The sequence below is a fragment of the Niveispirillum sp. SYP-B3756 genome (assembly GCF_009495745.1).
GTDB lineage: Bacteria > Pseudomonadota > Alphaproteobacteria > Azospirillales > Azospirillaceae > Niveispirillum.
The window spans coordinates 454,468-567,760 of record NZ_WIDQ01000003.1 but is presented as its reverse complement, the minus strand read 5'-3'; the positions used below and the strand labels follow the sequence as shown (position 1 = coordinate 567,760).

General features: G+C 62.9%; 105 protein-coding genes, 9 tRNA genes and 1 CRISPR repeat array (1 of these 115 cut by a window edge). Of the genes, 87 read left to right on the top strand and 27 right to left on the bottom strand.

The features are described from left to right. Nucleotides 1-300: 300 nt before the first annotated feature. Both GE253_RS09625 and GE253_RS09620 read left to right on the top strand, forming a co-directional pair. Entirely contained in the window at nucleotides 301-3,360 is a 3,060-nt protein-coding gene (locus tag GE253_RS09625; protein WP_153203882.1) for a ribonuclease E/G, read from the top strand. Between the two features lie 186 nt (nucleotides 3,361-3,546). Next, entirely contained in the window at nucleotides 3,547-4,287 is a 741-nt protein-coding gene (locus GE253_RS09620; protein ID WP_153203881.1) for an SDR family NAD(P)-dependent oxidoreductase, read from the top strand. A gap of 307 nt (nucleotides 4,288-4,594) precedes the next feature. Here the strand turns inward: GE253_RS09620 and GE253_RS09615 are convergent. Next, a tRNA-Glu gene (locus GE253_RS09615) sits at nucleotides 4,595-4,670 on the bottom strand. A gap of 148 nt (nucleotides 4,671-4,818) precedes the next feature. On the opposite strand from GE253_RS09615, the gene GE253_RS09610 reads away from it, so the two are divergent. Continuing rightward, nucleotides 4,819-5,946, top strand: a complete 1,128-nt coding sequence (locus tag GE253_RS09610) for a class I SAM-dependent RNA methyltransferase (RefSeq protein WP_153203880.1) — start codon at nucleotides 4,819-4,821, stop codon at nucleotides 5,944-5,946. A gap of 75 nt (nucleotides 5,947-6,021) precedes the next feature. Here the strand turns inward: GE253_RS09610 and GE253_RS09605 are convergent, their stop codons facing one another. From GE253_RS09605 to GE253_RS09590, 4 genes are all read right to left on the bottom strand, one after another. Then, a complete protein-coding gene (locus GE253_RS09605) occupies nucleotides 6,022-7,794 on the bottom strand; it encodes a hypothetical protein (protein ID WP_153203879.1) in 1,773 nt (590 codons plus the stop codon). A gap of 177 nt (nucleotides 7,795-7,971) precedes the next feature. Continuing rightward, nucleotides 7,972-8,047 (bottom strand) — tRNA-Glu (locus GE253_RS09600). A 71-nt stretch (nucleotides 8,048-8,118) separates the two neighbouring features. Then, on the bottom strand, nucleotides 8,119-9,147 hold the full coding sequence (locus GE253_RS09595; protein ID WP_153203878.1) for a low specificity L-threonine aldolase: 1,029 nt from the start codon (nucleotides 9,145-9,147) through the stop codon (nucleotides 8,119-8,121). Nucleotides 9,148-9,236: 89 nt separating this feature from the next. After that, nucleotides 9,237-9,638, bottom strand: a complete 402-nt coding sequence (locus GE253_RS09590) for a hypothetical protein (RefSeq protein ID WP_153203877.1) — start codon at nucleotides 9,636-9,638, stop codon at nucleotides 9,237-9,239. On the opposite strand from GE253_RS09590, the gene GE253_RS09585 reads away from it, so the two are divergent. From GE253_RS09585 to rpoH, 3 genes are read left to right on the top strand one after another with little or no spacing between them, the layout of a single operon-like run. Continuing rightward, nucleotides 9,629-10,720, top strand: coding sequence for an RluA family pseudouridine synthase (locus tag GE253_RS09585; RefSeq protein WP_348770811.1), 1,092 nt, complete (start codon nucleotides 9,629-9,631; stop codon nucleotides 10,718-10,720). The two genes, GE253_RS09590 and GE253_RS09585, sit on opposite strands and share 10 nt — an antisense overlap. After that, nucleotides 10,720-10,854: a hypothetical protein gene (locus tag GE253_RS26500; protein ID WP_282183197.1), complete on the top strand. Its 135-nt coding sequence runs from the start codon at nucleotides 10,720-10,722 to the stop codon at nucleotides 10,852-10,854. The genes GE253_RS09585 and GE253_RS26500 overlap by 1 nt, the downstream gene beginning before the upstream one ends. 2 nt (nucleotides 10,855-10,856) lie before the next feature. Further along, nucleotides 10,857-11,738, top strand: coding sequence for an RNA polymerase sigma factor RpoH (gene rpoH, locus GE253_RS09580; protein WP_153203876.1), 882 nt, complete (start codon nucleotides 10,857-10,859; stop codon nucleotides 11,736-11,738). On the opposite strand, the gene GE253_RS09575 is transcribed toward rpoH, so the two are convergent. After that, the gene (locus GE253_RS09575; protein WP_153203875.1) at nucleotides 11,739-12,617 is read right to left on the bottom strand and encodes an AraC family transcriptional regulator; all 879 of its coding nucleotides are present in this window, start codon (nucleotides 12,615-12,617) and stop codon (nucleotides 11,739-11,741) included. Nucleotides 12,618-12,748: 131 nt separating this feature from the next. Between GE253_RS09575 and GE253_RS09570 the strand changes: the two genes are divergently transcribed. From GE253_RS09570 to GE253_RS09525, 10 genes are all read left to right on the top strand, one after another. Continuing rightward, on the top strand, nucleotides 12,749-13,540 hold the full coding sequence (locus GE253_RS09570; RefSeq protein WP_153203874.1) for a 5'-methylthioadenosine/adenosylhomocysteine nucleosidase: 792 nt from the start codon (nucleotides 12,749-12,751) through the stop codon (nucleotides 13,538-13,540). 348 nt (nucleotides 13,541-13,888) lie between these two features. Continuing rightward, entirely contained in the window at nucleotides 13,889-14,371 is a 483-nt protein-coding gene (locus GE253_RS09565) for a Dps family protein (protein WP_153203873.1), read from the top strand. A 287-nt stretch (nucleotides 14,372-14,658) separates the two neighbouring features. After that, the gene (locus GE253_RS09560) at nucleotides 14,659-15,615 is read left to right on the top strand and encodes a DUF481 domain-containing protein (RefSeq protein WP_153203872.1); all 957 of its coding nucleotides are present in this window, start codon (nucleotides 14,659-14,661) and stop codon (nucleotides 15,613-15,615) included. A 54-nt stretch (nucleotides 15,616-15,669) separates the two neighbouring features. After that, a complete protein-coding gene (locus tag GE253_RS09555; protein ID WP_153203871.1) occupies nucleotides 15,670-16,122 on the top strand; it encodes a hypothetical protein in 453 nt (150 codons plus the stop codon). A gap of 118 nt (nucleotides 16,123-16,240) precedes the next feature. Further along, nucleotides 16,241-17,170 carry a class I fructose-bisphosphate aldolase gene (locus GE253_RS09550; protein WP_153203870.1) on the top strand — a complete coding sequence of 310 codons (930 nt, stop codon included), beginning with the start codon at nucleotides 16,241-16,243 and terminating at the stop codon, nucleotides 17,168-17,170. A 192-nt stretch (nucleotides 17,171-17,362) separates the two neighbouring features. Beyond that, the gene (thiE, locus tag GE253_RS09545; protein WP_153203869.1) at nucleotides 17,363-17,989 is read left to right on the top strand and encodes a thiamine phosphate synthase; all 627 of its coding nucleotides are present in this window, start codon (nucleotides 17,363-17,365) and stop codon (nucleotides 17,987-17,989) included. Nucleotides 17,990-18,112: 123 nt separating this feature from the next. After that, nucleotides 18,113-20,776, top strand: coding sequence for an alanine--tRNA ligase (gene alaS / locus GE253_RS09540; RefSeq protein ID WP_153203868.1), 2,664 nt, complete (start codon nucleotides 18,113-18,115; stop codon nucleotides 20,774-20,776). A gap of 342 nt (nucleotides 20,777-21,118) precedes the next feature. Then, entirely contained in the window at nucleotides 21,119-21,346 is a 228-nt protein-coding gene (locus tag GE253_RS09535) for a DUF2283 domain-containing protein (RefSeq protein WP_153203867.1), read from the top strand. Between the two features lie 133 nt (nucleotides 21,347-21,479). Beyond that, a complete protein-coding gene (locus tag GE253_RS09530; protein ID WP_153203866.1) occupies nucleotides 21,480-21,680 on the top strand; it encodes a DUF5397 family protein in 201 nt (66 codons plus the stop codon). Nucleotides 21,681-21,759: 79 nt separating this feature from the next. Next, nucleotides 21,760-22,605 carry a MoxR family ATPase gene (locus GE253_RS09525; RefSeq protein WP_153203865.1) on the top strand — a complete coding sequence of 282 codons (846 nt, stop codon included), beginning with the start codon at nucleotides 21,760-21,762 and terminating at the stop codon, nucleotides 22,603-22,605. Nucleotides 22,606-22,622: 17 nt separating this feature from the next. On the opposite strand, the gene galA is transcribed toward GE253_RS09525, so the two are convergent. Together galA and chrA are read right to left on the bottom strand one after the other, a co-directional pair. After that, entirely contained in the window at nucleotides 22,623-25,076 is a 2,454-nt protein-coding gene (galA, locus tag GE253_RS09520; protein ID WP_153203864.1) for a beta-galactosidase GalA, read from the bottom strand. Nucleotides 25,077-25,165: 89 nt separating this feature from the next. Then, a complete protein-coding gene (gene chrA / locus GE253_RS09515; RefSeq protein ID WP_153203863.1) occupies nucleotides 25,166-26,428 on the bottom strand; it encodes a chromate efflux transporter in 1,263 nt (420 codons plus the stop codon). Between the two features lie 145 nt (nucleotides 26,429-26,573). Between chrA and GE253_RS09510 the strand changes: the two genes are divergently transcribed. Further along, a complete protein-coding gene (locus GE253_RS09510) occupies nucleotides 26,574-27,194 on the top strand; it encodes an FMN-binding negative transcriptional regulator (RefSeq protein ID WP_153203862.1) in 621 nt (206 codons plus the stop codon). Here GE253_RS09510 and GE253_RS09505 read toward each other — a convergent pair whose 3' ends face one another. From GE253_RS09505 to GE253_RS09490, 4 genes are all read right to left on the bottom strand, one after another. Beyond that, nucleotides 27,195-27,953: a sulfite exporter TauE/SafE family protein gene (locus tag GE253_RS09505; protein ID WP_153203861.1), complete on the bottom strand. Its 759-nt coding sequence runs from the start codon at nucleotides 27,951-27,953 to the stop codon at nucleotides 27,195-27,197. A 6-nt stretch (nucleotides 27,954-27,959) separates the two neighbouring features. Beyond that, entirely contained in the window at nucleotides 27,960-28,859 is a 900-nt protein-coding gene (gene serB, locus GE253_RS09500; protein ID WP_153203860.1) for a phosphoserine phosphatase SerB, read from the bottom strand. A gap of 101 nt (nucleotides 28,860-28,960) precedes the next feature. After that, the gene (locus tag GE253_RS09495; RefSeq protein ID WP_153203859.1) at nucleotides 28,961-29,545 is read right to left on the bottom strand and encodes a hypothetical protein; all 585 of its coding nucleotides are present in this window, start codon (nucleotides 29,543-29,545) and stop codon (nucleotides 28,961-28,963) included. Nucleotides 29,546-29,605: 60 nt separating this feature from the next. Then, the gene (locus GE253_RS09490) at nucleotides 29,606-30,760 is read right to left on the bottom strand and encodes an OpgC domain-containing protein (RefSeq protein ID WP_173012570.1); all 1,155 of its coding nucleotides are present in this window, start codon (nucleotides 30,758-30,760) and stop codon (nucleotides 29,606-29,608) included. A 201-nt stretch (nucleotides 30,761-30,961) separates the two neighbouring features. Between GE253_RS09490 and miaA the strand changes: the two genes are divergently transcribed. From miaA to ilvC, 4 genes are all read left to right on the top strand, one after another. Then, nucleotides 30,962-31,933: a tRNA (adenosine(37)-N6)-dimethylallyltransferase MiaA gene (gene miaA / locus GE253_RS09485; RefSeq protein WP_348770810.1), complete on the top strand. Its 972-nt coding sequence runs from the start codon at nucleotides 30,962-30,964 to the stop codon at nucleotides 31,931-31,933. A gap of 124 nt (nucleotides 31,934-32,057) precedes the next feature. Beyond that, nucleotides 32,058-33,824, top strand: a complete 1,767-nt coding sequence (locus GE253_RS09480; protein WP_153203857.1) for an acetolactate synthase 3 large subunit — start codon at nucleotides 32,058-32,060, stop codon at nucleotides 33,822-33,824. Nucleotides 33,825-33,879: 55 nt separating this feature from the next. Then, complete coding sequence (gene ilvN, locus GE253_RS09475) at nucleotides 33,880-34,392, top strand: acetolactate synthase small subunit (protein WP_348770809.1); 513 nt, start codon at nucleotides 33,880-33,882, stop codon at nucleotides 34,390-34,392. Nucleotides 34,393-34,464: 72 nt separating this feature from the next. Beyond that, nucleotides 34,465-35,484 carry a ketol-acid reductoisomerase gene (gene ilvC, locus GE253_RS09470; protein ID WP_153203856.1) on the top strand — a complete coding sequence of 340 codons (1,020 nt, stop codon included), beginning with the start codon at nucleotides 34,465-34,467 and terminating at the stop codon, nucleotides 35,482-35,484. A 73-nt stretch (nucleotides 35,485-35,557) separates the two neighbouring features. Here ilvC and GE253_RS09465 read toward each other — a convergent pair whose 3' ends face one another. After that, nucleotides 35,558-37,687, bottom strand: coding sequence for a TonB-dependent siderophore receptor (locus GE253_RS09465; protein ID WP_153203855.1), 2,130 nt, complete (start codon nucleotides 37,685-37,687; stop codon nucleotides 35,558-35,560). Between the two features lie 154 nt (nucleotides 37,688-37,841). Between GE253_RS09465 and GE253_RS09460 the strand changes: the two genes are divergently transcribed. From GE253_RS09460 to GE253_RS09405, 12 genes are all read left to right on the top strand, one after another. Further along, nucleotides 37,842-38,768 carry a hypothetical protein gene (locus tag GE253_RS09460; protein WP_153203854.1) on the top strand — a complete coding sequence of 309 codons (927 nt, stop codon included), beginning with the start codon at nucleotides 37,842-37,844 and terminating at the stop codon, nucleotides 38,766-38,768. Nucleotides 38,769-38,920: 152 nt separating this feature from the next. Further along, the gene (locus GE253_RS09455) at nucleotides 38,921-39,073 is read left to right on the top strand and encodes a hypothetical protein (RefSeq protein ID WP_153203853.1); all 153 of its coding nucleotides are present in this window, start codon (nucleotides 38,921-38,923) and stop codon (nucleotides 39,071-39,073) included. Between the two features lie 231 nt (nucleotides 39,074-39,304). Then, complete coding sequence (locus GE253_RS09450) at nucleotides 39,305-40,867, top strand: 2-isopropylmalate synthase (RefSeq protein ID WP_153203852.1); 1,563 nt, start codon at nucleotides 39,305-39,307, stop codon at nucleotides 40,865-40,867. A gap of 333 nt (nucleotides 40,868-41,200) precedes the next feature. After that, entirely contained in the window at nucleotides 41,201-42,235 is a 1,035-nt protein-coding gene (locus tag GE253_RS09445; protein WP_089288057.1) for a rod shape-determining protein, read from the top strand. A 172-nt stretch (nucleotides 42,236-42,407) separates the two neighbouring features. Further along, nucleotides 42,408-43,286, top strand: a complete 879-nt coding sequence (gene mreC / locus GE253_RS09440) for a rod shape-determining protein MreC (RefSeq protein WP_348770808.1) — start codon at nucleotides 42,408-42,410, stop codon at nucleotides 43,284-43,286. Continuing rightward, nucleotides 43,283-43,807: a rod shape-determining protein MreD gene (mreD, locus tag GE253_RS09435; RefSeq protein ID WP_348770807.1), complete on the top strand. Its 525-nt coding sequence runs from the start codon at nucleotides 43,283-43,285 to the stop codon at nucleotides 43,805-43,807. Before mreC ends, mreD begins: the two co-directional genes overlap by 4 nt. 10 nt (nucleotides 43,808-43,817) lie before the next feature. Continuing rightward, nucleotides 43,818-45,722: a penicillin-binding protein 2 gene (gene mrdA, locus GE253_RS09430; protein ID WP_348770806.1), complete on the top strand. Its 1,905-nt coding sequence runs from the start codon at nucleotides 43,818-43,820 to the stop codon at nucleotides 45,720-45,722. A gap of 2 nt (nucleotides 45,723-45,724) precedes the next feature. Then, nucleotides 45,725-46,876 (top strand): rod shape-determining protein RodA, encoded by a 1,152-nt coding sequence (rodA, locus tag GE253_RS09425; RefSeq protein ID WP_153203850.1) that lies wholly within the window; start codon nucleotides 45,725-45,727, stop codon nucleotides 46,874-46,876. Between the two features lie 167 nt (nucleotides 46,877-47,043). Continuing rightward, nucleotides 47,044-47,119 (top strand) — tRNA-Lys (locus tag GE253_RS09420). Between the two features lie 36 nt (nucleotides 47,120-47,155). Next, nucleotides 47,156-47,231, top strand: a tRNA-Lys gene (locus tag GE253_RS09415). A 35-nt stretch (nucleotides 47,232-47,266) separates the two neighbouring features. Further along, nucleotides 47,267-47,342 (top strand) — tRNA-Lys (locus GE253_RS09410). Nucleotides 47,343-47,413: 71 nt separating this feature from the next. After that, complete coding sequence (locus GE253_RS09405; RefSeq protein WP_153203849.1) at nucleotides 47,414-48,001, top strand: protein-tyrosine-phosphatase; 588 nt, start codon at nucleotides 47,414-47,416, stop codon at nucleotides 47,999-48,001. A 17-nt stretch (nucleotides 48,002-48,018) separates the two neighbouring features. On the opposite strand, the gene GE253_RS09400 is transcribed toward GE253_RS09405, so the two are convergent. The 4 genes from GE253_RS09400 to GE253_RS09385 all read right to left on the bottom strand — a co-directional run bounded on the left by GE253_RS09400 (nucleotide 48,019) and on the right by GE253_RS09385 (nucleotide 52,027). Beyond that, a complete protein-coding gene (locus GE253_RS09400; RefSeq protein WP_153203848.1) occupies nucleotides 48,019-48,750 on the bottom strand; it encodes a DnaA/Hda family protein in 732 nt (243 codons plus the stop codon). A 14-nt stretch (nucleotides 48,751-48,764) separates the two neighbouring features. Then, nucleotides 48,765-49,925 (bottom strand): AI-2E family transporter, encoded by a 1,161-nt coding sequence (locus GE253_RS09395; RefSeq protein WP_153203847.1) that lies wholly within the window; start codon nucleotides 49,923-49,925, stop codon nucleotides 48,765-48,767. Further along, a complete protein-coding gene (locus tag GE253_RS09390; RefSeq protein ID WP_247878568.1) occupies nucleotides 49,922-50,527 on the bottom strand; it encodes a CDP-alcohol phosphatidyltransferase family protein in 606 nt (201 codons plus the stop codon). Before GE253_RS09390 ends, GE253_RS09395 begins: the two co-directional genes overlap by 4 nt. Nucleotides 50,528-50,866: 339 nt before the next feature. After that, nucleotides 50,867-52,027, bottom strand: coding sequence for a DUF2066 domain-containing protein (locus GE253_RS09385; protein ID WP_153203846.1), 1,161 nt, complete (start codon nucleotides 52,025-52,027; stop codon nucleotides 50,867-50,869). A gap of 108 nt (nucleotides 52,028-52,135) precedes the next feature. On the opposite strand from GE253_RS09385, the gene purM reads away from it, so the two are divergent. The 29 genes from purM to GE253_RS09240 all read left to right on the top strand — a co-directional run bounded on the left by purM (nucleotide 52,136) and on the right by GE253_RS09240 (nucleotide 77,614). After that, a complete protein-coding gene (gene purM, locus GE253_RS09380) occupies nucleotides 52,136-53,203 on the top strand; it encodes a phosphoribosylformylglycinamidine cyclo-ligase (RefSeq protein WP_173012569.1) in 1,068 nt (355 codons plus the stop codon). Then, nucleotides 53,200-53,853 (top strand): phosphoribosylglycinamide formyltransferase, encoded by a 654-nt coding sequence (purN, locus tag GE253_RS09375; protein ID WP_348770805.1) that lies wholly within the window; start codon nucleotides 53,200-53,202, stop codon nucleotides 53,851-53,853. Before purM ends, purN begins: the two co-directional genes overlap by 4 nt. Before the next feature lie 13 nt (nucleotides 53,854-53,866). Further along, nucleotides 53,867-54,325 (top strand): GNAT family N-acetyltransferase, encoded by a 459-nt coding sequence (locus tag GE253_RS09370; RefSeq protein ID WP_153203844.1) that lies wholly within the window; start codon nucleotides 53,867-53,869, stop codon nucleotides 54,323-54,325. Between the two features lie 98 nt (nucleotides 54,326-54,423). Next, nucleotides 54,424-54,648 carry a hypothetical protein gene (locus GE253_RS09365; protein WP_153203843.1) on the top strand — a complete coding sequence of 75 codons (225 nt, stop codon included), beginning with the start codon at nucleotides 54,424-54,426 and terminating at the stop codon, nucleotides 54,646-54,648. 287 nt (nucleotides 54,649-54,935) lie between these two features. After that, a complete protein-coding gene (lon, locus tag GE253_RS09360) occupies nucleotides 54,936-57,344 on the top strand; it encodes an endopeptidase La (protein WP_153203842.1) in 2,409 nt (802 codons plus the stop codon). A 143-nt stretch (nucleotides 57,345-57,487) separates the two neighbouring features. Continuing rightward, on the top strand, nucleotides 57,488-57,760 hold the full coding sequence (locus GE253_RS09355; protein ID WP_089288043.1) for an HU family DNA-binding protein: 273 nt from the start codon (nucleotides 57,488-57,490) through the stop codon (nucleotides 57,758-57,760). 161 nt (nucleotides 57,761-57,921) lie between these two features. Further along, nucleotides 57,922-57,996 (top strand) — tRNA-Val (locus GE253_RS09350). A gap of 222 nt (nucleotides 57,997-58,218) precedes the next feature. Next, nucleotides 58,219-58,295: transfer RNA gene (locus tag GE253_RS09345), tRNA-Asp, on the top strand. Nucleotides 58,296-58,334: 39 nt separating this feature from the next. Continuing rightward, a tRNA-Asp gene (locus GE253_RS09340) sits at nucleotides 58,335-58,411 on the top strand. A 74-nt stretch (nucleotides 58,412-58,485) separates the two neighbouring features. Continuing rightward, nucleotides 58,486-58,562: transfer RNA gene (locus GE253_RS09335), tRNA-Asp, on the top strand. Nucleotides 58,563-58,999: 437 nt separating this feature from the next. Then, nucleotides 59,000-59,380 carry an NADH-quinone oxidoreductase subunit A gene (locus GE253_RS09330; protein ID WP_153203841.1) on the top strand — a complete coding sequence of 127 codons (381 nt, stop codon included), beginning with the start codon at nucleotides 59,000-59,002 and terminating at the stop codon, nucleotides 59,378-59,380. Between the two features lie 34 nt (nucleotides 59,381-59,414). Continuing rightward, a complete protein-coding gene (locus GE253_RS09325; protein WP_153203840.1) occupies nucleotides 59,415-59,987 on the top strand; it encodes an NADH-quinone oxidoreductase subunit B in 573 nt (190 codons plus the stop codon). Between the two features lie 35 nt (nucleotides 59,988-60,022). Beyond that, entirely contained in the window at nucleotides 60,023-60,664 is a 642-nt protein-coding gene (locus tag GE253_RS09320) for an NADH-quinone oxidoreductase subunit C (RefSeq protein ID WP_153203839.1), read from the top strand. 100 nt (nucleotides 60,665-60,764) lie between these two features. Further along, nucleotides 60,765-61,919 (top strand): NADH-quinone oxidoreductase subunit D, encoded by a 1,155-nt coding sequence (locus GE253_RS09315; protein WP_247878586.1) that lies wholly within the window; start codon nucleotides 60,765-60,767, stop codon nucleotides 61,917-61,919. Then, on the top strand, nucleotides 61,916-62,554 hold the full coding sequence (gene nuoE / locus GE253_RS09310) for an NADH-quinone oxidoreductase subunit NuoE (RefSeq protein ID WP_153203837.1): 639 nt from the start codon (nucleotides 61,916-61,918) through the stop codon (nucleotides 62,552-62,554). The genes GE253_RS09315 and nuoE overlap by 4 nt, the downstream gene beginning before the upstream one ends. A gap of 16 nt (nucleotides 62,555-62,570) precedes the next feature. Further along, nucleotides 62,571-63,869 (top strand): NADH-quinone oxidoreductase subunit NuoF, encoded by a 1,299-nt coding sequence (gene nuoF, locus GE253_RS09305; RefSeq protein ID WP_153203836.1) that lies wholly within the window; start codon nucleotides 62,571-62,573, stop codon nucleotides 63,867-63,869. Nucleotides 63,870-63,891: 22 nt separating this feature from the next. Next, nucleotides 63,892-65,958 (top strand): NADH-quinone oxidoreductase subunit NuoG, encoded by a 2,067-nt coding sequence (nuoG, locus tag GE253_RS09300; protein ID WP_153203835.1) that lies wholly within the window; start codon nucleotides 63,892-63,894, stop codon nucleotides 65,956-65,958. Between the two features lie 6 nt (nucleotides 65,959-65,964). Then, nucleotides 65,965-66,984 carry an NADH-quinone oxidoreductase subunit NuoH gene (gene nuoH, locus GE253_RS09295; RefSeq protein WP_153203834.1) on the top strand — a complete coding sequence of 340 codons (1,020 nt, stop codon included), beginning with the start codon at nucleotides 65,965-65,967 and terminating at the stop codon, nucleotides 66,982-66,984. A gap of 55 nt (nucleotides 66,985-67,039) precedes the next feature. Next, nucleotides 67,040-67,528, top strand: coding sequence for an NADH-quinone oxidoreductase subunit NuoI (gene nuoI / locus GE253_RS09290; protein WP_089288128.1), 489 nt, complete (start codon nucleotides 67,040-67,042; stop codon nucleotides 67,526-67,528). A gap of 108 nt (nucleotides 67,529-67,636) precedes the next feature. Continuing rightward, nucleotides 67,637-68,245, top strand: coding sequence for an NADH-quinone oxidoreductase subunit J (locus GE253_RS09285; protein ID WP_153203833.1), 609 nt, complete (start codon nucleotides 67,637-67,639; stop codon nucleotides 68,243-68,245). Between the two features lie 5 nt (nucleotides 68,246-68,250). Further along, nucleotides 68,251-68,559, top strand: coding sequence for an NADH-quinone oxidoreductase subunit NuoK (gene nuoK / locus GE253_RS09280; protein ID WP_029014783.1), 309 nt, complete (start codon nucleotides 68,251-68,253; stop codon nucleotides 68,557-68,559). 10 nt (nucleotides 68,560-68,569) lie between these two features. Next, nucleotides 68,570-70,507: an NADH-quinone oxidoreductase subunit L gene (gene nuoL, locus GE253_RS09275; RefSeq protein WP_153203832.1), complete on the top strand. Its 1,938-nt coding sequence runs from the start codon at nucleotides 68,570-68,572 to the stop codon at nucleotides 70,505-70,507. An 18-nt stretch (nucleotides 70,508-70,525) separates the two neighbouring features. Next, nucleotides 70,526-72,118 (top strand): NADH-quinone oxidoreductase subunit M, encoded by a 1,593-nt coding sequence (locus GE253_RS09270; protein ID WP_153203831.1) that lies wholly within the window; start codon nucleotides 70,526-70,528, stop codon nucleotides 72,116-72,118. Between the two features lie 3 nt (nucleotides 72,119-72,121). Continuing rightward, nucleotides 72,122-73,570: an NADH-quinone oxidoreductase subunit NuoN gene (nuoN, locus tag GE253_RS09265; protein ID WP_153203830.1), complete on the top strand. Its 1,449-nt coding sequence runs from the start codon at nucleotides 72,122-72,124 to the stop codon at nucleotides 73,568-73,570. 10 nt (nucleotides 73,571-73,580) lie between these two features. Then, on the top strand, nucleotides 73,581-74,366 hold the full coding sequence (locus GE253_RS09260; RefSeq protein ID WP_153203829.1) for a biotin--[acetyl-CoA-carboxylase] ligase: 786 nt from the start codon (nucleotides 73,581-73,583) through the stop codon (nucleotides 74,364-74,366). A gap of 5 nt (nucleotides 74,367-74,371) precedes the next feature. Then, entirely contained in the window at nucleotides 74,372-75,175 is an 804-nt protein-coding gene (locus tag GE253_RS09255) for a type III pantothenate kinase (protein WP_153203828.1), read from the top strand. Then, a complete protein-coding gene (locus GE253_RS09250; protein ID WP_153203827.1) occupies nucleotides 75,172-76,857 on the top strand; it encodes a ribonuclease J in 1,686 nt (561 codons plus the stop codon). Before GE253_RS09255 ends, GE253_RS09250 begins: the two co-directional genes overlap by 4 nt. A 94-nt stretch (nucleotides 76,858-76,951) precedes the next feature. Further along, a complete protein-coding gene (mce, locus tag GE253_RS09245) occupies nucleotides 76,952-77,356 on the top strand; it encodes a methylmalonyl-CoA epimerase (RefSeq protein WP_153203826.1) in 405 nt (134 codons plus the stop codon). A 12-nt stretch (nucleotides 77,357-77,368) separates the two neighbouring features. Beyond that, the gene (locus tag GE253_RS09240; RefSeq protein ID WP_153203825.1) at nucleotides 77,369-77,614 is read left to right on the top strand and encodes a DUF1467 family protein; all 246 of its coding nucleotides are present in this window, start codon (nucleotides 77,369-77,371) and stop codon (nucleotides 77,612-77,614) included. 112 nt (nucleotides 77,615-77,726) lie between these two features. Here the strand turns inward: GE253_RS09240 and GE253_RS09235 are convergent, their stop codons facing one another. Next, nucleotides 77,727-78,026, bottom strand: coding sequence for a hypothetical protein (locus GE253_RS09235; protein WP_153203824.1), 300 nt, complete (start codon nucleotides 78,024-78,026; stop codon nucleotides 77,727-77,729). Nucleotides 78,027-78,199: 173 nt separating this feature from the next. On the opposite strand from GE253_RS09235, the gene GE253_RS09230 reads away from it, so the two are divergent. Both GE253_RS09230 and GE253_RS09225 read left to right on the top strand, forming a co-directional pair. After that, complete coding sequence (locus GE253_RS09230; RefSeq protein WP_348770804.1) at nucleotides 78,200-78,538, top strand: helix-turn-helix domain-containing protein; 339 nt, start codon at nucleotides 78,200-78,202, stop codon at nucleotides 78,536-78,538. A 96-nt stretch (nucleotides 78,539-78,634) separates the two neighbouring features. Further along, on the top strand, nucleotides 78,635-79,756 hold the full coding sequence (locus tag GE253_RS09225; RefSeq protein WP_153203822.1) for a TIR domain-containing protein: 1,122 nt from the start codon (nucleotides 78,635-78,637) through the stop codon (nucleotides 79,754-79,756). A 19-nt stretch (nucleotides 79,757-79,775) separates the two neighbouring features. Here the strand turns inward: GE253_RS09225 and recG are convergent, their stop codons facing one another. After that, on the bottom strand, nucleotides 79,776-81,860 hold the full coding sequence (gene recG / locus GE253_RS09220) for an ATP-dependent DNA helicase RecG (RefSeq protein WP_153203821.1): 2,085 nt from the start codon (nucleotides 81,858-81,860) through the stop codon (nucleotides 79,776-79,778). Between the two features lie 105 nt (nucleotides 81,861-81,965). Here recG and GE253_RS09215 point away from each other — a divergent pair, with 105 nt between their 5' ends. Further along, nucleotides 81,966-82,229 (top strand): succinate dehydrogenase assembly factor 2, encoded by a 264-nt coding sequence (locus tag GE253_RS09215; protein WP_247878566.1) that lies wholly within the window; start codon nucleotides 81,966-81,968, stop codon nucleotides 82,227-82,229. Between the two features lie 3 nt (nucleotides 82,230-82,232). Here GE253_RS09215 and GE253_RS09210 read toward each other — a convergent pair whose 3' ends face one another. After that, nucleotides 82,233-82,667, bottom strand: a complete 435-nt coding sequence (locus GE253_RS09210; RefSeq protein ID WP_153203963.1) for a nucleoside deaminase — start codon at nucleotides 82,665-82,667, stop codon at nucleotides 82,233-82,235. A gap of 46 nt (nucleotides 82,668-82,713) precedes the next feature. On the opposite strand from GE253_RS09210, the gene GE253_RS09205 reads away from it, so the two are divergent. Together GE253_RS09205 and GE253_RS09200 are read left to right on the top strand one after the other, a co-directional pair. Further along, on the top strand, nucleotides 82,714-84,087 hold the full coding sequence (locus GE253_RS09205) for a pseudouridine synthase (RefSeq protein ID WP_247878565.1): 1,374 nt from the start codon (nucleotides 82,714-82,716) through the stop codon (nucleotides 84,085-84,087). Continuing rightward, nucleotides 84,068-84,643: an RsmD family RNA methyltransferase gene (locus GE253_RS09200; RefSeq protein ID WP_348770803.1), complete on the top strand. Its 576-nt coding sequence runs from the start codon at nucleotides 84,068-84,070 to the stop codon at nucleotides 84,641-84,643. Before GE253_RS09205 ends, GE253_RS09200 begins: the two co-directional genes overlap by 20 nt. Here the strand turns inward: GE253_RS09200 and GE253_RS09195 are convergent. Continuing rightward, entirely contained in the window at nucleotides 84,617-86,062 is a 1,446-nt protein-coding gene (locus GE253_RS09195) for a sensor domain-containing diguanylate cyclase (RefSeq protein ID WP_173012568.1), read from the bottom strand. The genes GE253_RS09200 and GE253_RS09195 overlap by 27 nt on opposite strands. 287 nt (nucleotides 86,063-86,349) lie before the next feature. Beyond that, a CRISPR array of direct repeats spans nucleotides 86,350-87,414; the repeat unit is 28 nt; unit sequence GGTCCATCCCCACGTCTGTGGGGGAGCC. A gap of 91 nt (nucleotides 87,415-87,505) precedes the next feature. On the opposite strand from GE253_RS09195, the gene cas1e reads away from it, so the two are divergent. From cas1e to GE253_RS09155, 8 genes are all read left to right on the top strand, one after another. Next, on the top strand, nucleotides 87,506-88,372 hold the full coding sequence (cas1e, locus tag GE253_RS09190) for a type I-E CRISPR-associated endonuclease Cas1e (RefSeq protein WP_153203818.1): 867 nt from the start codon (nucleotides 87,506-87,508) through the stop codon (nucleotides 88,370-88,372). A 23-nt stretch (nucleotides 88,373-88,395) separates the two neighbouring features. Next, a complete protein-coding gene (gene cas2e / locus GE253_RS09185; protein WP_153203817.1) occupies nucleotides 88,396-88,743 on the top strand; it encodes a type I-E CRISPR-associated endoribonuclease Cas2e in 348 nt (115 codons plus the stop codon). Then, nucleotides 88,743-91,463: a CRISPR-associated helicase Cas3' gene (gene cas3, locus GE253_RS09180; RefSeq protein ID WP_153203816.1), complete on the top strand. Its 2,721-nt coding sequence runs from the start codon at nucleotides 88,743-88,745 to the stop codon at nucleotides 91,461-91,463. Before cas2e ends, cas3 begins: the two co-directional genes overlap by 1 nt. Before the next feature lie 459 nt (nucleotides 91,464-91,922). Continuing rightward, nucleotides 91,923-93,497 (top strand): type I-E CRISPR-associated protein Cse1/CasA, encoded by a 1,575-nt coding sequence (locus tag GE253_RS09175; protein WP_153203815.1) that lies wholly within the window; start codon nucleotides 91,923-91,925, stop codon nucleotides 93,495-93,497. Continuing rightward, complete coding sequence (gene casB / locus GE253_RS09170; RefSeq protein ID WP_153203814.1) at nucleotides 93,494-94,057, top strand: type I-E CRISPR-associated protein Cse2/CasB; 564 nt, start codon at nucleotides 93,494-93,496, stop codon at nucleotides 94,055-94,057. Before GE253_RS09175 ends, casB begins: the two co-directional genes overlap by 4 nt. Continuing rightward, nucleotides 94,054-95,283 carry a type I-E CRISPR-associated protein Cas7/Cse4/CasC gene (gene cas7e, locus GE253_RS09165; protein WP_153203812.1) on the top strand — a complete coding sequence of 410 codons (1,230 nt, stop codon included), beginning with the start codon at nucleotides 94,054-94,056 and terminating at the stop codon, nucleotides 95,281-95,283. The genes casB and cas7e overlap by 4 nt, the downstream gene beginning before the upstream one ends. Next, complete coding sequence (gene cas5e, locus GE253_RS09160; protein WP_153203811.1) at nucleotides 95,280-96,041, top strand: type I-E CRISPR-associated protein Cas5/CasD; 762 nt, start codon at nucleotides 95,280-95,282, stop codon at nucleotides 96,039-96,041. Before cas7e ends, cas5e begins: the two co-directional genes overlap by 4 nt. Then, entirely contained in the window at nucleotides 96,038-96,802 is a 765-nt protein-coding gene (locus GE253_RS09155) for a type I-E CRISPR-associated protein Cas6/Cse3/CasE (protein ID WP_153203810.1), read from the top strand. Before cas5e ends, GE253_RS09155 begins: the two co-directional genes overlap by 4 nt. Nucleotides 96,803-96,872: 70 nt before the next feature. Here GE253_RS09155 and xseA read toward each other — a convergent pair whose 3' ends face one another. The 3 genes from xseA to GE253_RS09140 all read right to left on the bottom strand — a co-directional run bounded on the left by xseA (nucleotide 96,873) and on the right by GE253_RS09140 (nucleotide 101,069). Further along, the gene (gene xseA / locus GE253_RS09150; RefSeq protein ID WP_153203809.1) at nucleotides 96,873-98,468 is read right to left on the bottom strand and encodes an exodeoxyribonuclease VII large subunit; all 1,596 of its coding nucleotides are present in this window, start codon (nucleotides 98,466-98,468) and stop codon (nucleotides 96,873-96,875) included. A 97-nt stretch (nucleotides 98,469-98,565) separates the two neighbouring features. Continuing rightward, nucleotides 98,566-100,476, bottom strand: a complete 1,911-nt coding sequence (gene pepF, locus GE253_RS09145) for an oligoendopeptidase F (protein ID WP_153203808.1) — start codon at nucleotides 100,474-100,476, stop codon at nucleotides 98,566-98,568. An 89-nt stretch (nucleotides 100,477-100,565) separates the two neighbouring features. Further along, nucleotides 100,566-101,069, bottom strand: a complete 504-nt coding sequence (locus GE253_RS09140) for a hypothetical protein (RefSeq protein ID WP_153203806.1) — start codon at nucleotides 101,067-101,069, stop codon at nucleotides 100,566-100,568. 97 nt (nucleotides 101,070-101,166) lie between these two features. On the opposite strand from GE253_RS09140, the gene GE253_RS09135 reads away from it, so the two are divergent. The 5 genes from GE253_RS09135 to GE253_RS09115 all read left to right on the top strand — a co-directional run bounded on the left by GE253_RS09135 (nucleotide 101,167) and on the right by GE253_RS09115 (nucleotide 105,428). Then, entirely contained in the window at nucleotides 101,167-102,063 is an 897-nt protein-coding gene (locus tag GE253_RS09135) for a 4-(cytidine 5'-diphospho)-2-C-methyl-D-erythritol kinase (protein ID WP_153203805.1), read from the top strand. A 38-nt stretch (nucleotides 102,064-102,101) separates the two neighbouring features. Further along, on the top strand, nucleotides 102,102-102,632 hold the full coding sequence (gene moaB, locus GE253_RS09130; RefSeq protein WP_089288001.1) for a molybdenum cofactor biosynthesis protein B: 531 nt from the start codon (nucleotides 102,102-102,104) through the stop codon (nucleotides 102,630-102,632). A 167-nt stretch (nucleotides 102,633-102,799) separates the two neighbouring features. Continuing rightward, complete coding sequence (locus tag GE253_RS09125) at nucleotides 102,800-103,648, top strand: hypothetical protein (RefSeq protein WP_153203804.1); 849 nt, start codon at nucleotides 102,800-102,802, stop codon at nucleotides 103,646-103,648. Between the two features lie 194 nt (nucleotides 103,649-103,842). Continuing rightward, nucleotides 103,843-104,544 carry a cell division ATP-binding protein FtsE gene (gene ftsE, locus GE253_RS09120; protein ID WP_269910738.1) on the top strand — a complete coding sequence of 234 codons (702 nt, stop codon included), beginning with the start codon at nucleotides 103,843-103,845 and terminating at the stop codon, nucleotides 104,542-104,544. Nucleotides 104,545-104,705: 161 nt separating this feature from the next. Beyond that, entirely contained in the window at nucleotides 104,706-105,428 is a 723-nt protein-coding gene (locus GE253_RS09115; protein WP_153203803.1) for a 16S rRNA pseudouridine(516) synthase, read from the top strand. Nucleotides 105,429-105,432: 4 nt separating this feature from the next. Here GE253_RS09115 and GE253_RS09110 read toward each other — a convergent pair whose 3' ends face one another. Then, complete coding sequence (locus GE253_RS09110; RefSeq protein WP_089287997.1) at nucleotides 105,433-105,570, bottom strand: entericidin A/B family lipoprotein; 138 nt, start codon at nucleotides 105,568-105,570, stop codon at nucleotides 105,433-105,435. 63 nt (nucleotides 105,571-105,633) lie between these two features. Between GE253_RS09110 and GE253_RS09105 the strand changes: the two genes are divergently transcribed. Beyond that, entirely contained in the window at nucleotides 105,634-106,398 is a 765-nt protein-coding gene (locus GE253_RS09105) for a TlyA family RNA methyltransferase (RefSeq protein ID WP_153203802.1), read from the top strand. A 220-nt stretch (nucleotides 106,399-106,618) separates the two neighbouring features. Here the strand turns inward: GE253_RS09105 and gmk are convergent, their stop codons facing one another. Both gmk and GE253_RS09090 read right to left on the bottom strand, forming a co-directional pair. Next, a complete protein-coding gene (gmk, locus tag GE253_RS09095; protein WP_153203800.1) occupies nucleotides 106,619-107,287 on the bottom strand; it encodes a guanylate kinase in 669 nt (222 codons plus the stop codon). A 169-nt stretch (nucleotides 107,288-107,456) separates the two neighbouring features. Continuing rightward, nucleotides 107,457-108,374, bottom strand: coding sequence for a YicC/YloC family endoribonuclease (locus GE253_RS09090; RefSeq protein WP_247878564.1), 918 nt, complete (start codon nucleotides 108,372-108,374; stop codon nucleotides 107,457-107,459). A 414-nt stretch (nucleotides 108,375-108,788) separates the two neighbouring features. Between GE253_RS09090 and GE253_RS09085 the strand changes: the two genes are divergently transcribed. The 6 genes from GE253_RS09085 to GE253_RS09060 form a co-directional block, all read left to right on the top strand. Continuing rightward, nucleotides 108,789-109,415: a hypothetical protein gene (locus GE253_RS09085; RefSeq protein ID WP_153203799.1), complete on the top strand. Its 627-nt coding sequence runs from the start codon at nucleotides 108,789-108,791 to the stop codon at nucleotides 109,413-109,415. Continuing rightward, nucleotides 109,412-109,960, top strand: coding sequence for a hypothetical protein (locus GE253_RS09080; protein WP_153203798.1), 549 nt, complete (start codon nucleotides 109,412-109,414; stop codon nucleotides 109,958-109,960). The genes GE253_RS09085 and GE253_RS09080 overlap by 4 nt, the downstream gene beginning before the upstream one ends. Nucleotides 109,961-110,147: 187 nt before the next feature. After that, nucleotides 110,148-111,791 (top strand): glucose-6-phosphate isomerase, encoded by a 1,644-nt coding sequence (pgi, locus tag GE253_RS09075; protein WP_153203797.1) that lies wholly within the window; start codon nucleotides 110,148-110,150, stop codon nucleotides 111,789-111,791. Between the two features lie 118 nt (nucleotides 111,792-111,909). Then, entirely contained in the window at nucleotides 111,910-112,095 is a 186-nt protein-coding gene (locus GE253_RS09070) for a stability determinant (protein ID WP_153203796.1), read from the top strand. 48 nt (nucleotides 112,096-112,143) lie between these two features. Next, nucleotides 112,144-112,419, top strand: a complete 276-nt coding sequence (locus GE253_RS09065) for a type II toxin-antitoxin system RelE/ParE family toxin (RefSeq protein WP_153203795.1) — start codon at nucleotides 112,144-112,146, stop codon at nucleotides 112,417-112,419. Nucleotides 112,420-112,480: 61 nt separating this feature from the next. After that, nucleotides 112,481-113,293 carry the 5' portion of a DUF817 domain-containing protein gene (locus GE253_RS09060; RefSeq protein WP_153203794.1) on the top strand. 90 nt of this gene lie beyond the right edge of the window, so 813 of the gene's 903 nt are visible here — the first part of the coding sequence; the start codon lies at nucleotides 112,481-112,483; its stop codon lies beyond the right edge, outside the window.

Here is a 113,293-nt window from a genome sequence, read left to right as displayed (position 1 = left end):
GCTGCCGGCAGATTTCTGCTGCCTTTGCGCCCGTTGTCTGTGACGCTTGCCAGGGGTTCAACCCCGGCGGCGCGTGGTGCTGTGGAAACCTTGAGGTTGGTGGTGTACCGGTTCGCCGGTGTGCTGCCCGGTGATGGTGTTGTTCGCGTCCTGGCTGCTTCCCGTTTCTTGCTTTGGGCAGCGCTGTTCGACGTGGTTGGCAATGACTGCCACCGAATGCCTCGCACCGAAATGGTGGCTGGGCCCTTCCCCCGTCCCGTCGCACGGGTGGGTGGGGTTCCTTCGCCACGGGGACGACATATGGCCAAGCGTATGCTTGTAGACGCCACGCATCCGGAGGAAACCCGGGTCGTTGTGGTTAATGGTAACCGCCTGGAAGAGCTTGATTTCGAGATCGCCTCCAGGAAGCAGTTAAAAGGCAATATTTACCTGGCCCGGGTGATCCGGGTGGAGCCGTCGCTTCAGGCGGCCTTTGTTGAATATGGCGGCAACCGTCACGGGTTCCTCGCCTTCTCTGAAATCCATCCCGATTATTACCGTATCCCTGTCGCCGACCGTGAGGCGCTGCTGCGTGAGCAGCAGGAGCTGGCGGAAGAGCGCGAGGCCCGCGCCCTGGAACGGGCAGAGACGGAGGCCGACGGCGAAACCCCCATCGAGCAGGAACCGGCGTTGCCGGCACCGGAAGATGTGGGCGGGGGCGCCCCCACCCTGATCGTCGGGGAAGAGGGCACTGGCGACGCATCGGGCGTTGACAGCGATGGCGTGGAGCCGGGGATCAGCGGCGATGCCGATGGCGAGACGGGGGAGGTCATCGACCCGACCGCCGGTGAAGCCGAGGCCGCTGACGGTTCGCCCTTCGTGCATAGCAGTGGCCGCGACAATCGCCGCCGCCGGCCGCGCCCCAGCACCCGCCCGGTTGCCGCTGCGGCAGAAGCGCCGGAGCAGGTGGAGGAAGAGGTTGAGCCGGAAGAGCAGCGCCAGCCGCGCCGCCGGCCGATGAAATCCTATAAGATTCAAGAAGTTATCAAGCGTCGTCAGATTCTGCTGGTGCAGGTGACCAAGGAAGAACGCGGCAACAAGGGTGCCGCCCTGACCACCTTCCTGTCGCTGCCCGGCCGTTATGCGGTGCTGATGCCCAATACCCCGCGCGGCGGCGGCATTTCCCGCAAGATCACCAACCCGGCCGACCGCAAGCGCCTGAAGGAAATGCTGGAGGATTTCGACATTCCCTCGGGCATGTCGGTCATCCTGCGCACGGCGGGTATTGAACGGTCCAAGCCGGAGATCCGCCGCGATCTGGAATATCTGATGCGGCTGTGGGACAGCATCCGCGAAACCACCCTGCAGTCGGTGGCCCCGGCGCTGATCTATGAAGAAGCCAATCTGATCAAGCGCACAATCCGCGACCTTTATTCCAGCGACATTGACGAAGTGCATGTCGAGGGTGAGGCCGGCTATCAGGTGGCCAAGGACTTCATGCGGATGCTGATGCCCAGCCACGCCAAGAAGATCCAGCTTTATCAGGATGAAGGCATCCCGCTGTTCCACCGTTTCCAGGTGGAAGGCGCGATTGAGACGATGTTCAACCCCATCGTCCAATTGAAATCCGGTGGCTATATCGTCATCAACCAGACCGAGGCGCTGGTCGCCATCGACGTCAATTCGGGCCGTTCCACCAAGGAACGCAATATCGAAGAAACGGCGGTGCGCACCAACCTGGAGGCTGCTGAAGAGGTGGCGCGCCAGCTGCGCCTGCGCGATCTGGCCGGCCTGATCGTCATCGACTTCATCGATATGGAAGACCCGCGCAACAACGCGTCGGTTGAAAAGCGGTTGAAGGATTGCATGAAGGTTGACCGCGCCCGCATCCAGCTGGGCCGGATTTCCGCCTTCGGTCTGCTGGAACTGTCGCGTCAGCGCCTGCGCCCCAGCCTGCAGGAAATCAACTTCGAACGCTGCCCGCATTGCCAGGGCACCGGCATGATTCGCAGCCTGGAAAGTGCCGCCCTGGCTATCCTGCGCGCGGTGGAGGAAGAGGGTATCCGCAAGCGTTCGGCGGAGATTACCGTCACCTGCGCCTCGGCCGTCACGCTCTATATCCTCAACCATAAGCGCGAGGCCTTGGCGGATATTGAGCGGCGCCATGGTCTGCGCGTCTATCTGCAGGCCGATGACCATCTGACCGGCACCGACCACCGGCTTGAACGTCTCCGCGCCCGTCTGGCCAGCGATGATATCGCTGTGGCCCCGGTCAGTGCTGAACGCGTGATGGCCCAGACCGAACGCGCCATGGAGGCCGAAGAGCCCGAAGTGGAAGAGGTTGTGCCGGTGGAACCGGAGGACGAGGAGGCGGAAGCTGCCGCCCCCGTTCAGAATGGCCATCGTGGCGAGGGCAACGGGGACCGCGACCGTGATGGCCGTCGCCGTCGTCGTCGCCGTCGTCGTCGGGGTGAGCGCGGTGAGGGCATGGCCGCCGACGCCAATGGCGATACATCGGATGAGGCCGAGGGAGAGGACGAGGCGGAGTTGGAGGCCGATACGGCCGAAATCCCCGCTTCCGCGGCTGACCCGATTGTTGAAGCCGAGGCGGTTGAGCCGGTCGATGAAGAGGCAGAGGACGAGGCTGACGAAGCTGCGACCGCTGGCGAGGACGAGGCGGCACAGAAGAAGCGCCGTCGCGGCAAGCGTGGCGGTCGCCGTCGTGGTCGCCGGGGTGATGAGCTGTCGGCCGATGGCGAGTCCGATGAGGAGGAGGCCGAGGAGGTCGCCGCCATTGTTACCGCCGAGGTGCCGGCTGCCGAACCGGCGGTGAATGCCCCGGTGGAGCCGGTGGCGGAGCTTGCTGCTCCCCTGGTGGAAGCCCCCGCTGTTGTGGAGCCGGTGGCGGAGGAAGCCCCGGCGCCGAAGAAGCGTGCCACCCGCAGCCGCAAGAAGGTGGCTGATGCGGTGACCGAAGCGCCGGTGGTTGCCGAAGTGCCGGTGGAAGCCCCCGCTGTTGTGGAGCCGGTGGCCGAGGAGGCCCCGGCGCCGAAGAAGCGCGCCACCCGCAGCCGCAAGAAGGTGGCTGATGCGGTGACCGAAGCACCGGTGGTTGCCGAGGCCCCGGCGGAAGCGCCGGTTGCCGTGGAACCGGTGGCGGAGGAAGCTGCGCCGCCGAAGAAGAAGGCAACCCGCAGCCGCAAAAAGGCCGTGGAGCCGGTGGCGGCTGAGGTTCCGGCTGCGGAGCAGATCAGCGAACCGGTGCCGCCTGCCACCCCAGTGGTGGAGCCGGCCCCGGTTGCCACAGCGGCCGCGGAGCCGGTGGCGGAACCGGCGGCAGACAAGCCCCGGCGTGGTGGCTGGTGGAGCCGTAAGGCCTGACCGGCGGCGCCATCGCTGAGAAGGGACGAGGGGAGGGGCCATGCCACCTCCCCTTTTTCCTGTCGGTTTCTCCCGGCGGCGGCATGGGGCCGCAGCGTCTTTCCCTCAAGGTCCGGATAGGCTAATACCATCGCGGTTTGCAGGGTTGGTGCCCGCAGCACCACCCATCTGAATACAGGAATGATCATGAGCAGCCCCACCCAACCCAGCCCGCAGCCGCAGCGCCTGGCCGGGCGTGTCGCCCTTGTCACTGGTGCTTCCCGCGGCATTGGTGCTGCCGTGGCCGAACAGCTTGCCCTGGAAGGGGCGCATGTCGTGCTGCTGGCCCGCACCGTCGGTGCGTTGGAAGAGGTGGATGACCGTATCCGCGCTAAGGGCGGTGCCGCCACCCTGATCCCGCAGGATCTGATGGATGGGGTGAAGCTGGATGCGCTGGGGCCGGCGCTGTATGAACGGTTCGGCCGGCTGGATATTTTCGTCCATGCGGCCGCCCAGCTGGGCTCCCTGGGCCCCATCGCCCATGCCGATCCGAAGGATTGGGACAAGGTGTTCGGTGTCGGGGTGGCAGCTCTGCTGCGCCTGATCCGCACCACCGATCCGCTGCTGCGCCGGTCCGATGCCGGACGCGCCCTGCTGTTGACGGATCGGGTGGGGCGCGAACCCATCGCCTATTGGAGCGCCTATGCCGCTGCCAAGGCGGCGCTGGACATGATGAGCCGCACCTGGGCGGCGGAAACGCTGAACACGACCCTGCGCGTCAATCTGCTGGACCCCGGTCCGGCGCGTACCGGCCTGCGTGCCAAGGCCTTTCCGGGGGAAGATCCGACCAGCCTTCAGGACCCGGCAGTGGTGGCCCGCGCCATTGTGGAATTTGCGGTGCCGGCCTGCGCCCTGCATGGCGAATTGATTGATCTGAACCAGAGCTGAGACCAGGGGGGAAGCGACCCTGTGTATCATCATCATGGATGAACCGTTCAGCCCCTGTGATGATGCGCAGTGCTGCTTCCCTGAGCCCTTAAGGGGGCTGGGCTTAGCCACCGCCACCGGAGCGGCCGATAGAGACGTTGGTTGTTCGCAAGGCGTCGCCGGCCATGTGGCTTGGAGGCCGGCGACCACCAGCTCTAAAACCAACCCGCAGCAGCTACCATCTTTATCTATGAGGGGCGTTTATCAACGACGGACCGTCTCAGCCCCTGATGCTCAATAATCCTATACAGGATGGCAAAAGGCGGGATGGCGTCCCCAACGGGATTCGAACCCGTGTTACCAACGTGAAAGGCTGGTGTCCTAGGCCTCTAGACGATGGGGACGTGTCCGTGAGGTGGCGCGGTGTATAATGGGCTCCTGATCAGGACGCAAGCACTTTTTTCAGGTTTGTGAAAATCACCTTCTCGACGGCACGGGAGCCATGGCGAGAAAGCCCTCGCCGGCCCGCAGGTGGCACGATATCAAGGCGCTATGAGCGACCAGACCCAATTCGAAATTTATGTGGTGACCACCCCCGGCCTGGAATCCGTGCTGTGCGCGGAGATGAAGGCTGCCGGTTTCGCCCGTCCGCAACCCGGCAAGGGCGGTGTTGTCACCCATGGCGGCTGGCGCGAGGTCTGGCGCGCCAATCTGGAACTGCGCGGGGCCACGCGCGTGCTGGCGCGCATTGGCGGGTTCCGGGTGCTGCATCTGGCCCAGTTGGACAAACGCGCCCGTAAATTCCCCTGGGCCGATTTCCTGCACGCTGATGTGCCGGTGCGGGTGGAGGCAAGCTGCACCCAGTCCCGCATCTATCATGCCGGTGCCGCTGCCCAGCGCATCGCCCGCGCCATCACCGAAGAATTGGGCGCCCCCATTGCGGAGGATGCGGAGATCACCATCAAGGCCCGCATCGATGATGATCTTTGTACCTTCAGCATCGATACATCGGGAGAGCCGCTGCATAAGCGCGGCTATAAGGAGGCGGTGAACAAGGCACCGATGCGGGAGACGATGGCCTCTCTGTTCCTGCGCCAATGCGGCTATGACGGCAAAGAACCGGTGGTGGACCCGATGTGCGGGTCGGGCACTTTCGTCATCGAGGCGGCGGAGATCGCCGCCGGCCTGAAACCGGGGCGGGCCCGTTCCTTTGCCTTTGAAAAGCTGGCCGGGTTTGATACTGCCGCCTGGGCAGCCCTGAAAGCGACGGGGACGGCCACCCCGCCGACCGTGCGTTTTTATGGCAGTGACCGGGATGCCGGTGCCATCAAGATGAGCCAGGAAAACGCCGCCCGTGCCGGCGTGTCCGCCTGGACGGATTTCCATCACCATGCCATCAGCGACCTGAACCCGCCGGAAGGCGGGCCGGGTCTGGTCATTCTCAACCCGCCCTATGGCGGCCGTATCGGTGATACGCGCCAGCTCTATGCGCTTTATGGCACGCTAGGCAAGGTGCTGATGAACCGGTTCCGCGGCTGGCGGGTGGGTATCATCACCAATGAACCGGCCCTGGCCAAGGTGACGGAACTGCCCTTCTTGCCTAATGCCGACCCGGTGCTGCATGGCGGCATCAAGGTGACGCTTTATCGGACGGGCCCGCTGGGCGGCAAGGTAGCCTGATACAAAGTGGCGATGAGCAGAACGCATCGCCACTTTGTTACGGCGGCGACCGCCGCAGCGCGCCCCGTGGTGCCCTTAATATAGCCCGTAATAATCCAGGTCGGCGACGCTGGTTGTGCGACCTTCCGCCATGCCATTGGCCAGATAATGGAAGAGCGGGTTCATGTCGGCCGCCTGCACGTCCGGGTTTGCCTGCTTGTAGGCGGAAACATCGAACAGGGCGGAGGGGTCACGTCCCTCCCGCCAGCCATATTGATGGAAATGCTGCCAGGCACCAATGATCCCGGTCTTTACCGCCGCCGCCACGTCCGGATTCTTCTCCAGGTAATAGCTTGTGTTGAACAGGCCGAAGGGGCTGCGCCCTTCATACTGGCCATAGCGAAGATAATGTTCAGCACCGGAGCCCAAGGCACCAGACGCGACGACAGCGGCCACATCGGCATATTGGCCGAGATAGCCTGCCTCGTCGAACAGGGTGCCATTTTCCAGCATCTTCAGGGGGGTGACGGGTACCACCTGATGATCAAATTGCAGCAGTTCCACCCCGGTCAACGTGTCAGGGCCTGTGCCGGCCGGGCCGGTGACGATGACCTGGCTGCCATTTACCTTGATCTGATAGTTGCTGCGCGGGCCATCATAGCGGATGACATCAATGCCGGCTCCGCCATTCAACGCGTCGCCGCCGGTGCCCCCGATCAGGATATCGTCGCCACCGCCGCCATTGAGAACATCGCGCCCATCATCGCCAAACAGTTGGTCATCGCCACCAAAGCCACTGATCGTGTCGGCCCCGCCGCCGCCGCTCAAGGTGTCTGCGGCCAGTTCGCCGCTGATGAAATTGGCCTGTTCGTTGCCAGCCAGATCCAGCTTTAGCTTTTCCGAAAGATCCAGCACGGCAAAGCCGGTGGCGGTTTGCCCGACCAGATAGCGCCCGTCCTTGCCCATCAATTCCAGGCTGCCGGTCTTGATCTCGGCCGTATCATCCACGGCGAATATGCCCACCGGCATCCAGCTATGGGTGTCCATAATAACCACTTCGCCGGAAGTGCGCTGGGCAAAGAGGTAATTGCCGGTGCTGGAGAATTCGCCGGAATAGTAGCCCTGGGTACCCAGGTTTTTTGCCAGCGAGAATTTGAAATCGAAAACGTATCCTAGATTGAAAGCAAGGCCGCGTGCCTCGGAAATATCGCCAGATCCATTGTTGAAGCCACTGCTATTGAAAGCGTAGAGGTCACCGCTGGAAACAATAGTGCCGGCCTGGGCATCATAGAGCTGCATCTGCGCATTGGAGGTGTCAGCCTCCAGGATCAGGGTATAGCGGTTATTTTCCGACGGGATCAGATAAGAAGAATGCCTGATACTGACATTGCCACCCTGTGATGTGGTGACGGGCTGGGTAATAAAGGCGTTGGCATCGGCATCGAACCAGCGCAGCGGGTTCCAGCCGGAACCGGAAAAATCGGTTGTGACGAGCGCCGTGTCACTGCCGGCGATAGCAATATCATAGACGCCGCGTTCGGCTCCCTCGACGAGGAAGTTCAAATCCTGGACCTTCAGCGTATCCAGATTGATGCGATGAATCGTGTCCTTGTACCGGTCGTTCCACCAGACATCACTGACGGTGACCGCCGTTGTATTCGATTGCGCTACCAGCAGATAGCTGCCATCGGCGGTAATATCCAGGTCAGCCAGCGTCCCGCCCAGCTTAACGGCAGACAGGAATTTCTGCTCGGTGGGTGACCAGCGCTCTACGGTGCCGGTGCGGGTGGTGAAATAGATCAAATCGCGTTTTCCATCGTAAACCATGCCGGCGATGCCGGGCAAATCCACTTTGGAACTGAGATCCATTGCATCACCTTTTAGAAGAATTTTAGAACACCTATCCTTTCAGATATATTAGGGTGAAATATACACGTCGATCAACAGAGGTCTGTTGATATACCACTTTTCGGTAGATTTTTTTGCCAAAGCAGAAACGACAAAAGCCCGGCTGAAAGCCGGGCTTTTGTAGAAACACGCAAGAGATGGCGTCCCCAAGGGGATTCGAACCCCTGTTACCGCCGTGAGAGGGCGGTGTCCTAGGCCTCTAGACGATGGGGACTAGAGCCTCGCGGTGGAGGGGGTGTTTAAAGGGTTGGTCGGGTGTGATCAAGCCCTTTTTTCACCATCCCGTCATTTTTCTGCTGCCGAAGCCGCCAGCGTCAGGAAATGCTCCGCATCGGCTGCCGGTGTGTTCCAGGCCGTGACCAGCCGCACGACCTGCCCATCCCAGCGGTAAAAGCCGGCACCGTGCGCCTGCAGATGGGTGATCATTGCCTCTGGCAGGGTGGCGAAGATCTCATTGGCTTCTACCGGGTGGGCCAGGGTGACGCCGGGCAGCGCCGCCAGCCCCTGGGCCAGACGGGCAGCCATGGCATTGGCATGGGCGGCCAGCCGCAGCCATAACCCGTCCGCCAGATAGGCATCCAACTGCGCGGACAGGAACCGCATCTTGGAGAAAAGATGAGCGGACCGCTTGCGGCGATAGGCGAAATCCACTGCCTTAGCGGGATCAAAGAAGATCACCGCCTCCGCACCTAAGGCCCCGTTCTTGGTGGCACCGAAGGAAAGCGCATCCACGCCCGCCCGCCATGTCACCTCTGCCGGATCGCAGCCCAGATGGGAAACGGCATTGGCGAAACGCGCCCCATCCATATGGACCGACAAGCCATGGCGGTGGGCGATGTCCGCCAGGGCGGCCACTTCGTCGGGGCGATAGACGGTCCCGGCCTCCGTCGCCTGGGTCAGCGACAGGGCGGCCGGCTGTACGGCATGGACAAAGCCCTTCGGTGCCCGGTCCAGGGCGGCGGCCAGGGTCTCCGGCAATAATTTACCATGCGGGCCGGGCAGGGGCACCAGCTTGGCCCCGCCGGTGAACATTTCCGGTGCGCCGCATTCATCGGCCTGGATATGCGCCTCGGCATGGCAATAGACGGAACCCCAGGGTGGGGTGAACTGGGCCAGTGCCAGGGCATTGGCGGCTGTGCCGGTGGCCACCGGGAATATTGCCACCGGCCGGCCGAACAGATCGGCAAAGCGCTGCTCCAGCCGCTTGCTGATGGCATCGGCCCCATAGGAGGGGGCGGTCCCTGCATTGGCGGCCAGCAGCGCCGCCATGATTTCCGGTGCGGCACCCGCCACATTATCCGACATGAAATTCATTTAACGTTTGATCCAGCGGAAAGTGGGGTTGCCTGTGACATGAATCACGGCAACAGGCGTCGGTCGGCCCGCATTTTGTCACAAGAGGATCAAGGGCTGGCCGGCGTGGTGGTGACAAGCAGATGGGATGTCCCATCGCGTGGATCAACCAGCAGAACCTGCACCCGCCCATCGGGCTGGCGCACCTGCAGGGCGATCCGCCCGCCGATACTGGCCAGACCCGGCAACAGCTCTGCCCCGGCGGGCAGGGCCAGCGGGGTGGCGGTCAGCGGCCCAACGGCCACCGGTTCGCCGGCCTTGGTCGGTGGGGCGGCGGGGTTCGGGTTGGGGCTGGTGGCGTCCGGCGCTGGCTGCTTGGTGCCGAACCGTTCGCTGAATTTACGCGGATGGTCGGGGTCGGTCGAACGCTTGTAGACTTCGTAGCCAAGGAATGCGAAGCCCGCAGCAATCACCAGGGCCCCGAGGATGAGGAGAAGTTTCAGTGTCCGCACGTACCGCACTTCCTGCGTTGGAGACAGCCGGCCTTGGGGCCGGGCTGGACTTTGACGATCTGGATGACGACCTGGTCGATGGTGGCGCCGATGACGCCGCCGAAGCGGGCAATGCTGGTTTCCATCAGGTGCTGATCGATCCGGCGCGTGAGGGCGACCGGCTGGATCGGGCACTGGCCGACGCATTGGCCGGGGTCGGCCTGTCGCGGTCACGGCTGGCGGCGCTGATTGCGCAGGGCCATGTCGCCACGGGCGGTGAGACCATACTGGACGCGTCCCGCAGGGTCAAACAGGGCCAGCACTATGATGTCACCGTGCCGGCCTCCGCCCCGGCACTGCCGCAGCCGCAGGATATCCCGCTGTCGATCATTTATGAGGATGCGTATCTGCTGGTGATCGACAAGCCGGCCGGCATGGTGGTGCACCCCGCCGCCGGCAACCATGATGGCACGCTGGTCAATGCCCTGCTGCACCATTGTGGGGCCGACCTGTCGGGCATTGGCGGGGTGCGCCGGCCCGGCATCGTCCACCGATTGGACAAGGATACCAGCGGCCTGATCGTGGTGGCCAAGAATGACAAGGCCCACCAGGGCCTGTCGGCCCAGTTCGCCGACCGGTCGCTGTCGCGCACCTATCAGGCGGTCGTCTGGGCTGTGCCCAACCCGCGCGCAGGCGAGATCAGCGGCAATATCGGCCGCCATCCCAGCGACCGTAAACGCATGGCGGTGCTGGAACGCGGCGGAAAGCCGGCCATCACCCGTTATAGTGTTTTGCGCCCGCTGGGTCTGGCTGCTTCCTTGGTGGAATGTAAGCTGCTGACAGGGCGCACCCACCAGATCCGCGTCCACATGACCCATATCGGCCACCCGCTGGTGGGCGATCAGGTTTATGGCCGCATCCGCCCCGGCCGCACGCGCGGCGTGTCGGAAGGGCAAAAGCAGGCGCTGAACGGATTTCCGCGTCAGGCCCTGCACGCAGCAGCCATTGAGTTCATCCATCCGGCCACCGGTGAGCGGCTGCGTTTCGAAACTGTGTTACCGGATGATTTCAGGGGCTTAATCCAGTCCCTGGAAACGCTATAATGGCGGCGGTGCGCAACAACCGCCGGGCCGCCATGGCCGGTATCCGTTGCGCATCGCCGCATTCTGCAATGCTGGCCGCCGCCGGTGCCTTGTCAGGGCCGGACGGGGGTATCAAGCCCATGAAGGGGGAATGACCATGCCGAGCGTACCCGCCATTCCGGTTGTCAGTTCTGAAAGCAACCTGTCCCGCTACCTGACCGAAATCCGGCAGTTCCCGATGCTCCAGCCGGAAGAGGAATATATGCTGGCCAAGAGCTGGCGGGAGCATGAGGACACCAAGGCCGCCCATCGCCTGGTCACCAGCCATCTGCGTCTGGTCGCCAAGATCGCCATGGGCTATCGCGGCTACGGTCTGCCGGTGTCGGAACTGATCTCCGAGGGCAATGTCGGCATGATGCAGGCGGTCAAGCGGTTCGACCCCGAGCGGGGCTTCCGGCTAGCCACCTATGCCATGTGGTGGATCAGGGCCGCCATTCAGGAATATATTCTGCATAGCTGGTCGCTGGTGAAAATGGGCACCACGGCGGCGCAGAAGAAGCTGTTCTTCAACCTGCGCAAGCTGAAGGGCCAGATGCAGGCCATCGATGAGGGCGATCTGGCCCCCGAAACGGTGACCAAGATCGCCCAGACGCTGGATGTGCCGGAAGAAGATGTGGTGTCGATGAACCGCCGGCTGGCCGCCGCCGACCATTCGCTGAACGCGCCGCTGCGCGTGGATGGCGAGGGGGAGTGGCAGGATTGGCTGGTGGATGAAACGGACAGCCAGGAAATCCGCCTGGGCGAACAGCAGGAACTGGGCAAGCGTCAGGCCTTGCTGGCCAACGCCATGAAGTCGCTGAACGAGCGCGAACGGCATATCCTGGCGGAACGCCGCCTGCGGGATGAACCGACCACCCTGGAAGACCTGTCCACCCAATATGGCATCAGCCGCGAACGCGTGCGCCAGATTGAGGTGCGGGCGTTCGAGAAGCTGCAAAAGGCCATCAAGTCGGCGGCGGTGGAGCAGCGGCTGGCCTGATCAGGCCGCCGCTGTCAGTGGCAGGAACAGGTCGGTGACGGCCTGATCTTCCGGCACATCGGGGAAAAAACGCAACCGTTGGGCAAAGAGCGGGAAGCCACGCGCCTCCCGCCCGCTGGCGGGTAGCCATTGCCGGTAAAGGAAGCGCGCTGCTGCGCGCAGATCGTCACCCGATCCCACCTGCCGCAGCACGGCGCAGGGACCGCCTTGGATGCGGCCTTCCGCCACGCCCGCCTTATTGGGGGCCAGCGGGCCGGTGATGGCGGCGCAGATATCCAGCCGGTAAGCGTCGGGCGGCACACTGTCCGGATCATCATGGAAAATATTGAAGGTAGCGCTGAGGTCGGGCGGCAGCCGGTTCGCCCGCCGCCAGGCAATGAAGCGGCGGATGCTGTCGCCGATCAGCGCCGGATCGCCCTGATGGCGCAGGAACGCCACCCGCGTTGCCGGAAAATCGACCAAACGGACCTGATCGGACGTGAAGGGGTGCGTCAAGGTGGAACTCTCCTTTTTCATTAAGGTCAGGGCGTGGCGCCAGCCGACCCAATCGGGCGCGGTACGAAAGGCGCTGGGCGATTGGCCCACGGTCTGGCGGAACAGGCGGCTGAAGGATTCCGGGCTGGCATAGCCGCATTCCAGCGCCACCTGGGTGATGGAAATGCCAGGGCGGAAGGCCAGCCAGTGCGCCGCCCGTTTCAACCGCACGCGCTGCACATAGCGGTTCAGCGTCATGCCGGCATGGGCGGTGAACTGGCGGTGAAAATGGAAGGGTGAAAAGGCGGCAATGCCGGCCAGGGTGGTGAGGCTGAGGTCGCTATCCAGATGCTGATGAATATGGCGGATCACCCGCGCCATGCGTCTGCTGTAACCTGCCGCCATCCCGACATCCCCACCCTTCCTTGATGGGGGGATCATAGGGCAGGGCAGGGGGCAGTGCCTGACCGATCTTGCGTTTTTTATCCCCACCATCGCATTCTGCCGGCGTTTTCCCATCATCGGAGCCCTGTGCCATGACCACCCAAACCCGCCCCATCGGCCTGATCTGCGCCGTGCCGGAGGAGATCGGCCATTTCGGGGCGCATCTGCAGGTGACGGCGGTAACGGAACTGGCGGGGTTCCGCTTTCTGGCCGGGGACATGGATGGCGTGCCGGTGGTGCTGGTGGAGGCTGGCATCGGCAAGGTGAATGCCGCCATTGTCGGCACCCTGCTGGCGCAGTATTTTGCCGCGCGGGTGCTGGTCTTCTCCGGCGTGGCCGGCGGGTTGGACCCGGATTTAGGTATCGGCGATGTGGTGATTGCCCGCACCTTGATCCAGCATGATTATGGCGCGCTTTGTGCGGGAAGGCTGACACCCTATCAACCGGGCGTGCCGCCGCTGCCGGGTCTGGAAGGACCGGTCGGGTATCACCTTGCCGCCGGGCTGGAAGGGCGTATCGCGGCGGCGCTGGCCGGGCTGAAACTGCCCGCCATGCCGGCGACGGCCACCGGCGGGCAGGTGCTGCAGCCGGCAATCCGTTTTGGCACCGTGCTGACCGGCGATTATTTCCTGAATTGTGCCGCCACCCGCATCGACCTGCATGACCGTTTCCAGGCCCAGGCGGTGGAGATGGAAGGGGCGGCCCTGGCCCAACTGGCCGAGCGCTTCGGCCTGCCGCTGGTGGTGGTGCGGGCCTTGTCCGATCTGGCCGGCGGCGACAGCCATGTGGATTTTCCCAGCTTCGCCCGCGCGGCGGCGGGCGGGGCCGCCCTGATCGTCCGCCGGCTGATTGCGCTGTTCGGGGAACAGGCGGAAAATTCCTGACATCGGCTGCGACGGGTTTTTGGCGCTGCGGCGTAAAAGGCCAAGGGTGGGATGAAAACGGGGGTTTCCCCATCAGCATCAGCCCACGCTGATACGCCCTTTACGGAGGCAGTGGCGCCGGTTCCGCAGACCTTTCCGGCGTCGTTGCGCGGGTTTGCCCATAACCCGCTGCACCTTGAGGGGGTGGCCGCTTACGCCCCTGCGATCAACGCGGCCACCCCTGCCTTTTGTACATTCATGCCCTTGCGGCAATTTCCCGCCCCTGGCATCCGCTTTTGTCGTTCTGCTTGTGCGCTTTACACCCTATCTTAAGGGATGTGTCTCCCAACCCTTTGAGGATGAAGCGCCATGGCCAAGAAGGCCCCCAGCATCAATATCGGTATTTCCGACAAGAACCGGGAAAAGATCGCCGAAGGCCTGTCCGCCCTGCTGGCTGACAGCTACACGCTGTATCTGAAGACGCATAATTTCCATTGGAACGTCACCGGCCCGATGTTCAATACGCTGCACACCATGTTCATGGCGCAGTATACGGAACTGCACATGGCGGTGGATGAGATCGCCGAACGTATCCGCGCCCTGGGTTTCCCGGCCCCCGGCAGCTATACCCAATATGGCAAGCTGACCAGCATTCCGGAGGAAACCGGTGTGCCCAAGGCGGAGGAAATGATCCGCCAGCTGGTGGAAGGGCACGAGACGGTGGCCCGTACCGGCCGCGCCCTGTTCCCCACGGTGGAGGAGGCCGGCGATGAGCCGACGGCCGACCTGTTGACCCAGCGCTTGCAGATCCATGAAAAGACCGCCTGGATGCTGCGTTCCTTGCTGGAATAATATCAACGGTCATGAATTATGACCGTTAGTAATGCGGCGACCGCCGCCGCGCCGTTCGTGCGGCGTAGCCAAGCCAGCGGATGCTGGCGCCGGCGATTGAGGGGCATGAAAGCGTGACCATCGGTCATGATTTCATGCCGCCGGTATAAGATGATCTGGGCAAGCGGCTGCAATGCCGGCCGCTTCGCCTATCGCCTTATTCAGGGTTGATTCGCCCGAGCCCTGCCGTCAATTTCCGATGCTCCCCGCCCTTGCCGGGCCCGCAAACCGGAGCATCGACCCTTCCCATGCTGATTTCTGCACCGTCGACCCGCGCGCCGCGCGCCGCCGCCGTGCTGGCATCTTGCCTGCTGCTTTCCCCCGTGGCCGCTGCCGCTGAAACCGCCGCCGCCTTGCCGGCCGGGGTGGAGGCGATGATCCGACAGGCCGCCGCCGATGGCGATGCCGCCACCCTGGACAAAACCATCAGCCTGGCCCTGGCCGCCTTCCCCGATCAGACGGAACCGATCACCGCGCTGGGCGATAGCCTGCGCCAGCAGCGCCAAACCCAGGCGCTGGCGGCGAAGAAAGCCAATGGCCGGCGTATCCTGTCCGGCTGGACGGGTTCGGGGGAACTGGGTGCTTCGCTTTCCACCGGCAACAGCGATGACAAGGCCGTGGCTGTCGGTCTGGCGCTGACCAAGGAAACCGTGGATTGGCGTCATCGGGTGATTGCTGCCGCCGATTATCAGCGCAGCGAGGGGCGCACCAACAAGCAGCGCTACAGCGCCGCTTATGAGCCGAATTACTTCATCAATGAAGCCCTGTATGCCGCCGGCCAATTCGGCTGGGAACGCGACATGTTTGCCGGTTACCGCCACCGTTTCACCGAAACCGTCGGTTTGGGTTATGTGCTGGTGGATGATGGCACCATCAAGCTGGAGGTGGAAGGCGGCCCCGGTGCGCGCCACACGCTCTATGCTACCACCGATACCGATCCGGCCTTCACCGAACATGAATTCGTCTTCCGCGCTGCCGGCGCCTTCAGCTACCGGTTCAGCGATGATGCCAGTTTCAGCCAGACGGCCAAGACGCTGATCGGGGCGGAAAACCGCACGCTGGAGGCGACAAGCGCCCTGACCACCCGGATCAATGCGCTGTTTTCCGCCAAGATCAGCTTCACGGTCAGGAATGAGAGCGACCCGCCCGATGACCGCAAGGCTACCGATACGGTCAGCCGCGCCACGCTGGTTTATTCCTTCTGACGGGGCGACGCCCTATGATCCCGCCGCCCCTTTCCCCCGTCCCTGAAAGTGCCCATGTCTGCCACACCCCCCCGTTTCACCCCGCTTCCCCCCTGGCCCTGTGTGCGGATTGATGGGCAGGCGGCGGGACAATTGGTGTTGGAGCTGGCGGCCGGTCGGCCTTTGATCCTCGCCTCTGCCCCCGGTATCGCCGGGCTGGCGGGGGCAGGCTGGTGGGCCGCCCTGGGGAAGGGGTTGCAACAAGACGGTGTGCTGCTGTTGCTGGACGCGGTGGACCAGATGGGGCAGGTGCTGGCCGCCCTGCGGGCCGGTGTGCCGGCCATCGCTTTCGCGCCCCCGGCCGCGATGCCGGATGATGGAATCGGTCGGTTGCTGGGGCTGGCGGCGGCACATGGGGCCACGCTGTACCAGCGCCCAGCCCATGCCATTGAGCCGTGTTGGATACGCAACCGTGATGCATCGCTTCGGCAATGGCTGAGCCAACAGCTTGATATACAAGGGATGTAGTGCTTTTTTCGTCGTTACATGATGGCCCTGCCGCGTTGCAATGCGGGGGCGGTTGGGCTATCAAACCGGCACTCTTTTTGGTCGTTCCGACCCACGAACCACGGCAGGAAACCCAACAATGAAGCTCACGCGCCGCGTCAAAGAAATCCTTTCCTGGTATGAGAGCGATAATCCCGGCACCAAGGCCAATCTCGCCCGCATCCTGATGGAAGGCCGGCTGGGCGGTACTGGCAAACTGGTGATCCTGCCGGTGGATCAGGGCTTTGAACATGGCCCGGCCCGCAGCTTTGCCATGAACCCGGCGGCCTATGATCCGCACTATCACTACCAGTTGGCCATTGATGCCGGGCTGTCGGCCTATGCCGCCCCGCTGGGCCCGCTGGAAGCCGGTGCCGCCACGTTCGCCGGCTCCATCCCGCTGATCTTGAAGATGAACAGCGCCAATAGCCTGTCCACCTTCAAGGAAAATGCCGATCAGGCCGTCACCGCCAGCGTGGACGATGCGCTGCGCATCGGCGCCTCGGCCATCGGCTTCACGATCTATCCGGGTTCCGATGCCCAGTTCAACCAGTTCGAGGAAATCCGCGAACTGTCGCGCGAAGCCAAGTCCAAGGGCATCGCCACGGTGATCTGGTCCTATCCGCGCGGTGGCGCCATCTCCAAGAAGGGCGAGCTGGCGCTGGATGTGGATGCCTACGCGGCCCATATGGCGGCTCTGCTGGGCGCCCATATCATCAAGGTCAAGCTGCCGACGGCGGACCTGGAGCAGGACGAAGCCCGCAAGATCTATGAAAAGCATAATGTGCCGCGCGACACCCTGGCGGAGCGCGTGAAGCACATCATGCAGGCCAGCTTCAACGGCCGCCGCATCGTTGTCTTCTCCGGCGGTGCTGCCAAGGGTGAGGATGCGGTGTATGAAGATGCCCGCGCCATCCGTGATGGTGGCGGCAATGGCTCCATCATTGGCCGCAACGCCTTCCAGCGTAGCCGTGAAGATGCGCTGGCCCTGCTGGACAAGCTGGTGAAAATCTACCAGGGCAAAGAATAAAAATTACGCCTGTTCCCTCAGGCGCCGGGCGCCGCCATTCGGCGGCTTGGCTTACGCCCGCACGTGCGGGCGCCGCGCCGGTCGGCGCGGATAGCAAGGGTCAACGGGTTTGACCCTTGCTATAGAGTACCAGCTTGGGGCCCGGTGCGGCGAACCGCACCGGGCCTTTGCTTTTATTGTCCAGAGAAGACCATGACCGATTGCCGCCTCTACCTGATCACCCCGCCCACCCTGGACCTGAACAGTTTCAAGCCCTTGCTGGCCGCCACGCTGGATGCCGGCGATGTGGCCTGTGTGCAGTTGCGGCTGAAGGATGTGGCGGATGATGTGGTGAAGCGCGCCATCGACGCGCTGCGCCCTATCGTGCAGCAACGCGAGGTCGCCTTCATCCTGAACGACCGGCCCGATCTGGCGGCGGCGGGTGGCTGTGATGGCGTGCATGTGGGGCAGGAAGATACGCCCTATGCCCAGGCCCGCAAGATCATGGGCCGCGATGCCATTGTCGGCGTCACCTGCCATGACAGCCGGCATCTGGCCATGGTGGCGGGGGAGGACGGGGCCGATTATGTCGCCTTCGGCGCCTTCTTTGAAACCGCCACCAAGGAGCCCAAGGCGCGGGCCGAGCCGGAAATCCTCTCCTGGTGGCAGGAGATGATGGAAATCCCCTGTGTCGCCATTGGTGGCATCAATGTGGATAATTGCCGCGTGCTGGTGGAAGCCGGGGCCGATTTCCTGGCCGTCAGCGGTGGGGTGTGGAACCACCCCAATGGTCCTGCGGCGGCTGTGCAGGCGTTCAATCAGGTGATTGCCGGCGTATGAAGGGGCCGCGGGGGCGGTTCTTGCAAGCCGCCCCTTGACGATCCGGGCATGGACAGGCCCGGCATGGCGCGGTAAAACCCAAGCCCCGCATTGTCGTGACCATGCTTGAGCCAGGCCGTTTCCATGTCCAAGAAGACCGTCAACGAAATCCGCTCCACCTTCCTTGATTATTTCGGGAAGAATGGCCATGCCGTGGTCGACAGCTCCCCGCTTGTACCGCGCAACGACCCGACATTGATGTTCACCAATGCCGGCATGGTGCAGTTCAAGAATGTCTTCACCGGGCAAGAAGCGCGCCCCTATAGCCGCGCCACCACCTCGCAGAAATGCGTGCGTGCCGGCGGCAAGCATAATGACCTGGAAAATGTGGGCTATACCGCCCGCCATCATACCTTCTTTGAAATGCTGGGGAATTTCTCCTTCGGGGATTATTTCAAGGCCGACGCCATTGAGCTGGCCTGGAACCTGATCACCAAGGAATTCGGCATCTCGAAGGAGAAGCTGACCGTCACCGTCTATCACACCGATGATGAGGCGTTCGGCCTGTGGAAGAAGATCGCCGGCTTTGCCGATGAGAAGATCATCCGCATCCCCACGTCGGATAATTTCTGGATGATGGGCGATACCGGCCCCTGCGGTCCGTGCTCGGAAATCTTCTACGATCACGGTGCCCATATCCAAGGCGGCCCGCCGGGCTCCCCGGATGAGGATGGTGACCGGTTCATCGAAATCTGGAACCTCGTCTTCATGCAGTACGAGCAGCTTCCCGGCGGCGAACGTGTTGCCCTGCCGAAGCCCAGCATCGATACCGGCATGGGCATGGAACGTCTGTCCGCCGTGCTGCAGGGCGTGCATGACAATTACGATATCGACCTGTTCAAGGGCCTGCTGGAAGCCTCGGCGGAGGCGACGGGCGCCAGCCTGAAGGGGCCGCAGGCCACCTCGCACCGGGTGATCGCCGATCACCTGCGCTCCTGCTCCTTTCTGATCGCCGATGGCGTGATGCCGTCCAACGAAGGGCGCGGCTATGTGCTGCGCCGCATCATGCGCCGCGCCATGCGCCATGCCCATATGCTGGGGGCCAAGGAACCGGTTATGCACCGTCTGGTGCCGGCCCTGGTGCGCGAAATGGGCGGCCATTATGCCGAACTGGTGCGCGCCCAGGCGCTGATCACCGAAACGCTGCGGCTGGAAGAAACCCGCTTCAAGCAGACGCTGGAACGCGGTCTGAAGCTGCTGGACGAGGCAGAAGGCAATCTGGCCGACGGCCAGGCCCTGCCGGGCAATGTCGCCTTCACACTGTACGACACCTATGGCTTCCCGCTGGATCTGACGCAGGATGTGTTGCGCGGGCGCAAGCGCGGCGTGGATGTGGATGGCTTCAACGCCGCCATGGACGAACAGCGCAAGAAGGCCCGCGCCTCTTGGGCTGGTTCCGGTGAGGCTGCGACCGACCGCGTCTGGTTTGAGGTGAAGGACGAGCTGGGGGCGACCGAGTTCCTGGGCTATGACACCGAAACGGCTGAGGGCACCGTCACTGCCATCCTGGACAAGGAAGGCAAGCGGCTGGACAAGGCCGAGGCCGGGCAAGACGTGTTGGTTGTCACCAACCAGACCCCGTTCTATGGCGAATCCGGTGGTCAGGTCGGCGATGCCGGGTTGATGATCTCTGCCAAGGGGGCGGAAGTCACCGTCCGTGACGTGCAGAAGAAGCTGGGTGCCGTGTTCGCCCATGTCGCCAGCGTGACCAAGGGCACGCTGGCGGTTGGCGATGCGGTGGAACTGAAGGTGGATGGCGGTCGTCGCGGTGCCATCCGCGCCAACCACTCCGCCACCCACCTTCTGCATGAAGCGCTGCGTCGCCGCATGGGTGAGCATGTGACCCAGAAGGGTTCGCTGGTTTCTGCCGACCGCCTGCGCTTCGACATTTCCCAGCCGACGCCGCTGTCGGCTGCCGACATTGCCGAAGTGGAAGCCCAGGTGAATGAGCGTATCCGGGGTAATAGCGCGGTCACCACCCGCCTGATGACCCCGGATGCCGCCATTGAGATCGGCGCCATGGCCCTGTTCGGGGAGAAATATGGCGAAGAGGTCCGCGTTGTCTCCATGGGTGGTGTGGATGCCCATGGCAACAAGGAATTCTCCGTCGAACTGTGCGGCGGCACCCATGTCCGCCGCACCGGTGATATCGGCCTGTTCAAGGTGGTGTCGGAAGGTGCCGTTGCCGCCGGCATCCGCCGGGTGGAGGCGCTGACCGGGGCCGGCGCGCTGGCCTATCTGGAACAGCAGGAAGGCCGCCTGCTGGAAGCAGCCCAGGCGCTGAAGGTGCCGGCGGGCGAAGTGGTGGCCAAGGTCACGGCCCTGGTGGATGAACGCCGCAAGCTGGAAAAGGAACTGGCCGAGCTGCGCCGCCAGGTCGCGCTGGGCGGTGGTGGTGGCGGTACCGCATCGGAAGTGAAGCAGATCAATGGTCTGGGCTTCATTGGCCGCGTGGTCGCCGACCTGCCGGCCAAGGATCTGAAGCCGTTCGCCGATGAGCTGAAGAAGCAGGTCGGCACCGGCGTTGTCGTCGCCATCGCCGTGGCGGATGGCAAGGCATCGGTGGTGGTTGGCGTGACCGAGGATGCGGTTGCCAAGGTTAGCGCCGTTGATCTGGTCCGCGTTGCGGCCGGGGCGATGGGCGGGAAGGGCGGTGGTGGCCGCCCCGACATGGCCCAGGCCGGCGGTCCCGATGGGGACAAGGCGGCGGATGCCATCGCGGCAGTGGAAGCAGCACTGGCGGGTTGATCGGCGATGGCGGGGGTGGAACCGGAGAGCTTTCCACCCCCGCCATTCTGGCGCACCATCAATGGTGGTGTGACATAGTGGGAGCTGGTGCTGGAATTGGGCGGCTATCTCATGTTTTTCTGAGAAATTTTTCTTTATTATCAATGAATTACTAATTTCCCCCCGTCACCCCGGCGAAGGCCGGGGTCCAGTTCATAGAGCAAGGCGCTTGTCATTCTGGACCCCGGCCTTCGCCGGGGTGACGGTGATACGGGGAATCAAAGTGTGACGGGTACTCAGTGTCATCACCTTGGGTGATGGCCATACTGTCCACACCTATCATGTGGATGAGGAGTTCAGGCCATGAGCAGCAATGCCGTCTCCTATGATCAGTCGACTGACAGCCTTTATGTCAAAATCAGACCCGGAAGCTCTGTTCGTCAGCACTATGACGATGATCGGGATGTGATTATCGATCTGGGCGCTGATGGCGAGCCCGTTGGCTATGACATCCAGTTTGCCAGCAAACATGCCGATGTGATCGCGGAGGCATTGGCTTTGTTGCAGCGATATTCGCAAGTGGCGGCATGACGTCTTTCGGTACCGCTTAGTGCCAGGTTGCCACTGTTGATCCATGTCGCGCCGCTTTTACGGTGCGGTTTGTCACTGACCCTGTTTATGCGATACTCACCTTCTTAGCCTTTTGATGCTGGGAGTGGCGGACATGGATGGGCACCTTCCCACTGCTGCGAGTTTGGTGGGCACATGGCGGCGCTTCGGCCCGGTCGGTCCGGTTTATGAAATTCTGGACGCCGGCCAGGATTTGCCCGATGGCGACCGGATGATGCGCATCCGCGTGGTTGAAAGCGGGGAGGAGGTGGATTACCGCCTTTCCAATATTTTTGACGATCCACGGGACCGTTGATGTTCGCCATCCGGGCTTTCAAGGTCGAACATTGGTCTGATTTCACCCAGTTTGTAAAAACGCCATAGGGATTACCCGCATGAGCCGTTTCCAAGGCACCCAGGATTACGTCGCCACCGATGATCTGCGGGTGGCCGTCAATGCCGCCATCACCCTGCAACGGCCCTTGCTGGTGAAGGGGGAGCCGGGGACGGGCAAGACCGTGCTGGCGCAGGAGGTGGCCAAGGCCCTGGGGCGGCCCCTGCAATCCTGGCACGTCAAATCTACCACCAAGGCCCAGCAGGGGCTTTATGAGTATGATGCCGTCAGCCGCCTGCGCGACAGCCAGTTGGGCGATGCGCGCGTGCATGACATTGCCAATTATATCCGCAAAGGCCCGCTCTGGACCGCGTTTGAGGCGGAAAACCCGCCGGTGCTGCTGATTGATGAGATCGACAAGGCGGATATCGAGTTCCCCAACGATCTGTTGCAGGAACTCGACCGGATGGAATTCTTCGTTTACGAGACGGGGCAGACCATCAAGGCCATCCAACGCCCCGTCGTCATCATCACCTCGAACAATGAAAAGGAACTGCCGGACGCCTTTCTGCGCCGCTGTTTCTTTCATTACATCCGCTTCCCCGATGCCGAAACCATGGCCCGCATCGTGGAAGTGCATTACCCCAACCTGAAGGCCGACCTGCTGCGCGACGCGCTGACCCTGTTCTATGAAGTGCGCGAGGTACCGGGCCTGAAGAAGAAGCCCAGCACGTCGGAGCTGCTGGACTGGATCCGCCTGCTGCTGGTGGAGGATGTGACACCGGAAGTGTTGCGCCAGCGTGACCCGAAAAAGCTGATCCCGCCGCTGCATGGGGCCTTGCTGAAGAACGAACAGGATGTCCACCTGTTCGAACGGCTGGCCTTCATGGCGCGGCGGGGGCAGTGAGGGGCAGCGCTGCCCCTCTATAGCGCCAGCACGCCGGTCTTCAAACCTGCCGCTTCCGCTTCCACCCGGATCGGGCCATTGCCCTTGGCCTGAAGGATGGCAACGCAGAGCCCGTTGAAGGCGTGGCGCTGGTCGGCATGGTCGGGTTCCAGGCTGCGCGGGTCACCATTGCCCACGCCCAGCAGACGGGCGGCACCGGCCAGCCGGAAGCGGACCAGAGTGTCGGCCGTCGGCACCTCCCGCCCCGCCGCGTCCAGCACAGATGCCCTCACCACGGCCACCTCACCACCGGCCAACCGCTGCCGGTCGCTGGAAAGGGCGATGGCGGCCGGCTGGCCCGCCGTCTCCCGCCGCTGGGTCAATATCTGCCGGCCCTGGGTATCGAAACCCCGCGCTTCGATCCAGCCCGGCGCATAGGGCACGGTCCATTGCAGGTGGCCGTTTCGCTCCAGATTCTGCCGGCCCAGGCTGGCCCCATTGGCCAGCAGTTCCACCGCATGGCAATTGGCATGAACCCAGACCTCCACCGGCTGGCCCTCCCGTCCCGGCCAGGTCCAGTGCGGGAACAGGTGCAGCATCGGTTCATTGCGCCACCAAGCGCGGTAATAGAAGTAATTATCCTTCGGCAGGCCGCAGCTATCCATGATCCCGAAATAAGAGCTGTGCTGCGGCCAGCGTTCGAACGGGGTGGGTTCGCCGCGATAATCGAGCCCCGTCCAGACAAAGCCGCCGGCCAGGAAGGGCCGCTCATCGTAAAAACGCCACCAGCGCTCCGCTGTGCTGGCCCAGCGCGGGAATTCCCGGTCATAGGCGGGCAGGATGCCGGCCTGATCGTCGCGGTGATAGGCGCCACGGGTCATCACCGTGCTGGCCGTCTCCGTGCCGATCATCGGCACGGTGGGGTGGGCGGCATGGAAAGCATCGATCTCATCCAGATAATAATTACAGCCCATCACATCCAGCACCCGGCTGGCCCCTTTGCCCAGCTTGCCGTTGAAGGCCTCTGTCACCGGGCGGGTACCATCCAGGGCGTAGACGCGGCGCTTCATCGTCTCGGCGATGCGGGCACCGGTCTCGCTGCCGCGATGGATTTCCTCGTTACCGATGCTCCACAGGAAGATGCTGGGGTGGTTGCGGCCCCGGCGCACCATGCGTTCCAACTGGCCCAGCGCTTCCGGGTTGCTGGACATCTGGCGCGTCTCCTCCAACACCAGCATCCCCAGCCGGTCGCAGGCTTCCAGCACCGCCGGCGGGGCCGGGTGGTGGGTGGAGCGATAGGCGTTGCTGCCCATGGCCTTTAACTGTTCGATCCGCCAGACATGCAGACTGTCCGGCACGGCAAAGCCCACCCCCGCATGGTCTTGATGGTTGCAGGTACCCTTCACCTTCACCGGCTTGCCGTTGAGGAACAGGCCATGATCGGCATCAAAGCGGAAGCTGCGGATGCCGAACGGCGTCTCCTGCCGGTCGATCACCCGATCGTCTTCGATAATCTCGCTGATCAGCCGGTAGAGTGAGGGCTGTTCCAGTGACCAGAGGGCGGGGTGGTCCAGCCGCACCGTCTGGGTCAGTTCATGCGCCCCCCAATCCGGCAGGGTGACGGGATCGGACAGCAGCACCGCCACCGGCTTTCCCTGCGGGTCCAGCAGGGTGGAGCGCAGGCGGATGGGCAGGGTGGGGCCGTCATTGTCGATCTCGGTGGTGATGGCGATGCTGGCGGCGTCTCCCTTCGCTTCCCCCTCCACCGTGCAGCGGACAGCGGTGCCCCAGTGGCGGATATGGGCGGGCGCGCAACTGACCAGCCGCACCTGCCGGTAAAGCCCGGCCCCTTCGTAAGACCAAGCCTCCCCTAAGCTGACATCGCAGCGGATCAGCAGGATATTGGCTTCCCCCGGCTTGGCGAAATCGCTGATATCCAGGCGGAAGGGCACATAGCCGCTCTCATGGCTGCCGACGACGAAGCCGTTCAGGATCACCAGACAATCCCGGCCCACCCCGTCAAAATCCAGGAACAGGCGGCGTCCGGCCTCAGCGGCGGCGATGGGCAGTTCCCGGCGGTACCAGCCGACGCTGGTGGCGGGAAAGCGCCGGCCCAGCGGCTTGAACCCCTGATAGGCGCCGATCTTGTCCGCCTCGCTGCCCGGCGCACCGAAGGGGGTGAAGGGCAGGTCGACCGCCCAATCATGTGGCAGTTCCACCGCCTGCCAGGCGCTGTCATCATAATCGGCGGCCTGGATGGCCGTGCCGATATCGCCTGATTTGGCATAGGTATCGTGGGAGGCGCCGAAGCCGAAATCCCGCGCCGGGTCCGCCGCATGGCCCAGATGGAAGCGCCAGCCGCCCTCCAGCGGCGTCACCTGCCGGGCGGGGGGCAATGTTGTTGTCTCGGCCGCTGCATGGCCCGCCACCGCGCCCAAGGCCACCAGCGCCCCGCCAGCCTGCAAAAACCCCCGCCGCGACAGATTTTCCATCGGTTCGCCTCCCCCTGTTTGCGTAACTGAATAAAGTATACGCTTCGGGGGTGTGGGCAGGTCAAGCGGTATACCGGGTACTGACGGGCCTATCCCAGCATCAGCCGTGCCAGCCCGGCAACGGCACCAGCCAGCACCAGCCAATGCACCGGCAGGCGCCAGCGCAGCAGGGCCAGCAGACCGCCGGCCGCCAGGGCCCAGGCGAACAGGTCTGGCTGGCCCGGCCACAGCACCTGCACCCCCAGCCAGACGGCAAGGTTCAGGATCACGCCGACAATGGCGGCACTGACCGCGGCCAGTGCGCCGGCTGCCGCCTTGTGATGGATCAGCCGTTCCACATAGGGGGCACCGGCGAAGATGAAGAAGAAGCAGGGCAGAAAGGTGACATAGGTGGTCAGCACCCCGCCCAGCAGCCCCGCCGCCAGCGGTGACAGGCTGCCCGGCTGGTTCCAGCCGGCGAAGAAGCCAACATATTGCGTCACCAGGATCAGCGGCCCCGGCGTGCTTTCGGCCAGGGCCAGCCCGTTCAGCATGTCGGCGGCGGTCAGCCATTGATATTTCTCCACCGCCGCCTGCCCGATATAGGGCAGCACCGCATAGGCCCCGCCGAAGGTGACAAACGCCGCCTGGGTGAACAGCCGGGCGATATCCGCCCAGGGGTCGCGCCCAAAGGTGAACAGCAGCAACCCCACCGGCACCACCAGCAACAGCCCGAACAGCAGCGCCAGCCGGATCAGCCGCGCCGCGCCGCCGGTGGCAATGGCTGCTGGTTCGGGCAGGGGATCATCCGCCGCCCCGCCATGGGGGCTTGCGAACAGGTGCAGGCCGCGCCGGGCCGTCAGCCAACCGATCAATGCCGCTGCCGCGAGGATGGCGGGGAAGGGTAGATGGCCCAGGAACAGGCCCAGAAAGGCGGCACCCGCCAGCAACGGCGGGGCCCAGCCCTGCAGGGTACGGCGGCCCAGCCGCCACAGGGCCCCGATGATGATGGCGACGATGACGGGCTTCACCCCGTCGAACATTGCGCCCACCCAGGCCAGATCGCCATGCGCCGCCGCCAGCCAGGACAAGGCCAGCATCAACACCGCCCCCGGCAGCACGAACAGCCCGCCCGCCACCAGCCCGCCGGCCCAGCCATGCAGACGCCAGCCGACATAGGTCGCCAGTTGCTGCGCCTCCGGCCCCGGCAGCAGCATGGCGAAGTTCAGCCCATGCAGAAAACGCCGCTGATCGATCCAGCCGCGCTTATCCACCAGTTCCTGCTGCATCAGGGCGATCTGCCCGGCAGGCCCGCCAAAGCTGACACAGCCAAGCCAGAACCAGAAGGGCAGCACATCACGCAGGCGGGGCATGGGTTTGGGCCGTGATCATGGGTGGGGCTGCCAACCTGCGGGCGGGCAGCGGGTTTGGCAAGTTTGTCTCTATGACAAGCTTATGACTGCACGGCTGGCCCCGCTTGCGGCACAAAAGAAGCACCCCCGACACCGGAGCCGTTCCATGTATATCCCCACCGCCTTCCGTATGGAGACCGATCCCGCCCTGGCCCTTGTCGCGGCACATCCCTTTGCCACCCTGGTCAGCCTCGGCACCGGCGGGCTGCTGTCCACGCCCTTGCCCTTGTTGCTGGACCGGCAGGGGGATCAGGTGCGGCTGATCGGCCATATTGCCCGCGCCAACCCGCATTGGCGCGATTTTGATCCGGCGGTGCCGTCGCTGGCGGTGTTCCAGGGCGGGGATGCCTATGTCACCCCCTCCTGGTACGCGGCCAAGCGGGAGACCGGCAAGGTGGTGCCGACCTGGAACTATAAGGCCGTGCATATTCACGGCACGCTGCGCTTGAAGGCCGTGCATATTCACGGCACGCTGCGCTTGGTGGAGGAGCCGGCGGCGCTGCTGGAAATCGTCAGCCGGCTGACGGACCGGCACGAGGCGGGGCGGGCCGCGCCATGGGCCGTCAGTGATGCCCCAGCCGATTATCTCGCCACCATGCTGAAGGCCATTGTCGGGTTGGAATTGCTGTTGGAACGGGTGGAGGGCAAGGCAAAACTGAGCCAGAACCGCCCGCCAGCCGATCAGGCTGCCGTGCGGGCGGGCTTGGCGGGGGTATTGGACATGTAATCAGCCCTTGGCCAGGGCGACCACGCCGGTGCCAATCAGCACGGCGATGGCGATGGGGCGGAACTGGGCACCGCTGCCGCGCCGGAACCAGATTTCGCCCAGCCGCGCCGCCCCGATCAGTGGGGGAATGATCAGCAGGGACCAGACCAGCGTGTGCCGCGTGAACAGCCCCGCCCAGGTCATGCCCACCACGGATACGCTGTTCAACCCAGTGAAATAGAGCAGCAGGCTGGCCCGCGCCACGGCGGGGGCCAGCGGCATGGCCAGCATCAGCAGGATGACCGGCGGCCCGCCCATGCCCACGGACCCGTTCATCAGGCCCGACACCGCACCCGCCAGCAGTTTCAGCCCATGGCCGGCCTGCCGCACCCGGAAGCCGCCATAGAGCAGCAATAGCCCCGCCACCACCACACTGGCCCCGATGGCCCGGCGCAGAATCTCCGCCGGCAGCACGGCCAGCAGCCAGATGCCGAGCGGGATGGTGACAAGGCAGCCGGCCAGACAGATGGCGACCATCCGCTTGTCGCTCTCCCGCCAGGCCCCTGGCAGCAAAGGCAGGTTGGTGATGGCGATCGCCATCATGCTGGTCGGCACGGCCTCTGCCGGATGCAGGAACAGCGACAGGCCCGGCACCATCAGCAGGGCCGCCCCGAAACCGGTCAGCCCCCGGATGACGCCCGCCACCAGGGCCACGGCCAGCAGCCCCGCCGCCTGGGCGGGCGTGGGCAACAGGTCCAGCAGGATGGAAGGATCAATCACCGCTGGTCAGCCGGCCACAATCTCATCCGCGCGATAGCCCTGCAGATATAGGAGCGCCGACAGGTCACCATGATCGATGCGGGCGCGGGCCTGGGCGGCGACGGTGGGCTTGGCATGGAAGGCCACGCCAATGCCGGCGGCCTGCAGCATCGGCAGGTCGTTGGCGCCATCACCCACAGTGATGCTGGCCGCCACCGGCACGCGCCGCGCCCCGGTGATGCGGATCAGCGCCTGCAGCTTGGCATCCTTGTCCAGAATCGGCTCAAACGGCTTGCCGGTCAGCTTGCCATCGGCCACCTCCAGATCATTGGCCTGATCCTCGTCAAAACCCAGCCGGCCGGCGACATTGGCGGTGAAGGTCTTGAAACCGCCCGACACCAGGGCGCAATAGACCCCGTGCTTCTTTAGGGTGGCGATCAGGCTGGGGGCACCGGACATCCAGGTGATGCGGCCGATCATGTCGGTTAGCACCGTTGCCGGCAGCCCGGCCAGCAGGGCCACCCGCTCCCGCAGGGCGCCCTTGAAATCGATCTCCCCATTCATCGCGCGGGCGGTGATGGCGGCGATGCGGTCGCGCGCGCCGACCAGTTCCCCCAGCTCATCCAGCATTTCCTGCTGGATAATGGTGGATTCCATATCGGCCACCAGCACCGACTTGCGCCGGCCTTCGGTGGGCTGGGCGACAATATCCACCGGCTGGCCGGCCAGCGCCTTGGCGGCGGCGGCCTGGGCCTGATCATCATTCAGCCCGTCAAAGCCGATATCGCAGGCAATACCCTTTGCCAGCCAGTCGGCAGGGGAGGTGGAGGCCCCCAGATCGGCCAGGGCGGCGCGGGCGGCCTTGGCCAGCCCTTCATCCAGCACCGGGTTGGCGGGATTGGCGATCAGGGTCAGCGTCTGGGGCATGGGGGACCTGGGTAGTGAGTGGTAGCCGAATATGTGGCCCTGTTATGGCTTCATAAGACGATCTAGGCAACCTCCGTGCCGACACCACACAATCCGAGTTCTCACAGAGCACCTGCCTGGGAGTTCTGCATGGCCGCCTTGCATTTATCCCAATTTGAGAATCTATATTGAACAGTAACATAGCCAGAGGAGTCACTAAGCGCGCTCACGCTTAATAATATTTCTATAATGCCATCCTTAAGTTGTGCGTGACTTTCATTGTCCCATGACGCTTGATAGCTTCTCTCTTTCTTGTAAATTGCCATCATCCATTCATCGTCATCTTTCCATATGCCATCTGTTTTAATGTGATTAAAAAGATCACTTGAGCCGTAGACGCGAGACAACTGCTCTCGTAGATCTTCGAAAACTCTTCTAACTTCAATGCCGTATTTGTCATTTCTTTTGGTAATTCCGACTCCCCGTATCATGCACATGCCGGTATCGGGGTGTATGTTTGCAATGTAGGACTCAAAGGCTGGGTGAGTTTTATTTGGTTTTATTTCATACTTAAACGGAGAGAGCTCCTTTATTATGTTTAGCTGATTCCTTTGTTGGCTTGCATCCTGGCCAAAGGGGCCGGCAGCCGCGGAATTTGATAGAGCAACAAAAAATGCAAGAGATAGAAAAAGGGATTTACGTTGCATGCTATAGGACCCTTTTGAAATCCGTTACATTTTCACACTATTATTTTTTACTAGAATTTGTCAAGGGTTAGTCGACAAAATGCGAGATGTCGAGGCAACGTATGCGTGCTTCGGGCGTGCCTCAATGTTGTTCGAGCTATTCACCCGGTCGCGCTCCCACACCACGGCGATGGCCAGCAGGATCAGCAGGCCGGACAGGCCCATCACCCATTCCATGGCATTGGTGGTGGGGGTCTGCTGGATCAGGATGGTCCACAGTGTGGACAGCAGCACACCACCCACGAATACCGGCAGGCTGTGACGCCCCATGGTGCCGAACAGCTGGCCGGGTGCCGCGTGGAAGAAGCCGGCATTGGGGCCGATCAGGCCGGAAATGACATAGGCCAGGGCCAGGAAATGCAGCAGGCGGCCGATCTCCAGTGTCTCTTTCCCATGCGGGATCAGTGCTGCCGGATCGAAGATGCGGAAATCAGGGGCGATGCCGAAAATATGCCAGGGGGCGGTGGCCAACAGCCCATAGAGCACCATGCCCACGGCTGCCGCCATCATCAGCGGATGCCGGGGCACCGCCTTGCCCATTGAGGCGCGGTTGCCCAGCAGGAAGCCGATGACAAACAGGAACTGCCAGCAGAGCGGGTTGAAGAACCATTGCCCGCCATCCGGGTGGGCCGGCGGGGCGATCTTCGCCATGCCGGCTGCCAGCCAGACCAGGGCGGAAATGCTGAAAGTGACGATGGGGTTGCGGGCCATCACCGGCCCCAGCAGGGCCAGCGCACCGATGAAGACGATATACATGGGCAGGATGTCGCCCAAATTGGGCAGATAGGCCAGCAGCGCCACCCGCAGCCAGCCATCGGCAGGGTTGGCGCCCAGATAACCCAGCCCCATCATCTCCCTTAAGCCGGGATTGCCATAGGCCCAGGCGCTGAATGTCACCAGCATCAGCATGGCGCCCACCAGGGCCAGATGGGTGCGGTACAGGTGCAGGGCGCGGCGGCCGGCACTTTCCTTGGCTTCGGCCGTGTTGCGCTCGCCCCGGAACCCGGCACCCCAGGCAAGGGCGGCGCTGAAGCCGGCCAGAAAGACAAACGTGTCGGCCGCGTCGGAAAAGCCGTAATGCCGCCAGGTCAACAGGGTTGCAGGGCCAGGGATATGGTTCAGGAAAATGGCGCACAGCGCCAACCCCCGAAAGAAATCAATCCGCAGATCACGCATGGCGCTGTACTCCCATCCCATGGCCTGTGGCAGGCGCGGTCGCCTGTCCTGCCTGATAACGGATGCAACGCATGAATCATGGCAAAGGCGCGCAAATTTGCCGGCCCCGCCGTGATATCAAGGTGACAAAGGGGGCGGCGGGCGGCTACCCAAGGGGCAGGTACGATATGGTGATGACGCGCGAAGGGTGTGGTTCCGGCTGTGACGGTTGCTGATTCTTCTTTCCCCCAGGGCGACACAAAGCCCGTGCTGGTGATTGGCGGGCCCACCGCGTCCGGTAAATCCGGTCTGGCGCTGGCGCTGGCCCGCCATGCCAATGGCGTGGTCATCAATGCCGACAGTATGCAGGTCTATCGGGAACTGCATCTCATCACCGCCCGCCCCTCGGCGGCGGATGAGGCGGCGGCCCCGCATCGGCTTTACGGCATCGTTCCGGCTGCGGAACGGATGAGTGCGGCGCGCTGGCGTGAACTGGCCCTGGCGGAGATTGATCAGGCCCATGGCGATGGTCGCCTGCCCATCGTGGTGGGGGGCACGGGGCTTTACCTGCGGGCCTTGATGCAGGGCCTGTCCGATATCCCGGATACGCCGCCGGAGATTCGGACGGCCGCCATGGAATTGCAGGCTGACATCGGCAGCCCTGCACTTCACGCAAGGCTGGCGGTGGTTGACCCCGCTACCGCCGCCCGCCTGCACCCCACCGACAGCCAGCGGCTGATCCGCGCCTGGGAAGTGTGGCAGGCCACCGGCCGGTCGATCAGCGACTGGCAGGCTGCCCCGCCGGAGGCTGCCCCCAACCACCTGCATTTCCGTCCCCTGGTGGTGGAGCCGCCGCGTGACCGGCTATACGCCCAGTGCGATGCCAGATTCGTTACGATGCTGCAACAAGGCGCGCTGGCTGAGGCGGAAGCGCTGGATCGGCTGGGCTTGGACCCGACCCTGCCGGCGATGAAGGCGCTGGGCGTGCCGGAACTGCGCGCGGTGCTGCACGGTCAGATGGACCTGCCCACCGCCACCGCGCGGGCGCAGCAAATGACCCGGAACTATGCCAAGCGACAATTGACCTGGTTCCGCAACCAGATGGGGGCGGCTCCGCGCGTCGATCCTCTGAATATTTCCCAGGAAAGCGCGTTTAAGAAATTTTATGATAGGTTCATGTCAGGTATGACTTAGAAGATTTCCGAAACGGGTTGACCGGCTTTCCGGTTCCGTCTAGGGTGCCGCCATCGTCGCCCTTCGCCCCTGCGAGAGGCGACGTTTTTCAACCCATCTGGAACTGATCCGAAAGCTCTGAGCCATGTCGTCGGGAACCATCCTCTCCGGTGCTGAAATCATCATCAAGGCCCTGCGGGACCAGGGTGTTGACACCATTTTCGGCTATCCGGGCGGGGCGGTACTACCCATCTACGATGCGCTGTTTAAGCAGAACCACATCAAGCACATTCTGGTTCGCCACGAACAGGCGGCGGTTCATGCAGCGGAAGGCTACGCCCGTTCCTCCGGCAAGGTCGGTGTCGTCCTCGTCACCTCCGGCCCCGGTGCCACCAATGCCGTTACCGGCTTGGTCGATGCGCTGATGGACAGCATTCCGATCGTCTGCCTGACCGGCCAGGTGCCGACGCATCTGATCGGCAATGACGCTTTCCAGGAATGCGACACGACCGGCATCACCCGCCCGGCCACCAAGCACAATTATCTGGTCAAGGACGTCAACAACCTCGCCCGCACGGTGCATGAGGCGTTTTACGTCGCCAAATCGGGCCGCCCCGGCCCGGTGGTCATTGATATTCCCAAGGATGTGCAGTTCGCCGACGGTGTCTATCGCACGCCGGGCGAAAGTATGCCCAAGAGCTACCGCCCGCAGGTCAAGCCCGACCTGAACAAAGTGGAAGAGGCGGTGGAACTGCTGGCCAATGCCAAGAAGCCGATCTTCTATGTCGGCGGCGGCGTCATCAATTCCGGCCCGGTGGCCAGCCAGTTGCTGACCCAGCTGGTGCGGATGACCGGCTATCCCTGCACCACCACCCTGATGGGCCTGGGCGCCTTCCCGGCGCATGATCAGCAATGGCTGGGCATGTTGGGGATGCACGGCACCTACGAGGCCAATCTGGCCATGCATGGCTGCGACCTGATGGTCTGCGTCGGCGCCCGGTTTGATGATCGCGTCACCGGCAAGGTCAGTGAGTTCTCGCCCAATTCCAAGAAGATCCACATCGATATCGATCCGTCGAATATCAACAAGAATATCCGGGTCGATCTGCCCATCGTCGGCGATGCCGCCTATGTGCTGGAAGATATGATCCGCATCTGGAAGGCGCGCAACAAGCGCGCCGATCAGGCGGCACTCAAGGTCTGGTGGGACCAGATCAATTTCTGGCGGGCCCGTGAATGCCTGCGGTATGAGAAGACCGACCGGGTCATCAAGCCGCAATTCGCGCTGGAACGGCTGCGCGCCGCCATTGCCCCGCGTGAGGATGTGTTCATCTCCACCGAGGTGGGGCAGCACCAGATGTGGGCGGCGCAGTTCCTGCCCTTCAACAAGCCGAACCGCTGGCTGACCTCGGGCGGTCTGGGCACCATGGGCTACGGCCTGCCGGCCGCCATCGGGGCGCAGATCGCCAATCCCGGTGCGCTCTGCATCGATGTGGCCGGTGAGGCCTCCATCCAGATGAATATTCAGGAAATGTCCACCGCCCTGCAGTATCGCCTGCCGGTCAAGGTGTTCATCCTCAACAATCAATGGATGGGCATGGTCCGCCAGTGGCAGGAGCTGCTGCATGGTTCGCGCTATTCGGAAAGCTATTCCGAGGCGCTGCCTGATTTCGTGAAGCTGGCCGATGCGTTCGGCGGTGTGGGTCTGCGCGCCACCAAGGTGTCGGAAGTTGATGACGTCATCCGGGAGATGATTGAGACGCCGCGCGCCGTGATCGTCGATATGTGCGTCGATTCCAAGGAAAACTGCTTCCCCATGATCCCCGGTGGCAAGGCGCATAATGAAATGCTGCTGGGTCCGGAAGACCGTGTGAGCGAGGCAACGCCGGAGGAGGGGATGGTACTGGTCTGATCCACCGGTTCCGTTTATCCCATCCGCTGTGCAACCCGTCCGGGAGCTGTTTCAAGTGACGACCCAAGATACCATCCGCCGCCATACCATCGCTGTTCTGGTCGATAACGAGCCGGGCGTGCTGGCGCGGGTCATCGGCCTGTTCTCTGGCCGTGGCTATAATATCGAAAGCCTGACGGTGGCCGAGGTCGACAGCAATGAAAGCTTGTCGCGCATCAATATCGTCACCTCCGGCACGCCGATGATCATCGAACAGATCAAGGTACAGCTTGATCGTCTGGTGCCTGTTCACAGGGTCAAGGACTTGACCCTGGAAGGCCCCTTCATCGACCGGGAAATGGCCCTGGTGAAGGTGGCGGGCTCTGGCGAGAAGCGGGTGGAAGCCCTGCGCATCGCCGATATCTTCAAGGCGCGCGTGGTGGATGCCACCATCACCAGCTTCGTTTTCGAAATCACCGGCACCGGTGAGGATCTGGACCGCTTCATCGATCTGATGCGCCAACTCGGCCTTGTCGATGTCAGCCGCACCGGGGCAGTTGCCCTGTCGCGCGGCACGGCGGCCTTCTGATACAGCGTTTCACTTGTCCAACGCCGGCAATCCGGCAATCCAACATCTGTCTGAAAACAAAGGAAGATTCCCATGCGCGTCTATTATGATCGCGACGCCGACGTCAATCTGATCAAGGGCAAGAAGGTCGCCATCGTCGGCTATGGCAGCCAGGGCCACGCCCATGCCCAGAATCTGCGCGACAGCGGCGTGAAGGACGTGATCATCGCGCTGAAGGCCAATTCGCCGACCCGCGCCAAGGCTGAAGCCGCCGGCTTCACCTGCGTCACCCCGGCCGAGGCTGCGGCCACTGCCGACCTGATCATGATCCTGACCCCGGATGAGCATCAGGCAGACCTGTACAATAACGAGATCGGCCCGAACCTGAAGCAGGGTTCCGCCATCGCGTTCGCCCACGGCCTGAACGTGCATTTCCGCCTGATCGAGCCGCGCCAGGACACCGACGTGTTCATGATCGCGCCGAAGGGCCCCGGCCACACCGTGCGCGGTGAATATAAGAAGGGCGGCGGCGTTCCCTGCCTGGTGGCCGTTCACCAGAACGCGTCCGGCAATGCTTTCGATATCGCCCTGTCCTATGCCTGCGCCGTTGGCGGTGGCCGTTCGGGCATCATCGAAACCACCTTCAAGGAAGAGTGCGAAACCGACCTGTTCGGTGAACAGGCCGTGCTGTGCGGCGGCCTGACCAAGCTGATCCAGGCTGGTTTCGAAACCCTGGTCGAAGCCGGCTATGCTCCGGAAATGGCCTATTTCGAGTGCCTGCATGAAGTGAAGCTGATCGTGGATCTGATCTACGAAGGCGGCATCGCCAACATGCGCTACTCCATCTCCAACACGGCCGAATATGGTGACTATGTCACCGGTCCGCGCATCGTGACGGACGAGACCAAGGCCGAGATGAAGCGCGTTCTGGCCGACATTCAGTCGGGCCGCTTCGTGCGCGACTGGATGCTGGAAAACAAGGCCGGCACCCCGTCCTTCAAGGCCACCCGTCGCATTGAGGCCGAGCATCCGATCGAGGAAGTGGGCGCCAAGCTGCGCGCCATGATGCCCTGGATCTCTGCCAACAAGCTGGTGGACAAGGCCAAGAACTGATCGCCGGCTTCAATCTGAAGCCTGATCGTTCAAACGCCCGGCCCCTGAAAGGGGGCCGGGCGTTTTCTTTTATTTACAACTGGGTGGCGAGGGAGAATTTCACCCGTGCCGGTGCGGCCTGGGCCAGCAGGCCGGAGCCGGTGGCCGCCCAATAGCGCCGCCCGGTCACATTCTCCCCGTAAACACGCAGGGTGACATCGTGCCCGCCAAGGGTCATGTCATAGCGCGCGCCCAGATCGAAGGTGGTGTAGCTGGCGACATAGGCTTGGTTCAGCGCATTGACCGGTCGCCGTCCGACATGGAACATGCCCGCCGACAGGCGCAATTCCGGCAGCATCGGCAGCCGGTATTCGGCGAATACCGAGCCAGAGAATTTGGCGGTATTCTCAATCCTCTTGCCGATAACGGTGGCGGCCCCGCTTTCCTGCTCGGCATCCAGTACGGTGCCGCTGAGGGTCAGCGATACATCCTCGCCGATCTCACCGCTGGCGCTGAACTCCACCCCGCGATAACTGGCCCGGCCATCCTGCACATAATAGCCAGCGCTGTTGATATAGGCGGCGGCACGGTCAATATCGAAATAGGCCGCGGTCAGCAGCAGGCCGCGCACCGGCTCCAGCTTCACGCCCGTCTCATATTGCTTGCTGAGCGAGGCGGGCAGAACTTCGCCAGCGTTGAGTGCGATCTGCTGGGCGATGCCGCCGGATTCCAGCCCTTCAATATAGTTGCCATACAGGCTGACCCCTGCCCATGGTTTCAGCAACAACCCATAGGACCAGGTGTCGGGCTTGTCCTTGTAGCGGCTGGTACGGCTGATATCGCTATAGTTCGCCTTGCGGAAGCCGATGCTGGCCTCCAGCCAATCCTGGTAACTGATGCGATCAAAGATGAAGGCGCCGGTATCCTTCACCTCCGATGGGTTGGCGATGACACGCGGTGGTGTCGGCTGTTCCGGGATGGCGACAGGGTTATAGAGATTCTGGGCGAAGCTGTAGCGGACAGCCGTGGGGATGTTGATCTTGCGGATATTCTGCGAGGCACCGAACATCAATTGATGATGCAGGGGGCCGGTATCAAAATCGCCGGTCACATCCCCGCGATAGATGGTGGAACGGTAATCATTGCCATGGGTGGTGGCGACATTCACCCTGCCGTTCCCGGTGGTGAGGTCATAGCCGGAGAAAGACGAATAGATCCGGTCCCGCTTCAGATAGGATTGGCCGATGCTGACGCTGGCGCGCCAATTATCGCTCAGCGCGTAACGCGCCCGGCCCAGCAGGTTGCTGGTCCAGCCATCGGCTTGCATCCAGCTTGCCCCCAGATTGTGGGAGGCTGATTGCAGCGGGGGCAGGGCGATGCGGCCATTGACGGCGGCGGGCAGCACGAATTCCGTCGGCTCGGTTACTGTCTTGGCACTGTAATCGCCATCCAGTTCAACTCTCAGCCGTTCGGTGGCCTGCCAATCCAGGGCCAAGCTGGCGAAGTTGCGGTCGCCCCGCGTGTGGTCGATACCGGTTTCGATGCGGGAGGCACCGGCATTCAGCCGCATTCCCAGCGTTGGTGACAGGCGGCGGCTGAGATCAACCGTGCCGCCGAAACCACCCCGGCTGTCGCCATTGATCTCCACCGTCGTCAGGGGCTTATCCAGGGGACGCTTGGAGACAAGGTTGATGATGCCCGATGGCGTGGCAAAGCCATAATAAAGGCCGGCGGCACCTTTCAGCACCTCCACCCGGTCCTTATTCTCAATCGGCAGGTCGACAAAATTGATCGCCGGCAACACGCCATTCAGCCGGTAATTTGTCAGATTGTCGACCTGGATGCCCCGGATGGCCAGATTGCTGTAAATCAGCGTGTTAATTTGCGCCTGGGAAACACCGGCGGTGTTGCGCACAGCGTCGAAAACCGAACTGGCCTGCTGCGCATCCAGAACTTCCCGCGGCAGCACTGTGATGGTCAGCGGTGTGTCGATGATGCGGGCATCGCGGAAGGTGCCCGCCTGCATGTAATCGGCCCCGAAGCTATTGCGCCGGTCGGCCGTTACCACGATCTCTTCAACCGTATCCGGCTTCTCCTGTGCCAGCGCGGGCAGGCCAAGGCCGGCGCTGCCAAGCGACAGCAGTGCCAGTGCCGTCGCCGTGCCTTTTTGGTGGATTGATGCCGCAGCCCTTGACAGCTTCGCAGCCTGAAAAACAATCATCATGCCCTCTCAAAGATATTAATAATCGTTATCATATGCATGTGTGAATCAACAAGTGGGCGCGATGGCGACCGGTGCTGCGGAGTGATATTGCAGCCGGTGCGGGAATGGCCTATCTTAGGCATAGATCAAAAGGATCTATCGTGCGGGGGCAAAGATGATATCGCTAAATGCGAGTCCGCTCTTTTCCGCCACCAACGCCAAGGCGTTGAAAGCGCAGATCGAACGTCACATCGATCAGGCGGTGGGGGAGCGGGACCGAAACCGTAAGGACGAGTTGGCGACCGACAAGGGCAGCATCAAGGGTGGCAAGTCCAACGACGCCATCTATAAACGGCTGATGAGTCTGGGCCTGTCGGGCGACGCCTTTGATGGCGCCGCCAAGAGTGCGGCCGGTGCCGATGCGCTCTCCGACTATATGAATAAAGCCCGGACAGAGATGAACCAGAAGGCGGCGGCGGAAAAGCTGCAGCAATCGCGCCGCCGCATCAGCGAACTGGAACAGGAAGCCCGTCAGGCCGCCGCCAAAGGCGATGGTGCCAAGCTGGCCCGCATTGCGCGTGAGGCGGCCGGTATCACCAAGGGGTTGGCGGCGGAGGCCAAGGGGATTGTGGAGGGGCAGGATGCCAGCCCCGCGGAACGGGCGGCCGCCATTGCCGCCGGACAGGATGATCCCAATATCCGGACGGCGGCCCAGCCCGGTATGACGGCGGGTGGTGTCACCACCGGTTTTGCGCGCTCCTATGTGCAGGAGGTGCGGGCCATCGCCGGCCAGGCCCGCACCATGCTGACCCAGGCGGAAACCCAGCGTGCCGAACAGCAAGGCCGTCCTCTGACGGAAGAGGAACGCAAAGAACGGGAGGAGGAGTTGCGGGCTGCCCGTGACGATCTTGCCGCCAGCGATGAGACATTGACCCGTCTGGCCGGATCGCTGGGCAATGCCAATGTGGATGCGGCGGGCAGCACAGAATCAGCAGGGGAGGGGGGCGCGGACGCCCTGGTGGTCACCCAGACCTATGTGCGCACGGAGACGGTCACCATCGCCGTGGCCTTCAGCGAAACCAGTGTCAGCGTTACTGCCTGACGCAACTTCCGGCATCGCTGCCTTGCGAGGACGACAGATTTTTGCCTGACAAAGCTGTTGCGGCTAAGTCAATTGCGGCATAAAGATTATTGAACGGCGGTCGGTTCAGTTCCGGCTGTCATATCTTTTACCCTCAGTCAGGACGTCACCCTGTGACCAGCCGTCGCCAACAGCCTGAAGCCATCGCCGGGGATCGTTCCCTCGCCATGGTCATGCTGTGCGCATCCGGCCTGTTCCTGACCTTTGCCCTGCTGCTGGCGTCCAAGGCGCTTGGCCTGGGCGGGCTACGACTAATCAGCCCCTGAGCGCTCTGTGTCCCGTCCCATCGCTGATGGACGGGTTCGCGTTCAGGGGACTGGGTGCGCGCCCTATGCGCACCGCCGATCTGATCCGACGGGTCAGGCCATCACCGGCCAAATGCGATCATGCAGATTGATCATCATTCGACCGGCAATGGACGGCTTGCCCGCCAAAACCAACCACGGCACCGCTAATCAAGAATGATGGTGCCCCCAGGGCTTCAGGGACCGACGATCATGACCAGCATTTCCCGCGATAAGAACCGCGTCATCATTTTCGACACCACCTTGCGTGATGGGGAGCAGGCGCCCGGCTGCTCCATGAATCTGGAAGAAAAGCTGCGCATCGCGGCGGTGTTGGAAGAAATGGGCGTCGATGTCATCGAGGCCGGCTTCCCCATCGCGTCGAACGGTGATTTCGAATCCGTCCGCGAAGTGGGCAAGGTGGTGAAGAACAGTGTCATCGCCGCCTTGGCCCGCACCGCGCGCGCCGATATTGACCGCGCGGCGGAGGCGTTGCAGTTCGCCCCCCGCAAGCGCATCCACACCTTCATCTCCACCAGCCCGGTGCATATGAAGTACATGCTGAAGATGACGGAAGAAGAGGTGCTTCAGCGCACCATTGATTACGTCACCTATGCCCGCAATCTGGTGGATGATGTGGAATGGTCGGCCCAGGATGGCAGCCGGTCTGACCGTGATTTCCTCTGCCGCACGGTGGAGGCCGCCATCAAGGCCGGTGCCACCACCATCAATATTCCCGACACGGTGGGCTATGCGCTGCCGGAGGAATATGCCGCGATGTTCCGCGACGTGATGACCCGCGTGCCGAACAGCGACAAGGCCATCTTCTCCGTGCATTGTCATAATGATCTGGGCTTGGCCGTGGCCAATTCCCTGGCCGGTATCGGCGCCGGCGTGCGGCAGGTGGAATGCACCATCAATGGCCTGGGCGAGCGTGCCGGCAATGCCTCTTTGGAAGAGGTGGTGATGGCGCTGCGCACCCGCCATGATTTGATGGGCTGCGATACCGGCATCAAGACCGAACATATCACCCGCATTTCCCGACTGGTTTCCACCATCACCGGTTTCCAGGTGCAGCCCAACAAGGCCATCGTGGGCGCCAATGCTTTCGCCCATGAAAGCGGCATCCATCAGGACGGGATGCTGAAGCACGCCGAAACGTACGAGATCATGACGCCGGAATCGGTGGGTCTCAACCGCTCCTCCCTGGTCATGGGCAAGCATTCCGGCCGCGCCGCCTTCCGCGCCAAGCTGAAGGAGCTTGGCTATGATGAGATCGGCGAGAACCAGGTCAATGACGCGTTCGGCCGCTTCAAGGATCTGGCCGACCGCAAGAAGGACATTTACGACGAAGATATCGTCGCCATCATGGATGACGAGGCTGGTCGTCAGCACGAACATATCCGCTTCCAGGCGCTGCATGTCGTGGCCGGCTCTCGCGGGCCGCAACATGCCGTGCTGGAACTGGAAGTGGATGGCAAGCCGATCGCCCCGGTGGTGGCCTTCGGCAACGGCCCGGTGGATGCCGTGTTCAACGCCTTGAAGCTGGCCTTCCCGCATGAGGCCAAGTTGCAGCTTTATCAGGTCCATGCCGTGACGGCGGGCACCGATGCCCAGGCAGAGGTGACTGTGCGGCTGGAAGAGAGCGGCAAGTCGGTCAATGGCCAGGGGGCCGATGCTGACACGCTGGTGGCCTCGGCGCGGGCCTATATCCATGCCCTGAACAAGCTGGTGACCAAGCGGCAGAAGACGGCACCTGTGGCCATGTCGGCCTGATCAGATCCGGGCTTGCCGCCTTTTATCCCGAGTCCCGTTATATCCCCGTCGGCCGCTGGCCGGCGGGGATTGTCTTTTGGTAATAAGGTGGTCGAAGCCGGGATATGTCGCATCCTTGCGCCCTATTCCTGCCGCAATCTTCGCCCTGGCGTGCAGATGTGCGCAGGATGTTCACCATCCGGTAAAATGCCATGTAGATTCTGGCTTCCTGCGGCTTTCAAGGCTTGAGGGACCGGGACCAAATGGTCTATGCAACAGTCGCGGTTCGGCATATCCGGGGTTCGGCCGCACCAAGGGCGGCAAAATCCGGACATTCAGAGATATTTTTCATCCATGCTTTCAAACCTGCTCGGTATGTTCTCGGCCGACATGGCGATCGACCTGGGAACGGCGAATACGCTGGTCTATGTCAAAGGACGCGGCATCGTTTTGAATGAACCGTCGGTGGTCGCGATCCGCGACCTGCGCGGCAAGAAGCAGGTGCTGGCCGTGGGTGATGAGGCCAAGCTGATGCTGGGCCGCACGCCGGGTAACATTCAGGCCATCCGCCCCTTGCGCGACGGCGTCATTGCCGATTTCGAAGTGGCGGAGGAAATGATCAAGCATTTCATCCGCAAGGTGCACAATCGCCGCAGCTTCACCAGCCCGGAGATTGTCATCTGCGTGCCATCTGGATCGACGGCCGTGGAACGCCGCGCCATTCAGGAATCGGCGGAAGCCGCCGGTGCGCGCCGCGTCTCCTTGATTGAGGAGCCGATGGCCGCCGCCATTGGCGCCGGTTTGCCGGTGACGGAGCCGACGGGCAGTATGGTGGTGGATATTGGTGGCGGCACCACGGAAGTGGCCGTGCTGTCATTGAATGGCATCGTCTATGCCCGCTCTGCCCGTGTGGGCGGCGACAAGATGGATGAGGCGATCATCGGTTATATCCGCCGTCACCATAACCTGCTGGTCGGTGAAGGCTCTGCTGAGCGCATCAAGAAAGAAATCGGCTCTGCCTGCCCGCCGGAAGATGGCGAAGGCCGGGTGATGGAAATCAAGGGCCGCGACCTGATGAATGGCGTGCCCAAGGAACTGGTGATGAGCGAGCGGCAGATTGCCGAGAGCTTGGCCGAACCGGTCAGCCAGATCATTGAGGCGGTGAAGGTCGCCCTGGAACATACCGCCCCCGAACTGGCGGCGGATATTGTTGATAAGGGGATTGTGTTAACCGGTGGCGGTGCGCTGCTGGCTAATTTGGATTTCGTGCTGCGCCACGCCACCGGTCTACCGGTTTCGATTGCAGACGATCCGCTTTCCTGCGTGGCGTTGGGCTCCGGCCGGGCGCTGGAAGAGGAAAGCCTGCGCAACGTGCTGATCCGCATGTGAGGCGTAAGGACAGGGCCGCGTTATTCGCGGCCCTGCTGCATTAAAATACAGCGATTTACAGCCGCTTGTTAACGGTTTAATTTCACTTTTGGCGGTAAGCTGCCGGGAATTCTGGCACCTTCAACCCAGTCGCCGGCTTTCCGCCGTCGGCCCAATGACGGGACATCCCCCGGTGAAGACGCGCAACAACGGATCGGTCGTGCGGATCGCAGCCCCTTTCTGGGGGCTGGTGCAGCGATTTTACTTCCCGCTGCTGGTGTTGGCCGCCATTGCCTTGATGATGATCGGGCATGTCAATGTCGGCGCGATTGATCAGGCCCGCGCCCGCGTGACCGATGCCTTCACCCCGATTCTTAATGTGATGTCGCGCCCGGCCGCCAGCGTCGCCGATGCGCTGGAATATGGGCGTCAATTGGTCGATCTGCATGAAGAAAATGCTCGACTGCGCGACGAGAATACCCGGTTACGCCAGTGGGAGCAGGTGGCTTTGCGGCTGGAGGCGGAAAACGGCTCCTTGCGCTCTCTGTTGGCCTTCAAGGCCGATCCGCCGGCCCGTTTCATCACAGCCCGCGTGGTGGGGGATCCGGGTGGGGCCTTTGTGCGCACCGTTGTCATCACCGCCGGTGCGCGGGACGGGGTGGAGCGTGGGCAGGCGGCCATGTCCGGCCAGGGTCTGGTGGGGCGTGTGGTGCAGGTGGGGGAATGGTCTTCCCGCGTGCTGCTGATCACCGATCTCAACGCCCGCATCCCCGTGGTGCTGGAAACCAGCCGCCAGCGGGCCATGCTGGCGGGCGATAATTCCGATCATCCAACCCTGCTTTACGTGCCGGGTAATACGGCGGTGTCGCCCGGTGAACGGGTCTTTACCTCCGGCCATGGCGGATTGTTCCCGCCCGGCCTGCCGGTGGGGGTGATGGAAATTGGCAAGGATGGCCAGCCCCATGTTGTGCCCATGGCCGACCTTTCCAGTCTGGAGCATCTGCAGATCGTCCGTTTCGCCGGCACCGACGGGCTGGCGGCAGAAGCCGTGCAGCCGGGCGCGATGCAGTGAGGGGTTCGGCTTTGGCCGGTGGTTTCTGGCATCGTCTTGATCAAACGGCGCGCAACCTGCTTCCCTTCGGGTCCATCGTGATGGCCATGCTGCTGGCCATGGTGCCCTTGCCCTTGCCCGGTTATTCCGTGGTCACACCGCCGCTGGTGTTGATCTGTTTGTTCTACTGGGTCATCCATCGGCCGGATTTGCTACGCCCGCTGGTGGTTTTCGCCTTGGGTGTTTTGCATGACCTGATCAGCGGTTCGCCGCTGGGCGTAACATCGCTTTATCTGATTTTGACCTATTGGCTGCTCATTACCCAGCGCCGCTTTTTCCTGGGCCGGTCTTTCGGGATGCTATGGCTCGGCTTTGCCCTGGTGGCATTTGGGGCGTCGGTTGTACAATGGCTGGTCTTTGCCCTGATGAGCGCGCATCTGCTGGATGCGCGACCAGTGCTGGTCCATGCCGCCCTGGGGGTGGCATTGTTCCCGCTGCCGACATATCTGCTGCAACGTCTGCACCGCGCCTATTTGAGCTGAGGAGACAATCTTGTCCGCCTATGATCGCGATGCCGAGCGACAGCGTATGCTGAGCCGCCGCACGCTGGTGCTGGGCGGTATGCAGGTGGCTGCCGTTTCCGCGCTGGTGGGACGGCTCTATTACCTGCAGATCGTGGAGCGCGACCGCTACAGCATGTTGGCGGATGATAACCGCATCTCGCTGCGACTGGTGGCCCCGCCACGCGGCCAGATACTGGACCGGTTTGGTGTGCCGCTGGCGGTGAATGAGCAGAATTTCAGCGTCACCGTGGTCTCAGAGCGTGCCGGCGACGTGCGGCAGATTCTGGATGAGGTCGGCAAGCTGGTCCCGCTGACCGAGGCTGATGAACGGCGCATCCAGCGTGACCTGCAGCGCTCCCGCGCCTTTGCTCCTATCACCATCAAGGAAAATCTGAGCTGGGATCAGGTTTCCGCCATTGAGGTCAATCTCCCCGACCTGCCGGGCATCTCCATTGATGTTGGGCAGGTCCGTTCCTATCCGTTCGGGGAGGCTTTGGCCCATGTCCTGGGTTATGTCGGTGCCGCAACCGATAAAGATCTGGAGAAATCCGACGATCCGTTGTTGACCCTGCCGGGCTTCCGCATCGGCAAGGGTGGGGTGGAGAAGCAGTTTGATTCTGCCTTGCGCGGGGCCGCTGGTACCCAGCAGCTGGAGGTCAATGCCGTTGGTCGGGTAATTCGTGAACTGTCGCGCGATAATGGCCAGCCGGGGCGGGAAACCACGCTGACGCTGGATGCCAAGCTGCAGCATTATGTACATCAGCGTCTGTCGGCGGAAATGAGTGCCGCCGCCGTGGTGATCGATGTGCGCACCGGCGGTATCCAGGCGCTCTGTTCCTGCCCCGCCTTCGATCCTAATCAGTTCGCCGTGGGCATTGGCTATGATGCCTATCAGGCCTTGCTGAAGGATGAACGGACGCCGTTGATCAACAAGGCGATTGCCGGCCAATATCCGCCAGGATCGACCTTCAAGATGATCACGGCCTTGGCAGCGCTGGAATCGGGCATCGTCAATGCCGATCATCGCGTCACCTGTTCCGGCCATATCGAACTGGGCAGCCACCGCTTCCATTGCTGGCGGCGCGGCGGCCATGGCACTCTGGATATGGTTGGCGCGCTGATGAACAGCTGCGACGTCTATTTCTATGATCTGGCTCAGCGCATTGGTATGGACCGAATTGCCGCCATGGCCCGCAAATTTGGGCTGGGTGACAAGGTGGGGCTGGAACTGCCGGGGGAACGGCCCGGTCTGGTGCCTGATCCGGCCTGGAAACGTCGGGCGTTGAAGGCTGCCTGGCACCCCGGCGAAACCCTGATCGCCAGTATGGGCCAGGGCTACGTGCTGGCGACGCCTTTGCAGTTGGCGGTGATGACGGCGCGGCTGGCCAGTGGCCATGTGGTGCAGCCGCATCTGGCCAAATCCATCGAAGGTCAGTACCGTGAACAGACGGAATGGCCACGGATTGATGTTAAGCCGGAGAATCTGGCGGTCGTGCTGAAAGGCATGAATGCCGTGACCAATATACCAGGTGGTACCGCCTACAAATCGCGCATCACCATTCCGGGTATGGAGATGGCGGGCAAATCGGGCAGCGCCCAGGTACGCCGAATCTCCATGGCGGAGCGCAGCAGCGGCGTGCGCAAGAACGAGGATCTGGCCTGGCGGGAGCGTGACCATGCGCTGTTCGTCGCCTTTGCCCCAGTGGATGCGCCGAAATATGCCTGCGCCGTGTTTGTGGAACATGGCAGCAGCGGCGGCGGTGTCGCGGGGCCGATCGCCCGCGACATTCTGCTGGAATGCCAGATGCTGGACGCGGCCCGCGCCAGCGTGGCCCAGCAGCCGGAACCGGCCACCGCACCTTCCCGGCCTGATGCCGGCAGCACGGGGCAATAACCATGAGCCTGGACCTCTCCATCGACCGGGGGGCGATGACCATCGGGGAGAAGCTGGGCCAGATTTCCTGGAGTCTGGTCCTTCTCATCACCCTGGTGGCCAGCATTGGCTTTGCCATGCTCTATTCCGCCGCCAATGGCCATTTCGATCCCTGGGCCTCCCGCCAGATGCTGCGGTTCGGCGTGGGGCTGGTGGCGATGCTGCTGATTGCGCTGATCGATATCCGCTTCTGGATGAAGTTGGCCTACCCGCTCTATGGCATCGTCATGCTGCTGCTGATCGGGGTGGATTTGTTCGGCAATGTTGGCAAGGGGGCGCAGCGCTGGATTGATCTGGGCATCATCCAGTTGCAGCCATCCGAGATCATGAAGGTGACGCTGGTGATGGTGCTGGCCCGCTATTTCCACGGCGCCACGCTGGAAGATAGTGGCCGCATCCCCTTTCTGATTCCGCCCTTGCTGCTGGTGGGCGCGCCGGTGGCGTTGGTGCTGGCTCAGCCCAATCTTGGCACCTCGCTGATGCTGGTGATGGCGGCGGGGGCGCTGTTCTTCCTGTCCGGGGTGCGGCTGTGGAAGTTCGGCGTGCTCATCGCCGCTATCATCATCGCCGTGCCGCTGACCTGGCAGTTCGTACTGCATGATTATCAGCGCGACCGGGTGGAAACCTTTCTGGACCCGGATAGTGACCCGCTGGGTACCGGGTACCACATCACCCAGTCGAAGATCGCGTTTGGTTCCGGTGGGCTGATGGGCAAGGGCTTCCTGCAGGGTACGCAGAGCCATCTGAACTTCCTGCCGGAAAAGCAGACCGACTTCATCTTCACCATGCTGGCGGAGGAATTCGGGCTGGTGGGCAGCCTGTTCTTCCTGTTCCTCTATGGGCTGCTGTTGCTCTATGGCTTCATCATTGCCGGGCGCTGCCGCCATCAGTTCGGCAAGCTGCTGGCGCTGGGCGTCACGGTGAACCTGTTCCTTTATCTTTTCATCAATGTGGCCATGATCATGGGGCTGATCCCTGTGGTGGGCGTGCCGCTGCCACTGATCTCCTATGGCGGCACGGCGACGTTGGGGGTGATGATCGGTTTCGGGCTGCTGCTATCGGTGCATGTGCACCGGGATGTACGCATGTCGCGCCGGGGCATGGGTGACCTTTGACCCCGTCAGGGATGGGGGCAGAGGGTTGAATTGCTTGCAGTGCCAGGCTGCGTGAAATCCCGGTCGGCAGGCTTCATTTTCTTGTCGACAAGGTGTGAACCCTTTGCTACACAGCGCGCCTCGACGCGATGAACGAAGCGTCGGGGCCGCGAAAGCGGGTTGGGAATGGGCGCATAGCTCAGTTGGTAGAGCAGCTGACTCTTAATCAGCGGGTCCAAGGTTCGAGTCCTTGTGCGCCCACCATTCCCAAAAATGGCCGCCACGGCGGATATCAAGGTTGGGCGCATAGCTCAGTTGGTAGAGCAGCTGACTCTTAATCAGCGGGTCCAAGGTTCGAGTCCTTGTGCGCCCACCAACCTTGGTCCATCACCGTTGCAGCCTTTCAAGGTTGGGCGCATAGCTCAGTTGGTAGAGCAGCTGACTCTTAATCAGCGGGTCCAAGGTTCGAGTCCTTGTGCGCCCACCAACCTTGAGACAACATCCTGACATCAAATCCGGGTATACTCGCCAGACAGATCAGTCTCGGCGGGTTTTTTTATGCTCAGCACCCAATATGCCCCCTTCCGCATCACCGTATGCGGGATTGAGGAATTGCCTGACCATTGCCAGGTCGGCGTCAGCCATATGCTGTCGATCATGGACCCTGGCCGGTCCAAGCTGCCGGTTTTCAGCGGCTATGGCGAGCATGTGCGGCTGGATTTGCGATTCGATGATGTGGTGGAGCCGGTGCCCGACAAACAGCCGCCACAGCCGACTCATGTGCGCCAGATTCTCGATTTCGGGCGCAGCCTGACCGCCGAGCCGCCGGCAAAGGCGCATCTGCTGGTGCATTGCCATATGGGTGTGTCGCGGTCCACCGCAGCGATGACCCTGATTCTGGCCCAGGCGCGGCCTGATCGGCCGGCGGCAGAGGCTTTGGCGGAGGTGGCGCGCATCCGGCCCCAGGCCTGGCCCAATCTGCGCATTCTGGAAATAGGTGGGGAGATGCTGGGCTGCCGCGATGAATTGCTGGCGGCCTTGCCCGCCATCTATCAGCGGGCCACGGCGCATTGGCCGGCGGATTGGCTGGATTACCTGAAAAAAAATCACCGGGGGCGGGAGGTGCGGCTGCTGGAAGGCGGCTGACCGGTGGGGAAGGGCGATCAAGCCCAGGCCGACTCGCCGCTGTCGCCCAGAATTTGCCGGCAGAAGCGCACAGTGATCGGCTTCTTGGCCGCCAGCGCCTCCCGGTCCAGTCGGTCCACCACCCGGCGGGCGTTGGCAAAGCTGCGTTCGGTGCGGGTCAGCAGCCAGACAATCACCTCCTCCCCCACCCTGATCTGCCGGTCGGCGAACAGCTTCACCAGCACGGCCATGAACAGGGCGTCATCGGGGGCGGCCATACCGACGGCCGGGGCTGCCAGCAGGCGCGAACGCAGGTCCGGCAGGCGCAGCACCCAATTGATGGGCGCCTTGTCCGCCAGCAACAGCAGATGGCCCCCGGCATCGCGCGCCAGATTGTAGAGATGGAACAAGGCGCGCTCCAGCACCGGGTCACCGGCCACCTGCTGCGCGCCGTCCAGAACGGCAGCGCGGGTGGGGTGCAGCAGGTCGGGCAGGTCGTCAGTGCGCAGATCATCCACCTGCAACAGGTTGGCGCGCGCGCGGGCGCGCCAGATCTGCGCCAGATGGCTTTTGCCGGAACCGCTGGGCCCGAAAATCACCAGGGCCGGGGCCGGCCAGTCCGGCCAGCTATCCAGCCAGGCCACAGCATCCTGGTTGCCGGGGGCCACCAGGAAATCCGCCTCGCCCATGGCGGAACGGTGACCCAGATCCAGGGGGATTTGCCGGCTGCTGCTCAACGGCAGTCCCGGAGGAAGGGAGCCGATGGGCATTGTCGTATCCATAATCATGGTGCGGCCGGAATATCTGCGGGGCGGCGGAGGTCGGTCCCTTCCGCGGCGGGATTGGCGGGAAGCGGGTCGGCTGCCAAGTCAGGGCAGGGCGGGGCTGGTGGCTGGTGGCCGTGATAGAGGCTGCTGTCCAGGTAACGGGTGATGGCGAATCGGACCAGCACCCCGATGACGGCCGCCACCGGCATGGCCAGCAGCACCCCGACGAATCCGAACAGCGCGCCGCCGGCCATCAGGGCAAAGATCACCCAGACCGGATGCAGCCCCACCTTGTCGCCCACCAGCTTGGGCGTCAGCACATTGCCTTCCATGGCCTGACCGAAGAAAAAGATGCCGGCGACAATGGCCACCCGCCACACCTCGTCGAACTGGAAGAAGGCGATGCCGACGGAGGCACAGAACCCCACCAGCGAGCCGACAAAGGGGATGAAGGAAAGCAGGCCGGAGATCATGCCGACGATCAGGCCGAAATCCAGCCCGGCCAAGCTCAGCGCGATGGCGTAGAAGCTGCCCAGCGCCAGGCAGACTGTGGCCTGCCCACGCACAAACCCGGCCAGGGTTATATCCACGGCGCGGGCCTGTTCGCGGATGGTGTCGGCTTGCTGGCGGGGAAGCCAGCTGTTGATGGCCCCCACCATCCGGTCCCAGTCGCGCAACAGGTAAAAGGCGACGATGGGGGTGATGAAGGTGACAGAGAGAATATCCACCAGGGCGACACCCTGGCTGACCAGCCCCTTCAGGAAATCAGCCGTCCAGCTCATGGCGGTGCCGGCATAATCACCGGCGGCACTGCGCAGCCGTTCCATATCTTCCGGCGAGAGCCGGTTGATGAAGTGCTGAATCTGCGGCAGCAATTCCCGTTTGGCCCAGGCGATCCATTGCGGGGCGGCATTGATCAACTGCACGATTTGACCCTGCAGCAGCGGCACCAGCAGCAGCAGGGCCAGTACCGCCGCCAGGGCGAATCCCAGCAGAACCACGCTGGTGGCGGCCCAGCGGGGCATATGCCGTTCCAGCCGGTCGGTCACCGGGTCCAGCAGATAGGCCAGCGCCATGCCGGCCACGAACGGGGCTAACATGCTGCGCAGCAGCCAGATCAGGGCGATGAAGACCACCAGCCCCCAGACCCAGAATCGCCATTGCCGTCCGGCCGTCATGCCGCGTCTCCCGGTTGGTCGCCGGCATCGTCCCCGGCATTACGTGTACGCAGGATGAACAATCCGCGCAGCACATAGGCCACCATCGACCAGAGCGTGGTGGCGGCCACCAACAGCTCCGCCGGCAATACATACTCTTCCGGGGCCAGACGGGCGCCATAGACGGCCAGAATCAGCGCAGCCAGGGCCAGTTGCAGCGCGGTATTCAGCTTGCCCACCCAGAGCGGCTGGATGGATAGCCGCTCCCGCAGCATCACCAGCAGTACGGCCAGCCCCAGGATAATGGTGATATCCCGCAGCAGAATCAGTGCCACCAGCCAGAGCGGCACCAGCCCCACCGTTGCCATGGCCACAAAACAACCGACCAGCAGGGCCTTGTCGGCCAGCGGGTCCAGCCAGGCGCCCAGCTTGCTGCGCGCCCGGAACAGCCGCGCAATCATCCCGTCCAGCCCGTCAGAAACGGCTGCCAGCACGAACAGCCAGAAAGCCAGGGTTAGATGGTCGGACAAGATCAGCCATACCGTCACCGGCACGGCCAGCAGACGGCCACCTGTGATCAGGTTCGGCACATGCAGCATTGGATTCGGTTTTTCGGTTGTCATCTGGGCGTGATCCGGCGAGGGCAGGTTCTGGATTTAATCTAGGCGCTTTTGCTCACGCCTTATAGAGGCCCCGGCCCCCACCCGGACCCCCATGCCCGTATTCCCCATTATCCACGGCTGGGGAAAAGATGTTCCTATAACGTTCCCATTGTCCAGTCGCTTTTGATGAAATTATCCCCATGTTTCAGGAATAATGTGTCCAAATCCGTGCATGGATCGCCAAGCGCTTCTGATCATTGGCAATTTGGCCGCCGGTAACCGGGAGGGCATAAAAAACGGCACCGGTGCCTGTGCGCCGATGCCGTTTTTTGACCTAACCGCTTTGCCCGCGACCTTGCCTTACGGCACCGCAGGGGCAGGAGCAGGGGCTGGCGGGTTGGTGGCCGCCGTTGCGGCCCCGCGCCAGCGCAGCTCCCCGCTATTGCCGCTGTCGCTCAAGATCAGATCCTGCTGGGCCAGGGCATTGCGCAGCTGTTCCAGCCCGCCCATGTAGCGCAGCTCCAGCTCTGCCCCGCCACGCACCAGGGAGACAATACGGGTTTGGGTGATGGTGGGAATCTTGGCAAGGCGGCGGCGGGTTTCCACCCATTCATTCTGGGCGGTGAAAGGCACCTTCAGGCTCAGCCCACCCTCGTTCCCGCCGACCACCACATTGGCGGCGGTCCAGCGTTCCTCCAGCCGGCCGACGATTTTGTTGACGGCTTCCTGCAGGGTTGGGTTCCCGCGCGCGGCCATGTCAGTACCCGCCGTTAGAGTCGACTGGCTGACCGTAAAGCTTTCCGGGTTGCCGCTGGACGGGTGCAGCGTGACGGTGGCGGTGACCCCGCCGCTGGTGTTGGTCAGCACGGCGACGGCCACGTCGCCCGCCTGATAGCGGTCCGCGATGCGGCGCAGGGCGACGGCATCACCGGACAGGGCCTGCTCCACCCCGACATCCGCCACGTCCGCCGCTTCGCCATAAGGAACGGCCACCGGCACCAGCCCGCCTTGCAGGGGCAGGTTGGCCCAGCTTTGCCGCCAGTCGGTTTCCGCCTGCCACAGCACAGGCGTGCCGCCGGTCTGGTCCACCGGCAGAACCAGCACCGGCTTGGACCGCACCTCTGTATAAGAGACACCATGGCTGCGCATGAAATTGCGCACCGCCTGGGCATTGAAGGTGACGGCCAGCCGGCCGAGATAACGCACGGCGGAGGTCCGCTCCTCCTGCACCTCAAAGCTTTGCACCATCTGGTCGATGCTGGCGCCGTCCAGGCCGGACAGGGCGCTGCGGGCGCTGTCCGGGGTCAGCCGGTCGAACAAAGCCTCAAACGCCTTGCGCTGGCCGTCGCGGATGCCGCGATCGCGCGCCGTCGTGGCCGAATCCGCCGTGACATCGACGGAAACATCACGCACCGTGAACAGATCGTCCGACGGGGCAGCCCAGGCGGGCAGGGCCAGCGCCAGGACGGTCAGGGTGGCGGACAGGACTTTGCGCAAAGCGGGGGTGCAGGGAACCGGCATTGCCTTGGCTTCCGATATTGCTATGTTCGGCGCCGTCTAAACAGTCCGGAGCCGGGTTTGTTGCGGTCCGTTCTACCGCACCCGGCCCCCTTTACGCCAGCAGCGAGGATGAAGGCGATGAGCAGCTATTCCTACCGGGATGCCGGTGTCGATATCGATGCGGGCAATGCGCTGGTCGAGGCCATCAAGCCGCTGGCGAAATCGACGGCCCGCACCGGCTCCGACGCCGGGCTGGGTGGCTTCGGGGCCCTGTTCGATCTGCGCGCCGCCGGCTTCCACGATCCGCTGCTGGTATCCACCACCGACGGCGTGGGCACCAAGCTGAAGGTCGCCATCGATGCCAACCACCATGACACGGTGGGCATCGATCTGGTTGCCATGTGCGTGAATGATCTGGTGGTTCAGGGGGCAGAGCCGCTGCTGTTCCTGGATTATTACGCCACCGGCAAGCTGGATGTGACGGCCGGTCGCGCCATCGTCGCCGGTATCGCCGAAGGCTGCCGCCAGGCCGGTTGCGCCCTGGTGGGCGGGGAGACGGCGGAAATGCCCGGCATGTATGCCGAGGGCGATTATGATCTGGCCGGCTTCTCTGTCGGTGCCGTGGAACGTTCCCAGGTGCTGGTGGGCGACAAGGTGCAGGCCGGTGACGTGGTGCTGGGTCTGGCTTCCAGCGGTGTGCATTCCAACGGCTATTCGCTGGTGCGCAAGCTGGTGGGCGTCTCCGGCCTGACCTATGAAAGCGCCTGCCCCTGGGATGAAGGCTGCAGCCTGGGCGAAGCCCTGCTGACCCCGACGCGCATCTATGTCAAGCCGTTGCTGGCGGCGGTGCGCGCCGGTCTGGTCCATGCCATGGCCCATATTACGGGCGGCGGCCTGCTGGAAAATATCCCGCGCGTGCTGCCCGACGGGTTGGGCGTCGATCTGGATGCCGGCGCCTGGGAATTGCTGCCGGTGTTCAACTGGCTGAAGCGTACCGGCAATGTGGATGCCACGGAAATGGCTCGTACCTTCAATTGCGGCATCGGCATGGTGGTCATTGTCCCCGCCGACAAGGCCGATGAAGCCCTGGCGCTGCTGACCGAAAAGGGTGAAAAGGTCAGCCGCATCGGCACCGTGGTGCCGCGCGACGCTGCCGCCCACCGTGTTGTTATCAGTGGGCTGGAGCGTTGGTCGTGAAGCTGCGCCTGGGCGTCCTGATCTCCGGCCGGGGGTCGAACCTGCAGGCCCTGATCGACGCCTGCCGCGATCCGGATTTCCCGGCGGAGGTGGCTTTGGTCATCTCCAACAAGGCCGATGCCGGCGGGCTGGCCCGTGCCGCCGCCGCCGGCATCCCCAGCCTGGTGCTGAAGCCGAAGGATTTCGTCGACAAGCCGGCGCATGAAGCGGCGATGACGGCGGCCTTGGAACAGGCCGGCGTCGGGCTGGTCTGTCTGGCGGGTTTCATGCGGCTGCTGACGGGTGGATTCGTCGCCCATTGGCATGATCGGCTGATCAACATCCACCCGTCGCTGCTGCCTTCCTTCCCCGGTGTCGACACTCATGCCCGCGCGCTGGCCGCTGGCGTGCGCTTCCATGGCTGCACCGTGCATTACGTGCGCGAGGTGATGGATGAAGGCCCGATCATCGTGCAGGCCGCCGTTCCGGTGCTGACCGGCGACAATCCGGACGATCTGGCCGCCCGCGTGCTGGTGCAGGAACATCAGGCCTATCCCCTGGCCGTGCGGCTGATCGGTGAGGGACGGGTGCGGGTGGAAGGGGCGGTCGTCCATATAGAAGCGGCAGAGGTGCCGGCCCCGGTGATCTGCCCCGTGGCATCGTCCTCTTAGCGGCTAAAATCCGATGATCATCCGCCCCGCCACCGCCGACGATCTGCCTTTCATCCATGCCCAGGCCCCGCGTCTGGCCGGGGTGGCCGATCTGGCCTGGCGCACGGGGGAAGAGGTGATGCATTTCCAGCGCGCCTTCATGCATGAAACGCTGGAAGCCCCCCGGCCCGGTGCCGTCACCTTCATCGCCTGCGACGGGGATGAACGGCTGGGCTTCATCCATGCTGAGCCGCAACTGGATATCTTCACCGATCGGCAATGCGCCTATGTGCCGCTGCTGGCCGTTACCCCGGAGGCCGAGGGCAGGGGGGTGGCCGCCGCCCTGATGGCGGCGGTGGAATCCTGGGCCCGTGAGCAGGGCTATGCCACCGTGGCCCTGGATGTGTTCGCCAGCAATGCGCGTGGCCGCGCCTTCTATGCCCGGCAGGGTTATGGAGAAGAGACGCTGCGGCTGGTGAAGGATATCCGCTAGTCCCTTTACTGGTCAGCATATCCCCCCTTGGCATGGAACCGTTCCGCCTGTACATAATTGACATAACTGGTCGATATGACGTTCAGGGAGGAAGAATCATGGCAGGCAGCCACGGACCGGTGGTCGTCAATGACAAGCTTGTGCGCGAACATGCGGAAGGGTGGCATTCCTTCACCCGCTTCACCACCATCAGCATCATCTGCGTCACGCTGATCTTGCTGATGTTCATGCTGCATTTTGCCGTGGGCTGGGGCTATGCGGTCTTCTTCATGCTGATCGGCTGGGTTGCTACGGCCATTCTGGCCCTGCTGGGTAAGATATAAGTATTTCGAATCGGTTTTAATCGATTGAACGCCGCTCAAAGGGCTGTCCGTGAAGATCGGACAGCCCTTTTTGTATTTTTCCGCCCCCGGAACAGACCGCTTTATCCGCCTACCCTGACCTTTAGTGCGCGTTGGCCACGGTTCAAGCCCTTGAAGGGGGCACACCCCTGTGCCACGTTAACAACTGAACCGTCACCCACCGTTCATTGCCGTGCCCATCTGGGGCGGGCGGTCGGGTCCAGGCCCAGCGGGGCTGGCGGTGCATTGAGATCAGAAGGCAGATAGATATGCTGGACATCCCCCGTGGTGTTCTCTACCCGGTCCTTCCGCTGAGAGACATCGTCGTCTTCCCCCATATGATCGTCCCGCTGTTCGTGGGCCGCGAGAAGTCGGTCCGCGCGCTGGAAGACGTGATGAAGGATGACAAGCAGATCCTGCTGGTCACCCAGAAGAACGCTTCACAGGATGATCCGACGCCGGCCGACATCTATAGTGTCGGCACCGTCGGCACGGTGTTGCAGCTGCTGAAACTGCCCGACGGCACCGTCAAGGTGCTGGTTGAGGGCGGCAAGCGCGCCACCATCACCAAATTCGGCGAGAGCGAGGAATTCTTCCAGGCCTATGCCGAGCTGATCGAGGAAGCGGCCAGCGAGCCGCAGGAGCTGGAGGCGCTGTCGCGCGCCGCCGTCTCGCAGTTTGAGCAATATATCAAGCTGAACAAGAAGATTCCGCCCGAGGTGCTGGTCTCGATCAACCAGATCGAGGAGCCGGGCAAGCTGGCCGATACCATCGCCAGCCATCTTCAGCTGAAGATTCCCGAAAAGCAGCAATTGCTGGAGACCCCCACCGTCGCTGAACGGCTGGAGAAGGTCTATGCCTTCATGGAAGGCGAGATCGGCGTGCTGCAGGTAGAAAAGCGCATCCGCAACCGCGTGAAGCGCCAGATGGAGAAGACCCAACGCGAATATTATCTGAATGAGCAGATGAAGGCCATTCAGAAGGAATTGGGCGAGGGCGAGGACGGCAAGGACGAGGTGGCGGAGATCGAGGAAAAGATCGCCAAGACCAAGTTCAGCAAGGAAGCCCGCGAAAAGGCCCAGGCCGAGGTCAAGAAGCTGCGCACCATGAGCCCGATGAGCGCCGAGGCGACGGTGGTGCGCAACTATCTGGACTGGATGCTGTCGATTCCCTGGAAGAAGCGCAGCAAGGTCAAAAAGGACATCAAGGGCGCTGAATCCATTCTGAATGCCGACCATCACGGGCTGGAAAAGGTCAAGGAGCGCATCCTTGAATATCTGGCCGTGCAGCAGCGCATGGATAAGGTGAAGGGGCCGATTCTCTGCCTGGTCGGTCCGCCGGGTGTAGGCAAGACCTCGCTGGGCAAATCCATCGCCAAGGCCACCGGTCGCACATTCGTGCGCATGTCGCTGGGCGGCGTGCGCGACGAGGCCGAGGTGCGCGGTCACCGCCGCACCTATATCGGCTCCATGCCCGGCAAGATCATCCAGGGCATGAAGAAGGCCAAGACCTCCAACCCGCTGTTCCTGCTGGACGAGATCGATAAGCTGGGCGCCGATTGGCGCGGCGACCCGTCTTCGGCCCTGCTGGAAGTGCTGGACCCGGAACAGAACAGCACCTTCAGCGACCATTATCTGGAGGTGGATTACGACCTGTCCGACGTGATGTTCGTCTGCACGGCCAATTCGCTGCGGATGCCGCAGCCGCTGCTGGACCGTATGGAGATCATCCGCCTGTCCGGTTACACCGAGGACGAGAAGGTGGAGATCGCCAAGCGCCACCTAATCGCCAAGCAGGTGGCCGATCATGGGCTGAAGGAAGGCGAGTTCGCCATCGCCGACGACGCGCTGCGTGATGTGATCCGCTATTACACGCGGGAAGCCGGTGTGCGTTCGCTGGAACGCGAACTGGCCAATCTGGCCCGCAAGGCGATCAAGGAAATCCTGATGCAGGGTGTCACGACCGTGAAGGTGACGCCGGACAATCTGGAGAAATTCGCCGGCGTCCGCCGCTTCCGCTTCGGCGAAGCGGAGCTGGAGGATCAGGTGGGGGCAACCACCGGTCTGGCCTGGACCGAGGTGGGCGGTGAGTTGTTGACCATCGAGGCGGTGATGCTGCGCGGCAAGGGCCGCATCCAGACCACCGGCAAGCTGGGCGACGTGATGAAGGAATCGGTGCAGGCGGCCGAATCTTACGTAAAGGCCAATGCGCTGAAATTTGGCATCAAGCCGACCTTGTTCGAGCGGCGTGACATCCATGTCCATGTGCCGGAAGGGGCCACGCCAAAGGATGGCCCCTCTGCCGGTGTGGCCATGATCACCACCATCGTCTCCGTGCTGACCGGGATTCCGGTGCGCAAGGATATTGCCATGACCGGTGAAATCACCCTGCGCGGCAAGGTGCTGCCGATTGGCGGGCTGAAGGAGAAGCTGCTGGCCGCCCTGCGGGGCGGTATCAAACGGGTTCTGATTCCCCAGGAGAATGAAAAGGACCTGGCGGAGATTCCCGACAATGTGAAGAAGGGCCTGACAATCGTGCCGGTTTCGACGGTTGATGAGGTGATTGCCAACGCTTTGGCCTCCGCTCCGGTTGAAATCGAGTGGTCTGAGCCCGATGAAGTGGCTCAGATGCCCGGAAAAGCTGGGGAAGAGGACCGGGATGGCGTGATTCGCCATTGAAGTGGATCAGGAAATCGTGTGAATTGGGTTCCCGCTGCCCCCCCGACCATTGTGGGCGTCGGCAGCGGTATCCAATCTCTTTGTGCCTGGACATGCCGTTCGGGCACGCGCAACCGATACTCTCTTGATGAGGGGGGCCTTAAGTGAACAAGAACGATCTCGTTGCCGTGGTCGCCGAAGCGGCTGGTTTGTCCAAGGCGGACGCGAATAAGGCCGTGGATGCGGTCTTCGATGGGATCACCGGCGCGCTGCAGAAGGGCGACGAAGTGCGTTTGGTTGGTTTCGGCACCTTCGCCGTTGCCGAGCGTGCGGCTTCCGAAGGCCGTAATCCCCGCACCGGTGAGAAGATCGCCATCTCCGCCAGCAAGCAGCCGAAGTTCAAGCCCGGCAAGGGCCTGAAGGACGCGCTGAACTGATCTGGCGTTTGGATGCTTCCGGCCGGATTCCGGCCGGGTGTACCCATTTGATGATGAAACGGGCGGCCAGAAGGCACGCCCGTTTTCTTTTTTATGGCTTAGATGAAGAACGGGGTTGATTCTTTACGCGACGCCGCTAATGTCGCCCCCGCAAATGGTTCGGGCGGTTAGCTCAGAGGTAGAGCTTCGGTTTTACACACCGCAGGTCGGGGGTTCGACTCCCTCACCGCCCACCATTTCCTCTTGAAATATCTGATGAATCAGGCCGCCGGTTGACATCGGGTGGCCTTTTTTCTGTCTACGCCCCATGGCTTGCTTCTGGGTTTGTGGTCGAAAGAAAGGATTTTCAAAAAAAAGCGATTTCATGTTTGACAAGGGTGGGTGGGTCGCTTATACACCCGCCCACCTCACGGCGACGGGGTGATCGGAAACGAAACGACGGCGCCGGGAAGAGTTAAGCGGGTGTAGCTCAGTTGGTTAGAGCGCCGGCCTGTCACGCCGGAGGCCGCGGGTTCAAGTCCCGTCACTCGCGCCACTCTCCACGAGGTTTAAGCCAGCAGACTGGTTTTGCTGTGCGGGTGTAGCTCAGTTGGTTAGAGCGCCGGCCTGTCACGCCGGAGGCCGCGGGTTCAAGTCCCGTCACTCGCGCCACCCCCTATGACAAAGGGTGATGGCGCCCTAAAGACAATGCCCTTAGGAAGGGGCGGTAAAACTTCCCACCCTGCGCGGGTGTAGCTCAGTTGGTTAGAGCGCCGGCCTGTCACGCCGGAGGCCGCGGGTTCAAGTCCCGTCACTCGCGCCACTTCCTTACATGCGATAACTTGATGCAAAAAGCCGTAGAGCGCCGCCAGCGTTCTGTACGGCTTTTTTGCTTTTTGATCATGGGTTTGTCGCCTGTGTCCATCATCGGGTCTCCGGTGCGGGTACAGGCATACAGGGACGTTGGAGCAGGCAATTTCACGCCAGCCTCACCGTCCATGCAAGGCTGCCTTGCCGCAGCGCATCAAAAGGCGGAAAGCCAACCATTTCCATGGAGTTGAGAACGTTTCTCAGGCCAAAAAATGGCGTAATTCGCTTTCCTTTGTGCGGGGCAGGGGCCTATATTCCGTTGGGCTTGGGGTGTCCCTCGCAAGCCTGCCAGTCCATGAACCGCCTGCGGTTTTGCCATATGTCCAACCGGCCCGTTAATACGGACCGGTAGTGCGACGTGGCATAAGCCCAGGCTGAAACGGTGTGACGATGTCCGATCCGTTGTCCAACCCGCTGTTGGTGCAATATCTCCCGATCCTGGTCTTCCTGGTTATCGCTACCGTGATCGCCGGTGCGATGGTTGGTGCCGCCATGCTGGTGGGCCCCAAGAAGCCGGATAGCGAGAAGCTCTCTGCCTACGAATGCGGTTTCGAAGCGTTCGACGATGCGCGCAGCAAATTCGATGTGCGTTTCTATCTGGTTGCCATCCTGTTCATCATCTTCGATCTGGAAGTGGCGTTCCTGTTTCCCTGGGCTATTTCCCTGGGTGGCATCGGGATGTTCGGTTTCTGGTCGATGATGGTCTTCCTGGGCATCCTGACCGTCGGCTTCATCTATGAATGGAAGAAGGGCGCGCTGGAGTGGGAGTGATCCCGTTTCCGCGCCGCCAGGGAGCAACAGCGCCATGAGCAACAATCTCGTCACCGGCAACGCCAACAGTGTCGTGACCAACACCAGCCCGCTGCCGCCCGGTTCCGCTCAGGACGCCTATTTGAAGGCCGTCACGACGGAGATCGAGGATAAGGGCTTCATCGTCGCCAAGATGGATGATCTTGTGACCTGGGCGCGCACCGGTTCGCTGTGGCCGATGACCTTCGGTCTGGCCTGCTGCGCGGTGGAGATGATCCATTCCTACATGGCGCGCTACGATCTGGATCGGTTCGGTGTGATTCCGCGCCCCAGCCCGCGTCAGTCGGACGTGATGATCGTTGCCGGCACCCTTTGCAACAAGATGGCCCCGGCGCTGCGCAAGGTCTATGACCAGATGGCGGAGCCGCGGTGGGTCATCTCCATGGGTAGCTGCGCCAATGGCGGCGGCTATTACCATTATTCCTACTCCGTCGTGCGCGGCTGCGACCGCATCGTGCCGGTGGATATCTATGTTCCCGGCTGCCCGCCGACCGCCGAGGCGCTGGTCTACGGCATTCTGCAATTGCAGAAGAAGATCAAGGGCGGCAATCGCCTGATCCGCGCCTGAGTTTTGGCTAAAGACGGTTTGTAGGACGCTTGGCTATGAGCGATGAGGCCCTGAAAGAACTCGGTGACTATATCAGTGGTGCCCTGGGCGCTGCTGTGGTGAAGACCGAGGTGGCGTATGGTGAATTGATGGTGACGCTGACGCGCGAAGGCGCGTTGCGTGGCATCCAGTTCCTGCGCGACGACTCGACGACCCGCTGCGAGATGCTGGCCGACATCGCCGGCGTGGACTATCCCAGCCGCCCTGAGCGGTTCGAGGTGGTCTACAACCTGCTGAGCGTCAAGCATAACCACCGTATCCGGGTAAAGGTGACGACGGATGAGGACACGCCTGTGCCCTCCGTCGTCTCCCTCTATCCGGTTGCGGGCTGGTTTGAGCGCGAGGCCTGGGATCTTTACGGTATTTTCTTTGCCGATAACCCGGACCTGCGCCGCATCCTCACCGATTACGGTTTCGAGGGGCATCCGCTGCGCAAGGACTTCCCGCTGACCGGCTATGTCGAGCTACGCTACGACGAAGAGCAGAAGCGCGTCGTCTATGAGCCGGTGACCCTGCGGCAGGATTTCCGCACCTTCGATTTCCTCTCTCCCTGGGAAGGCATGACCGACGTGCAGTTGCCGGGTGATGAGAAGGCTGTCATTCCGCTGGGCGCGCCGACGCCCGCGGCTAAGCGTTAAGGGGGCCGTCCCAATGGCAACGACCAACGTCGCAACCCAGACAGGTGCCGGGATCGCCACCGCCGGCCAGCCCGGTGAAGTGCAGATCAAGCCGCTGACGATGAATTTCGGCCCCCAGCACCCGGCAGCGCATGGTGTGCTGCGCCTGGTGATGGAGATGGACGGCGAAATCGTCGAACGCGCCGATCCGCATATCGGTCTGCTGCACCGCGGCACCGAAAAGCTGATCGAGTACAAGACCTATACTCAGGCAACGCCCTATTTCGACCGGTTGGATTATGTGTCCCCGATGTCGATGGAGCACACCTGGGTTTTGTCGGTGGAGAAGCTGCTGGGCATCACCCCGCCCAAGCGTGGCCAATATATTCGCGTGCTCTATGCTGAGCTGACGCGTGTTCTGAACCATCTGCTGAATCTGACGACCTTCGCGCTCGACGTTGGTGCCATCACGCCGGCGCTGTGGGGCTTTGAAGAGCGCGAGAAACTGATGGAATTCTACGAGCGCGTGTCGGGCGCTCGTATGCATGCCAACTATTTCCGCCCCGGTGGGGTCAATCTGGACCTGCCGGCGGGTTTGGCGGACGATATTTTCGAATATACGGAGCGGTTCCCCAAGTTCTACAGCGACCTGGAGAACCTGCTGAGTGAGAACCGCGTGTTCAAGCAGCGCACCGTCGATATCGGCGTCGTCAGCGCCGCCGACGCGCTGGCCTGGGGCTTCAGTGGCCCGATGCTGCGCGGTTCCAATGTGGCCTGGGATCTGCGCAAGGCGCAGCCCTATGACAGCTACGAAGAATTCGATTTCGACATTCCGGTCGGCCTGACCGGCGACTGCTACGCCCGCTATCTGGTGCGGATGGAGGAGATGAAGCAATCCATCTCCATCATGCGTCAGGCGCTGGACAAGCTGTCCAAGACGCCGGGCCCGGTGAAGGTGAATGACCGCAAGGTGTCGCCGCCCTCGCGTGGCGAAATGAAGCGGTCGATGGAATCCCTGATCCATCATTTCAAGCTGTATACCGAGGGCTACCACGTGCCGGCCGGCGAGACCTATACGGCGACCGAATCGCCGAAGGGTGAGCTGGGCGTCTATCTGGTGTCCGATGGCACCAACCGCCCGTACCGCTGCAAGATCCGCCCGACCGGTTTCTCGCACCTGCAGGCGATGGATTTCATGTCCAAGGGCCACATGCTCGCCGATGCCGTGGCGATCATCGGCTCCATGGACATCGTGTTCGGAGAGATTGACCGATGAGTGCCGCCCATTCCCATGGTCCCGCCGTGGCGGAGCCGACCAGCTTCGAATTCTCTGCGGAGAATCTGGAGCATGCCAAGCGCATCATCGCCAAATATCCCGAAGGCCGTCAGCAGAGCGCGGTGATGCCGCTGCTTGACCTGGCCCAGCGCCAGTGCGGCGGCTGGCTGCCCAAGGTCGCCATCGATTATGTGGCACACTATCTGGACATGGCCCCGATCCGGGCGCTGGAAGTGGCCAGCTTCTATACGATGTACAATCTGAAGCCGGTCGGTAAGCACTTCGTCCAGGTTTGCACCACGACCCCGTGCTGGCTGCGCGGATCGGACGAGGTGCTGCACGCTTGTGAGAAGAAGCTGGGTATCAAGGCCGGCCAGACGACGCCGGACGGCCAGTTCACCGTGATCGAGGTGGAATGCCTTGGTGCCTGCGTGAACGCACCGATGATGCAGATCGGTGACGATTTCTATGAAGACCTGACGGCGGAGACGACGGAAAAGGTTCTCGATGCGCTGGCGCGCGGCGAGAAGCCGACGGTTGGCCCGCAGAATGGCCGTTTGCGGTCCTGCCCGTCGGGCGGTCCGACCACGCTCACCCAGTCGGCCTTGGCCGCTGGCGTCAAGCCGCAGAACTGAGGGGAGGGGAGAGATCATGCTTCGCGATGAAGACCGCATCTTCACCAACCTCTACGGCTTTGAAAGCCCGTTCCTGGATGGTGCCAAGACCCGTGGTGACTGGTCTGGCACCAAGGAGATCCTGGATCTCGGCCGTGAAAAGATCATTGAGCTGGTGAAGGAATCCGGCCTGCGTGGCCGCGGTGGCGCTGGCTTCTCCACCGGCATGAAGTGGTCCTTCATGCCCAAGACCAGCAATGGTCCCGTATATCTGGTGGTGAATGCCGACGAGGGCGAGCCCGGTACCTGTAAGGATCGGGAAATCATGCGCCACGATCCGCACAAGCTGATCGAAGGCTGCCTGATCGCCGGTTTCGCCATTGGCGCTACGGCCACCTATATTTATATCCGCGGTGAGTTCTACTACGAAGCCGCCAACGTTCAGCGCGCGATTGACGAGGCTTATGCTTCCGGTCTGATCGGCAAGAACGCCTGTGGCTCCGGCTATGATCACGACGTCTATCTGCATCTGGGTGCTGGAGCCTATATTTGCGGTGAAGAGACGGCGCTGATCGAGAGCATCGAGGGCAAGAAGGGGCAGCCGCGTAACAAGCCGCCCTTCCCGGCCATGGCGGGCCTCTATTCCCGCCCGACGACGGTGAATAACGTCGAATCCATAGCCGTGGTTCCCACCATTCTGCGTCGGGGCCCGTCCTGGTTCGCCGGTCTGGGCCGTCCGAAGAACAGCGGCACCAAGCTATTCTGCATTTCCGGTCATGTGAACCAGCCGGCAACCGTCGAAGAAGAGATGGGCATTCCGCTGAAGGAACTGATTGAGAAGCATTGCGGCGGCGTGCGTGGCGGTTGGGATAACCTGCTGGCCATCATCCCCGGCGGTTCCTCGGTGCCGCTGCTGCCCAAGGAAATTTGCGACACGGTGTTGATGGATTTCGACAGCCTGCGTGAGGTCCGGTCGGGCCTGGGCACGGCGGCTGTCATCGTCATGGACAAATCGACCGATATTGTCCGCGCTATCGCCCGCCTGTCGAAATTCTACATGCATGAAAGCTGCGGCCAGTGCACGCCCTGCCGTGAAGGCACGGGCTGGATGTGGCGCGTGATGGAACGTCTGGTGAAGGGTAATGCCCGTGTCGAGGAAATCGACATGCTGCTGGACGTGACCAAGCAGGTGGAAGGCCACACGATCTGCGCGCTGGGTGATGCCGCCGCGTGGCCGATCCAGGGTTTGATGCGTCATTTCCGCCCCGAGGTGGAACGCCGCATTCTTGAATACCGCACGCACGCCGAACTCGGCGCGCGCGTGGCCGCAGAGTAAGTCGGGGGCCCGAGAGGATACCATGCCCAAGCTCACAATCGACGGTATCGAGGTCGAAGTCGCCCCCGGCACCTCCGTGCTTCAGGCTTGCGAGCAGCTCGGCATCGAGGTGCCGCGCTTCTGCTACCACGAGCGCCTGTCCGTTCCCGCCAACTGCCGCATGTGCCTCGTTGAGGTGGAGCGCAGCCCGAAGCCGGTGGCATCCTGTGCCATGCCGGCGGGTGAGGGGATGGTCGTCAAGACCAACACCGACACCGTCCATAAGGCCCGTAAGGGCGTGATGGAATTCCTGCTGATCAACCACCCGCTGGATTGCCCGATCTGCGACCAGGGTGGTGAGTGCGATCTGCAGGACCAGGCGGTCTCCTACGGCTATGATCGTGGCCGGTATGAGGAGAACAAGCGGGCGGTGAAGGATAAATATATGGGTCCGCTGATCCGGACCTATATGACCCGCTGCATCCAGTGCACCCGCTGCATCCGCTTCGTGGATGAGATTGCCGGCGTGCCGGCCCTGGGCGGTCTGGCCCGTGGCGAGCATCTGGAAATAACCCCGGCGCTGGAAGTCGGTGTGAATTCGGAAATGTCGGGCAACCTCGTTGATGTTTGCCCCGTCGGTGCGCTGACCTCCAAGCCCTACGCGTTTAATGCGCGGCCTTGGGAGTTGCGCAAGACCGAGAGCATCGACGTGATGGATGCCGTCGGCTCCAACATCCGCGTCGACGCCCGTGGCGGCGAAGTGTTGCGCGTTCTTCCGCGTCTGCATGAGGATGTGAACGAGGAATGGATCAGCGACAAGACGCGCTATGCCATTGATGGTCTGAAGCGTCAGCGTCTGGATCGCCCCTATGTGCGTGGCACCGATGGTAAGCTGAAGCCGGCGACCTGGGCTGAGGCGTTTGCCGCCATCAAGACCCGTCTGGCCAATGTGCCGGGCAGCAAGATTGCCGGTATCGCCGGTGATCTTGTCGATGTCGAAAGCGTTGTTGCGCTGAAGGATCTGCTGACCAAGCTGGGTTCGGCGAACCTGGATTGCCGCCAGGATGGCGCGCAGTTCGATACCAGCAATCGCGCCGGCTATATTTTCAACACCGGCATTGCCGGGATTGAAAATGCCGATGTCGTGCTGCTGATCGGCACCAACCCGCGTTGGGAAGCCCCGCTGGTCAATGCCCGCATCCGCAAGACCTATCTGACAGGCAAGCTGAAGAAGGTTGCTGTCGTTGGCCAGAATTTCGATCTGACCTATCCGACCGAATTCCTGGGCAATAGCGGCTCTGTTCTGTCGGCCCTGGCCGATGGCTCGCATCCGTTTGTCGAAACGCTGAAGGCTGCCAAGAACCCGCTGATCATTCTGGGTGCCGGCGCGCTGCGCCGTGGCGACGGGCTGGCCGTTCAGGCAGCATCCCGCGCCATTGCCGAAAATGTCGGCGCCGTGCGGGAAGACTGGAACGGTTTCAATGTGCTGCATCTGGCCGCTGGCCGGGTTGGCGCGCTGGATGCCGGCTTCTTGCCGGGTCCGGGTGGCCGCGATCTGGCGGGCATCCTGGCTGGTGCGCAGTCGGGTGAGATCGAGGCGGTCTATCTGCTGGGTGCGGATGAGATTGATGGTGCCAAGCTGGGTAAGGCCTTCGTGGTCTATCAGGGCCATCATGGCGACCGTGGCGCGCATCGCGCCGACGTGATCCTGCCGGGTGCCGCCTATACGGAGAAGAACGCCACTTACGTCAATACTGAGGGCCGCGTACAGCACGCCCGTTTCGCCACCTTCCCCCTGGGTGAGGCACGCGAAGACTGGAAGATCCTGCGCGCTTTGTCGACGGAGCTGGGGCAGGCGTTGCCCTATGACACGTTGGCCCAACTGCGCCAGCGTCTGGTGCAGGTCAATCCGGTATTCGCTACGCTGGACCGTCTGGTTCCCTCGGTTTGGGGGCCGTTTGGTCAGGCTGGCACCATTGCCGATGCGCATTTCGCGTCGCCGATCGAGAATTTCTATATGACGGACCCGATCAGCCGCGCCTCGCAGACGATGGCGCAATGTACGGAAGCCTTCCTGAAGCCGGCTTTGCCGGCCGCCGCTGCGGAGTAAGCGACGATGTTGGAGAATTGGGCCCACCTGTGGGATCAGTTGCCGCTGATCGTCCGGATCGTCGCGTCGATCCTGGTCATCACCGTGCCATTGCTGATCGGCATGGCCATGTTGACCTATTTCGAACGCAAGGTGATGGCGGCGATGCAGCTTCGCCAAGGTCCGGCCCTTGTCGGTCCCTGGGGCTTGTTGCAGGCATTCGCTGACGGTTTGAAGCTGCTGAGCAAGGAAGTCATCATTCCTGCCGGTGCCAACCGCGTCGTCTTCCTGGCGGCACCGATGCTGACCTTCCTGTTGGCGCTGGTCGCCTGGGCGGTGATACCGTTCGGTGAAGGGCTGGTGCTGGCGGATATCAATGTCGGCGTCCTCTATCTCTTTGCCATCAGTTCGCTGGGTGTCTATGGCATCATCATGGCAGGCTGGGCGTCGAACTCGAAATACGCCTTCCTGGGTGGTCTGCGCGCAGCGGCACAGATGGTCTCTTACGAGGTCTCCATCGGCCTCGTGATCATCACGGTGCTGCTGTGCGTCGGGTCGCTGAACCTGTCGAAGATCGTGGAAGCGCAGAAGAGCATCTGGTTCTTCATTCCGCTGTTCCCGATGTTCATCATCTTCTTCATCTCGGCTCTGGCGGAAACCAACCGCGCCCCGTTCGATTTGCCGGAAGGTGAATCCGAGCTGTCCGGTGGTTTCAACGTCGAATATTCGTCGATGGCGTTCGCCCTGTTCTTCCTGGGCGAGTACATCAACATGATCCTGATGAGCGGCATGACCTCCATCCTGTTCCTGGGTGGTTGGCTTCCGCCGTTGGACATCGCGCCGTTGAACTGGATACCGGGTCCGCTCTGGTTCATCTTGAAGATCTGCTTCTGCCTGTTCTGCTTCATCTGGGTCCGCGCGACGCTGCCGCGTTACCGCTATGATCAGTTGATGCGTCTGGGTTGGAAGGTCTTCCTGCCGTTCTCGTTGATCTGGGTCGTCCTGACCGCCGGTGTCCTGGTCTATTTCGACCTGCTGCCGAAGTGATATCGCTTGTAAAGGGCAGGGGGATCCGTTCCCCCGCCCGGTTATGGAGGTGATCATGGCCCTGCTCGACCGTACCGCGCGCGGCCTGTTCCTGGTGGAGCTTGTGAAGGGCATGGCGCTGACATTCAGCTACATGTTCCGTCCGCGGGCAACCATCAACTATCCGTATGAGCGCGGGCCAACCAGCCCGCGCTTCCGCGGTGAACATGCGTTGCGCCGCTACCCGAACGGTGAAGAACGCTGCATCGCCTGCAAGCTTTGCGAAGCGATCTGCCCGGCTCTGGCCATCACCATCGAGGCCGAACCGCGTGAGGATGGCAGCCGCCGTACCACGCGTTACGACATCGATATGACGAAATGCATCTATTGTGGCCTGTGCCAGGAGGCCTGCCCTGTGGATGCCATCGTTGAGGGCCCGAACCTGGAATTCGCCACGGAAACCCGCGAGGAGCTTTTCTATAATAAGGAAAAGCTGCTGGCGAATGGCGACCGCTGGGAAGCCCTGATCGCTGCCAATCTTGCGGCAGATGCGCCGTACCGATAAAAACCCTTGGCGTTCCGGCGATCCCGCCGGAACGTCCGCCTGCCCTTCGCCCGGAGTATCCTCCGTGACCTGTTTCAGCAAACGACCCGCGCCGGAGGCGGCGTAACCATGGTGAATATCGCATTCTTCGTGTTCGCCGCGATCCTGCTGGCTTCGGCCGTGCGGGTGATCACCGCCAAGAACCCCGTTCACTCGGTGTTGTTCCTTATCCTCGCCTTCTTCAGCGCAGCGGCCTTGTTCGTGCTGATCGGTGCCGAATTCGTGGCCATGATCCTGGTCATCGTCTATGTCGGCGCGGTGGCGGTGCTGTTCCTGTTCGTGGTGATGATGCTCGACATCAACTTCCAGGAACTGCGGCATGGTTTCCTGCGCTATATGCCGGTTGGCCTGGTGGTCGGCGGCATCCTGGCGGTGGAACTGGGCTTCCTGGCTGCGACGCAGTTGATCGGCCCGGTAGAGGCCGCGGGAGGCCCCACGGCCATCCCGCCAGTGTCGGAACTGACCAATACGCAGGCCATCGGCCATATCCTCTATACCGACTACGTTTACGCCTTCCAGGCTTCCGGCCTGATCCTGCTGGTTGCGATGATCGGCGCCATCGTGCTGACCCTGCGGTCGCGCAAGGGTGTCCGCCGCCAGGAGATCGGCCAGCAGCTTGACCGCAAACGCGACCAGGTTGTCGCGGTGCGTAAGGTGCCGACGCGGGGAGGCGTCTGATCATGTTGGAAGTTGGACTTTCGCATTACCTGATCCTGTCGGCGGTGTTGTTCACCATCGGCGTGTTCGGCATCTTCCTGAACCGGAAGAACGTGATCATCATCCTGATGTCCGTGGAAATGATCCTGCTGGCGGTCAACATCAATCTGGTGGCCTTCTCGGTCTATCTCAATGACCTGGTGGGCCAGATTTTCACCATGTTCATCCTGACCGTGGCTGCCGCAGAGGCGGCGATCGGTCTGGCGATCCTGGTGGTGTACTTCCGCAACCGCGGCACGATCGCGGTTGAAGACATCAACATGATGAAGGGTTGAGGCGGGCATCATGGAAATCGCTGCCATCTTCCTGCCCCTGTTGGGCGCCTTCATCGCCGGGTTCTTCGGTCGCCTGATCGGCGACCGGGGTGCCCAGATCGTCACCTGTGCCGGCGTGCTGACCGCCGCCGTGCTGTCCGTGTTGCTCTTCACCGAAATCGGTTTCGGTGGGCACGAGGCAGCGCGCACCATCCACCTGTTCACTTGGATCGACAGCGGCACCTTCGAGGTGTCCTGGTCGCTGCGGATTGATACGCTCACGGCCGTCATGCTGGTCGTGGTTAACGGCGTCTCCGCCATGGTGCATGTCTACTCGGTCGGCTATATGAGCCATGATCCGAGCAAAGCTCGCTTCATGGCCTATCTGTCGCTGTTCACCTTCATGATGCTGATGCTGGTGACCGCCGACAACCTGCTCCAGATGTTCTTCGGCTGGGAAGGCGTGGGCGTTGCCTCCTACCTGCTGATCAATTTCTGGTACGAGAAGAAGAGCGCCAACGACGCTTCCATGAAGGCGTTCCTGGTCAACCGCGTGGGCGATTTCGGCTTTGCGCTGGGCATCATGGCCGTGTTCGTCATCTTCGGCAGTGTGCAGTTCGATACGATCTTCGCGCAGGCCGCTTCCAAGGCGGACGCTACCTTCAACTTCCTGGGCTTCCAGGTTCATGCCCTGACCTGCGCCTGCCTGCTGCTGTTTGTCGGTGCCATGGGCAAGTCGGCCCAGTTGGGCCTGCACACATGGCTGCCGGACGCCATGGAAGGCCCGACCCCGGTGTCGGCGCTGATCCACGCGGCCACCATGGTGACCGCCGGTGTCTTCATGCTGGCGCGTATGAGCCCGGTGTTCGAATATGCGCCGGTAGCGCTGGAAGTGGTGACGGTGCTGGGTGCGTTGACGGCGTTCGTCGCCGCCACCATCGGCCTGACCCAGTTCGACATTAAGCGCGTCATCGCCTATTCGACGATGAGCCAGCTTGGTTACATGTTCTTTGCCATCGGTGTCGGCGCCTATCCGGCCGCCGTGTTCCACCTGATGACCCACGCTTTCTTCAAGGCGCTGTTGTTCCTGGGCGCCGGTTCGGTGATCCATGCCATGTCCGATGAACAGGACATGCGCAACATGGGCGGCATCTGGAAGCAGATCCCCGTCACCTATGTGATGATGTGGATCGGCAATCTGGCGCTGGCTGGTATCCCGATCTTCGCCGGCTTCTACTCCAAGGACATGATCCTGGAAGTGGCGTTTGCCAAGCATACGGGCATCGGCAACTTCGCCTTCTGGATGGGTATCGCCGCTGCCTTCATGACCGCCTTCTATAGCTGGCGTCTGCTGATCATGACCTTCCACGGCAAGCCGCGCGCTTCCGAAAAGGTGATGGCGCATGTGCATGAAAGCCCGCTGGTGATGCTGGCGCCGCTGTTCGTGCTGGCCACTGGTGCGGTTCTGGCCGGTATCGTCGCCAAGGATTGGTTCGTCGGCCATGAGTTGGCGGAATTCTGGTCCGGCAGCATCTTCATGCTGGCGGGTGAGCATGGCACGATCATCGATGCGGCCCACCATGTGCCCGGCTGGGTGCCCTATGCTCCGCTGGTCGCCGGTCTGACCGGTATCGCACTGGCCTATGTCTTCTACATGTTCGCACCGGGCCTGCCGGCGGCCTTTGTCGGCACCTTCAAGGCCATCCATGCCTTCGTGTTCCGCAAATACATGTTTGATGAGCTGTACAATGCCCTGTTCGTCCGTCCGGCCATGAAGCTCGGCTTCGGTCTGTGGAAGGTGGGCGATGTGGCCATCATCGATGGTCTGGGCCCCGATGGGGCGGCCAAGGTGACGCGCGGCCTCTCGGTCGTCGCCAGCCGGCTGCAGTCTGGTTATGTGTACCATTATGCTTTTGTGATGGTGATCGGCGTGGTCGCGTTGGCCGGCTGGTTCTTCCTGGCGCGCTGAGGTAGGGAGTCTTTCGAAATGGCCGATGTGCCGATCCTTTCGCTGACGACGTTCCTGCCCCTTGTCGGCGCGTTGTTCATTCTGCTGATTCGGGGTGAGGAGCAGAATGTCGCGCGCAACGCCAAAAGTGTGGCGCTGTGGACGTCGATCATCACCTTCGTTGTTTCGCTGTTCATCCTGACCGGCTTCGACCCTTCCAATCCGGGCTTCCAGCTCGTGGAGGAGGTGCAATGGCTGCCGGCCTTCAACATTGCCTATATTAAGGGCATTGACGGGGTGTCGGTCTGGTTCGTCCTGGCCTCCACCTTGCTGACGCCGATCTGTGTGGTGGCCTCCTGGGATGCGGTTGAAAAGCGCGTCAAGGAATTCATGATCGCCCTGCTGGTTCTGGAAACCATGCTGGTTGGCATGTTCACCGCGCTGGACTTCGTGCTGTTCTACTTCTTCTTCGAAGGGGTGCTGCTGCCGATGTTCCTGATGATCGGTATCTGGGGTGGTCCCAACCGCGTCTATGCCTCCTACAAGTTCTTCATCTACACGTTCGTGGGTTCGGTGCTGATGCTGCTGGCCATCCTGGCCATGTATCTGACCGCCGGCACCATGGATATGCGTGTGATGGTGGACTACCCGTTCAGCTCCAACATGCAGATCTGGCTGTGGCTGGCCTTCTTCATCGCCTTTGCGGTGAAGACGCCGATCTGGCCGGCCCATACCTGGTTGCCGTTCGCCCACGTCGAAGCGCCGACCGCCGGGTCGGTGATGCTGGCCGGCGTGATGCTGAAGATGGGTGGCTATGGTCTGATCCGGGCCAATATCCAGATGCTGCCGGAAGCCAGCTTCTACTTCCAGAATCTGGTCTTCGTGATGTCCATCGGCGCTATCATCTACACCTCACTGGTGGCGCTGGCGCAGAGCGACATGAAGAAGATGATCGCCTACAGCTCCGTGGCCCATATGGGTTACGTGTCCATGGGCATCTTCACCATGAACCAGCAGGGTCTGGACGGTGCGATGTTCCAGATGCTGAGCCACACCTTCGTGTCGGCCGCGCTGTTCCTCTGCATCGGTGTGGCCTATAACCGCCTGCATACCCGCGAGATGGCTGCCTATGGCGGCATGGCCAAGAACATGCCGCGCTATGCGGTGGTGTTTGCGATCTTCATGTTCGCCTCGGTCGGTCTGCCGGGCACCTCTGGCTTCGTCGGTGAGTTCCTGACCATGCTGGGGGCGTTTGAGGCGAATACCTGGGTCGGCCTGTTCTCCGCCACCGGTCTGGTTCTGGGTGCCGCCTATATGCTGCTGTTGTTCCGCAAGCTGTTCTTCGGCAAGCTGGACAAGCCGGAAGTCAAGGCGATGCAGGATCTGAACTGGAAGGAAGTCAGCTTCTTCGCCCCGCTGGTCGCCATTGTGATCATCATGGGCGTCTATCCGGCCAGCTTCCAGAATGTCTATAATCCGACGCTGGAGAAGATCCTGGCGGATCATCAGGCGTCCCTGCGTTCGGCCGGGCTGATCGAAGCCCAGCCGACCCAGACCGCACACGTCACCCAAGAGACCGCGTCGACTGCCGCCCAAGGGCAGCCGGTGGCCGACAAGGCGAGCGAGAACTGAGCCATGGCAACCTTTCCCGACCTGATCCCTGCCTTGCCGGAGATCTTTCTGGCCGTTGCCGCCATGGCGCTGCTGTTGATCGGCGTCTTCCGGGGTGAAGGCTCCCTGCGTCTGGTCTCCTGGCTGGCCGTGGCCTCCCTGATCGGTGCCGGCTTCCTGGCCGTCACCGGTGTGGGGCTGACCGGTCGCGTCGTTACCTTCAACGGTCTGTTTGTCACCGACCCGTTCGCGGTGTTCGCCAAGCTGCTGATCCTGACGGCTTCCGGCCTGTCGATCATTCTGTCGATCAATTATCTGGAAAAGGAGCGGGTTGCCCGTTTCGAATATCCGGTCTTGGCCGTCCTGGCGACGCTCGGCATGATGGGCATGGTGTCTGCCAACAACCTGATTTCGCTCTATATCGGGTTGGAACTGCAGTCGTTGGCACTCTACGTGCTGGCCGCCTTCAAGCGCGACACGGTCAAGTCCTCGGAAGCCGGCCTGAAGTATTTTGTGCTGGGCGCGCTGTCCTCCGGTCTTCTGCTCTACGGTTCCAGCCTGATCTATGGCTTCACCGGCAGCGTCAGCTTTGAGCGCTTGGCTGAGGTGCTGACCGGCACCCCCTCGCTGGGTGTGATCGTCGGGATGGTGTTCGTGTCCGCGGGTCTAGCCTTCAAGATTTCCGCCGTGCCGTTCCATATGTGGACGCCGGACGTCTATGAAGGTGCCCCCACGTCGGTTACCTCCTTCTTTGCCGTGGCACCGAAGGTGGCGGCGATGAGCCTGTTCATCCGCGTTCTGGTCGGCCCCTTCGGCGATCTGACGGCGCAGTGGCATCAGGTGATCTGGTTCTGTGCGGCTGCCTCAATGATCGTCGGTTCGCTGGGGGCCATTCAGCAGAAGAACATCAAGCGTCTGATGGCCTACAGCTCCATCGGTCATATTGGTTACGCGCTGGTTGGTCTTTCGGCTGGTAGCCAGGAAGGCGTGCGCGGCGTGCTGATTTATCTGGCGATCTATCTCGCCATGAATGTCGGTGTGTTCGCCATCATCCTGTCCATGCGGCAGAATGGCCGTGCGGTGGAGGAGGTTGCTGATCTGGCTGGCCTGTCCAAGACCCACCCGCTGCTGGCCTTTGCCATGGCGGTGTTCATGTGGTCCCTGGCTGGCGTGCCGCCGGCGGCTGGTTTCTGGGGCAAGTGGGCGGTGTTCCTGCCGGCCATCCAGTCCCAGCTTTACGGTCTGGCTATCATCGGCGTTATCGCGTCGGGCATTAGCTGCTACTATTATCTGCGCGTCATCAAGGTGATGTATTTTGATGATGTGACGGAACAGCTCGACCGGCCGGCCCTGTTGACGGGTGCGGTGGCCACGGGGGCGGCCCTGTTCGTGTTCCCGGTCTATATCTTCTTCCTGGCGCCGATCACCTCCGGTGCAGCGGCCGCGGCAGCTTCTCTGTTCGGTGCCCGTTGACGGCATCGGCATGAACCAGTCTGAAGAGATGAATGAAGCAACGCGGGCAGCCCAGCTGCCCGCGTTCTTTTATTTGGTGGAGTTGGAAAACTGCGGCAGTACCAATGACGAGGCCAAGGAGATGGCGCGTCAGGGTGCGCCGGAAGGCACCCTGATCTTCGCCCACCAACAGACGGGTGGGCGGGGCCGCCGGGGCCGCGTCTGGAATTCGCCGGAGGGGAACCTTGCCTGCTCCCTGATCTTGCGGCCGACCTTGCCGCCAGCCGATGCGGCGCTGCTCTCCTTCGTGGCGGCCTTGGCTGTGGCGGAGACGGTGGCTGAGCTGACACCGGCACGCCCAACATTGAAATGGCCCAATGACGTATTGGTCGGCGGTGCAAAGATTTCTGGCATTCTGCTGGAGTCAGAGCCCGGCCCGACAGGATTGGTCGATTGGTTGGTGCTGGGTACTGGCATCAATGTGTCAGCCTTTCCGGATGACACGCCCTATCCCGCTACCTGCTTAAGGGCGGTGGGTGCGGTGGGTGATATCACCCCGCGTCTTGTCCTGGCCCATTACAGCCGCCATTTTGAACGATGGTATCAGCGTCTGCTGCGCCAGGGCTTCGCTCCCATCCGCGCCGCGTGGTTGAACGCGGCGCAGGGGTTGGGGGCACCGGTCACGGTGCGGTTGGCGCATGAAAATTTCTCCGGCATATTGCTTGATCTTGATATGGATGGCGCTCTGCTGGTTGATTGTGATGGGTGCATTCGGCGTATTACGGCGGGTGACGTCTTTTTTGGTAGGGAAGGGTAGGGCCGATGCTGTTGGCCATTGATGCCGGTAACACCAATGTGGTCTTCGCTGTGTTCGAGGGTGCGGCGATCCGGGGCCATTGGCGCATCTCTACCAACAGCCAGCGTACTGCCGATGAATATGCCGTCTGGTTGATCAGCCTGATGGCGATGAAGGGCCTGAAGCCTGCTGATATTACCGATGCCATTCTGTCGTCTGTGGTACCCGCCCAGACCTACGCCCTGACCAAGCTATGCGAAGAACATTTCGGTTGCGAACCGAAGCGGGTGGGCGATCCGCGCGTCGATCTGGGGATTGAGATCAAGCTGGATAATCCGCGCGAAGCGGGGGCCGACCGGTTGGTCAATGCCATATCCGCCCGTGCCTCCTATCCAGTACCGCTGGTGGTGATCGATATCGGCACCGGTACCACCTTTGACGTGGTGGATGAGACAGGTGGGTTTCTGGGCGGTGTCATAGCACCCGGCCCGGCGCTTTCCCTGGATGCCCTGCATAAGGTGGCCGCCCAATTGCCCAAGGTGGATATCCTGCGACCCGCCAGCGCCATCGGGCGCGGCACGGTGGGGGCCATGCAATCCGGCATGTTCTGGGGTTATACCGGCCTGATCGAAGGGATTTTGAAACGGATTATCGCCGAACTGTCACCCGACGGTTCGCGCAAGGTGACGGTCATTGGCACGGGCGGCCTGGTGCGCCTGTTCGCCGAGGAAAGCAACCTGATCCACCATATTGATGGAGACCTGACGTTGCGGGGTCTCCGGTTGATCCACGAACGCAACAGCCCCCGGACTGAAAACAGGACCGAATGAGCGATAGCAAACATTTGACGACTGAGGATTTCGATCCCGCCGCCCTGTATTTCCTGCCGCTAGGCGGTTCCGGCGAAATCGGCATGAATCTCAACCTCTACCATCACGCCGGCAAGTGGCTGATGGTTGATCTTGGGGTCAGTTTCGCTGACGAAACGACACCCGGTATCGAGATTATTTTGCCCGATACCAGCTTTATCGAGGAGCGGCTGGGCGATCTGGCCGGCATCCTGGTGACGCACGCGCATGAGGATCATCTGGGCGCCATTCCCTATCTGTGGGAGGATTTGCGCGTCCCGGTCTGGTGCACGCCCTTTGCAGCCAGCTTCTTGAAGGCGAAGCTGACGGAAAAGGGGCTGCAGAACAAGGTGCCGATCCACGCGCTGCCCCTTGGCGGCCGCGCCCATATTGGTCCTTTCGATATCGAACTGATCAGCCTGACCCACTCCATCCCCGAACCGAACGCCGTTGTAATTCGTACGCCGGCGGGTACGGTGCTGCATACGGGTGACTGGAAGCTGGACCCCGATCCGGTGATCGGCCTGCTGTCGAATGAGACGGCGCTGCAGAATCTGGGCCGGGAAGGCGTCACCGCTATGGTGTGCGACAGCACTAATGCGCTGGTGCCCGGTCGTTCCGGTTCCGAATCAGAAGTCCGTGACAGCTTCATGGACCTGTTCGGCCAGTATAAGGATACGCGGATCGCCGTCACCTGCTTTGCGAGCAACGTGGCGCGGCTCCATTCAATCACCCAGGCGGCCCATGCGCATGACCGGCAGGTGGCGCTGGTGGGCCGCTCCCTCTGGCGCATCAATGACGCAGCGCGCGAGAATGGCTACCTGACCGATCTGCCGCCCTTCCTGACAGAAAAGGAAGCGGGCTTCCTGCCGCGCGAAAAGGTGCTGTTGATCTGCACCGGCAGCCAGGGTGAGCCCCGCGCTGCCCTGTCGCGTATGGCGACGGGCGAACACCCGGATGTGACGCTGGAACGCGGTGACGTGGTGATCTTCTCTGCCCGTGAAATTCCCGGCAATGAGAAGTCAATCGGCAAGATCCAGAACGGCCTGCTGCGGCGGGGCATCAAGATCATCACGGCCGATGATGCCTTCGTGCATGTCTCCGGCCATCCGGCGCGCGAAGAGCTGGTGCAGATGTATCAATGGGTCCGCCCCAAGGTCGCCGTGCCGGTGCATGGGGAAGGCCGCCATCTGGCCGCCCATGCCGAATTGGCGCGCGGTTGTCAGGTGCCGGAGGTGCTGATACCGGAGGATGGCGGGGCAATCCGGTTGGCCCCCGGACCGGCGGCGCTGGTGGGACATGTCCATGCCGGCCGGCTTTGCATTGATGGCAAGCGCATCGTTCCGATGAATAATCACGCGCTGCGCGGCCGCACCCGCATGGCGCAGAGCGGGGCGGTGGTGGTAACGCTGGTGATGACGCCGCGTGGCGACCTTCTGGCCGATCCCAAAGTCTCCATCATGGGGCTGCTGGAAGAGGATGAGTATGAGGAGGAGATGACGGATTTGATCAGCCGCATCCGGGGGGCGGTGGACCAGTTGTCGCGTACCGCAAGGCTTGAGGATTCCTCCGTGAAGGAGGCCGCACGGGTGGCGGTACGGCGTAATTTCTCCGCGATGCAGGGCCGCAAGCCGATGACGGAAATCCATCTGGTTCGTATTTAGTTTCCCGTGCGCGCCACCATGTCGCAAGGGCCGGGGCTTTCGGTGCCCGACCCTTATGTTTATCTGTCGATAAAATAATGAACAGGGGGAAGAAATGATCGGTCGTTTGAACCATGTCGCCATCGTGGTGCCTGATCTGGCGGCGGCTACCGCAACTTATCGGGATACGCTGGGGGCCAAGGTCAGTGCGGCGCTGGACCTGCCCGACCATGGCGTGACCACGGTGTTCGTGGAATTACCCAACACCAAGATCGAACTGCTGCACCCGTTCGGGGAGGGCAGCCCGATCGCCAAGTTCCTGGCCAGCAACCCGTCCGGTGGTATTCACCATGTCTGTTACGAGGTGGAGGATATTCTGGCTGCCCGGGACAAGCTGAAGGCCGACGGGCTGCGTGTGCTGGGGGATGGGGAACCGAAGATCGGCGCCCATGGCAAGCCGGTTCTGTTCCTGCATCCCAAGGATCTTTACGGCACCTTGGTTGAAATCGAGAAGGTTTGACGGGAGCACATCATGGGCTGGGCGACCTGGGCGGCGATCTATTTCACAGTCTGGTGGACGGTTTTGTTCGCCGTGCTGCCGTTCGGCGTGAAACGCGAGGCGGCTGAACAGGTGGGGCACCAGCCCGGTGCCCCCGCCAACCCTCTGTTAATCAAGAAATTTATCTGGACCAGCATCATCTCCGCCCTGCTGGTGCTGGCTGCCTGGGCCACCAGCTACTATGGCTGGATCGATTGGCGGGCGCTGATGCGTGAGTAACGTTGCGTCCGGGTCGTCGCATTGTCGTTGCCCTCTGTCCCCCATCCCCCATCCCTTGAAGGGGGAATCGCTTCTGCACAGGGCGCGATGTGTCTGGCGTTACGGTTGCGCACTATGGGCAACGGAACACCCCGCCGGCGAGTTCCGGCCCCTGAAGCGGCAGGCAGACCAGTTCAATATCCCCGATCCGCGTGGCCTGGGCCGTGGTGGACCAGGGGGCGGCGGTGATGGAGAGCAGCCAGTCGCGCGCCGGCGTACCGCCGGACAGGGGAAAAGGCCCGCCCAGACTGTCCGTCAGCCAGGGCATTTTCAGAAAATACGCCGCCAGGGGGCAGAGCATCCGGAACTGCGCCGGGGCCAGGGCCAACCGGAAAAGATGGGGCAGGTAACCGGCGGTCCAGAGTTCCGCCATCAGGCTTTCCCAGCAAGGCAGCCCGCCCAGCCCCTGCGCCAGCCGGCGACCATATCGTGGGCCGGGGCAAGCTGTAGCTGCCCCAAATCCGGATTCCCAAGGCACGCCTGACGCAAATGCGCCTCAGGGGAGAGGCTTGATTCGTTCATGGGACTGCTGCCTTATCCCGCTGAATGGTCATATATCTGCCGTTACTGATGTATTTTACATCAGTAACAGATTTTATAAACCCCGAAATAGACGGCGCCCACCGGACAGGGTGGGCTGTCAGCATGGCTGGAATATCACCGCGTCAGATAAGGGCCGCACGCTCTCTCCTGGGCTGGACACAGCAGGAATTGGCGGATCGGGCCGTCGTGTCAGGGAACACCGTTCAACGGCTTGAACGGGGTGTGGCCGTGCGCGTGGATGTTTACCTGAAACTCTGGCGCACCCTGGAAGCTGCCGGGATCGAGTTCATCCCGGCGGCTGGTGATAAAGGGGAGGGAGTGCGGTTGGTGAGGGGCAATTAGAGATAATTCAATTGTATCCATCCTTTTCGGATTGAATAAGAAGCTATTTTATTTATCCTATCCATAGATATTAATACGCCTGCGCCTGAGGTAAAAATGACTATTCATGAAGATTTGTTTGAGGTTGTGAGGCAGTTGGAGTTTCAGGTATCAGTAGGTGGATCGCCTAGGGTAAAAGCCCCACTTTCAGCCTTGAAGGAAAGTGCTAGTAAAGTCGCAAAATCATTCTCGGGTTCTTGGTTGGGGTATCACTCTCGCATATATTACGAAAACCTAGTGCCAACTCCTGCTGGCGCAAATTTCAGCGCTGAGTGGGGGGCAAAAGACATGTCATTTACTGAGCTTGGCTCAACCGGTGATTGGGTTGAATATCAATATGATTTTATAATTAATTATATTAAACAGTGCTCTGGAAATCCAAATCTTGATGAAATTCAATCATTGGCGAAGGATGCGATTCGTTCTTTTGAGGAATCTATCTATAGAATTGCATCTATTTTAGAATCTGAGCTTGATATCGCTCCTGATACTTTTTTGTCTCGCCTCAAGGGAGATTTGGACTCAATAGAAATTTTTAGTGTAAATGATATAATAAAAAGAATGATGCCCAAAGGCAGTACGATGACTCGAGATTATCTGGCCGCATCTCAAGGGCATTTGACACCGCCTCACATTGAAATTATCGCGATTGTATCTCGTATCGAATATATTTTCTCTGCTTGTAAAAATATTTCTGACATCGCAAGACGAGCTGCTTCGCATCTGGAAAGAAAACATAATAGAAACATTTCTTCAAAAAGAGAGGGTACGAATGTGTTTATTGGTCATGGGCGCTCCATGTTATGGAGGGAGTTAAAAGATTTCATAAAAGATAGGGTGGGACTGCCTTGGGATGAATTTAATCGCGTTCCAGTTGCTGGTGTTACAAATATATCTCGATTGATTCAGATGCTTGATTCTGCGTCAATCGCTTTTCTTATTATGACTGCCGAAGATGAAATGTCTGACGGTAAAAATCATGCGCGCATGAACGTTATACATGAAGCGGGATTGTTTCAAGGTAGATTAGGATTTACAAGATCTATTATTCTTCTGGAAGAGGGTTGTGAAGAATTTTCGAATATACAGGGCTTAGGTCAAATAAGGTTCCCTAAGGGAAATATTTCTGCCTCATTTGAAGAGGTAAGGCTTGTGCTGGAGCGGGAAGGTCTAATTTGACTGGGTATTATATAAAATCTCACCCCGACCTCAGATACTTCACCGCCGCATCCCGCTCAAACAGATAAAGCAGCGTCCGTAACGCAACCCCGCGTTCGGACGCTAGTTCCGGGTCGCGCTCGATGATCAGTTTGGCGTCATCGCGCGCGACCGCCAGCAGTTCCCCATGCACGGCCACATCGGCCAGCCGGAATTCCGGGATGCCGGATTGCTTGGTGCCCAGCATTTCGCCGGCCCCGCGCAGTTCCAGGTCTTTTTCGGCGATCAGGAAGCCGTCTTCCGTCTCCTTCATCACCTGCAGGCGCTGGCGGGCGACCTCCCCCAGCGGCTGGTAATAGAGCAGCAGGCAGGTGGAGGCACCGGAACCGCGGCCCACCCGGCCGCGCAACTGGTGCAACTGGGCCAAGCCAAAGCGTTCGGCATGTTCGATGATCATGATGGTGGCTTCCGGCACATTCACGCCAACCTCAATCACCGTGGTCGCCACCAGAATATCCAGGTGCCCCTCGGCAAAGGCGGCCATCACGGCATCCTTTTCCGGCCCCTTCATCTTGCCATGGATCAGGCCCACCCGGTCGCCGAACCGTTCCAGCAAGGCGGCGTGGCGGTGGGTGGCGGCGGCCAGATCGACCTGTTCGCTTTCATCCACCAGCGGGCACACCCAATAGATACGTTGGCCGGACCCGATGGCGCGGGGCAGGCCGGATACCACCTCTTCCAGCCGGTCCGAATGCATCACCACGGTTTTCACCGGCTGGCGGCCCGGCGGCTTTTCATCCAGGCGGGAGACATCCATATCGCCATAGGCGGTCAGGGTCAGGGTGCGGGGAATGGGCGTGGCCGTCATCACCAGCGTATCCACCCCGCGCCCCTTGGCCGCCAGTTGCAGGCGCTGGTGAACGCCGAACTTGTGCTGTTCGTCGATCACCGCCAGCGCCAGATCGGCAAAGGCCACCTCGTCTTGAAACAGGGCATGGGTGCCGATCAGAATGTCGATCTCCCCCGCCGCCAGCCTTTCCAGCAGGGCAGCGCGCGCCTTGCCCTTGTCGCGCCCGGTCAGCACGGCCAGCCGAACGCCGGCAGCCTCGCAGAGGGGGGCCAGGGTTTCGGCGTGCTGGCGGGCCAGGATTTCGGTGGGGGCCATCAGCGCCCCCTGCGCCCCGGTTTCCACCGCGTTCAACAAAGCCATCAACGCCACAACGGTTTTGCCGCTGCCCACATCGCCCTGCAACAGCCGCAACATGCGCGATGGCTGGGCCATGTCGGCGTAAATCTCCGCCAGGGAGCGGGCCTGGGCGTGGGTCAGTTGATAGGGCAGGGCGGCTGTGATCTGGACGCGCAGGCGACCGTCGCCTTCCACCACGCGGCCCGCCAGCTTCTTCTGCGCGGCGCGCACCAGGGCCAGCGCCAACTGGTTGGCCAGCAACTCATCATAGGCCAGACGCTGGCGCACGGGGCCAAGCGGGTTGATATCCGCCTCATCCACCGGGTTGTGCAGGCGGGTGAGCGCGCTGTGCCAATCCGGCCAGTCGCGCCGCTTCAGCCAGGCCGCATCCTGCCATTCCGGCAGTTGTGGGGCGCGGGACAGCGCCGCCTGGATGGCGTTGCGCAGGGGCTTGGGGTTCAGGCCGCCGGTCAGGGGATATGTGGGTTCAACGGCAGAGGTGGCGGGGGCGCCATCCTCCACCGGGGCGGCATGGTCCGGGTGGGCAATCTGGAGCTGGTTATTATAATATTCCGCCTTGCCAGAGACGGTGATCAGGCTGCCGACGGGCAGCTTTTCCTTCAGCCAGTCGCCCTTGATGTGGAAATAAACCAGATCCATCAGGCCCGTATGGTCCATGCAGCGGATGCGGTAGGGCCGGTTGGGGGCCAGCGGCGGCATATGCCCATCCACCCGCACGGTCAGCACCACATTGCGCCCCTCCGGTGCTTCGCTGATGGAGGGCACGGCGATGCGGTCGACGATGCCGACCGGCTTGTGCCACAGCAAATCCACCACATGCGGGCCGGCCAGCCGCTCCGCCAGCTTGCCAAGACGCGGCCCCAGGCCCGGCAGGCTGGTGATGGGGGCGAAAAGGGGGAACAGGATGACGGGGCGCAAAGGGCGGGCTCCGGTAGGGCGAAACGAAGCGGGGTGGCTGACAGAAAGCCGTTGGGGCTCTATATCCTACCGTCAATTGGAACTGGAACCCCGATGATGGCAGAGATGAGCGAGATGGAATTGGATAATCGTCGCAAACGCCTGATTTTCCGCAGCGAACATCGCGGCACCAAGGAAATGGACCTGCTGATGGGCAGCTTTGCCCGGCAATATCTGGCCGGGATGAGCGAGGCGGAAGTGGATGCCTATGAGGCACTGATGGAGAATCCAGACCCTGACATCTATAACTGGATCACCAAGGTGGAACCCGTGCCCGCCGAATGGCAGGGGCCGTTGATGGAGAAGTTGCAAGCCCATCAGGTGGTGTGACCGTCAGCGCCGTGCCTTGAAGAAGCGGCGCAGTTGTTCCGCCGCCCGGCGTTCCTGGAAACCGCCATAGGTTTCCGGGGCGTGGTGGCAGGTGGGCTGTTGGAAGAAGCGGGGGCCGTGCTCCACGGCCCCGCCCTTTGGATCATAGGCGCCGAAATAGACCCGGCGCAGGCGGGCGAAACTGATCGCCGCCGCGCACATGGCGCACGGTTCCAGCGTTACATACAGGTCCAGGCCCGGCAGGCGGGCGCTGCCCAGGCTGGCCGCCGCTGCGCGGATGGCCAGGATTTCGGCATGGGCGGTGGGGTCGGCCAGCTCCTCCGTCCGGTTGCCGGCGCTGGCCAGGATGCGGCCGTCGCGCGGGTCCAGGATCACGGCACCCACCGGCACCTCGCCCCGCGCGGCAGCGGATGCTGCCTCGGCAAAGGCGAGGTCCATGGGGGCAGGGGGGGGGCTGGCGGATATCGGCGCGGGAGGCTTGGGCATGATGGGCCCAAGGCTGCCCCCGGCGCTGCCCCCCGTCAAGCGCGCGGCACCCATGGCGGCGGCGGTGGCTGGCGGCGCTTTACCTGGGGCAGGCTCCCGCGTAAAGTCCGCCACCATGTCCCGTATTCCGTATGATCCCTTGCATCAGGTGGCCGTCGAAGACGTCGCCGATGATGCCGAAACGACCGATGCCGCCCCCCTGCCGGGGGGTGAACGCGTTGCCAAACGTCTTGCCCGCGCCGGTGTCTGCTCCCGGCGCGACGCTGAAAAGCTGATCGCCGACCGCCGCGTGTCCGTGAATGGGCGGGTGCTGGACAGCCCCGCCTTTCTGGTGCGCGATGGCGACCGTATTGTGGTGGATGGCAAGGCCGTGGCCGAGCCGGAGCCGACGCGCCTGTGGCGCTACCACAAGCCCGAGGGGCTGGTGACGACGGCCCGCGATGAACAGGGCCGCGCCACCGTGTTCGACAATCTGCCGGGCGACCTGCCGCGCGTGGTGTCGGTGGGCCGGCTGGATCTCTCGTCCGAAGGGCTGCTGCTGCTGACCAATGATGGGGAGCTGGCCCGCTTCCTGGAACTGCCCAGCACCGGCTGGCTGCGCCGTTACCGCATCCGCGTGCATGGTACGCCGACGCCGGAAACCATGCGCCGGCTGGCGGAAGGGGTGGTGGTGGATGGCATCGCCTATGGCCCGATCGAAACGGTGATCGACCGCACGGTCGGCTATAATTCCTGGCTGACCGTGGGTTTGCGCGAAGGTAAGAACCGCGAAGTTCGCCGCGTCTTCGATTATCTGGGCCTGCCGGTCAGCCGGCTGATCCGCGTCGCCTATGGTCCGTTCCAGTTGGGCAAGCTGGATCGTGGCGAGGTGGAGGAGGTGCCGCGCCGCGTGCTGCGCGAGCAGATCCCCGATTTCTTCCCCGCCGATGCGGTGGAACCGCCGCCGGCCCCCGGTGCGGCCCCAAAGCCGGCACCGCGTATGCGCTATGACCGCTTGCCCAAGGCCATGGCGGAACAGGCCCCAGCCGCCGCCACCAAGGGCGGTGTCAAGCCGGCCGGCCGCCCGTCGGCGGCCAAGGCGCGGGATAATGTGGAACGGATGCTGGGGGGCAAGCCCAAGCCAAAGCCCGGCCCCCATATGGCGGGAAAGCCGGCGGTGGATGCCCGCCCGACCAATGCCGCCGACCGCCGCGCCGCCGCGGCGGGCTTGAGCGATTCCGCCCGCAAGGCAGTGGCGGCGATGGACCGTGCCTTGTCCAAGGGCGATATCCCGGCGGATGGGCCGGCAGCACCGCGTCGGGCTGCCAAACCCACCCCGGCCAAGGGGCCGCGCGGTGATGCAGGGGGCAAGGGTGCGAATCGTCGGCGGTGAGTTGCGCGGCCGGCGGCTGGAGGCACCGACGGGGCGCGATGTGCGCCCCACCAGCGACCGGACCCGGCAATCCCTGTTCAACATTCTGGCCCATGGCGATTGGGCGGCCGATGGCGGCGATGTGCTGGACGGCGCCGTGGTGCTGGATGCCTTTTGCGGCACCGGTGCCCTGGCGCTGGAAGCTTTGTCACGCGGGGGCGCCAGCGCCCTGCTGCTGGACAAGGCCCGCCCATCGCTGGACATGGCGCGGCGCAATGCCGACAGCCTGGGGGTGACGGCGCGCTGCCGCTTCATCCTGGGCGACGCCGGCAAGCCGCCGGCGGCCCCGGCGGCGGCAACACTGGCCTTTCTGGACCCGCCCTATGCGCAGGATCTGGCCCCGCCGGCACTCACCGCCCTGTCGGCAGCGGGCTGGCTGGCGCCCGGTGCGCTGGTCTGTGTGGAGGTGGGGGAGCGTGACCCGCTGACCGTCCCGCCGGGGTTTGCGATGCTGGATGAACGCGCCTATACCCAGGCGCGCATCCTGTTCCTACGCTGCCTCGCGGGTGCTGTCTGACTCATTGGCCTTCTGCGGGACAAAAGGGCTGATGGTCACCCGGTTGCGACCCGCCTGCTTGGAGCGGTACAGCGCCTTGTCCGCCAGCCGCACCAGTTCTTCGGGCGGCAGATCGTTCAGGTTGCCGACGCCGGCCAACCCGATGCTGACGGTGATGGTGTGGTAGGGGCTGTCCGCATGGGGGATCTGCAGGGCGGCGACACGGGCGCGGATATGTTCCGCCACCGTTTGCGCATTGTCGATATTGCTGTGGGGGAGCAGAATAATGAACTCCTCCCCGCCATAACGGGCCACCAGATCCTGCGCCGCCGGCAGCGCTTCAGCCAGGGTCTGGGCAACCGCGCGCAGGGCCTTGTCCCCGGCCTCATGCCCATAGCGATCATTGAACGTCTTGAACAGGTCGATATCCAGCATCAATACGCTGAAATGTGTCGACCCGGCCTTGCTGTAATCGGCCAATAGCCTTTCGACGCGGCGGCGGTTGGCGACACCGGTCAGCGCATCGGTCTCCGCCGCCTGATGCAATTGCCGGTTGGCTTCGGCCAACTGCATCTGCATCTCTCCCCGGCGGCCATTTTCGCAGTAAAGCAGGCAGACCAGCAGGATCATCCCCCCCACCAGTGCGGTGGTCGTGGCACCGATGGTCATGGTCTTGTCCGCCCAATTCCGGAAAATGGTGTCGGTCGATTGGGCGACATTGATGAAAAGCGGATAACCGGTGATGGGTGTGGAGACATAGAGCCGCTTAACATGGTCGATGGCGGCCACATCCTCAAACACCCGTTCCCCGGCGATGGCGCGGCTGACACCGCGAAATTTGGAAAGATCACGGCCGATCACCTGCGGATCATAGGGGCGGCGGCCGATAACGATACCATTACCGGTAAACAGGGTTATCGAACCACCGGTTTCCAGGCCGATGCGATCGAACAGCTTGTTGAAATAGGTCAGTTGGATGCCGGCGACCAGAACGCCGGCGAACCGTCCCTGCGCATCATCCAGCCGCAGGCTGGCGACAATCAGCGGCGTCCCGTCGGACAAGGCGGCATAAGGGCCGGAGATATGAAGGCCGGTGTCCGGGCTTTCCCGATGGTGGGCGAAATAGGGACGCCAGCTTAGATTCTGCTGGTCATAATCACTGCCGGCATTGCCCAGCACAATAAGACCATTGCCATTGGTCGCCCCGGCCAGCTTTATCGCATCCGGCATGGCCAGCAACAGCATGTCCAGCCGTTCGCGCGCCAGGTGCGTGTCACCGGCGGTGATGGCCCCCCGCACGCCCAGCAGCATCCGTTCCAGCGTATTGAGGGAGCCGCCGATATCCGTGGCCAGGGCATTGCCGACATTGCTGGCGGAGGCTGTGGCAGCGGCGCGTGTTTTCGCCCTGTCCTCTGCCAACTGTCCCAGAATGATGGCCAACAGCCCCAGGGCGAGAAACGTGGCAAGCCAGAAATATAATCTGGCTGCGGTATGTCCGGTTCTGATGGGCATCGTCCGCCTGACGCATAATGAAAAGCGAATTCAAGTGGAGCTTAGCATGTCTGTGTGCAGCGCACAGGGGGGCGTGACGACACTTTGGGTTAGGTTGCCATCCTGATGGATTCTGCCCGCGGCATGAGGGGGACTGATTCGCGGCTGGACCTGCCCCGGACCGGGTGGAGCGCCAGGGAGCCCGAAAGCAGAGAGCGGCACATCACGGTGCCGCAGGTCCATCCTCACGTCTGTGGGGGAGCCATCCGCAAGGCTGGTCTCGATCCCGACGACGAAGGTCCATCCCCACGTCTGTGGGGGAGCCGGCCTGTGACCAGGCAGCGGTTTCAGCCTGCCGGGTCCATCCCCACGTCTGTGGGGGAGCCTGACTGACACTACCGTTAACCCATCCTGTATCAGGTCCATCCCCACGTCTGTGGGGGAGCCGCTTCAACCCGCTCATTGGCCTGGTACATGGCGGGTCCATCCCCACGTCTGTGGGGGAGCCTCGCGGTAAGACTGGATCAGGATGGTGCCGTCAGGTCCATCCCCACGTCTGTGGGGGAGCCGCGGCGATGCTGCTAGTCATTTTGCTTCCTCGGGGTCCATCCCCACGTCTGTGGGGGAGCCGATAAAGTGCTGGATCAGGAATGCTACGATCGAGGTCCATCCCCACGTCTGTGGGGGAGCCGGCGGTTATCCTGTCATCGTGCGATGGATGCGGGGTCCATCCCCACGTCTGTGGGGGAGCCGCAACGACGGCAATACCGCTGCTCGAGCAGGCGGGTCCATCCCCACGTCTGTGGGGGAGCCTTCGCTTACGATCAGCAAAACTATTTTGGTCAAGGTCCATCCCCACGTCTGTGGGGGAGCCCAGCCAATTTCCTGGGCGGCCCTGTACGAGCAAGGTCCATCCCCACGTCTGTGGGGGAGCCGCCAAGGGGAATACCCCCAGCAACGTCCCGGCAGGTCCATCCCCACGTCTGTGGGGGAGCCAGCGCACCAGAACGCGGGGCGGGCGTGTCATCAGGTCCATCCCCACGTCTGTGGGGGAGCCGGGCCGGATGGCCGGCCCCGCCTGTGGATGGAGGGTCCATCCCCACGTCTGTGGGGGAGCCTCAACCGTACCATTCAGCTTGCCAAGCGCCACGGGTCCATCCCCACGTCTGTGGGGGAGCCTGCACCAGTGCGCCGGCATTCTCACGCAGGCTGGGTCCATCCCCACGTCTGTGGGGGAGCCACGTTGGCCAGCACCCAGGCCACCCGTGCTGATGGTCCATCCCCACGTCTGTGGGGGAGCCTCTAGGCTTGATATACCTGAAATTATTCACTTGTCCAAGATTTTCCCCCAGAATATTATCTCAACATATCCCCTATTGCGAGAGGGAAATCATGCTGAAAGGGCGGTTGGGGCTGGAGACGGCGCGGGTGCCCCATGCTGACCGCCATGGCTTGATCTGGCTTTCGCGTGGGGGCCTCACCGTGGAAAATGGCTGTCTGCGCTTTGCGGCTGCGGGCGGGCCGGATATGCCGGCCGGGCTTTATGACATTCCCTTTCAGGGCATCAGCCTGATCCTGCTGGGGCCGGGCAGCACGGTCAGCCATGATGTGCTGCGCCTGATGGCGCGCCATGGCACCGGGCTGGCCGCTGTGGGGGATGATGGGGTGCGGGCCTATACCGCCCCGCCCCTGGGGGCCGATGACAGCCAGATTGCCCGGCGGCAGGCCCGTGTGTGGGCCGATGCGGAGGGGGCGCGCCTGTCCATCGCCCGCCGGCTTTATGCCTGGCGGCTGGGGGAGGTGCTGCCGCACCAGGATATCACCGTGCTGCGCGGGATAGAGGGTGCCAGGATGAAGGAAACCTATCGGCTGCTGGCCAAACGTCATGGCATTCAATGGGACGGAAGGCGCTATGACCGGGCCAACCCTAATGCCGCCGATGCCGCCAATCAGGCCATCAACCATGCGGCCACAGCGGTGGAGGCAGCGGCGGCCATTGCCGTGGCGGCGACCTCTGCCGTACCGCAACTGGGCTTCATCCATGAGGATTCGGCCAACGCCTTCACCCTGGACATTGCCGACCTGTACCGGGACCAGATGACCCTGCCCATTGCCTTTCAGGCGGTGAAGGCGGCGGAGAAAGACCCGACCGTGCCACTGGAACGGCAGGTGCGCCGCATCGCCGGGCGGGCCTTTCGGGATCAGGGGCTGATCCCCGGCATGATCGACCGCATCAAAACCCTGTTCGATGCCGCCTGACGGGCAGAAAGGCCGCCACACCCATGCCCATGACCCTGCTGGTGACACGCGATGTGCCGGACCGGTTCCGGGGCTTCCTGGCCTCGGTGATGCTGGAACTGGCCCCCGGCCTGTATGTCTCCCCGGCATTGACCGCCGGCGTGCGCGGCCGCATCTGGCGGGTGATGGCGGAATGGCATGGGGAGCTGGGGGAGGGCAGCATCGTGCTGGTCTGGCAGGATCGCAGCGCCCCCGGCGGGCTGGGGATGGAGTTTCTGGGCACCCCGGCGCGCGAACTGGTGGATTATGACGGGCTGTATCTGGCCCGGCTGCGGGCGGGGGCTGCCCCGGATGCGGTTGCAGTGGCGACGGCGACGATGGCGGGGCATTGATGGACGGTCGCTTTTCCCCTTCCGCCCCCTTGGCGGATGTGCCCGCCGCCCTGGCGCTGGCCAAGGCGGACTTGGCGGGCGACAAGGGGCCGCTGGCCCTGACATTGGCCGACCATTGCGCCGATGTGGCCGCCAGTTTCCGCGCCCTGCTGCGGCTGGCCGGCGTGCGGGGGCGGCTGGCGCGGCTGGCCGGGCGGGATGATCTGACCGACCAGGAATGCGACCGGCTGTCGGTGCTGGCCGCCCTGCATGATGCCGGCAAGGTCACGGTGCGGTTCCAGCGCCGCATCCGGGGCGACAAGACCGCCGGGGGCGGGCATATCGGCCCGCTCTGGTCGATGTTGAACTGGAATGCTGCACGGAATGCGGCCAAGCGGCAACGGCAGGGAATTGTGCGGCGGTCACTTGACCTCGCCACGGTGGGCGGCTGGTTTCAGCCAGACCCTGACCTCGACCCTGATCGTTATTACGACAACGAACCATTGCACATGGTGCTGAGCGCCATTCTGGCCCACCATGGCGCGCTGACGGAAGCGGCGGAGCCGGCGGAACAGGATTGGGCGGCGACGGGCGGCTATGACCCGCTGACAGCATTGGCCGACCTGTCGGCGCGGGTGCGCCGCTGGTTCCCGCTGGCCTTCGCCGGTGATGTGGGGGAGGCTCTGACCATCACCGCCCGCTTCACCTATGCGCTGGCCGGGTTGATGGTGTGGGCGGACTGGCTGGGGTCCGACACTGCCGCGTTTCCCCTGATGGGGCTGGCGGAGCTGGCGGGCTGGGGCGATGACCGTTTTGGCTGGTCGACGGGGCAGGCTGCGGCGATGCTGCGCGCCCGGCATCTGGATGCCAGCCTGCGTCAGGCGGGGGCCGCCGCCCTGCCCTGGGGCTTTGCCGGGCTGTTCCCGGATGCGGCGGCCCAATCCTGGCAGCCCCGCCCGTTGCAGCAAGCCATGCTGGGGCTGGACGTGGCGGGCCTGCGCCCCGGTGCTACCCTGGTGGCAGAGGCGGAAACCGGCAGCGGCAAGACAGAGGCTGCCATCGCCCTGTTCCTGGCCCTGCTGCGGGCGGGCAGGGTGGATGGGATGTATTTCGCCCTGCCCACCCGCGCTTCCGCCGTGCAGATCCATGCCCGCATCCGCGATGCGCTGCAGGCCGCCCTGGGGGAACAGGTCGCCCCGCCGGTCGGGCTGGCCGTGCCGGGCTATTTGCGGGTGGATGGCGATGATGGGGTGCGTCTGCCCGGCCACCGCATCGCCTGGCCGGATGGTGACGCAGGCCGGCTGGATGACCGGCGCTGGGCAGCGGCGCACAGCAGCCGCTATCTGGCCGGGCCGGTGATGGTGGGCACCATCGACCAGTTGCTGCTGGGCGGGCTGCAGGTGCGCCATGCCCCGCTGCGGTCGGCCGCCATGCTGCGGCAATTGCTGGTGGTCGACGAATGTCACGCATCCGAAACGTACACGAATGCTCTTTTATGCAACATGCTGGATCAGCACCGCGCCGCCGGGGGCTTCACCCTGTTGATGTCCGCCACGCTGGGGGCCGTGGCACGGGCGAAACTGACCAACACCAAACGGCCAGATCTGGCGGCTGCCTGTGAGGTGCCCTATCCCTGCCTGCTGGGGGCGGCGGGTGTGGTGCCCCTGGCGCGGGATGCGACCCTGCCGGCGCGGGAGATCAGCCTGGAACGGCATAACCCGGCGGCGCTGGAAGCTCTGGTGCGCCGGGCCATCAGCGCCGCAGAGGCCGGGGCGCATGTGCTGATCATGCGCAACACAGTGCGTGATGCGGCGGCAACCCAGCTGCTGCTGGAAGGCCTGTGCCCGAACCGGGATTGGTTGTTCCAGGTGGAGGGCCGCCCGGCCCCACACCATGCCCGCTTCGCGGCAGAGGACAGGCAGCGGCTGGATGAGGCGCTGCAAAAGGCGTTCGGGGGCGGGCGCAGTGAGAAAGGCTGTATCGCCGTCACCACCCAGACCGCGGAACAGAGCCTGGATATTGATGCCGATCTGTTGATCACCGACCTGTGCCCGGCGGACGTGCTGTTGCAGCGGCTGGGCCGGCTGCACCGGCACCGCTGGCGCAACAACCGACCCGAGGGTTTCACCCACCCGCGCGCCCTGATCCTGTCGCCGGGCGCTGCCGCCCTGGCCGACGGGATACAGCGCGATGGCAAGCCGAAACGGGGGGCCGGCAGCGGGGTGGGCACGGTTTACCGCAACCTGCTGGCCCTGGCCGCCACGGCAGAGGCGCTGGCGGAAAATCCGGTCTGGCAGATACCGACGATGAACCGCGCGTTGGTGGAAAACATCACCCATCCCGACGCTCTGCTGGCCCTGGCCCGGCGGCTGGATGGGGGGACGGCGGGCCTGTGGAGCCAGCATTACAACCATATCTGGGGAAAAAGTGCCGCCGAGCAGCAGCTTGCCGATCAGGTGAGGCTGAATTGGCAGGAATGGGATGCCGCCAAGCTGGAGCAGGAGGGCGAGGCCGCAACAGAGGTGACAACCCGGCTGGGCGACCGTGACCGGCGGGTAGAGCTGGATGCCGGTACGATGGGTGCCTTCGGCCACCCCGTCACCGCCCTGACCATCCCCGCTCACCTGCTGCGCGGCGTGCCGCTGGAGGCGATGCCGGCGGTGGAGGCGATGGCGGAGGGGCTGCGGGTGCGGGTGGAGAGCAGCATTCTATTGTATGATCGTTTTGGCTTGAGGACGTAGATTCTCGCAGTGTTTAGAGTTATATGTGAACCCTTCCCACCCAATGTGGGATCGACCCTCGGTCTGTCGCACCGGCTCGATAGAGGCTCCTCCGAACACTCGGAGATTTGAAGGGCTATTTCGGCACCTCATTCTAAGCCGCCGTAACGAGCGGAAGGCCAGTTGTCGATAATCCGCTCCTAACTCGGTATGTCGAAGCGGCTCGATTAAATTATCTGGACACAGGTAAAATTTTTTGAGATCGTGAGGTGTGGACTGGTACTCCACACCTCACCCGCTACCCCAACCCGCTAAAGCTGAAGGGAGGCGTTAAGGATGATTGCGATAATCTTCCTGACAAGATCATATTCAAATGCCTGACGGCTCGCAAGAATTTGCTGCAGGCGCTTAGCGCGAGGCGGGCGCCTGCACGCCCCCTGCTTGTCTTGTGCTATTTAAAATTGATCATGGAGTGACTAGGTGCGACTTGCATATAATGTGCTGCGTTCGCCTCTGCTTCCTGTCTCCCAAAATGGCAAATCGGAAAATATAACCCTCCCCGACCTGCTGGCCCTGCTGGCAGTGGATCAGGTCGAGGGGTTTGACGGGTTGCTGGCGCATCAGCGTCAGCCCTGGTTCCTGTTTCTGGTACAGTTGGCGGCGCTGGCCCTGGCGGCGGATGAACAGGCCGGCATCCCCGCCGATGGCGATGCCGATGAATGGCGCCGCCTGCTGCTGGCGCTGACGCCGGGGGCGGAGGAAACGGCCTGGTCGCTGCTGGTGGCCGACCATCGGCAACCGGCCCTGTTGCAGCCGCCCATCCTGGAGGCGGCGGCCTGGGCGCGGATGCAGCCTTTGGGGGGCACGCCGGATGCCATCGACGTGCTGATCACCGCCAAGAACCATGATGTGAAACAGGCCCGCATCGGGACGGCGCAGCCGCATCACTGGCTCTATGCCCTGGTCAGCCTGCAGACCAGCCAGGGGTTCCTGGGTCGAGGTAATTTCGGCATTGCCCGGATGAATGGCGGCTTTGGTAGCCGGCCGTTGGTGGAACTGGTGCCCTCCATGCGCTGGGGGGCCCGGTTCCGGCGTGGGGTGGCGGTGGCGCTGCGGCAGCGCCGCCTGCTGCTGGCCCGCCATGCGGATGATTACGCCGCCGGGCCCGACGCCCATCGCCTGCTCTGGCTGCTGCCCTGGGATGGGGATGAGGGGCTGCCGGTGCCATCCCTGGACCCTTGCTTTATTGAGGTCTGCCGCCGGGTGCGCCTGTGCGCTGATGGTGCTGGTACCTTGTCTGCCCTGGGGCGGCCCAGTGAAGGCACCCGCGTGGAGGCCAAGGAGCGCAAGGGGCTGGTGGGTGACCCCTGGATTCCGGTGAATCGCGGCACCGGCGGGGCCTATACCGTGTCCGGGGAGGGCTTCCGTTATGACCGGGTGGCCGACCTGTTGTTCGACAAGGCCAAGTTTGACCTGCCGCCGTCGCTGCTGCCCTTCCGGGATGACTCGCCGGACATGCTGGTGCATCTGTCTGCCCTGGTGCGCGGTCAGGGCAAGACGGAAGGATTGCATGACCGGGTTCTGCCGGTGAACCCGCGCATCATGCAGCGCATCGCCAGGGAAGAAGAGCGCGAGAAGGCGCATGAACTGGCCAAGCGCATGGTGGATGAGGCCAAGATCAGCATCAAGGCGGTGAAGAACGGCCTGCTCTGTCTGGTGCAAGGCGCGCCGGAGAAAATCGACTTTGAGGACAGGAGCGCCCAGGCCACGTTGGTGGCCCTGGACGGGGAGATCGACGGGATTTTCTTCACCCATCTCTGGCAGATCTTGGGGGCGGAAACAGACGAGGCGCGCCTTGCCGCCGATACCGCTTGGCGCCAACGCCTGCATGATCTCTCGGCAACGGCGTTCCAGCGTGGTTGTCGCCGCCTGCCGGTGCCGTCTGCCCGGCGGGAACGCAGCCTGGTGCTGGCCCAGGCACTTTACCGCAGCAGCATGAACAAGAACCTGCCCTTGCCGGCGCGCGCAACGCCCGAGACGGAGGAAGCGGCATGAGTATGGCCGAAAAGGAGACCAAACCCGTGCGCACCATCGGGCAGATTGTGGGCGCGCTGGCGGGAAAACTGAGCAAGGAGCGGCAGGGAACCGTCGGTATGGCGCAGTTGCGCCGCATGGACCCGCTGGGAATACCGCCGCCGATCTTCTGGAAATTGCTGACGGATGAATTCGGGGCGGAACCGCTGCCGGACAAGCAGGAAAAAGCCTGGGCCATCATCATCCAAGCCATGGCCCTGATGGCACCAGACGGGCACCGACCCAAGCTGCCACCCGGCCGGGTGCTGGCCGACGAAGCCTATCCCGAAGGCCGCTTCATCCGCCTGTTGCGGGCGGAAGGGGAGGGGCTGGCGACGGAAATTCGCACCCTGGCCCGCTGGTCAGCATCCAAGGCGCTGGCCTTTGACTGGGCTGATCTGGCTGCCCTGGTCCTGGCGCGCGCCAGCCGCAACCCCGATTGGGCAGAGGCCCAGGCGATCCGCCTGGCCCGCCCCTATTTCCTGGCCGCCGGCAAGAAGCCGGGCGCCGATACCCCTGTTGCCCGTGGAGAAGAAGCATGACGCTTCCCCGTTTCCTGCAAATCCACACCCTGACCCCCTATGCCGCCGCCCTGTTGAACCGGGATGATGTGGGCCGGGCCAAGCGCCTGCCCTTTGGCGGGGTCAACCGCACCCGCGTTTCCTCGCAATGTTTGAAGCGGCATTGGCGCACGGCGGTGGGGGACTGGTCGCTGGAAGGGCTGGGCGCGCCGATGTCCGTCCGCTCCCGCCAGACCTTCGTGCAACAGGTGGCCCAGCCGCTGCGGGAAGAGGGCTTTGCCGAAGAGGCCATCCTGGCGGTGGTGGAGGCGTTCCAGGCCGTGCTGCTGGGCGAAAGCGCCAAGGCCAAGGCAGAAAAGGCCAAGGGCAAGGACAAGGACGCCGAGAATGAACGCGATCTGCTGGCGGATTTGAAAACCGGTCAGGTGCTGGTGCTGGGCCGGCCGGAGGTCGAGTTCATCCTGTCCCAGGCCCGTACCCTGCTGACGGCCGCTACGACGGCCAAGGAGGCGCGCAAGGCGGTGGAAGCCCTGTTCAAGGACAAGGAAACGCTGGCCAACCTGAAGGCGCTGCGGCTGGCGGCCGGGCTGGATGCCGCCCTGTTCGGGCGCATGGTGACGTCGGACATTCTGGCGCGTGGCGATGCCGCCGTGCATGTCGCCCACAGCTTCACCGTGCATGGGGAGGAGAGCGAGCCCGAATTCTTCACCGCCGTTGATGATCTGGAAAAGGCGGCGGGGGAACTGGGCAGCGGCATGATGGGCGACAGCGAACTGACCAGCGGTCTGTTCTATGGCTATGTCGTCATTGATCTGCCGCTGCTGGTCTCCAACCTGGAAGGCTGTGCCGTTGCCGATTGGGAAAAGGCTGACCGCACGCTGGCCACCGGTGTGGTGGAACGGCTGATCCGGCTGATCGCGTCCGTCTCCCCCGGTGCCAAGCTGGGTTCCACCGCGCCCTACGCCTATGCCCATACGGTGCTGGTGGAACTGGGCGACCGGCAGCCGCGCACCCTGGCCAATGCGTTCTTGAAGCCGGTGCGGGTGGCTGCCGGGGACGATCTGGCGGCCAGGGCCAATGAACAATTGGCCGGATACCTCAACCGGTTTGATGGCATGTATGGGCCGGGCGAACAGCGGCTGATTGCCAGCCTGGATGATGTGCCGGGCCTGTCAGCCACGCATCTGACCGGGCTGGCCGACCTGACCGGGCAGGTGCTGGCAGCCCTGGGGGGCAAGCCGTCATGATCGATATCCTGGTCATGCACCTGCAGGCGCCGATGATGTCCTTCGGTGCCCCGGTGATTGATGAGATCGGGCCGACGGAACGGTTTCCCGGCCTGTCGGCGCTGACCGGCCTGCTGGGCAATGCGCTGGGCCTGTCACATGGCGATGCGGCTGCTCTGGACCGGTTGCAGGCGCGGCTGCGCCCGCTCTGCCTGGAAATCCCGGCAGATGGCGAAACGCTGACCGATTACCAGACGGTGGATCTGGGCCAAGTCTTCATGAACGGCACCGGCTGGACCACGCGGGGCCGGCGGGAGGATAAGGGCAGCGGCGCCGCTACGCGCGGCACCCATATCCGCCTGCGCGATTATCGCGTGGAAACGGCGGTGCTGGTGCTGCTGCACCTGACCCCGGCCGACGAGGCACCGACGGTGCGCGACCTGCTGTCAGCCTTGCGCCAGCCAGCCCGGCCCTTGTTCATCGGGCGCAAGCACTGCCTGCCGGCGGGCTTTATCGGGGTGGAGGTGACGGCGGCACCTGACCTGTTCCAGGCGGCACAAGCCCTGCTGGCGGCTGGCCTGCCCGCCCAGCCGCATCAAGCGGGGGCGCCGGCACCGGTGGCCCGCGCCTGGGCCGAATGGCCGGCGGATGAGGCGGGTGGGGAAGCTTTCCAGCGGGAAGAGGCCCGATTGGTGGACCGGCGCGACTGGCGCAACCAGATCCATGGCGGCGAACGGCTGGTGCATCGCGGCCCGATCGGCGCACAGGGGGCGGCATGACGGGACAGCCCCTTTATATGCTGCAATTGCCGCTGGATGGGCGGCGGGTGACGGCCTTTGCGCTTGCCCATGGGTTGGGGGGCGATATCAGCGACGGCGATGGCGGCTATGTCGCCCATGCCCTGCTGTCGGCCCTGTTCGGGTCGCAGGCGCCCAAGCCCTTCGTACTGCAGCCCCGACCACATCACCCGGGGGCGGTGGACCTGCTGGCCTACAGCACCGTTCCGCTGGCCAGTTTGCAGGCAGCGGCGGCCCTGACCGCCCAACCGTTGGCCCATGCGGCGGTAGACTGGACGGGGGCGGCTGAAAAGACCATGCCGGCCAGCCTGCCGGAAGGGCTGGTGCTGGGCTTCCAGGTCCGGGTCTGTCCGACCATGCGTCTGGCACGCGGGGCGCAAGAGAAGAATCCAGGCGCGGAGCTGGATGCTTTCCTGGCGGCCCTGGACCAATGGAAGGCCAAAGGCAGCCCCGAAATAGCGGAACCGGTTCGTGAAACGGTTTATCAGCAATGGGTGACCAACCGGCTGAACGGGGTGGAGCTTCTGGAACTGCGGCTGGAAGGGCTGCGCCATGTCAGCCTGTCCCGCCGTGCGGCTGCGCCGGTGGGGGCAAGCCGCCCGCTGAGGAGCTTTCGCAAGCCGGACGCGCTCTATGCCGGGCGGTTTCGGGTGACAAACAGCCAACAATTGTTGGAGAGTTTGGCCCATGGTATCGGGCGGCACCGCGCCTTCGGCTTTGGCATGTTGCTGTTACGCCCTTGAACCAACGCGCCTTGACCGGTTGCGGTCAAGGCGCGTTGGACATGGTTTGCGATCAGCGATTCAGCAGGGCTCAGAACAGGGTACCCTGATCGACGGCCTTGCGGGCTGACCGTTTCCGCGGCGTCGGGCCATTGTCCGGCTCCCGGTCGGCCGGCGGCGGCATTGTACCGTCATCGCCGATCAAGGCCGCCACCTTGCCATCGGCAAAGGCGATATCCACCGCCATGCCGGGATGGGTTGCGTCTGCCCTGGTCACCGGGGTGCCATCTCCATCGGTGACCAGGGCGAATCCGCGCGCCAGCACCCCGCGATAAGAATAGCTTTCCAGCAATTGCGACAGGCTGGCCAGCTTGTCCCCGGCTGCGCGCAGTCGGGCGGCATAGGCGCGGTCCAGCCGGGGCGGCAGGTCGGCCAGCCGGTCAGCCCCCTTGCCCAGATCGCGGCGCAGATAATCCAGATTCAGCCGCTGTGACAGGGTCTGATAGCGGCTATCGGCCAGCCGTGTGGCCGTGGCCAGCCCGGCGCGCAACCCGCGCCCGCCGGTTTCCAGCCGCAGCCGCGCCATCTGCAGCACGTCGCGCGGGTGGCGCAGCTTCAGGGCCAGTTGGCGCACGGCCACACCCCGGCGTTCCAGCCCGCCGCGCATGGCCAGTTCCAGCCGTTCGGCCCGGTCATCCAGCCGCTGCACCAGCCCCTCCAGCAGGGCCTGCGGATCGCCCAGACCCCGCGCCAGACCGGCCACATGCTGGCGGCGCAATTCCAGCGCACGGGTCATGCAACCATGCAGGCGCCGGCTGTCATCCAGCACCTGGGCCAGCAATTCGCTGCGCACCGGTACGGCCATTTCGGCGGCAGCCGTGGGGGTGGGGGCGCGGCGGTCGGCGGCGAAATCGATCAGGGTGGTATCGGTTTCATGACCCACGGCGGAAATCAGCGGAATCTGGCTGGCGGCGGCCGCCCGCACCACGATTTCCTCGTTAAAGGCCATCAAATCTTCCAGGCTGCCGCCCCCGCGCGCCACGATCAGCAGATCGGGCCGGGGCACGCGGCCCCCGGCCTCCAGGCTGTTGAAGCCCTGGATGGCGCGGGCCACCTGGGCCGCCGCCCCTTCGCCCTGCACGGCCACGGGCCAGAGCAGGACATGACGGGGGAACCGGTCGGCCAGCCGGTGCAGAATGTCGCGGATGACGGCGCCGGTCGGGCTGGTGATGACGCCGATGGTGCGCGGCAGGAAGGGCAGGGGCTTCTTGCGTTCCGGCGCGAACAGGCCTTCGGCGGCCAGCCGGCGCTTGCGCTCCTCCAGCATTTTCAGCAGGGCGCCTTCGCCCGCCAGTTCCATGCTGTCGATGACAAGCTGATATTGGCTGCGGCCGGGATATGTCGTCAGCTTGCCGGTGCAAATGACCTCCATCCCCTCTTCCGGGCGGATGGCCAGCCGGGCCACCACACCCTTCCAGCAGACGGCCTCGATCACCGCCGCATCATCCTTCAGCCGCAGATAGAGATGGCCGGAGGTGTGGCGCTTGGGCTGGCTGATCTCACCCCGCACCCGGACATAGCCGAACGCTTCCTCCACCGTGCGCTTCAGGGCGCGCGACAGGTCGCTGACGGAAAGTTCGGGCAGGTTGCTGCCGGGGCGGGGGGGATCGGGGAGGAAATCGCTCATGATGGCCGGGATGATAGCCGGCTGGGCGGCACCGGGCCAAGGGGGAAGACACTTACCCCCGCCGGCAAAAGCACCGGCGGGGGCTTGTGGAACCCTGTTACTTCTTTTCCGCCAGCAGCTTCTCAACCTCATCCATGATCTTGTCCATGCGACGGATCAGGGCCTGATAGGGCACAGGCGTGGCCAGATCCACGCCTGCCTGCTTCAGCAACTGATAGGGATATTGCGAACCGCCGGCCTTCAGCACCGACAGGTAACGATCCCGCTCCTTCTCCCCGCCCTTGCCGATCTGTTCGCCGAAATAGGCCGCCGCCGCCATGGAGGTGGCGTACTGGTAGACATAGAAAGGACGGTAGAAATGGTTCACCATCTGCCATTCGGCACAATAGGCCGGGTCGATCTTCATCACCCCTTCCTTGTCGCCGTGATAGCGCTTCAGCAAGTCGCAATAGATCTCGTTCATCTTGCGGCCTGACAGGGCTTCCCCACGTTCCATGGCGTCATGCGTGGCCAGTTCGAATTCGGCGAACATGGTTTGGCGGAAGAAGGTGCTGCGGATGCTGTCCAGCTCATGGCCTAGGAAGAACAGCTTTTCTTCCCGCGTCTTGGCCCGGCCCTGCATGTAGTCGGCCAGCAGCACTTCGTTGGTGATGGAGGCAACCTCTGCCACGAACAGGGAATAGTCGGAGGTTTCATAGGGCTGGGCCGCATCGGCCAGCTTGGTATGCATCCCATGGCCCCATTCATGGGCGAAGGTCGACACGCTGTCGAACGTGTCCTGATGGTTCAGGAACACGAACGGATGCACACCGTAAACACCGGTCTGATAGGCGCCGGGGCGCTTGGTGTCAGACGGGTAGACATGCATCCAGCGGCCCTTCAGCGCCTCTTCCAGATTGCGGGCATATTCCTTGCCCAGCGGCTTGGTGGCGGCCAGGGTCAGGCTCTTGGCCTCTTCAATCGGGAATTTGCGGTCCAGCGCCACGATGGGCGGATAGATGTCGTAATAATGCAGATCGGGCAGGTTCAGCATCTTCTGCCGGATCTTCAGATAGCGGTGCAGGGTCGGCAGACCCTTGTTTGCCTCTGCCACCAGGGTGCGATAGACGCTTTCCGGGATATCGTTGGCGGCCAGGGAGGCGGCGACAGCACTGGGATAATGGCGCAGCTTGGCCATGGCCACGCCGGCCTGGATGCGGTTGGACAGCAGGCTGCCATCGGTATTGGTATATTGGCCGAACTTGCCCCAGAACGTGTCAAAGGCCAGCTTGCGCACGGCCCGGTCGGGGTTTTCCCGCAGCTTGGAATAGCCCACCTGATTGACCTTCACCTTCGACCCGTCAGGCAGGGTGACGCTGGGCCAGTCAATATCGGAGCTGGTGAGCAGCTGATAGGTGGAGCCGGCATTGTACATGGCAGGGCCCACGGCAGCCAAGGCGGCCTCCGTCTCATGGCCCAGCGTGTGGGCCTTCATGCGCAGCGTGTCGCGCAGGCCAAAGGCGTGCTTTTCCAGCCCCTTGTCGGCCTTGATGAAGGCCTCCACCTTGTCGGCCCCCAGTTCCTGGATTTCCGGGTCCATCCAGGCGGTGGCGGCACCGATATCGGCGCCCAACTGGCGCACCAGATTGCTGCCCTCTTGGGCGGCCTGATCGCGGGCATCGGTGCTGAACTGGGTGGACATATAGACCGACAGCCGGTTCATGCGCAGCCGGATGGCGGACAGCTTGTCCAGGGCGGTGCGCAGGCTGGCGGCATCCTTGCCCAGCGTGCCCTGCAGCGCCGCCAGCGACGGCAGTTCGGCGGCAATGGCCTTGCGCTCTGCGTCCCAGGCGGCGCGGTCCTTATAGAGCGTCGTCAAATCCCAGACATAGCGTTCATCCACCTTGGCCGCAGCGGCGGCGGCAGGGGCCTGCTGGGCCTGGGCGAAGCTGAGGGGGGCACATGCCGCAAACAGGGCAATGGCGGCGGCCCCGGCCAGACGGGTCTGCAAACGGGTGTGACTGTGCATGGGATTGCTCTTTTTCTGGTTGTCGGCAGGAAGGGCTGAACGAAAAGCGGGGCCGCGTTTGCCGCAGCCCCTTATGGTTTCGGGTGATGTCAGGCGGTGGCGCCGTGCGGGGGCAGGGCCTTGGCCCGGCGCAGCAAGAGAATCTGGCGGGTGAAGACGGTGCCCATGGCCAGCGCGAACAGGCTGTCCGACAGCAGGCCGAAGCCATGTTCATCCGGGCTTTCCAGCCCCAGATGCCGCGCCCCCTGTTTCACCACCACCAGAGCGACGATGAACAGCAGGCCGGTGACAGTCAGCCGTGACATGGGCTGACCGGTTTCCGGATCGCGGAACAGGTGGATATGCCGGGCGGCATAGAGGCCGCAGCCGATGCCGGCCAGCAGGGCTGCGACAATCGCCAGCCCGCCCAGGCCGCTGACATGGGGGCCGACCATGATATGGCCATAGACATAAAAGCCGATGGCAAGGCTCAACAGGCCCAGCACCAGCAAAATGGCCCAGCCGCGCACCCGGCGCGCGCTGCGGGTGCGGCGGGCCAGCAATAAAATGGCCAGACCGATGGCGAGATAGGGAATGAAAGGCTTCAGGTCCATGGCGTATCATCCCGTGTGGTGACAATCCTGGATATCGCGCCTTATTGGAAGTACCAAGTAAACAGTTTGCAACAGCCATTCGATGGGTCCGCCCGCCATGCCGTTGATCCGTGCCGCCGCCGCCGCGAAGCTTAATCTCTATCTCCATGTGCTGGGGCGTAACGCCGATGGCTATCACCGGCTGGACAGTCTGGTGGCCTTTGCCAGCGCACATGACATGGTGGAAGTGGCCCCATCTGCCTATTTCAGCCTGTCCATTCAGGGGCCGTTCGCCCTGCCTTTGTTGATGGAGGATACGGACAGCAATCTGGTGGCAAAGGCGGTGAAGGCGCTGGCGGCGGAACTGGGCCGGGCCCCCGATGTGGCGGTGACGCTGGTGAAAAACCTGCCGGTGGCGTCCGGCATTGGCGGCGGGTCGGCCGATGCCGCCGCCGCCCTGCGCGCCCTGGCGGCTCTGTGGGAATTGCCTGCGGATCATCCGGCCCTGGCGGCGGTGGCGCCGAAACTGGGGGCCGATGTGCCGGTCTGTCTGGCCGGGCGCACCGCCTATTTCGCGGAGACCGGCACGCTGCTGACCCCGGCACCCGATTTGCCGGAAGCCTGGGTGGTGCTGGTCAATCCCGGCGCCGGGCTGCATACGGCCAAGGTGTTCGGCGCCCGTACCGGGGCCTATTCCAATGCCGACCGGCTGGACCCGATGCCCGATGATGTGGTTGAACTGGCCCGCGCGCTGCAGCAGCGCCGCAACGACCTGACGCTGGCCGCGCAAAGCCTGTGCCCGGCGGTGGCGGAGGTGTTGGCAGCATTGGACGCCACGCCGGGCAGCCTGCTGGCCCGCATGTCAGGCAGCGGGGCCACCTGCTTCGGGCTTTATGCTGACGCGGAAACGGCCATGCTGGCCGCCCAGCTGATCACCCGCGCCCGCCCGCACTGGTGGGTGCAGGCGGCGGGGCTGGTGAATGATGTTTCTGATGTGGAGCGGGTGGAAGCCTGATCCTGCCCCTGTCTGCCCGTTTGACCGGAGGTGCCGCCATGGCCCGTATCGATGAAAGCCGCCCCTTCCTGCCCGTGAATATCGCCGTGCTGACCGTGTCGGACACGCGCGACCTGACGACCGATAAATCCGGCGACACGCTGGCGGAGCGGCTGACGGCTGATGGGCATAATCTGGCCGACCGCGCCATCGTGCGCGACGATGTGCGCGCCATTGTTGACCAGCTGCGCCGCTGGATCGCCGATCCGCAGATCGATGTCGTCATCTCCACCGGCGGCACCGGCCTGACCGGCCGCGACGTGACGCCGGAGGCCTTTGAAAGCCTGTTTGAGAAGAAGATTGACGGGTTTGGCGAGATGTTCCGCTGGCTGTCTTTTGAGAAGATCGGCACCTCTGCCCTGCAATCGCGTGCCACCGGCGGGCTGGCCGGCGGCACCTATCTGTTTGCCCTGCCGGGCAGCCCCAGCGCCTGCCGCGATGGCTGGGACCTGATTTTGAAATGGCAGTTGGACAATCGGCATCGTCCCTGCAACCTTGTGGAGCTGATGCCGCGCCTGACGGAAGTGTGAAAGCGGGAGTAGCTGTGGCAAAAACGGGCAAGCGACGGCCACCGCCATTGAAGGGGCCGCTGAAAACGGGTAACGATTCCGCGCTCGCGGGCCGCACCCCGCCAGGGGGACCGGAACCGGGGTGCGATCCGCAACAAGATCAAGGCTGGGCGCAGGAGATTACTGGAATGACGCGGACCTTCATCTCGATGGCGAAGACGGGCGGTCAGGGCAAGACCCTGACGGCGCAACTGCTTGTGCTGCAGCACGAGCAGAAGGGCGTCCCGGTCAAGCTCGCCGCCGCGGATAGCGACAGCCTGAACAACCGGTCCAAGTTCGGCCGCCTGTTCCACCATGTGAAGGAACTGGGAATCGGCGAAGACCTGACCAAGGTGAAAAGCTCGACCGACCCGAATCTGGCCATCAAATATTGGGATGAGTTCGGCCGCACCGTGCTGGAAGGCGGCTATATCATCGATGTCGGCGCCAATGTGGCCGCCGAACTGTTCGCCTGGTCGGAGGCGCGCAACGCCGGCTCCCTGCTGCGCCGCCGCAATTCCCCGCCCATCGATCTGGTGGTGACCACCAAGGCCGAGGGTCAGGCGATCGAAGATGCGCGCGCCTTGATCCAGTACAGCTTCGACAAGAATGAGTGGCTGCCCATCGGCCGCCGCTATGTTGTGCTGAACGAGGTGGCGGGCGGCTTCGGCGCCTATGAAAATGACAGCGCCTTCAAGCGGTTGAAGGCATTCCAGAACATGGGCGTGCATATCGTCACCATGAAGCGCTGCGAAAGCGACATCTGGAACCTGCTGGAACGCGAGCTGATTTCCGTCCGCGATGCGCTGAAGCTGACCGAGAACGATCTGGAAAAGCGCTTCGGCATTGATGTCTGGACCGGCCATGGCGGCCTGACCGACCTGAAGGCCTGGGCCGACGAGACGCTGGCTTCGTTTGAACGGGTGGGGCTGGTGCCGGTGCGCGAAAGCGTCCATGCCGGCACGCCGGTTGAAGCAGTCGGCGCCGGCTGCGTTTGATATCGGTCCTGTTTGATCGGAACCGATCAAACAGGACTTCTTGTTCCCTCAGGCGCCGGGCGCCCGCCTCCGCGGGCTTGGCTTGCGCGCACATGGGTGCGCGGGCTGGCGGTCGCCAGCCTCCACCCTTGTCGAAGGCCATGCCTTCAACAAGGGTGGCTGTTCAGCAGGGTTGAAGCAAGGGAGCGTGCCGGGTGGTCCGTTTCGAGAATGTGGGATTGCGCTACGGCAATGGGCCGGAGGTGTTGCGCGACCTGAGTTTTGAGCTGGCCCCCGGTTCATTCCAGTTCCTGACCGGCCCCACCGGGGCCGGCAAATCCAGCCTGTTGAAGCTGTTATACCTGTCGGAACGCCCGTCGCGCGGGTTGATCACCCTGTTTGGCGAACAGCTTTCCAAGGTACCGCGCGCCAAGCTGCCGGACCTGCGTCGCCGCATCGGCGTGGTGTTCCAGGATTTCCGCCTGCTGGACCATATGACCGTGTTCGACAATGTAGCGCTGCCGCTGCGCATTGCCGGGCATGACGAAAAACATGTGCGCGAAGGGGTGGGCGACCTGCTGGCCTGGGTCGGGCTGGCCGACAAGCTGCACGCCCTGCCGCCCACCCTGTCGGGCGGTCAGAAACAGTTGGTCGCGGTGGCCCGCGCTGTGATCAACAGCCCGCAACTGATTGTCGCGGACGAGCCGACCGGCAATATCGACCGCGACATGTCGCTGAAAATCATGCGGCTGTTCATCGAACTGAACAAGCAGGGCACCACGGTGGTGGTGGCCACCCATGATTGGGGCCTGATCGACCGCATGAAGCGCCCGATGCTGGAACTGTTTGAAGGCAAGCTGGCCGAGGCCTCCTGGTGGCTGAAACCCGGTGAGGCGCTGGAGCCGGCCCCGGTTTGAGGGCGCGCGCCATGTCTGCCAGATACCACCGTCACCCATGCTGCGGCCGGGGTCCAGTATCGTAGAGCAAAGCGCTTGTGGCCCCTGGACCCCGGCCTTCGCCGGGGTGACGGTGGAGAGAGCGGCGATGTTTACCATCACCATCCCCAAGGAATACCCCTATGCGTCTCGTCCGGCTGATCGCCAATCTGGGCTATGGCAGCCAGCGCGATGTGAAAATGCTGTTGCGGGAGGGCCGTGTCACCCGGCGCGACGGCACCGCACTGGCCGCCGATGACAAGGCCGACCATGGCGACATCCTGATTGATGATGAACCGCTGGACCCGCCGCAGGGCACGGTACTGATGCTGCACAAGCCGGCCGGCTACACTTGTTCCACCAGCGATCCGGGCCGCGTCGTCTATGAATTGTTGCCGGAGCGGTTTGAATATCGCAACCCGATCATGGCCCCCGTCGGCCGGCTGGACCGGGATACGACGGGCCTGTTGCTGCTGACCGATGACGGCCAGCTACTGCACCGCATCATCTCGCCTAAGGCCAATGTGCCTAAAGTCTATGAGGCGGAACTGGCCCGCCCGCTGACGGGGGAGGAGGCAGCGGTGTTTGCCAGCGGCACGCTGATGCTGAAATCGGAAAAGACGCCCCTGCTGCCGGCCATGCTGGAGGTGTTGGGGGAAAAGCGGGCGCGGTTGACCATTCAGGAGGGGCGTTACCACCAGATTCGCCGCATGTTCGCCGCTGTCGGCAACCATGTGGAAAGCCTGCACCGCCACGCCGTCGGCGGGCTGGTTCTGGGCGATCTGGCAGAGGGGGAATGGCGGGAACTGACGGCGGCGGAGGTGGCGGCAATCTTCGCCACCCCGACCGCGTCAGCGACGGCTTAGCCGCTTATTTCGCCCCGTTGGCGCCACTTTCGATGGCCTTGCCGGCGCTTTTGATGTCCTTGCCCACGCCTTCCACGGTATTGCAGCCGGAAAGGGAAAGGGCGGCGATGGTCAGAGATGCGAAGAGAATGACGCGCTTCATGTGGCTTATCCAGCTCGATAAGACTATTCCTGTGGCAGAATGATTACCACGAAGTCCAAGCCTATGTCCAAAGTGCCAAAAGTGAGGGTCGATCAGGCTTTGGTTGATCGCGGATTGGCCGAAAGCCGGTCCAAAGCCCAGGCCCTGATCCTGGCCGGGCTGGTCTATGCCGATACGCGCCGCATCGACAAGGCCGGCGATCAGGTGCCCGAAGATCAGGCGCTGCATGTCAAGGGCCAGGACCATCCCTGGGTCAGCCGGGGCGGGCTGAAACTGGTGAAGGGGCTGGACCAGTTCGGCATCGATCCCACCGGCATGGTGGCCATGGATGTCGGCGCCTCCACCGGCGGCTTCACCGATGTGCTGCTGACCCGCGGCGCCACCAAGGTCTATGCCGTCGATGTCGGCCATGGCCAATTGGCCTGGAAGCTGCGCGAGGATGCCCGCGTGGTGGTGATGGAGAAAACCAACGCCCGCCATCTGACCGCCGCGCAGGTGGCCGATCCGCTGGATATCGTGGTCTGCGATGCCAGCTTCATCGGGCTGGAAACCGTGCTGCCGGCGGCCATGGCGCTGACGCGGCCCGGTTCCTTTCTGGTCGCCCTGATCAAACCGCAGTTTGAGGTGGGCAAGGGCCGCGTGGGCAAGGGCGGGGTGGTGCGCGAACCGGAACTGCATCAGGAAGTCTGCGACCGGATCAGCGCCTGGCTGGCCGCCCAGCCCGGCTGGACCGTGCTGGGCATCGCCGAAAGCCCGATCACCGGGCCGGAGGGGAACAAGGAATTCCTGATTGGCGGCCGGCGGGAGGGGTGCGCGGCGGTTGAGTGACCGGCTGATAGGTTTTTATTTATTATCAGAGTTTTATTGCATCCTCACCGTCACCCCGGCGAAGGCCGGGGTCCAGAATGACAAGCGCTTTGCTCTACGAACCTGGACCCCGGCCTTCGCCGGGGTGACGGTGGGGGAATGGAAAGATCGCGCGACAAAGGTCAGCGTGAAAGAGCGAGACAGAGATTTTCAGGCGTGCCTAACGGGTCATCTGTAGCTTTCAGCCCTGGCCCACCTGAAGCGCCCGGACGAATTCCGTCAGGCCCACCTGACGGCGGCGCTTCAACCGTTCGGCGGTCAGGATGGCCTGCACGGCGGCCACGCTGACCTCCACATCCTCGTTCACGATCACATAATCATATTCGGACCAATGGCTCATCTCGTCATTGGCCTTGGCCATGCGGTGGGCGATCACGTCGGCCGTATCCTGGCCCCGGTTGGTCAGCCGGCGTTCCAGTTCCGCCGCACTGGGCGGCAGGATGAAGACGCGGACCAGATCATCCCCGGCGGATTCGCTGAGCTGCTGGGTGCCCTGCCAATCAATATCGAACAGCACATCGCGCCCGGCCCGCAGGGCATCTTCCACCGGGCCTTTGGGCGTGCCGTAATAGTTGGTGAAGACCTGGGCATGTTCCAGCAGCTCCCCACGCGCCACCCGCGCTTCAAACTCGGCCTTGTCGAGGAAGTAATAATCCTTGCCGTTCACTTCCCCTGGCCGCATCGGGCGGGTGGTGACGGAAACCGACATGGACAGGTTGGCATCCAGCGCCAGCATCCGCTTGGAAATGGTGGATTTGCCGGCACCGGAGGGGGAGGATAGCACCAGCATCAAGCCCCGGCGGCGAACCTGGGAACGGGCAGTGACGGGGGCGGCGGACGGGGTGGACATGGGAGAAGGGGGCCTTTGGTTGGGGGGGTAAATTGTCTGCAACCGTCACCCCGGCGCAGGCCGGGGTCCAGGTCACAAGCGCCGTGCTCTACGATACTGGACCCCGGCCTGCGCCGGGGTGACAGGAGAGGTGGGCGCCAGGTAACGTCGGGCGGGGCTGACGAAACCCTCACTCAATATTCTGCACCTGCTCACGGAACTGTTCGATCACGGCTTTCAGGTCCATGCCGATGCGGGTCAGATCCACGTCGGCGGATTTGGAACAGAGCGTGTTGGCCTCCCGGTTGAATTCCTGGCAGAGGAAATCCAGCCGGCGGCCAATGGCGCCGCCATCGGCCAGCATGGCGCGGGCCTGGGCGATATGGGCGCGCAGCCGGTCCAACTCTTCCCGCACATCGGCCTTGGCGATCAGCAAGGCGGCCTCCTGGGCCAGCCGTTCCTCCGCCAGGGCCGGCACGGCATCCAGCAGGGCGGCAATCTGCTGGCGCAGGCGGCCGCGCAGGGCTTCGGGCTGCAAACAGGCTGTGGCGGCGGCGGCATCGGTCAGCCGTTCGATCTCCGCCAGATGGCCCATCAGCACGGCGGCCAGATGCACCCCTTCCGCCGTCCGGGCGGTGACCAGCCGGTCGATGGCGACCGTCACCGTGGCAGCGATGGATTTTTCCAGGGCGGTGCGCTCCTCCTCCGTCTCCTGCGCCTCCCCGCTATCGATCACGCCACGCACCGACAGCAGCGTGTCGATGGACGGCGGCGGGGCATCCGGGCCGGCAATGTCACGGGCCAGTTCCAGCACCTGGGCCAGCAGGTCGCGGTTGATGCGCAAGGCGCCGGTGGTTTCCATGCGAGTCAGGTTGAGCGCGACATTGACATTGCCACGGGTGATGCGCGCCTCTACCGCCGCGCGGATGGCGGGTTCCAAGCCATCCAGGCCCTGGGGCAGGCGGCAGCGCAGGTCACGGCCCTTGCCGTTGACGCTGCGCGCCTCCACCACCCATTGGACACGGGCCCCCGCGCCATCGGCGCGGGCAAATCCGGTCATGCTGGTGACAGCACCCTTGGCGCTGTTGCGGGGGGTTTGGGCGTTCATGCGGAACCCTTGGGCGCGGGGATAAGGGAAAACAAAAGAGTGCCGCGGTTTATATCGCCCTTGCCCGGCGCCAACAAGGGATGGCCGCCGCTGTCGTCAGAGTATGTGTGGACAAGGCTTCTGGCCGAGCGTCGATAGGGAGAGGAAAATCCCCCGATATGGTGATGCCTGTCACAGCGGCGTGGCAAGGGTGCGGGCAGATTTTCCTGACCGGGGTATTTTCCCCGGAATTGCCGGGCGGGTGCCCCCACCCCTCTTTCCCCCGCCCGACGCCGCATTGACTGGCCCGCCGTCCCGCTTGCCCGTGGGACGGCGGGTTCTTCTTATTTGGCAGCGACCTTTTCCGCAGGTGCAAAGCAGTTTATGGTTATTGTCGTCCGGGCTGCTGTTGCCCGCCGCTTTCGGCTGCGATGAATGATCGAGAAACTTGTCGAAGCCGCTATCGTTTTCCTTATCGTTGGCGGCATGTCCTATGTAATCGGCCTGGCAGTTGCCCATTCGGTCGAAGCGTCGCTGCGTCGGCGTTTCGAGGGGCAGGGACTGGATGAGAAGCTGAACCGCTATATCATCGGCGCACAGCGGTTTGAGCAGCGGCGGGAAGCGATGTTGCCGCGTCTGGTGCGCCTGGATGCGCAGGTGAAATCAGCCCGCCGGCGCCATTATATGATCAACAAGCGCCTGAACGATCTGAAGATCGCCCGTTCGCAACTGATGCGGGTGATCGGGGAGGAAGAAGCGTTTCTGCGGGCCGAGCGTCCGGCCCGCAAGTTCATCGCCTATGTCGTCAATCGCCATGTGCAGCGGGCCCAACTGGATCAGAAGGAACATCCGTTCCTGTCCCGCAGTTGGGCCCGTACCCAGCAGGTGGTGATCTGGGCGCCCACCATCGGTGATGCCAAGGCATTGGCGGAGCGCACCTATCCCCCGGCAACAGGCTTCTTCATTTCCGAAATTACAGAGCCGCAGAGCGATGCGGATGATTTGACCCCCCTGCAGGAGGCGGAAATGAAGGTTGTGGTCGAAAGTGGCGGAATCGTATGATCAGTTCCCTGTTCAATACGCTGCCCATCTGGTTCGGCCTGCTGGCCGGGGGGGTGGTGGTGCTTCAGATCATCAGCGGTATTTCCAAGCGCCTGCGCCGCGCCCGCGCCATGGAGGGGGCCATGCTGACGCGGGTGCAACATGCCCGCAGGGTGATGCGGGAAAAGGCCGTAGTGACGCTGGGCCTGCGGCGGGAGGAGATGCAGCAGCACCGTGAATTGGCGATGCTGCAAGAGATGATCGAAGATGGGGAGACCGCCGCCCGACAGGAGAAGGGCAATGATTCGCAAATCTATGTGTTTGATGAGCGAAAAAACCTGGGCGACCAAGCCTTCATGCTGACCATCTCGCACCCGGATTTCAGCAATCTGGCCCGCAAGGCACCGGAAGAGGTGGTACAATCCTGGCGCAGTGGCCGACGTTATATGGTCTGGGCCGCCAGCGAGAAGATGGCCGGCGCCAAAGCCGGGATGCGCTTCAACCAGGACAAGGGCTATCGGGTCTCCGAGCCGGTGCCGTTCCAGGGGGACGCAGAGGCTTTCTAGGTCGAAATTGGTATGATATTGGTTCTAAATTGGCATTTCATCCCGCATCCTGACCGGTTCTTTTCATATGTTGCAAAATAACCGGATTTTTGGGGTGAACCGTTACATGAATGTCTTGTGAAAGGCATTCTTCGTGCTATCACTCTGGCCGCAACCCCTGCATCCGCAGCACCGGAGAAGTGATCCGATGTCCCGTCTTACCCAATCCCCCGCCTGGCAGGCCCTTGCCGCCCACCGTGCCACCCTGGAAGGCACCAGTCTGCGCGACCTGTTCGCCGCCGATGCGGGCCGGTTCGACCGGTACAAGATCGCGTTTGACGGCATGTTGCTGGATTACGCCAAGAACCGTGTCACCGACGACACCCTGTCCCTGCTGCTGGAGCTTGCCCGTCAGCAGAATCTGGAGGGGATGCGCGATGCCATGTATGCCGGTGAGAAGATCAACATCACCGAGGATCGTGCCGTCCTGCATGTGGCGCTCCGCAACCGCGCCGACCGGCCGGTGCTGGTGGATGGCCAGGATGTAATGCCCGATGTGCAGGGCGTGCTGGCCCGGATGTATGCCTTCTGCCACAAGGTGCGCGATGGCGAATGGCGCGGCTTTGACGGCCAGCCCATCACCGATATCGTCAATATCGGCATTGGCGGGTCCGATCTGGGCCCGGTGATGGTGACGCAGGCGCTGACCCCCTGGCATCACCCGCATCTGGCGGCGCATTTCGTCTCCAACGTCGACGGCACCCATATTGCCGATGTGTTGAAGAAGGTGGACCCGGCCACCACCCTGTTCATCATCGCGTCCAAGACCTTCACCACCCAGGAAACCCTGGCCAATGCCCATACGGCGCGGGACTGGTTCCTGGCCAATGGCGGGTCAGAGGCCGATGTGGCCAAGCATTTCGTGGCCCTGTCGACCAATGCCGGCGAAGTGGCGAAGTTCGGTATCGATACCGACAATATGTTCGGTTTCTGGGACTGGGTCGGTGGCCGTTACAGCCTGTGGTCGGCCATTGGCCTGCCCATCGCCCTGATGGTGGGGCCGGAGAAGTTCGCTGAGCTTCTGGCCGGCGCCCATGCCATGGATGAGCATTTCCGCACGGCACCGCTGGCACAGAACATGCCGGTGATCCTGGGCCTGCTGGGGGTGTGGTACGGCAATTTCTGGGGTGCGTCGGCCCATGCCGTGCTGCCCTATGACCAGTATCTGGCCCGCCTGCCAGCCTATCTGCAGCAGTTGGATATGGAGAGCAACGGCAAGTCGGTGGATCGCCAGGGCAACCCGGTGGATTACACCACCGGCCCGATCATTTTCGGCGAGCCGGGCACCAATGGCCAGCACGCCTTCTATCAGCTGATCCACCAGGGCACCCACCTGATCCCCTGTGACTTTATCGCGCCGGTGACGTCACAGAACCCGCTGGGGCGCCACCATGCCATGCTGATGTCCAACACCTTTGCCCAGACCGAAGCGCTGATGCGCGGCAAGAATGGCGATGAAGTGCGGGCCGAGCTGGTGAAGGAAGGCAAGGCGGGGGCCGCCTTGGAAGCCCTGCTGCCGCACAAGATTTTCACCGGCAACCGCCCGACCAACACCATTCTGGTCGATGCGGTGGACCCGTACCGGCTGGGGATGCTGATCGCGCTGTACGAACATAAGGTGTTCGTGCAGGGCATCATCTGGAACATCAACAGCTTCGACCAGTGGGGCGTGGAGCTGGGCAAGCAACTGGCCAAGGTGATCCTGCCTGAACTGGAGGGCGAGGCCGCCAAGGCCCATGATGCCAGCACCAAGGGTTTGATCGCTGTGGCGAACGCCGGCAAGGTGGGGTGAGGGGCGGGTAAAGCCGCTCCTGCTTCTGATCGGCTTGGCAATAGCCGCCATGTCGTCCATATTATGGGCTGACATAGCGGCTATTGCCGCTGTCCTGGCACGGCGAAGGAGGTTGATCATGAAACCCATGGCGTCCAGTCCGCCTGCCCCTCAGACTGCAGAGCAGTCGGCAGAATATGATCGCTGGTTTCGGGGTAAGGTTGCGGCCGCCTTGCAAGATCATCGCCCACCTGTGACGCATGATCTTGTAATGCGACAAATGGATATCATTATTGATCGCATCCAGAAAAACAGAAATATTTGATATTTTTAGTTTAAATAATTTATCATTTTAGTTTCGGGAATATCATTGATGCTGCCTATTCGGTGGCGTCAGTCGGCATTGGATGATTTTGCAAGGATAACCGAATATATTGCCCAGCGTGATCCGAAGGCGACCCGTCGTCTGGGGTTTCGTGTAAAAGATGCACTTACGCAGGCGTCATTTCATCCTCTGCTTTTTTGTGCCGGTCGGGTGGAGGGAACCAGAGAGATAACAGCGCATCCAAATTACATCGTTGTTTATCAGGTGCTGGAATCCGGTATCGACGTGCTGGCCATCTTGCACGCGCGTCAGGAATATCCCTGAGAACGCCATCTTTCCGCCCCACCACCCCCTGATATAGCATCCTATAATCGGGGGAAGTTCCATGCTGTATCCATCCAGCGCCAGGGCGTGGCCCTTTCTGGCGCGTTTTATCGACCGGGAAGCCCGGTTCGCGCAGGCCGCCGCCGCGCGGGGCGGACTGGCGCTGGCAGGATATGAGTTCCTGCGTTTTGGGGTGAAGCAGGCCTGGGCCTGTTTTTATGGCGGGTTGATGCTGGCGCTGTTGCTGGGCACCTATCTGTTCTATCCGCGCGATCTGCCGCTCGCCCGCTATGACTTCCTGACACTGGCCGCACTCACCTTGCAGGTGCTGCTGGTCCGGCTGCGGCTGGAAACGCGGGAGGAGGCGCTGGTCATCGCCCTGTTCCATCTGGTCGGCACCGGCATGGAGATTTTCAAGACAGCCATGGGTTCCTGGGTCTATCCAGAGCCCAGCCTGCTGCGTATCGGCGGGGTACCGCTGTTTACCGGTTTCATGTATGCCGCTGTTGGTTCTTATATCGCCCGGGCTTGGCGGCTATTCGATTTCTGCTTTACCCGCCATCCGCCATTGTGGGCCACGCTGCCTTTTGCCCTGGCCGCTTATGGCAATTTCTTCCTGCACCATTACTGGTTCGATCTGCGCTGGCTGTTGTTCGCTGTGGCGGCGCTGCTGTTTGGGCGCAGCTGGATTCATTTCCGCATCTGGCACGAACATCGCCGGATGCCGATGTTGCTGGGTTTTGCCCTGGTGGCGCTGTTCATCTGGTTTGCCGAGAATATCGGCACCTTCGCCGGGGCCTGGATCTATCCCAGCCAGCGCGATGGCTGGGCCATGGTATCGCCGGCCAAGTTCGGCTCCTGGTTCCTGCTGATG

What these genes read in the sequence shown, in the direction of transcription:
- GE253_RS09625 (WP_153203882.1), top strand. Translation starts at nt 301, where the DNA reads ATGGCCAAGCGTATGCTTGTAGACGCCACGCATCCGGAGGAAACCCGG.
- GE253_RS09620 (WP_153203881.1), top strand. Translation starts at nt 3,547, where the DNA reads ATGAGCAGCCCCACCCAACCCAGCCCGCAGCCGCAGCGCCTGGCCGGG.
- GE253_RS09610 (WP_153203880.1), top strand. Translation starts at nt 4,819, where the DNA reads ATGAGCGACCAGACCCAATTCGAAATTTATGTGGTGACCACCCCCGGC.
- GE253_RS09605 (WP_153203879.1), bottom strand. Translation starts at nt 7,794, where the DNA reads ATGGATCTCAGTTCCAAAGTGGATTTGCCCGGCATCGCCGGCATGGTT.
- GE253_RS09595 (WP_153203878.1), bottom strand. Translation starts at nt 9,147, where the DNA reads ATGAATTTCATGTCGGATAATGTGGCGGGTGCCGCACCGGAAATCATG.
- GE253_RS26500 (WP_282183197.1), top strand. Translation starts at nt 10,720, where the DNA reads ATGGCGGCGGTGCGCAACAACCGCCGGGCCGCCATGGCCGGTATCCGT.
- rpoH (WP_153203876.1), top strand. Translation starts at nt 10,857, where the DNA reads ATGCCGAGCGTACCCGCCATTCCGGTTGTCAGTTCTGAAAGCAACCTG.
- GE253_RS09575 (WP_153203875.1), bottom strand. Translation starts at nt 12,617, where the DNA reads ATGGCGGCAGGTTACAGCAGACGCATGGCGCGGGTGATCCGCCATATT.
- GE253_RS09570 (WP_153203874.1), top strand. Translation starts at nt 12,749, where the DNA reads ATGACCACCCAAACCCGCCCCATCGGCCTGATCTGCGCCGTGCCGGAG.
- GE253_RS09565 (WP_153203873.1), top strand. Translation starts at nt 13,889, where the DNA reads ATGGCCAAGAAGGCCCCCAGCATCAATATCGGTATTTCCGACAAGAAC.
- GE253_RS09560 (WP_153203872.1), top strand. Translation starts at nt 14,659, where the DNA reads ATGCTGATTTCTGCACCGTCGACCCGCGCGCCGCGCGCCGCCGCCGTG.
- GE253_RS09555 (WP_153203871.1), top strand. Translation starts at nt 15,670, where the DNA reads ATGTCTGCCACACCCCCCCGTTTCACCCCGCTTCCCCCCTGGCCCTGT.
- GE253_RS09550 (WP_153203870.1), top strand. Translation starts at nt 16,241, where the DNA reads ATGAAGCTCACGCGCCGCGTCAAAGAAATCCTTTCCTGGTATGAGAGC.
- thiE (WP_153203869.1), top strand. Translation starts at nt 17,363, where the DNA reads ATGACCGATTGCCGCCTCTACCTGATCACCCCGCCCACCCTGGACCTG.
- alaS (WP_153203868.1), top strand. Translation starts at nt 18,113, where the DNA reads ATGTCCAAGAAGACCGTCAACGAAATCCGCTCCACCTTCCTTGATTAT.
- GE253_RS09535 (WP_153203867.1), top strand. Translation starts at nt 21,119, where the DNA reads ATGAGCAGCAATGCCGTCTCCTATGATCAGTCGACTGACAGCCTTTAT.
- GE253_RS09530 (WP_153203866.1), top strand. Translation starts at nt 21,480, where the DNA reads ATGGATGGGCACCTTCCCACTGCTGCGAGTTTGGTGGGCACATGGCGG.
- GE253_RS09525 (WP_153203865.1), top strand. Translation starts at nt 21,760, where the DNA reads ATGAGCCGTTTCCAAGGCACCCAGGATTACGTCGCCACCGATGATCTG.
- galA (WP_153203864.1), bottom strand. Translation starts at nt 25,076, where the DNA reads ATGGAAAATCTGTCGCGGCGGGGGTTTTTGCAGGCTGGCGGGGCGCTG.
- chrA (WP_153203863.1), bottom strand. Translation starts at nt 26,428, where the DNA reads ATGCCCCGCCTGCGTGATGTGCTGCCCTTCTGGTTCTGGCTTGGCTGT.
- GE253_RS09510 (WP_153203862.1), top strand. Translation starts at nt 26,574, where the DNA reads ATGTATATCCCCACCGCCTTCCGTATGGAGACCGATCCCGCCCTGGCC.
- serB (WP_153203860.1), bottom strand. Translation starts at nt 28,859, where the DNA reads ATGCCCCAGACGCTGACCCTGATCGCCAATCCCGCCAACCCGGTGCTG.
- GE253_RS09495 (WP_153203859.1), bottom strand. Translation starts at nt 29,545, where the DNA reads ATGCAACGTAAATCCCTTTTTCTATCTCTTGCATTTTTTGTTGCTCTA.
- GE253_RS09490 (WP_173012570.1), bottom strand. Translation starts at nt 30,760, where the DNA reads ATGCGTGATCTGCGGATTGATTTCTTTCGGGGGTTGGCGCTGTGCGCC.
- GE253_RS09480 (WP_153203857.1), top strand. Translation starts at nt 32,058, where the DNA reads ATGTCGTCGGGAACCATCCTCTCCGGTGCTGAAATCATCATCAAGGCC.
- ilvC (WP_153203856.1), top strand. Translation starts at nt 34,465, where the DNA reads ATGCGCGTCTATTATGATCGCGACGCCGACGTCAATCTGATCAAGGGC.
- GE253_RS09465 (WP_153203855.1), bottom strand. Translation starts at nt 37,687, where the DNA reads ATGATGATTGTTTTTCAGGCTGCGAAGCTGTCAAGGGCTGCGGCATCA.
- GE253_RS09460 (WP_153203854.1), top strand. Translation starts at nt 37,842, where the DNA reads ATGATATCGCTAAATGCGAGTCCGCTCTTTTCCGCCACCAACGCCAAG.
- GE253_RS09450 (WP_153203852.1), top strand. Translation starts at nt 39,305, where the DNA reads ATGACCAGCATTTCCCGCGATAAGAACCGCGTCATCATTTTCGACACC.
- GE253_RS09445 (WP_089288057.1), top strand. Translation starts at nt 41,201, where the DNA reads ATGCTTTCAAACCTGCTCGGTATGTTCTCGGCCGACATGGCGATCGAC.
- rodA (WP_153203850.1), top strand. Translation starts at nt 45,725, where the DNA reads ATGAGCCTGGACCTCTCCATCGACCGGGGGGCGATGACCATCGGGGAG.
- GE253_RS09405 (WP_153203849.1), top strand. Translation starts at nt 47,414, where the DNA reads ATGCTCAGCACCCAATATGCCCCCTTCCGCATCACCGTATGCGGGATT.
- GE253_RS09400 (WP_153203848.1), bottom strand. Translation starts at nt 48,750, where the DNA reads ATGCCCATCGGCTCCCTTCCTCCGGGACTGCCGTTGAGCAGCAGCCGG.
- GE253_RS09395 (WP_153203847.1), bottom strand. Translation starts at nt 49,925, where the DNA reads ATGACGGCCGGACGGCAATGGCGATTCTGGGTCTGGGGGCTGGTGGTC.
- GE253_RS09390 (WP_247878568.1), bottom strand. Translation starts at nt 50,527, where the DNA reads ATGACAACCGAAAAACCGAATCCAATGCTGCATGTGCCGAACCTGATC.
- GE253_RS09385 (WP_153203846.1), bottom strand. Translation starts at nt 52,027, where the DNA reads ATGCCGGTTCCCTGCACCCCCGCTTTGCGCAAAGTCCTGTCCGCCACC.
- purM (WP_173012569.1), top strand. Translation starts at nt 52,136, where the DNA reads ATGAAGGCGATGAGCAGCTATTCCTACCGGGATGCCGGTGTCGATATC.
- GE253_RS09370 (WP_153203844.1), top strand. Translation starts at nt 53,867, where the DNA reads ATGATCATCCGCCCCGCCACCGCCGACGATCTGCCTTTCATCCATGCC.
- GE253_RS09365 (WP_153203843.1), top strand. Translation starts at nt 54,424, where the DNA reads ATGGCAGGCAGCCACGGACCGGTGGTCGTCAATGACAAGCTTGTGCGC.
- lon (WP_153203842.1), top strand. Translation starts at nt 54,936, where the DNA reads ATGCTGGACATCCCCCGTGGTGTTCTCTACCCGGTCCTTCCGCTGAGA.
- GE253_RS09330 (WP_153203841.1), top strand. Translation starts at nt 59,000, where the DNA reads ATGTCCGATCCGTTGTCCAACCCGCTGTTGGTGCAATATCTCCCGATC.
- GE253_RS09325 (WP_153203840.1), top strand. Translation starts at nt 59,415, where the DNA reads ATGAGCAACAATCTCGTCACCGGCAACGCCAACAGTGTCGTGACCAAC.
- GE253_RS09320 (WP_153203839.1), top strand. Translation starts at nt 60,023, where the DNA reads ATGAGCGATGAGGCCCTGAAAGAACTCGGTGACTATATCAGTGGTGCC.
- GE253_RS09315 (WP_247878586.1), top strand. Translation starts at nt 60,765, where the DNA reads ATGAATTTCGGCCCCCAGCACCCGGCAGCGCATGGTGTGCTGCGCCTG.
- nuoE (WP_153203837.1), top strand. Translation starts at nt 61,916, where the DNA reads ATGAGTGCCGCCCATTCCCATGGTCCCGCCGTGGCGGAGCCGACCAGC.
- nuoF (WP_153203836.1), top strand. Translation starts at nt 62,571, where the DNA reads ATGCTTCGCGATGAAGACCGCATCTTCACCAACCTCTACGGCTTTGAA.
- nuoG (WP_153203835.1), top strand. Translation starts at nt 63,892, where the DNA reads ATGCCCAAGCTCACAATCGACGGTATCGAGGTCGAAGTCGCCCCCGGC.
- nuoH (WP_153203834.1), top strand. Translation starts at nt 65,965, where the DNA reads ATGTTGGAGAATTGGGCCCACCTGTGGGATCAGTTGCCGCTGATCGTC.
- nuoI (WP_089288128.1), top strand. Translation starts at nt 67,040, where the DNA reads ATGGCCCTGCTCGACCGTACCGCGCGCGGCCTGTTCCTGGTGGAGCTT.
- GE253_RS09285 (WP_153203833.1), top strand. Translation starts at nt 67,637, where the DNA reads ATGGTGAATATCGCATTCTTCGTGTTCGCCGCGATCCTGCTGGCTTCG.
- nuoL (WP_153203832.1), top strand. Translation starts at nt 68,570, where the DNA reads ATGGAAATCGCTGCCATCTTCCTGCCCCTGTTGGGCGCCTTCATCGCC.
- GE253_RS09270 (WP_153203831.1), top strand. Translation starts at nt 70,526, where the DNA reads ATGGCCGATGTGCCGATCCTTTCGCTGACGACGTTCCTGCCCCTTGTC.
- nuoN (WP_153203830.1), top strand. Translation starts at nt 72,122, where the DNA reads ATGGCAACCTTTCCCGACCTGATCCCTGCCTTGCCGGAGATCTTTCTG.
- GE253_RS09260 (WP_153203829.1), top strand. Translation starts at nt 73,581, where the DNA reads ATGAACCAGTCTGAAGAGATGAATGAAGCAACGCGGGCAGCCCAGCTG.
- GE253_RS09255 (WP_153203828.1), top strand. Translation starts at nt 74,372, where the DNA reads ATGCTGTTGGCCATTGATGCCGGTAACACCAATGTGGTCTTCGCTGTG.
- GE253_RS09250 (WP_153203827.1), top strand. Translation starts at nt 75,172, where the DNA reads ATGAGCGATAGCAAACATTTGACGACTGAGGATTTCGATCCCGCCGCC.
- mce (WP_153203826.1), top strand. Translation starts at nt 76,952, where the DNA reads ATGATCGGTCGTTTGAACCATGTCGCCATCGTGGTGCCTGATCTGGCG.
- GE253_RS09240 (WP_153203825.1), top strand. Translation starts at nt 77,369, where the DNA reads ATGGGCTGGGCGACCTGGGCGGCGATCTATTTCACAGTCTGGTGGACG.
- GE253_RS09235 (WP_153203824.1), bottom strand. Translation starts at nt 78,026, where the DNA reads ATGGCGGAACTCTGGACCGCCGGTTACCTGCCCCATCTTTTCCGGTTG.
- GE253_RS09230 (WP_348770804.1), top strand. Translation starts at nt 78,200, where the DNA reads ATGGTCATATATCTGCCGTTACTGATGTATTTTACATCAGTAACAGAT.
- GE253_RS09225 (WP_153203822.1), top strand. Translation starts at nt 78,635, where the DNA reads ATGACTATTCATGAAGATTTGTTTGAGGTTGTGAGGCAGTTGGAGTTT.
- GE253_RS09215 (WP_247878566.1), top strand. Translation starts at nt 81,966, where the DNA reads ATGAGCGAGATGGAATTGGATAATCGTCGCAAACGCCTGATTTTCCGC.
- GE253_RS09210 (WP_153203963.1), bottom strand. Translation starts at nt 82,667, where the DNA reads ATGGACCTCGCCTTTGCCGAGGCAGCATCCGCTGCCGCGCGGGGCGAG.
- GE253_RS09205 (WP_247878565.1), top strand. Translation starts at nt 82,714, where the DNA reads ATGATGGGCCCAAGGCTGCCCCCGGCGCTGCCCCCCGTCAAGCGCGCG.
- cas1e (WP_153203818.1), top strand. Translation starts at nt 87,506, where the DNA reads ATGCTGAAAGGGCGGTTGGGGCTGGAGACGGCGCGGGTGCCCCATGCT.
- cas2e (WP_153203817.1), top strand. Translation starts at nt 88,396, where the DNA reads ATGCCCATGACCCTGCTGGTGACACGCGATGTGCCGGACCGGTTCCGG.
- cas3 (WP_153203816.1), top strand. Translation starts at nt 88,743, where the DNA reads ATGGACGGTCGCTTTTCCCCTTCCGCCCCCTTGGCGGATGTGCCCGCC.
- casB (WP_153203814.1), top strand. Translation starts at nt 93,494, where the DNA reads ATGAGTATGGCCGAAAAGGAGACCAAACCCGTGCGCACCATCGGGCAG.
- cas7e (WP_153203812.1), top strand. Translation starts at nt 94,054, where the DNA reads ATGACGCTTCCCCGTTTCCTGCAAATCCACACCCTGACCCCCTATGCC.
- cas5e (WP_153203811.1), top strand. Translation starts at nt 95,280, where the DNA reads ATGATCGATATCCTGGTCATGCACCTGCAGGCGCCGATGATGTCCTTC.
- GE253_RS09155 (WP_153203810.1), top strand. Translation starts at nt 96,038, where the DNA reads ATGACGGGACAGCCCCTTTATATGCTGCAATTGCCGCTGGATGGGCGG.
- xseA (WP_153203809.1), bottom strand. Translation starts at nt 98,468, where the DNA reads ATGAGCGATTTCCTCCCCGATCCCCCCCGCCCCGGCAGCAACCTGCCC.
- pepF (WP_153203808.1), bottom strand. Translation starts at nt 100,476, where the DNA reads ATGCACAGTCACACCCGTTTGCAGACCCGTCTGGCCGGGGCCGCCGCC.
- GE253_RS09140 (WP_153203806.1), bottom strand. Translation starts at nt 101,069, where the DNA reads ATGGACCTGAAGCCTTTCATTCCCTATCTCGCCATCGGTCTGGCCATT.
- GE253_RS09135 (WP_153203805.1), top strand. Translation starts at nt 101,167, where the DNA reads ATGCCGTTGATCCGTGCCGCCGCCGCCGCGAAGCTTAATCTCTATCTC.
- moaB (WP_089288001.1), top strand. Translation starts at nt 102,102, where the DNA reads ATGGCCCGTATCGATGAAAGCCGCCCCTTCCTGCCCGTGAATATCGCC.
- GE253_RS09125 (WP_153203804.1), top strand. Translation starts at nt 102,800, where the DNA reads ATGACGCGGACCTTCATCTCGATGGCGAAGACGGGCGGTCAGGGCAAG.
- GE253_RS09115 (WP_153203803.1), top strand. Translation starts at nt 104,706, where the DNA reads ATGCGTCTCGTCCGGCTGATCGCCAATCTGGGCTATGGCAGCCAGCGC.
- GE253_RS09110 (WP_089287997.1), bottom strand. Translation starts at nt 105,570, where the DNA reads ATGAAGCGCGTCATTCTCTTCGCATCTCTGACCATCGCCGCCCTTTCC.
- GE253_RS09105 (WP_153203802.1), top strand. Translation starts at nt 105,634, where the DNA reads ATGTCCAAAGTGCCAAAAGTGAGGGTCGATCAGGCTTTGGTTGATCGC.
- gmk (WP_153203800.1), bottom strand. Translation starts at nt 107,287, where the DNA reads ATGTCCACCCCGTCCGCCGCCCCCGTCACTGCCCGTTCCCAGGTTCGC.
- GE253_RS09090 (WP_247878564.1), bottom strand. Translation starts at nt 108,374, where the DNA reads ATGAACGCCCAAACCCCCCGCAACAGCGCCAAGGGTGCTGTCACCAGC.
- GE253_RS09085 (WP_153203799.1), top strand. Translation starts at nt 108,789, where the DNA reads ATGATCGAGAAACTTGTCGAAGCCGCTATCGTTTTCCTTATCGTTGGC.
- GE253_RS09080 (WP_153203798.1), top strand. Translation starts at nt 109,412, where the DNA reads ATGATCAGTTCCCTGTTCAATACGCTGCCCATCTGGTTCGGCCTGCTG.
- pgi (WP_153203797.1), top strand. Translation starts at nt 110,148, where the DNA reads ATGTCCCGTCTTACCCAATCCCCCGCCTGGCAGGCCCTTGCCGCCCAC.
- GE253_RS09070 (WP_153203796.1), top strand. Translation starts at nt 111,910, where the DNA reads ATGAAACCCATGGCGTCCAGTCCGCCTGCCCCTCAGACTGCAGAGCAG.
- GE253_RS09065 (WP_153203795.1), top strand. Translation starts at nt 112,144, where the DNA reads ATGCTGCCTATTCGGTGGCGTCAGTCGGCATTGGATGATTTTGCAAGG.